The organism is Kitasatospora sp. NPDC097643 (assembly GCF_040302625.1).
Classification (GTDB): domain Bacteria; phylum Actinomycetota; class Actinomycetes; order Streptomycetales; family Streptomycetaceae; genus Kitasatospora.
Map to the genome: position 1 here is coordinate 1 of NZ_JBEOSA010000018.1, position 115,343 is coordinate 115,343.

Below are 115,343 nucleotides of genomic sequence, written 5' to 3' on the forward strand. Positions count from 1 at the left end.
CCCACCCCGGGGTGCGGCGGCGCTGCCGTGTCCTGGACGGCGGCCCGCGGGCACGGCCGCCGGGCCGCCAACCAGCCGGGCGAGTCGCCTCCGCCCCGGCGGAAAACCGGTCGCGGGGCGGGGCGGGCTGTGGCAGCGTGCACCGGGACCGACCGCCACCTGACCGGAGCCGCCCCGATGAGCCTGCCGCCCCGACTCGCGCCCCTGCTGGACCAGTTCGACTTCACCCGGACCCGCCTCACCGAGCGGCTGGCCGGGCCCACCGTGGACAGCGGCAACGGCACCCCGGTGGCCGTCGAGCCGATCACCGACGAGGAGTACCGGTGGGAGCCGGTGCCCGGCTGCTGGTCGGTGCGCCGGCACGCGGACGGCCCGGGCGCGCGGGCCACCCTGCTGACCGGGGCGGGTGAGTGGGGGCGGGACGCCAGCGAGTGGCCGCACCCGGAGCCGCCGCCGTTCACCACCCTGGCCTGGCGGCTGAGCCACCTCAGCGAGATGCTCACCCTGCGCGCCGACCACACCCACGGCACCCGCAGCCTGACCAGGGAGGACTACCGGGTGTGCGGGGACGCGAAGTCCGCGCTCGCCGACTTCGACGCCGCCGCGGACGCCTGGCGGGCGGCCCTGCTGGCCGCCGACGACGCCGTGCTGGACACCGTGGGCCACAGCGCCTACCCGTACGGCAGCGATCCGGAGGAGGTCTTCCTCAGCGTGGTCTGGTGGGTGAACCAGGAACTCCTGCACCACGGCGCCGAGATCGCCCTGCTGCGCGACCTCTACCGCTCCTCGCCGCGCTCCGCCTGACCGGCGCGTCAGCGGCTCACCGGGCGGGGCGGCAGGGGCAGCGGGAGGGCGGGCAGTCCGTCGATGCTGGTACCGACGTACTGCTTGCCCTCGCAGTAGGTGTTGAACTCCTCCTCGTTCTTCCGCTCGAAGTACTGCGTGTGCAGGTCCCGGTCGGCGCGGTAGTCCATCAGCGGGACGGCGAAGCCGCAGGAGTCGCTGACCCGTTCGGCCTTCACCAGCACGATCGCGCGCAGCCCGGCCCCGTCGACGGCCGGGTCGAAGCGGCCCAGCAGCTCGGCGAAGCGCGGGTCGTCGCGGAACACCGGCTCGCCCAGGCCGTGCACCCGCACCACGGTCGGCGGGCCGTCGAAGGCGCACCACATCAGCGTGATCCGGCCGTTCTCCCGCAGGTGCGCCGTGGTCTCCGCGGTGGAGCCGCCGAAGTCCAGGTAGGCGACGGTGAGTTCGTCGAACACCACCAGGGTGCCGGAGCGGCCCTTGGGCGAGACGTTGACGTGTCCGTCGGCGGAGAGCGGCGCGGTCGCGACGAAGTACACGGGCTGACGCTCGATGAACTCCCGCAGCCGGCCGTCGATTTTCTCGTACTGCTTTCCCATGGGAGCCATTGTGCCCCTCGTCTCGCCTGGTAAGAAGGCCGGATCCAGCTGCCGAGATGCCGCCGCACCCCCTCCGCGCCGTGCCGCGCGACGCCTATGCTGGATCGTGTGCATGCCACCCGCGTCCCCCCGTCACGGGAGTATGAGATGGCCCACACCGTGTCCGGCAGCATGGCGTTCGGCACCCCCGCCGCACCGCTGCGCCCGTACGTCCTCGGCTACCGCGGCTACCGGCTGACCCTGCACCAGCCGCGACGGCGCCTGGAGGTGCCGACCGACGTCGTCACGCTGGCGCTCGGCTTCGAGGGCTCGCTGCGGCTCGTCGACGCCGTCGACCCGGCACCGGCCGCCTCCTTCGGCTCGGTCGCCGCCGGGCTGCGCCGCACCGCGACCATCGCCGAACACAGCGGCGTGCTGCACGGCTTGGCCGTCTCGCTCACCCCGCAGGGCGCGTTCCGGGTGTTCGGGCCGCTGGCCGGCGACCTCGGCGGGCAGTGGGCCGAGGCCGGGGAGGTGCTGGGCCGACGGCTGCGCACGCTCTCCGCCCGGCTGGCCGACGCGCCGACCTGGCCGGCCCGGTTCGCCCTGCTGGACTCCTACTTCGCCGCGCGGCTCGCCGACGGCCCGGGCTGGGACCCGTCCGTCACCTGGGCCTGGCACCAACTGCGGCGCTCACACGGGCTGGTGCCGGTCCGAACCCTGGTGGAGGGCAGCGGCTGGAGCCGCCGCCGCCTGGAGCTGCGCTTCCGGGAGCACCTGGGGCTGGCGCCCAAGCAGGCCGCCACCATCCTGCGGCTCCAGCGCACGCTCGCCGTGCTGGCCCGCAGCAGCGGCGGGCCGGGCCCGGGTGCCGCCGCCGCGGGCCCCGACGACGAACGCCTGGACGGCGCCCGGATCGCCACCCTCTGCGGGTACTACGACCAGTCGCACCTCGACCGCGCCTTCCGCGCCATGGTGGGCTGTTCGCCGCGCGCGTTCCTGGCCTCCCGCGAGACCGCCGCCGCCCTGCCGGAGCCCACCGACCGGATCGACGGGCGGGTCACCAGCGCCGTCCTCAGCCCCGGCGGCTGAACCGGGCGGAAGCACCCGGCCCGGCTGCGCATTTGTACAAGACGCCGCCCCGCGCCGTCCGTCATCCTCGGAAACGCCCGGCCGGTACGGGGGGACCGGCCGGTCACGGGCGGCCGCACCGGGCCGGCGGATCGGTGCGGCCGAAGCCTGTCCCCATGAGGCGGGGGGCACGAGGCGGAGGCATGAGGACGGCGGGCCGCCGTGCCGTCTCCGGCACCGGGCCCGCCGCCGACCACCGGGTGGCGGTCACCGCATCATGTAGACGCCGTCCATGAACTCGATGATCTGCTGGTCCGTCAGCCGCTGGCCGTCCCGGTGGCCCATCGCCAGGTCGGCCTCGCTGATCATGCCGACCAGCTTCTCCCCGTCGATCACCGGGATCCGCCGGATCTGGTGCTGTTCCATCTTCCGGAGCACCATGTCCATGCTGTCGTCGGCGCGCACGCAGTGCAGGTGCCCGGCGAGGTCCATGGCCGTCATGGTGGACGGGTCCTTACCCTCCGCGAGACATCGCACGACGATGTCACGGTCGGTGATGATGCCCTTCAGCTTCTGGTCGTCGCCGCAGATCGGCAGCGCGCCCACGTTCTTGTCGCGCATCATCATCGCGGCCTCGGCCAACGTCTGGTGGGCGCCGATGCACTGGGCGCCGGTGTGCATGATGTCTCGGGCAGTGGTCACGGGGACTCCTTCGTCAGTGTCTCCCCCGGCGATCCCCCCACGGGTCACGTCCCGAGCGGACGGCAGCGCCGCGCACGGAGTGACCGTGCCCTCACGATAGGCAACACCGCGCCGGTCCGCGACCCATGGCGTGCGCCGGCCGCCGATACTGGACCCGTGACGACGCAAGCCACGGACGCGGTCGACGACGGTGTGGTGGACGAGGCCGTCCGGGTCCGGCCCGCGACGGCGCTGCGGCCGTACGTGGCCTGGTACGCCGGTTACCGGCAGCGCGGGATCGCCCCCGCCGTGCACCGCGGCCTGCCCTCCCCGTACCTGACCTTCATCCTCACCCTGGACGAGCCGCTGGTGATCGCCGGGCACCCCGACCCGGCGCAGTCGCCCGGCGCGTACCGGACGCTGCTCGGCGGCCTGCACACCAGCCCGGCGCTGATCACCCACGAGGGCCGGCAGTCCGGGGTGCAGATCGCCGTGCACCCGCTGGCGGCCCGGGCGCTGTTCGGGTTGCCGGCCGGGGAGCTGGCCGGGATCGACGTCCCCGCGGAGCAGGTGCTCGGGCCGTTCGGGCCGCGGCTCCAGGAGCAGCTGCGGGCCGCCCGCGACTGGTCCGAGCGGTTCGCCCTGCTGGACGGGGCGCTGCTGCGGGCCGCCCGGCCGTCCGGGGCGGTGCCGCCGGAGGTCGGCTGGGCCTGGCGGGCGCTGCGGCGCAGCGGCGGGGCCCTGCCGGTGGCGGCACTGGCCCGGGAGACCGGCTGGAGCGCCCGGCACCTCCAGGAGCGGTTCCGCCGGGAGACCGGGCTGACCCCGAAGGCGGCCGCCCGGGTGATCCGCTTCGACCGGGCCCGCCGGCTGCTGGCCGGCCCGACGCCGCCCCGGCTGGCGGAACTGGCGGCGGGCTGCGGGTACTTCGACCAGGCGCACCTGGCACGGGAGTTCCGGGCACTGGCGGGGGCCGCGCCGAGCACGTGGCTGGCGGCGGAGGGGGCGGAGTTCCGAAACGTCCAAGGCGCGGCGGGCGGGGCGGGCGCAGGGTGGGAGTCGTAAGGAACACCGGCCCGTCCCGAGGAGAACGCCGTGAACGACACGACCCCCGCCCCGCAGGTCTGGCCCAGCCTGCGCGCCACCGACGCCCGGGCCCTGATCCGCTTCCTGGTGGAGGCCTTCGGCTTCCAGGAGGTCGTCAGCTACGGCGAGGGCGCCTTCGTCGCGCACGCCGAGCTGGCCTGGCCGGAGGGCGGCGGCGTGATGCTCGGCTCGGACCGGGAGACGCCCGAGGGCGCCGAGCCGTGGCCGGGCCGCCCGGGCACCTTCACCGCGTACGTGGTCACGGCGGACCCGGACGGCGTGCACGCCCGCGCGGTGGCCGCCGGGGCGCGGATCACCACCGAGCTGATGGTGACCGACTACGGCTCGCGGGACTTCGCCGCGGCCGACCCGGAGGGCAACCGCTGGTACTTCGGCACCTACCGGGGCGCGCCCCGGCCCGCTGCCCCCGGTGGCGCCGCGGAGGGATGAGATGCCGCAGATGACGGTGGACGGGCGGACGCTGGCGCTGTCCCACCTGGACAAGGTGTACTACCCGCGCACCGGCACCCTGAAGGGCGAGGTGCTGCGCTACTACGCCGCCGTGCACACCGCCCTCCTCCCCCATCTGCGTGACCGCCCGGTCTCCTTCCTGCGCTGCCCGGACGGCGTCGAGGCCGAGGTGTTCATCGCCAAGAACCCGCCTGCCGGGACGCCCCGTTGGGTCCGCACCGTCGAGGTGCCCAGCAGCGGCGGCGAGCTGCGCCAGGTGGTGCTGGACGACGGCGCCGCGCTGCTGTGGGCGGCCAACCTGGGCTGTCTGGAGCTGCACGTGCCGCAGTGGCACGCGGCGGCGCCCGGGCTGGCGGACCGGCTGGTGCTGGACCTCGACCCGGGCGCGGGCGCGGACGTGCTGACCTGCCGGACGGTCGCCGGGCTGCTGCGCGAGCGGCTCGCGGCGGACGGCCTGGCGGCCTGGGTGAAGACCTCCGGTTCGAAGGGCCTGCACCTGCTGGTGCCGATCGAGCCGACGCCCAGCGCGCGGGTCTCCGGGTACGCCAAGGCGCTCGCCGCCGCCCTGGAGGCCGAGCACCCGGAGCTGGTGGTGCACACCATGGCCAAGGCACGGCGCACCGGCCGGGTGCTGGTCGACTGGTCGCAGAACAACGCCAAGAAGACCACCGCCGCGCCGTACACCCTGCGGGCCCGGCCGCTGCCGACCGTCTCCACCCCGCTGACCTGGGAGGAGCTGGAGCGGGCCGGCGGCGAGGAGGAGCTGGTCTTCACCCTGGCCGAGGTGCCGGGGCGGCTGTCGGCGCACGGCGACCTGTTCGCGCCGCTGCTGGACCCGGAGCGGGCCAGGCCGCTGCCGGCCGGGCCTGCGGCGCCCTCCGCGCGGGTGGACCGCGCGGCGCCCGCCCCGCGGGTGGACCGCCCGGAGGGCCCCCGCCAGGTGCTCCGCCCGCCGGTCGAGGTGATGCGCCCGGCCGCCGTCACCGCCGTCCCGCCCGCCGACGGGCTCGGCGGCGGGGGCGTGCAGTACGAGCTGAAGCTGGACGGCTTCCGGTGCGTCGCCTTCGCCCGCGGCACGCAGCCGCCCGTCCTGCAGTCCCGCACCGGCCGGGACCTCGCCCCCGAGTTCCCGCCGATCGCCGCCGCCGTCGCCCGGCTGCCGGAGGGGCTGGTGCTGGACGCCGAGCTGGTCGCCTGGCGGGGCGGCCGGTTCGCCTTCGGGGAGCTGCTGCGCACCCGGCAGGCCCGGGCCGCCGCCCCGGACGTCGCGCTCGGCCTGATCGCCTTCGACGTGCTGGCCCTCCCGGGCCGGGACGTCCGCCGGCTGCCGCTGGCCGACCGCCGTCGGCTGCTGCTCGCCGCGCTCGCGGACGTCCCGCCGCCGGTCCAGCCGGTGCTGGCGACCACCGACCGGGCGGAGGCGCTGGAGTGGATGGAGCAGCTGGCCGAGAGCGGCGTCGAGGGCCTGGTCTGCAAGGCGGCCGGTTCCCCCTACCGCCCGCGCGGCGCGGGCCGTGCCTGGGTGAAGTACCGGCGCAGCGACACCCTGGACGCCGTGGTGCGCGCGGTGACCGGCCCGGCCGCCCGGCCGCACGCGCTGGTCCTGGAGCTGGACGACGGCCGGATCCTGCTCACCACCCCCCAGTTGACCCCGGTCCAGGCCCGCGAGGTCGCCCGGGCCGTCCGCCCGCTGCTCGGAGCGCCCGCGAGCGACCCGGAGCACGGCCCGGTGCATCCGCTGACCGGTCCGCTGCGCGCCGAACTCACCCTCACCGGCCGTCCGCCGGTGGCCACCTTCGTCCGGCTGCGCGGGGACTGACGGAGAATCAGGCAATCCACCGCATACGGAGGGTCTCTGCGCGAATGCCCCGAGACGGCAGGTAGGTGATCACACCGGTCGTCAAAAGTAAAGAGTGCACCAACAATTGGCATACATTCTGATCAACTACTGGCCAGAGCATGCCAATTCGGGAGAGGTTCTGAGCCGCCCCTGTGCGCACGAACCTCTCCCCAAGGAGCTGGCATGCCCCGCCCCGGCCGGACCCGTCGGCACACCCTCCTGTCGCCCCAACGCAGTTGGGTGCGAAGGGTCGCCCTCGCCGTCCTGACGTCGATCTCCCTGCTGCTCAGCACCGAGTCGGCGATGGCCCAGGGCGCCACGCTCACCCCGCTCTCGCTGGACTCCGTGCGCACCTGGTTCCACGACCTCTGGTCGGAGCAGTCCAACCCCGACTGGGGCACCCTGCCGCAGCAGAGCGCCGGCACCGCCGAGGGCAAGGCGCACGACGCCCCGGCGGCCGAGACCAGCAACACCGGCGAGGCCGCCGGCCGTCCGGCGGGCCACAGCAAGGGCGAACTGCCCGCCTACCAGCCGCCCGTGGCGAAGGTCCCGGCCGGCCGCAGCGCGGGCGTCACCGGGTACGACCCCAAGGCCAGCAAGCGCCGCGCGGACAAGTCCACCGCGAACTCGGACTACTTCGAGAACCCGGACGGCTCGTACACCCGCGAGTTCCACCAGCACGTCGTCAACGTCAAGGACACCGCCGGGAACTGGCAGCAGCCCGACCGCACGCTGGTCAAGGGCCAGGGCGACAAGTGGCAGCAGAAGTCGGCCGGGGCGGGCGTGGAGTTCGCGGGCAACGCCAAGGACGACCACCTCGGCACGGTGACCATCGACGGCGGCACCTCCTTCGCCTTCGGCCTCCAGGGCGCCGCCGACGCCACCGCCACCGCCGAGGGCGACACCGCCACCTACCGGCAGGTCGGCCCGGACACCGACCTGCACCTGACCGCCCAGCCCGGCGGCCTCAAGGAAGCCATCGTCCTCAACTCCGCCAAGGCCGGGAACCGCTGGGTCTTCCCGCTCGAACTCCACGGCCTGACCGCCGTCCTCAACGAGGCCGGCGGCGTCGACCTGCGCGGCGCCGACGGCAAGCCCGCCGGCCTCATCCCGCCCGGCTACGCGTACGACGCCAAGGTCGACCCGCGCTCCGCCGACCGGGCCGTCACCCACGCCGTCAGGTACCAGCTGGAGACCGCGGGCGGCCGCACCTCCCTGGTCGTCACCCTGGACGAGGCCTGGCTGCGCGCCCCCGAGCGGGTCTTCCCGGTCACCGTCGACCCGTCCTTCGGCACCGGCGGCGCCACCACCTACACCGAGACCAACACGCCCGCCGGCGACCACTCCATGGAGCAGGAGATCAAGGTCGGTTCCTACGACGGCGGCACCCACAACTCCACCTCCTACCTGGCCTTCCCGACCCTCGGCCTGGACGCCTCCGGCGCCACCGTGCAGTCCGCGACGCTGCGGCTCTACATGACGTACGCCGCCAGCTGCTCCCCGCAGAGCTTCGACGCGGCCGCCGTCACCAGCGCCTGGACGCCCTCCGAGGTCGTCAGCGCCCCCGGCCCGACGTACGGCCCGTCCATCGGCAGCCTCGCGCCGACCCCGTCGACCGCCTGCAACAACGCCGCCAACGACCCCGCCAAGGGCGACTGGATCGAGCTCCCGCTCTCCCCGGCGACGCTGACCGGCTGGGCCAACGGCACCCCCGACTACGGCGTGGCGCTCTACGCGGCGACCAACGACACGCTGCACTACAAGAAGTTCGCGTCGATGTACAACCCGAGCGGCGCGCCGACCCTGAGCATCACCTACAGCGGGGCGCTCCAGCCGCAGGTGCTGATGCAGACGCCGCCGAACGGCTACGCCGCGCCGACCCTGACCCCGATGCTGTCCGCGACCGGGCAGACCGACCAGGTCAGCCGGCCGCTGACCTACCCCAAGTTCGCCTTCCAGGTCTTCACCGCCGACGGCACCAAGGTCGCCGAGTCCGGCCTGCTGGACTCCACCACCTTCTCCGCCAACTGGACAGTGCCCGCAGGCAAGTTGAGCTGGGGCCAGACCTACTACTGGACGGTCCAGTCCTTCGACGGCATCGGCTACACGCCGAACCCGGCCTGGTACGCGCTGACCACCCAGGTCCCGCAGCCGGTCGTCACCTCCAAGCTGTCCCAGAACACCGACGACCACGGCCTCAACCCGGCCGTCGGCAACTACACCACCAAGGCCACCGACGCCAGGATCTCCACCCCCGGCCCCAGCCTGGCGGTCGAACGCGACTACAACTCGCTCGACCCGCGGACCACCGGGGCCTTCGGCGCCGGCTGGTCCAGCGTGCTGGACGCCAGGGTCACCGAGCAGACCGACCCGGGCGGCACCCAGACCGGCGTGGTGGTGACCTACCCGGACGGCTCGGCGGTCGGCTTCGGCCGCAACGCCGACGACACCTTCTCCCCGCCGCAGGGCCGCTTCGCCACCCTCGCCCGCAGCACCACACCCGGCGGCTACACGCTCACCGACAAGAGCGCCACCGTCTACACCTTCGCCCAGGCCCTCGGCGGCGGCGTCTTCGGCATCACGGCGGTCACCGACGCCAACGGCCGCTCCCTCAACCTGACCTGGGCGAACGGCCAGATCAGCACGATGACCTCGGCCGCCTCCGGCCGCAGCCTCGCCGTCGCCTGGTCCACCCCCGCCGGCGCCCGCAGCCCGCACGTCGCCACCGTCACCACCGACCCGGTGACGGCCGGCGACGCCACCAGCGCCCTGGTCTGGACGTACACCTACACCGGCGACCAGCTCGGCAAGGCCTGCTCCCCGGCCGGCACCACCCAGTGCACCACCTACGGCTACACCACCGCCTCGCAGTACCGCGCGCTCTCCCTCGACCAGGACGCGGCCTCCTTCTGGCCGCTCACCGAGACCAGCGGCACCACCGCGGCCAGCGCCGTCATCGCCCAGCAGGGCAACGACAACGCCACCTACCACGGCGTGACCCTCGGCCAGCCCGGCCCGCTGGCCGGCAGCACCGCCACCGCGGCCGGCTTCGACGGCACCTCCTCGTACGTCCAGCTGCCCAAGCTCGGCCTCGGCGCCTCCTCCTCGCAGACCGTCGCCATGTGGTTCAAGGCCGACGCCGGCTCCGGCCCGGGCGTGCTGTTCTCCTACTCGGACCGGCCCATCGCCGCCACCTCCGACCGGGGCAACTTCACCCCGGCGCTGTACATCGGCAGCGACGGCAAGCTCAACGGCATCTTCTGGTACGGCGACACCCCCGCCCCGATCACCACCACCACCGCGGTGAACGACGGCAAGTGGCACCACGTCGCGCTCAGCGGCTCCTGGAACGCCCAGACCCTCTACCTCGACGGCGAGCAGGTCGGCACCCCCGCCCCCGGCTTCGGCACCCACGGCTACACCGCGGCCTTCCCCTGGACGTTCAACCAGATCTACCTCGGCACCGGCTACCTCGGCGCCAACTGGCCCGACCAGCCGCACCCCGGCCCCAACCCCAGCACCGTCTACGCCACCTACTTCAAGGGCTCGATCGCCCAGGCCGGCTGGTACAACAAGCCGCTGAGCAAGGGCGAGGTCGGCGCGCTCGTGCAGGCCGGCACCACCCCGGCGAACCTGCTCAGCTCGGTGCTGCGCCCGTCCGGCAAGACCTTCGCCTCGGTCGGCTACGACTCCGCCACCGCCGGCGTCACCAAGCTGGTCGACGAGAACGGCGGCAGCTGGACCCCGGCCGCGCCGACCGTCACCGGCACCAGCCAGGTCTACCGCTCCGCCGTCATGGGCTCGGCCCCCGCCGGCTACTACCGGCTCACCGAGGCCGCGGGCGCGGCCGGCGCCGTCAACCAGGTCAACTCGGGCAACGCCACCTACAACAACACCACACTCGGCGCCGACGGCCCCTTCGCCGACGTCAAGGCCGCCGGCTTCGACGGCACCTCCTCCTACCTGCGGCTGCCGTCCAACCTCCAGGTGTCGACCGGCAACGACTCGGTCGAGCTCTGGTTCAGCATGAACGCCGGCTCCACCGCCGGCGGCGTGCTGTTCGACTACGCCGGCTCCCCGCTCACCGGCGGCAACCCGCGCGGCAACAACTGGGTGCCCGCGCTGTACGTGGGCACCGACGGCAAGCTGCACGGCAAGTTCTGGGACCAGTACGGCAGCAACTGGCAGCTCGTCACCCCGGGCACCGTCAACGACGGCAAGTGGCACCACGCCGTGCTCGCCGCCAACAGCGGCAGCCAGACCCTCTACCTGGACGGCGCGCAGGTCGGCGTCACCAACGGCACCCGGGCGACCGCGCTCTCCGACTACGTCTACGTCGGCGCCGGCGAGTCCTACGGCTGGCCCGCCGGCCCCACCAACGAACTCGGCTACTTCCCCGGGAAGATCGCCGAATTCGCCTACTACCGGACCCAGTTGAGCGCCGCCCAGGTCGGCGCGCACTGGGCGGCCGGGAGCCGGTCCGGCGGCCTCGCGCCGGTGCAGACCGTCGCGGTCACCGACCCGCGCGGCGGCACCGTCAAGTACGAGCACGACCTGCGCAACGGCAACCGGATGATCGCGCAGACCACCGCGCTCGGCGCCCGCACCACCTACGGCTACGACACCTCGGGCTTCCTGCTCACCGAGACCGACCCCAACGGCAACGTGACCACCACCGGCCACGACGCCCGCGGCAACGTGGTCACCAGGACCAGCTGCCAGGACCAGGCCGGGCAGAAGTGCTCGACCACCTACTCCTCCTTCCTGCCCGACGCCACCACCACGCAGCTCAAGCCGAGCCCGCTGAACGACCTGGTCTCCACGGTGCGCGACGGCCGCTCGGCCGACGCCGGCGACACCAGCTACCAGACCTCGTACGCCTACGACGCCGCGGGCAACCAGACCGGCGTCACCACCCCGCCGGTGGCCGGCTTCCCGAACGGCCGCACCACCACCATCGCCTACACCGACGGGACCACCGTCGCCGCCGCCGACTCCGGCTTCGCGCCCAAGGGCCTGCCGTACCGGACCACCTCGCCCGGCGGCGCCGTCACCTCGGTCAGCTACTTCCGCAACGGCGACATCGCCTCGGTGACCGCGCCCAGCGGCCTGGTCACCCGGTTCGGCTACGACAACCTCGGCCAGATCCGCACCAAGACCGTGGTGTCGGACAGCTACCCGGCCGGCCTGACCACCGGCTACACCTACAACAAGGCCGGTCAGCAGGACAGCCGCACCGACCCGCCCACCACCAACCGGGTCACCGGCGCGGTGCACCAGGCCAGGACCACCAGCGTCTTCGACGCCGACGGCAACGTGCTCTCCCAGGCCGTCGCCGACCTCACCGGCGGCGACACCACCCGCACCGTCAGCAACACCTACACCGCGTACAACCAGCTGGAGACCAGCACCAACGCGGCCGGCGGCATCACCCGCAACACCTACGACGCGAGCGGCGCCCGGACCAGCGAGACCTCCCCCGGCGGCGTCACCACCGCCACCGACTACGACGCGCTCGGCCGGCTGCTCACCCAGACCCTCAAGGGCTACACCGGGGACCCGGTCAACCCCTCGCCCGCGAAGGACCTGGTGCAGTCCTCCCGCGCCTACGACCCGGCCGGGCGGCTCGCCTCGCTCACCGACGTCAACGGCAACGTCACCAAGTACACCTACACCGACAACGGGCTGACCGCGACCGTCACCCGCACCGACCCGACCGGCGCCCAGTCCTACGTGCTGCAGTCCAACGTCTACGACGCCGCGGGCAACGTGGTCGAGCAGCGCACCAACAACGGCGCCACCGTCACCCGCAACGTCTACGACGCCGCGAGCCGGACCACCGCGTCCACCGTCGACCCGGCCGGCGTCAACCGGACCACCACGCTGAGCTACACGCCCGACGACCACGTCGCCACCCAGCGGCTCAGCGACCCAACCGGCGCGACCCACACCACCACCAGCACCTACGACGCGACCGGCCAGCAGACCAGCCGCTCGGTGCAGTTCGACAGCGCCGGCAACCCGGTCGGCTGGTGGGTGCTGGACCAGGCCGCGGGCAGCACCGTCCCCGACGCCTCGGGCACCGGCAACAACGCGACCACCGCGGGCGCCGTCTCCTGGCCCGGCGGCGCGGCCGGCTTCGACGGCACCGGCGGGACGATCTCCACCAGCGGGCCGGTGCTCAACACCGCCTCCTCGTTCACCGTCTCCACCTGGGTGAACCTGGCGGACACCTCCACCTGGCACGCCGCCGTGATGCAGGGCGGCACCAACCAGCTCTCCATGCTGCTCGGCTTCGACCGGTTCAGCGGCTGGGCCTTCACCGTCTCCGGCAAGGACTCCGCCAACACCGGTTACACCCAGGCCTCCTCCGGGATCAACGCGGTCAAGGCCAACACCTGGACCCACCTGATCGGCGTCTACGACTCCGCCACCGGCGCGATCAAGCTGTACGTCAACGGCGTGCTGGCCGGCTCCGGCACCAACCCCTCGCCGTGGAGCGGCGGCGGCGCCCTGGTGATCGGCGCCACCAAGGCCGCCACCGGGACGGCCCGCGACCTGATGAACGGACAGGTCTCCAACGTCCAGGCCTACCAGCGGGCGCTGGGCGACGCCGACGCCTCGGCGCTGTTCACCGCCGGACGCGGCGGCGGCACCACCGCCGCACCCCGACCGGCGGCCGCCGCCTGGAAGCTCGACCAGACCGGCGGGCTCGCCGTCCCCGACAGCACCGGCAACGGCTACCCCGGCACCGTCCCCAACACCGTGCGCTGGACCGGCGACGCCGCCGCCTTCGACAACAACGGCGCGCAGATCGTCAGCAGCGGGCCGGTGCTGAACACCTCGACCTCGTTCACGGCCTCGGCCTGGGTGAACCTCGCGGACACCTCGACCTGGCACGCCGCCGTCATGCAGGGCGGCACCAACCAGCTCTCCATGCTGCTCGGCTACGACCGGAACAACGGCTGGGCCTTCACCGTCGCGGGCGTCGACAACGTCAACACCGGCTACACCCAGGCCTCTTCGGGACAGGGCGCGGTCCGGGCCAACACCTGGACCCACCTGGTGGGCGTCTACGACTCCGCCAGCGGCGCGATCAAGCTGTACGTCAACGGCACGCCGGCCGGCACCGCCACCAACCCGACCCCGTGGACCGGCAACGGCAGCCTGGTCATCGGCGCCACCCAGGCGGCCACCGGCAATGCCCGCGACCTGATGAACGGACAGGTCTCCAACGTCCAGCTGTACCAGCGGGCGCTGACCGATGCCGACGCCGGCAGCCTCTACTCCGCCGGGCGCACCAGTGCCACCCTGCTGAGCCAGCCGGCCGCCGCCTGGAAGCTCGACCAGACCAACGGCCCGGCCGTCCCCGACACCTCCGGCGCCGGGCGCACGGCGACCGCGCTCAAGGCCGTCGGCTGGGGCGACAACGCGGCCTCCTTCGACGGCACCGGCGGCACGGTCAAGGCCGCCTCCGTCCTCAACACCACGGCCTCGTACACCGTTTCGGCCTGGGCCAAGGTCACCGACTTCTCCACCTACCGCAGCGTGGTCACCCAGAACGGCTCGCAGACCGCCGCGTTCGTCCTGCAGTACTCGCCGGCGGTCGGCTGGGCCTTCCACACCACCTCCGCGGACACCGGCAGCCCGGTCTGGCTCACCGCCTCCTCCGGCACCGGCGCACCCAAGCTCAACACCTGGACCCACCTGGTCGGCGTGTTCGACGCCCCGACCGGCGCCATGCGGCTCTACGTCGACGGCACGCTCGCCGGCACCGCGACCAACACCACCGCGTGGAACGGCACCGCCGGCACCGCCATCGGCGCCACCGTGCCGACCGGCGCCGGGCCCCGGGACCTCATGCAGGGCCAGGTCGCCAACGTCCAGCTCTACCGCTGGGCCCTCCAGGACGCCGACGTCACCACCCTCAGCACGGCGGGCCGCGGCGGCGGCACCATCGCCTCCGGCGCCGCCCAGCAGGCCACCGTCAGCTGGAAGCTCGACCAGCGCGGCCTGCCGGTCGAGATGACCGACGCCAACGGCAACAAGACCAGCTACGTCAACGACGAGGCCGGTCACCAGGTGCTCACCAGCGCCCCCACCGTCAACGTCGAGACCGGCGGCGGCACCCCCGTCGCCATGCACCCCACCACCACCGTCGGCTACGACACCTTCGGCAGCGCCACCGAGTCGCAGGACCCGAACGGCAACATCGTCACCACCTCCTACGACGCGGGGAGCCGCCCGGTCAGCGCCACCCTGCCCGGCTACGTCAAGCCGGACGGCAGCGGCACCATCAGCGGGGCCAAGTCGCTGCGGGAGTACGACCCGGACGGCCACACCACCAAGACCACCGACCCGCTCGGCCGGACCAGCACCAGCGTCTACACCCAGCTCGGCGACCTCGCCCAGACCACCGACCCCAAGGGCGGCACCACCCGCACCGTCCGGGACGCGGCCGGCCAGGTCCTCACTGGCATCAGCCGCGGCGGCGCCGAGACCCGGGCCACCTACGACTGGCTCGGCCGGCGCGTCACCGCCACCGTGCTGGAGCGCTACCCCAGCCCGGTCACCGCGACCACCAGCTACTCCTACGCCCCGTCCGCGACCAACCCCGGCGGCGCCTTCCTCGCCTCGGTCACCAGCCCCGGCGGGATCACCACCTCCACCGGCTACAACCAGGTCGGCGAGGCGGTCTCCAGCACCGACGGCGCCGGCAACGTCAGCCAGGTCCAGTACGACGTCCTCGGGCGGGCCGCCGCCACCCGGGCGCCCGACGGCACCTGGACCAAGGTGACGTACGACCAGCTCGGCAACGCCGTCAAGCTCCGCAAGCTCGACCTGGACGGCACCACCGCCCTCGCCACCAGCACCGCGACGTACGACGCGATGGGCCGGATGCTGTCCGCCACCAACCCCAACGGGCGCACCGAGAAGTACGCCTACGACGCCACCGGCTCGCTCGTCAGCCAGACCGAGCCGGTCACCGACACCACCTCCATCACCACCACCTTCGGCTACGACGCGGCCGGCCACCGCACCCGTTTCACCGACGGGCGCAACCACAACTGGATCTACGGCTACAACAGCTGGAACCTGCCGGAGAGCACCGTCGAACCGGCCGTGTCCACCGCGGCGTACACCTACACCACCGACGCCGACCGCACCACCAAGACCGTCTACGACGCGGCCGCCCGTCCGACCCTCACGCTCCTGCCCGGCGGGGTCCGCCAGCAGGTCGGCTACGACGACCTCAACCGGATCACCTCGCAGAGCGGCAGCGGCGCCGAGGCCGACACCGCCGCCCGCACCTTCGACTACGACGCCGACGGCCGGATGACCAGCGCGTCCACCGCCGCCGTCGGCACCACCGTCGCGGCCACCGCCGAGACCTTCGGCTACAACGACCGCGGCGCCCTGCTCTCCGCCACCGGCAGCGGCGGGTCCAGCAGCTTCACGTACAACAGCGACGGGCTGATGACCTCCCGCACCGACGCGGCCGGCACCGCCACCTACGGCTACGACACCGCCGGCCGGCTCAAGTCCCTCGCCGACCCGCTCAGCGGCACCACCCTCGGCATCGGCTACAACGCGCTCAACCTGCCCAGCACCGTCACCCACGGCACCGGCGGCAACGTCCGCACCTTCGGCTACGACAAGCTGCACCGGCTCACCAGCGACACCCTCGCCCAGCCCGGCGGCACCACCATCGCCTCGATCGGCTACGGCTACGACCCGGTCGGCAACCTGACCTCCAAGACCACCCAGGGCTTCGCCGGTCCGACGAACAACACCTACACCTACGACTACGCCAACCGGCTGACCTCCTGGAACGACGGCACCACGACGAAGGCGTACGAGTACGACGCCTCCGGCAACCGCACCCGGATCGGCTCCGCCGTCTTCACCTACGACGAGCGCAACCAGCTCACCGGTGACGGCATGAAGCGGTACACCTACACCGCACGCGGCACGCTCACCAACATCAAGGAGTGGATCGGCACCACCACCCACGGCTCGGACGCCTTCGGCCAGCAGGTGGTGCAGAACCGCCAGCGGTACACCATGGACGCCGTCGGGCGCGTGATCACCGACCAGTCCGGCACCGCCGGGGCCCGGACCTTCACCTACTCCGGCATGGGCAACCTGGTCGCCTCGGACGGCTCCAACACCTACAGCCGCGGCGTCGCCGGTGAGCTGATCGGCATCGGGACCGCCGGCTCGGCCTCCCCCGGGGTGCTCGCCTTCACCGACCAGCACACCGACGTGGTCGGCAACTTCACCGCCACCGGGACGGCGCTCACCGCCTCCACCGCCTACGACCCCTTCGGCGGGTCCGCCGCGACCAGCGGCGCGGCGGCCGGTCAGCTCGGCTACCAGTCCGGCTGGACCGAACAGTCCACCGGCCGGGTCAACATGGCCGCCCGCTGGTACAACCCCGGCACCGGCCAGTTCATGAACAAGGACACCTGGTCACTCAGCCCCACTCCCGACTCGGCCGCCGCCAACCCCTTCGCCTACGCCAACGACAACCCCTTCAGCGGCACCGACCCGAGCGGGCACGGGCTCTGGGACAGCATCAAGAGCGTCGCCAAGAAGGCGGTCAACACCGTCAGCCACGCGGTGAGTTCGGCCTGGAACACGGTGAGCAGCGCGGTCAGCTCCGGCTGGCACACCGTCACCGAGACGTACCACGCCGCCACCAGCTGGGTCGCCGACCGGGCCCGGGACGTCTCCAACTTCGTCGTCAACACGTACCACAGCGCGGTCAAGGCCGCCGCGCGCGAGTTCGACCGGGTCTACCGGGCGGCGCAGCAGGAGATCCACCGGATGCAGGACAACCTGGCGCGCCTCAAGCGCCAGGCCGCCGCCTACGTCAGCGAGGCCCGGCAGCAGGTCGTCCACGCCTACCACGCCACCGAACAGTTCGTCGCCACCGCGCGGGACGTCGCGGTGGAAACCGCCCAGGGCGTCGGGAAGTACGTCAAGGACCACGCCGCCACCATCGCGTCCTTCGCGGTGTCGGCCGCGGTCTTCATGGGCTGCGAAGCCGTGGTGACCGTCGCCACCGGCGGCACCCTGTCCGTCCCCGGCGCGATGGCCTGCGGCGCCCTCGCCGGCGCCGCCTCCGGCCTGGTCGACCAGGGCGCCAAGTGCCTCGGCGGCCAGCAGGGTGCCTGCTCCGTCGGCAACTTCGCCCAGGCCGCCGGTCTCGGCGCGCTCGGCGGGGCCGTGGGCGGCGGCATCGGCGGCGCCCTCGGCGGCAAGATCGCCCAGTCCGTCGTCGGCAAGCTGCTCCCCCGGGCGGTCTCCACCGTCCTGGAGGAGGCCGCGATCGGCGGCATCTCAGGAGCCGCCACCGGTGCGCTCAACTACGGCGTCACCTGCGGCTCCTCGCAGACCGGCTGCAGCTGGTCCGGCGCCGGGAACGCCGCCGTCAGCGGAGCCGTCGACGGCGCCGTCGGCGGCGCGGCCGGCGGAGCCCTCGGCGCGGGTGCCCGGGCCGCCAAGGACCGCTTCGGCCCCGGCACCGGCAAGCACCGCGAGGGCGGCGGGGGCAGCTGCGAGACGCACAGCTTCACCGGCGACACCCCGGTGCTGATGGCCGACGGCGCCGCCAAGCCCATCTCCGAGATCAAGGAGGGCGACGAGGTCACCAACTCCGTGCCCGGCGGCAGCGGGACGGAGAAGCACAAGGTCGACAAGGTCATCGTCACCACCACCGACCACGACTACGTCGACGTCACCGTCACCCCCGACGAGCAGAGCGCCTCCGGCCGGCCGCTCGGTGGCCTGAAGCGCATCGCCCTCGGCCTCGCCGCCACCGTCGCCGCCTTCACCGCCCTCTCGGCCACCCCGGCCCTCACCCCCGAGGCCTCGGCGACGCCGGCCACCACCTCGGCCACCTCGGCCACCGCCGAGTCCACCCTCACCACCACCGACAACCACCCCTTCTACGACCTCACCCAGCACGCCTTCGTCCCCGCCAAGGACCTCCACGCCGGCGACCAGCTCCAGACCCCCACCGGCACCGCCACCGTCCGCACCACCCGTCACTACCAGTCCACCGCCACCACCTACGACCTCACGATCAACGGCCTCCACACGTACTACGTGGTGGCCGGCACCACCCCGGTCCTGGTCCACAACTGCGACGACCCGACCCACGCCCCCATCTGCGACTGCCACAACACCCGAGAGATCACCGGACCGTCCCCGAAGGCCGGCGACACCGTGGTACTGGGTGTGGCGGGCCCGGGCGAGAGGCTCGCCCAGGACCTGGGCGGGATGACCTTCAACGGTGACCGCTACAAGTACTTCCACAAAACCGCGCAGCCGCAGTGGGTCCGCGAGGTCAACGCCTCGGTCGGCAATCCGGACATCAACCTCGCCATCGACCTGGGCGGCCTCCACCCCGGATCGGATCCGACCGCGATCTTCGACCTCGCCGCCAAGAACGGGCGCCAGAACGGCTGGGAGAACGGGCGCGGCACGGAGTGGGAGATGTGGCGGGTCTACTACCACGTCTTCATCGACGAGGGGCGGCCCTGGACGAGCATTCAGTGGTACCTGAACGGTGCCGATGTCACCGCCCAGATGCACGCCCACAACCCCTGACCCGTTCCCCTAGGCTGGGGCCGTCCCCGACGGTCCGACCATTCAGTCCGAACCTTCGACCGACGATGCACGTGGAGAGATCACCGATGGACGGCTCCTTCGAGGCCGACCGGCGAGAGATCGCCGAACGCGGCTCGCTGGCCGCGGCATTGAACGCGGAACTGGACCAGGAGCAGCCGGTCCGCTTCACCGGGCCCCCGGCCCCGCGGGCGGAGTTCAGCGCCCTCATCGGCGACGACCGGTCGACGGCCAACGTCGACCTGGCCGTCGACCGCTACGTCGTGCGGTTCAACCGGCAAGGCCTGGAATGGGCCGCCGGCTCGACCGCCGACCGGCGCTCGGTCGTGGCGGCGACCACGGCATGGCTCTCCGGTGCGGGGCTGGAACAGCTGGCCCGGGAATGGCCGTTCGTGGAGTTCTCGGAGCTCCAGCTCGCCTACGAGCGCGGCGACGCCCTGGAGACGCAGTGGCGCATCGTCCGTCGCGACGCCTCGCCGCTCCTCCGGGAGGTCGTCGAACTCGCCTGGGCGGCGCCGACGGTGCGTCGGTTCTTCCCGCTGTCGGGGCACAACCTCCTGTTCACCGCGGGAGAGCACAGCTCGGCCGTGCTGGCGTCGGTCATGTTCGTGGGGCCCGGGACGTACCGTCTCTACGCCGGACGGCGGGAACCCGAGGTCGAGGCGGCAGCCGCCCAGGTGATCGCACGACTCGCGGAGCTGCTGGAGACGAAGGAGCCGGAGCCTTGCCCGTCGCAGGACGCATGACACCGCGCAGGATCGGCGCGCTCGCCGGTGCCGTCGCCCTGGTCGGGGCCCTCGGCCTGGCCCTCTGGCTGACGCCGGACGACGGCCCGGAGCCCCAGCCCGTACGCGCCCGGCAGTACGCGGCGACGCAGGCCTGCCTGCTGACGGACCAGCAGGGGGTCGCCGCGCCCGGGGCCGCCGACGTGTGGGGCGCCATGCAGGACAGCTCGGCGGCCACCTCGGCGAAGGTGTCGAGCCTGCCGGTCATCGGCGAACAGTCGGTCGGCAACGCCGTCCCGTACGCCAACACCCTGGTCGCCCGCAAGTGCGACGTCCTGCTCGCCACCGGCACCGTCGAAGTCCAGGCCCTCACCCGGATCGCCCCCGCCAACCCGAACCTGCGCTTCCTCCTCGTCGGCGAAGCCCCGGCGGCCGGAAACGTCACGGTGATCCCACCGGGCCCGCAGGCCCGGACGAAGGTCGGCGAGGCCCTGACGGCCGCGCTCACCTCCGGGAAGCAGTGAGGGCGATCCCGACGCCCTGTCCGGGCGGAGCCCAACCCGCTTCTCCCGCTGGGCAATTCATGGGCAAAGCCCGGTAAAGGCTGCGAACGGCACCTTGAGCGGCCCGAAGACCCGTCAGTAATCTCATGGCCACACCGCGCGACGAGGAACAGCCGCGGTGTGGCCCTTGACGTGGCATCAGCTGTCATGCCACTGACATCCCGTGCTGCCCCAGGGGTCGTCCCCCACCTCCCGTACAGCGCGAGCACCGAGCCGGTCCACGGCCACCCGCCGGGCCCGGCCCGCACATGCCGAGATCCGTCAGCACGGGCCCGCGCCCGTACCGGCGTTCATCCCCCTGCCGGCACCGGCCGCGCCCTCACCCCACGGAGGGTCGATCCTTGCGCTTCCACTCCCCCGGCAGGCCGCGCCTGCCCAGAGTCCGCAAGCTCCTCGCCACCCTGCCCGCCCTCGCCATGGCCGCCACCGGCCTGCTCGCGGGCACCGCCCCCACCGCCACCGCGGCCGACACCGCGCCGCACTCCCCCACCACCAAGCGGCTGTGCGCCGCCCCCAGCCACCCCGGCGAGATGGCCTGCCTCGCGCTGGCCCGCACCGACCTCGCCCAACAGCCCACCCTGGCACCGGGCATCCTGCCCTCCGGCTACGGCCCCAGCGACCTGGCCGCCGCCTACAACCTCCCCACCACGGCCGGCACCGGCGCCACCGTCGCCATCGTCGACGCCAACGACGACCCCAAGGCCGAAGCCGACCTCGCCGCCTACCGCTCCCAGTACGGGCTCCCCGCCTGCACCACCGCCAACGGCTGCTTCAAGAAGGTCGACCAGCGCGGCGGCACCAACTACCCCACCGCGGACAGCGGTTGGGCCGGCGAGATCTCGCTCGACGTCGACATGGTCAGCGCGGTCTGCCCCAACTGCCACATCCTGCTCGTCGAGGCCGACAGCGCGACCATGGACAACCTGGGCGCCGCCGTCAACACCGCCGTCTCGATGGGCGCCAAGTACGTCTCCAACAGCTACGGCGGCCCCGAGGACTCCACCGACCCCAGCTCGGACGCCAGCTACTTCAACCACCCCGGCGTCGCCATCACCGTCTCCTCCGGTGACTCCGGCTACGGCGTCGAGTACCCGGCCGCCTCGCAGTACGTCACCGCGGTCGGCGGCACCAGCCTCAACCGCGCCTCCACCACCCGTGGTTGGAGTGAGAAGGTGTGGGGCACCAGCTCCGGCGGCAACGGCGCCGGCTCCGGCTGCTCCGCCTACGACCCCAAGCCGGGCTGGCAGCACGACAGCGGCTGCGCCAAGCGCACCGTCGCCGACGTCTCCGCCGTCGCCGACCCGGCCACCGGCGTCGCCGTCTACCAGACCTACGGCGGCTCCGGCTGGAACGTCTACGGCGGCACCAGCGCCTCCGCCCCGATCATCGCCGCCGTCTACGCCCTCGCCGGCACCCCGGCCGCCGGCACCGCCCCGGCCTCCTACCCCTACGCCCACACCTCCGCCCTCTACGACGTGACCAGCGGCGCCAACGGCAGCTGCTCGCCCTCCTACCTCTGCACCGCCGCCACCGGCTACGACGGCCCGACCGGCCTCGGCACCCCCAACGGCACCGCCGCCTTCACCTCCGGCAGCACCGGCGGCAACACCGTCACCGTCACCAACCCGGGCAGCCAGACCACCGCCCAGGGCACCGCGGTCAGCCTCCAGATCCGCGCCACCGACTCGGCCTCCGGCCAGACCCTCAGCTACGCCGCCAGCGGCCTGCCCGCCGGCCTGTCCATCAACGCCGGCACCGGTCTGATCACCGGCACCGCGAGCACCGCCGGCAGCTCCACCACGACCGTCACCGCCACCGACACCACCGGCGCCTCGGGCTCCACCACCTTCAGCTGGACCGTCACCGGCGCCGGCGGCAGCTGCACCGGCCTCAACCTGCTCGGCAACCCCGGCTTCGAAACCGGCAGCGCCAGCCCGTGGACGGCCACCGCCGGCGTCATCGACAGCTCCAGCAGCGAACCCGCCCACGGCGGCAGCTGGAAGGCCTGGCTCGACGGCTACGGCTCCACCCACACCGACACCCTCGCCCAGACGGTCACCATCCCGGCCGGCTGCCGCGCCACCCTCGGCTTCTACCTGCACATCGACACCAGCGAGACCACCACCTCCACCGCCTACGACAAGCTGACCGTCCAGGCCGGCAGCACCACCCTGGCCACCTTCAGCAACCTCAACGCCGCCGGCGGTTACACCCTGCGCACCTACGACCTGACCGCCTTCGCCGGCCAGACCGTCACCGTCAAGTTCACCGGCACCGAGGACTCCTCCCTCCAGACCAGCTTCGTCCTCGACGACACCACCCTCACCGCCTCCTGACCCTGCCCCCGGGAGGGGCCGCGGCGTGTGCGCGCCGCGGCCCCTCCGCCTTCGTCCAGATCCCCCGGCACCGGCGGGCGGCTCACTTCCGTCGCTTCGCCGCGTGGGAGAACTCGGTCACGAAGGTGTCGTTGAAGACCGGCAGGTCGGCGGGTTTGCGGCTGGTGATCAGCGGCCCGGGGCCGTCGCGGCAGACGTGCACCTCCGCGTCCACCCAATGGGCGCCGGCATTGAGCAGGTCGGTGCGCAGGCTGGGCCAGGAAGTCAGGGTGCGGCCCCGGACGGCGTCGGCCTCGATCAGGGTCCAGGCGGCGTGGCAGATCGCGGCGACCGGGCGGCCGGAGGTGCAGCAGGCCCGGACGAAGGCCACCGCGGCCTCGTTCATCCGCAGGTGGTCGGGGTTGGCGACGCCGCCGGGCAGGACCAGCCCGACGAAGGCGGCCGGGTCGGCCTCGGCGACCAGGCCGTCCACGGCGAAGGTGTCGGCGAAGGCGCGGCGCCGGACGGCCTGGACGCGGCCGGTGGCGGTGGAGAGCAGCCGCGGGGTGCCACCGGACTCGGCCACCGCCTGCCACGGCGAGGTCAGTTCGGCCTGCTCGACCCCGTACGGCGCGACCAGGAAGGCGACGCTCCCGCCGGTGAGCGTGGTGGACGGCCAGCCCATGCCCGGCTCACCGGCTCGGCACCGCCCAGTGGGCGGTCAGGTCGACGGCGGGCGGCGGGGCGGAGCTGAGCCGGGCACGCGGGCAGTCGAGGTGGACGGCCAGTTCGAGGTGGTCGATCCGGGCGACCAGGGCGACCGGGACGAGCACCCGGGTGCCCGGCACCCAGGGCTCGGCGTCGACCAGCAGGTGGTCACCGGTGTCCTGTTCGACCCGGCCGAGCGGGCCGTCGACGGCCTGCACCTCGTAGCCGACGAGGCTCAGGTCGGCGGCGTGGTGGGGGCCCGGGCGGTACTCCCACAGGTCGGTGGACATCACGCCTCCGGTTGGTCCCAGGGACGGCGCTCACGGCGGTCACGGCGTTCGCGGCGCTCGTCCGGCTCGGCGGGGGGCGCGGCACCGGGCTCGCCCCGGTCCCGGCGCGCCGTGCGGCGGCGCAGCAGCACCGTCGCGGCGGCGGCGGCCGCCACCGAGGCCGCCCACACCACGCCGAGGGCGGTCAGGACCGCGGTGGTGGGGGTGCGCACCCCGATGCTGATGCAGATCACCGACATCACCAGGGCGGTCAGCAGCACCCCGGCGGACATCCGGCGGCCGGCGGCGTGCAGCACGCCACGGACCCGGCTGGGCGGCTTGGCGCCCATCGTGCTCAGTTTCCGGTCGAGTCGAGTGTCCTGGCGCAGATCGGACTCGATCTCCTCGAGGAGCCGCCGCTCCCATCCGCTCAACGCGGGTCCGTCCATCTCGGTCACCTCCGACACACTGCGGTGACGTGCTCGCACCCGGGCGGTTGCCCGGTTCGGGGCGGCGTTAACCGCTCCGGGGACCGCCTGTTCCCGCGCCCACGGGGCCGAAGGCCCGGGGACGGGCGAGCAGGCTGTCGTCCAGGACGCGCAGCAGGGCGGCGGCGTCGCGGTGGACCTCGACCGCGCCCGCCGCCCGCAGCTCCGGGCCGGTGTCCGCGCCGGCCTCCAGGGCGACGCAGGGCACCCCGGCCCGCAGCGCCGCCACCACCTCCCGCACGCTCCCGGCCACGGCCACGGCGTGCGAAGCGGGGCCGTCCACCAGGTCGAGGGCGGCCCGGACGGGGTCGTGGCCGGGGGCGGTGACGGTCAGCGCGGGCGCCCCGTCGGGCCCGGGCCCGGTCAGCACGACCGTCCAGCCCCGCGCGGCGCACTCGCGCAGCAGTTCCACGGCCCCGGGCAGCCCGGGCCGCCAATCGGTGCCGAAGAGCGCCGCCGAGACCACCGTCATCGCTTTCCGCCTCCATCCCGAGGCCACGCACCGTACGCGCCCTTCCAGACTAGGCCGCTCCCCCTCCCCGCGCCCCACCTGCGGCCCGTTCCCTTTCCGCCCGGCGGTGCGCCGGCCCGTGCACAGCAGGTGGTCGATGACGGAGAGGTCAGTCCAGGTCCGGGTCGGTGGCGAGGCGGGCGTGGATGTGCTCGTCGAAGTAGTGGCCGTCGGCGTGGCGGTAGGAGGCGCGCAGGGTGCCCTCGTAGGGGAAGCCGGCGCGGTCGGCGACGCGGCAGGAGGCCTCGTTGCCGATGGCGTGGCAGAGCTCGATGCGGCGGGCGGCCGCGGTGGCGATGCCCCAGCGGGTGACGGCGGCGGTGGCGCGGGTGGCGAGGCCGCGGCCGCGGTGGGCGGGCATCAGCCAGTAGCCGACCATGGCGAGACCGTCGGGGCGGTCGGTCCAGCGCAGGGCGCTGGTGCCGCACAGGCTGCCGTCGTGGGCGTCGGTGATGGCGAAGGCGGCGGAGCGGCCGTCGGCCCAGGAGGCGTCGCAGCGGTCGAGGAAGGCCTCGGCGCCGGCCGGGTCGGCGGTGCGCATCCTGTTCCAGCGGTTGATCTCCGGGTCGGCGGCCGCCGCCATCAGGGCGTCGACGGTGCCGCCGGCCAGCGTGAGGGCGCGGCCCCAGGGGCGGAGCTGGATGTCGCCCAGGTCGATCACGGTGGGGCGGAAGGTGTGCGGGTCGGCGGTGGCGTTGGCGGTTCCGGTGCCGGCGCTGGTGGTGTCTGCGGTGCTCATCCGGCCTTCCTACCCCGGGCCCGGCCGCGGCCGCCAGTGAATTTCGGCGGCGTGCGGCGGGGTGCCCGCCGCACGCCGTCCGGGAGGGGTCAGATCCGGGCCAGGTAGCCGTTGTCGACCAGCCAGAGCACGTTGAGCTTGTCCGGGCCGCCGGGCAGCAGGGTCGCGTCCAGCTGGTACTGGAGGCCCCAGCCGGGCTGGGCGAACCACGGGGCGATCGGGCCGGCGTGCACGGTGAACGGCTTGACGACCTTGTAGTCGTGGTAGTTGCAGCCGGCCGGCGGGTTGCCGTCGAGGCTCTGCGGCGGGATGGCCCGGTTGGCGTAGGGCAGGCCCTCAGGGGCGAGGAAGGAGCCGTACTCGCTGCCGTAGCGGTCGATGTTCTGGTTCGGGTAGAGGGTGAGGTCGAACTCGATCGGGGTGCCGTCGGGCAGGGTGACGTAGCCGTTGGCGGGCGGGTAGATCCAGCCGCCGGAGCCGTTGTTGGCGGCCGGGTCGTAGTAGGTGGCGAGGAACTTCTGCTCGCTCTCGCCGCCGGTGCGCTGGTAGCCGAGGAGCTGGTGGCCGACCCGCCCGGTGGTGGGCAGGTCGGCGGGGCCGAGCCGCTTGTCGCCGTGGTAGAACTCGGCGGAGCACTCGTCGGACGGCGTGGCGGTCCGGGTGGCCGTGCCGGTGGTCGTGCCGGTGGCGGCGCTGGAGTTGTCGGCCGCGGCGGCGGGGATGCTCGGGGCGATCAGGGCGGCGGCCGCGGCGAGCGGTGCGACGAGCAGGCGAAGGCGAAGGCGCACGGTGTCTCCGTCGTGAGGGCGTGAGGGGTCGATCGGGTCGCACACGGCAGGGCGGGTGTCGCTCACCCTCCGTGTCCGGTCCGGCACCAGGCAAGCGGATCCGCTGATCATTCGTCAACACGACCTGGCGGTAACGGCCTTGTTTTCCCCGGATTCGGCCAAGCGCCGGACGTCGTGGCCGATCAGCCGGGAGGATGGGATGTTCCGGCACTTCGTCCGAACGCGGCCCGTCACCGCCCCGGGGCGACCTTGCCGATCAGGTGCAGCAGCCGGTCCAGGGCGTCCTTGGAGTTGGGCTCGGTGAGGTTGCACATGAGCCGGAACGCCACCTTCAGCAGGGCCGGGTGGCCGAACCCGGCGGCGCCGGCCGCGGCGAGCAGCCGGGGGCGGCCGAGCAGGTCGGCGGCGAGGCGGCCGAGCGCGAAGTAGCCGGCGTAGGCGGAGCGCAGGGCCTGCGGGTAGGCGCGCAGGGCGAGTTCGCGGCCGTGGTCGGTGCGCCGGGCGAGCGCCTGGACGATGGTCTCGGCGGCGTAGCGGCCGGACTCCATCGCGTAGGCGATGCCCTCGCCGGTGGCCGGGCTGACCGTGCCGCCGGCGTCACCGACGAGCAACAGGCCGTCGGCGTAGTGGGGTTGGCGGTTGAGGCCCATGGGCAGCGCGGAGCCGCGGACCGGTTCGGTGACGGCGTCCGGGGTGTAGCCGTAGCCGGGCGGCAGGGTCTCGCACCAGCGGCGCAGCAGGTCCCGCCAGTCGAGGTCGATGCCGGCGGTGTCGAGGACGCCGAGGCCGATGTTGGCGGTGCCGTCGCCCATGCCGAACACCCAGGCGTAGCCGGGCAGCAGCCGGTGGGCGGGGTCGTCGGGGTGGCGCAGGTCGAGCCAGGCCTCCAGGTAGCGGTCGTCGTGCCGCGGGGTGGTGATGTACGTGCGGTAGGCGACGCCCATGGCGCGGTCGGTGCGGCGGTAGCGCTTCATGGCGAGCGAGAGCCGGGTGGAGTTGCCGTCGGCAGCGACCACGACGGGGGCGCGGTAGTCGACGGGCCGCTTCTCCTCACCGAGCCGGGCGGTGACGCCGGTGATCCGGCCGGTCCGCTCGTCGACCAACGGGCCCGCCACGTTGGCCCGTTCGACGAGCCGGGCGCCGGCGGCGGCGGCCCGGCGGGCGAGCAGTTCGTCGAAGTCGGCGCGCCGGCGGACGAGTCCGTACCCGGGGAAGGCGGAGAGCTCGGGCCAGTCGAACTCGATCGAGCGGCGGCCGACGATCAGCCGCAGGCCGCGGTTGTGCAGCCAGCCGGCCTGTTCGGAGACGTCGATGCCGAGGTCGGTCAACTGCTTGACGGCGCGCGGGGTGAGACCGTCGCCGCACACCTTCTCGCGGGGGAAGGCGGACTTCTCCAGCAGCAGGACGTCCAGCCCGGTGCGGGCGAGGTGGTAGGCGGCGGTGGAGCCGGCCGGGCCGGCGCCCACCACGATGACGTCGGCGCCGTCCTCGGGCACCTGCTGCTCTGGACCGGGCATCGCGCACTCCCACGGGTCGGATCGGCGGCGGGGTTCAAGAAAGGCGGGTTCACGGAACTCGACTTCGAGGAACTCGACGGACTCAACAGACTCAGCGGTCTCAGACGATAAAGAACCGCGGCGCCCGCCCGCCGTCCCGACACGCCGCCCCGACGCGCGGGCCCGTCCCGATGGCCGGTCAGGTCCGGCCACCGGGACGGGTTCCGGCGGCGGCGTTCCAGGGTGCCCCGCGCGGGTCGGCGGGTCAGAGCCCGCCGTTGACCACCGCGCTGGAGACGGCGCCGGGGGCGACGTTCCACTTGGCGAGGATCTTGTCGTAGCCCCCGTTGCGGATCACCTGGTCGAGGGCCTTGGAGACGACGTCCCGCAGCACGGTGTTGTCCTTGGCGACGGTGATGCCGTACGGGCCGGACTGCAGGAAGTGGGTGTTGGCGAGCTGGAACTTGCCGGCCCGGTCCGGGGTGGTGGTGTTGTACTGCGCGACCGGGTAGTCGTTCAGGTCGGCGACGGCGACGCCGCTCCCGACCTCGGCGAGCGCCTGGTCGTCGGTGTCGAAGCGGTGCACCTGGAGCTGCTTGCCGGTGCGCGGGCAGGCGCCGATCTGCCGGGTGGCGAACTCGTCCTGGAGGGTGCCGCGCTGGACGGCGACGGTGTGGCCGCAGAGGCTGTCGACGGTCGTGAGCGGCAGCTGGTTGCCGGTCTTCACGACCATGGAGGTGCCGGTGGTGAAGTAGTCGACGAAGTCGACGCCGGGGTTGGCCTGGTGGCCGTCGTCGGCGGCGCCGAGCTGGCGCTGCTTGGTGTCGATGACGGCGGACATGGCCAGGTCGATCTGCTTGTTCTGGACGGCCGGGATGAGCTTGTCGAACGGCATGTCGGTGAACTCGACGCGCAGGCCGAGGTAGTCGCCGATGGCGGTGGCGATCTCGGGGTCGAGACCGGCGGGCTTGGCGTTGGAGTCCCGGAAGTCGACCGGGGGGTAGTTCAGGTAGGAGCCGATCTTCAGGACGCCGGCGGCCTTGACCGCCTTGGGGAGGCGGGCGCGCAGGGTGTCCTGGGCACCTGGGGCGGTGGCGGGGGTGCTGCCGCAGCCGGTCAGCAGGAGTCCGCCGGCGCCGAGGACGGCGGCGGCGCGGACCGGCAGCACGGGGGGTGCGGGTACGGGTCTGGAGGGCATGGGGGCAGGCTTGAGGGTGCGGTGCATCGCGGTGCGTCTTCTTCGCGTGAGGAATGCGGGCAGGGAGACGCCGCGCCGGAGTGGCTGCCGGGGTACGCAGCGCGGACCTCGTCGCCGTGTGCCCGTGATCGGGCCGCCCTGGGGTGCGGGGGCGGCCGGTCGGCGGAGGTCCGCCGTCGGGGGCGGTCGGGGCCATCCTCGCACCTCGTGCCGCGCGACGGGTCGGCCGTCCGGGTGGTGAGCCGGTTGGCGAGTCGGCCGGTGGGCCCGGGTGGCGGGCCGGCAAGCCACCCCACACGGCTTCGCCACAATCGGGTGATCGGATTGTTGTAACGGATGTAAGCGGACATACCGTCACGATCGCGACAGACCGACCTTGCGTCACGATTCCGGCTGCGGAAGGTTGTGTGCCCTCTTGTCGTCCTGTCGCCGACCCGCCCGGCCACGGCCGCACAAGGGCTCCCTCCCCGCCGCGCAGGCTCGTCCCGGCCTGCCGAAACCCGATGGAACTCCCCATGCATATCCGCTCCACCGCCGCGCGCTCCCTGGTGGCCGTCCCGACCGCCGCCGCCCTGATGCTGCTCGCCCCCGCCGCCCACGCCGTCGCCGGCGGCAAGGGCGCCCCCGGCAACAACGGCACCGTGAAGATCCACGACGCCGCCACCGGCCAGGAGGACAACCGCAACGAGCCCAAGGTCTGCACCTTCTACCTGGACTCCTTCGGCTTCGACCCGAACCAGGACGTCATCTGGGTCATCGCCGAGGTCCACGGCAACAAGGAGACCGCCGTCGCCTTCGGCGACCTGCCGGTGGACGGCAAGGGCCACGTCCGCACCGAGGACATCAACCTGCCGGACGGCCACTACAAGCTCTACTGGCAGTCCGTCGAGCTGGTCGACGGCGAGATCCCGGAGAACGCCGAGCTCAACAACCCCAAGCACAAGGTGTTCAAGGTCGACTGCGGCGGCAAGACCCCGACCCCGTCGAAGACCCCGACCTCGGTGCCCAGCACCTCGCCGTCGCACCCGGGCAAGCCCACCGGCACGCCGACCACGACGCCCACCGGCACCCCCACCGGCACGCCGACCACCAGCCCGAAGCCCCCGGTGCCGCCGGTGACCCCGCCCGTGACCCCGCCGGTCACGCCGCCGGTGACCCCGCCGGCCACGCCGCCGGCCACGCCGACCGCCACCCCGAGCACCTCGGCCTCCCCCTCGGCGACCCCGTCGGCGACCTCCACGCCCACCACCCCGGCCACCGGGGAGCCCACCAGCGCCGCGCCGACCGCCGCTCCCACCGGCGCCCCGACCGCCGCCCCGTCGAGCGCCCCGACCGCCACCGTGCCGGTGCACACCCCGCCGGCCGGCACCGAGGTCAACCCGGACAAGCCGCTGATCATGCCCGCCAAGGTCAGCGTCCCCACCCCGATCCCCGGCGCGGTCGCCTCGGACGGCAAGAAGCTGGCCTCCACCGGTAGCGACGGCACCCTGCTCTACGCGGGCGCCGGTACCGTCCTGCTGCTCGGCGGAGCCGGCGCGCTGGTCTACACCCGCCGCCGCCGCACCTCCTCCTGATCCCCGGGACACCACGGAGCCCCCGCCCCCACCGTCGTCCGGTGGGGGCGGGGGCTCCGCCGCGTTCGCGCCACCGCCTCAGGGGTTCACCGCCAGCACCACGTACGCGCCGAGGATCGTCAGGTGCACGGCGCCCTGGAGCGGGGTGGCCCGGCGCGGGATGACGGTCAGGGTGCCGACCACGATGGTGAGCGTGAGCAGCACCAGGTGCGCCGGTCCGAGGCCGAGCACGAGCGGGCCGGAGAGCCAGGCGGAGGCGACCGCGACGGCCGGGATGGTCAGGCCGATGCTGGCGAGCGCCGAGCCCAGGGCCAGGTTGAGGCTGGTCTGCACCCGGTTGCGGACGGCCGCGCGCAGCGCCGCGATGGTCTCCGGGAGCAGCACCAGCATGGCGATCACCACGCCGACGACGGAGGGCGGCAGCCCGGCCGAGGCGACCCCGGACTCGATGGTCGGCGAGACGCCCTTGGCGAGGCCGACCACCGAGACCAGCGCGACGCCGAGCAGCAGCAGGCTGGTCGCGGCGGCCCGGGCGGTCGGCGGGTCGGCGTGGTCCTCCTCGTCGAGCACCGTGCCCTCGGCGGTGACCGGCAGGAAGTAGTCGCGGTGCCGGACGGTCAGCGTGGCCACGAACAGCCCGTACAGCACGAGCGAGGCGGTGGCGGCGAAGGCGAGCTGGGTGGTGGAGAACTGCGGGCCCGGGGAGCTGGTGGTGAAGGTCGGCAGGGCCAGGCTGAGGGTGGCGAGCGTGCCGATGCTGGCGAGCGCGGCGCCGGTGCCCTCGGCGTTGAAGACGGCGGTGCGGTACTTGACCGCGGCGACCAGGATGGACAGGCCGAGGATGCCGTTGCAGGTGATCATCACGGCGGCGAACACGGTGTCCCGGGCCAGGGTGGCGTTCTTCGCGCCGCCGTCGGCCATCAGCGTCACGATCAGCGCGACCTCGATCACGGTGACGGCGACGGCGAGCACGAGCGATCCGTACGGCTCGCCCACCCGGTGCGCGATGACCTCGGCGTGGTGCACGGCGGCGAGCACGGCGCCGGCCAGGAAGCAGGCGACCACGCCGACCACCCAGCCGGGCAGGTCGCGCTTCCAGGTCAGGGCGAGGACGACGAACGACAGCACCGGAACGACGACGGTCCATTGCGCGGTGGCCGCGCGGAGCTTCGTGATCATGGCCCGAGCATCCCAGACCGTCGGCCCGTCACTCGGGCGCCAGCGCCGGGTTCTGGCCGGATACGGCCCAGTTCGTCCCGGTCCGGCCGTCCGACTTCTCCCGGTTCGAGCAGTCACCCACCGTAGTCGGCCAGGTAGCGCAGCACCTTGTCGACGTGCGGCCGGACCCGCTCGGGGACGCCGCCGGCGGCCGCCACGGTCTTGTCGCTGGTCCGGTACCCGGCGGCGACCAGGGCCGGCAGGTCGCGGGTGTAGCCGCGGTGCTTGAGCTGCTGGTCCAGCCAGCAGACGTAGTTGCCCATGGCGGCGATCGCGTCGCCGGGCACCCAGTACGACGTGGGGCCGTCGTGGGTCGCGGCCTTGGCCCAGGCCTCGAAGACGGCGGGGGTCCACATCGCGATGCCGTACTCGCCGGTTTCGGGGCGGGCGGCGGCCGGGTCGAATCCGCTCTCGGCCTTCAGCATCGCGGCCAGCAGGGCCGGGGTGATCTCCGGTTCGGGACAGCGCCGGGCGGCGTCCTCGATCATGCCCCGGTAGGCGACGGGGACGTCCGAGTCGAACGGGATGGCGCCGGGCGGCGGGGGTACGGCCTGGCGGCTCGGCCCGGAGGTGGCGGGCCCGGGCGCCGCGGTGGGCTCGGGGGCGCCGGTCAGGGCCAGCAGCACGGCCGCACAGCCGAGCAGGGCGGCGACGGCCCGGGTGGTGACGGCGCGAGCGGTGACGGCCCGGCCGGCCGGCTGGCCGGGTCGGGCCTCTGTCGGACGGACGGTGGCCCGGGCGACCAGGGCGGCCAGGTCACCCCGGGCCCGCTCCTCCCGCTCGGCGGCCAGGCAGGCGGTCACCACGGCCCGCCAGGGCGCCGGCAGCGCCTCGTCCAGGCGCAGCGGCGCCGCGCCGCGCGCGTACGCCTGGGCGGCGAGCGAGCGGGCCCGGGCGGTGGCACCGAGGAACGGGTGCAGACCGCCGGTGAGCAACTGGTGGGCGATCACGCCGAAGGCCCAGATGTCGGCGCTGGGGCGCAGGGCGACGCCGCGTACCCCGGTGCGCTGGGACCACCACTCGGGCGGGACGTGGTCGGGCGAGCCGAGCGGCGGGGCGTAGGCGTGGGTGCCCTCCAGTTCGGCGGTGAGGCCGAAGTCGGCGATCTTGGCGGTGCCGTCGGGCATCAGCAGGATGTTGGCCGGTTTGAGGTCCCCGTGCACCCAGCCGGCCCGGTGCATGTGGGTCAGCCCGGCGCACACCTCGGCGAGGACGCGGGCCGCGCCGGGGACCGGGGTGCCGGGGCGGGCGGCGGCGAGGACGTCCTGGAGGCTGCGGTCGGCGCGTTCCATGACCAGGGCGAGGGCGCCGTCCAGGGCCGGGTGCGCGGGGTCGTCGAGGACGGCCACGGCGAGGACGCGGATCAGGTGGGGGTGGTCGGCGCGGCGGCCGAAGCGTAGTTCGCGGCGGGCCATCTGGGCCATGGTCCGACGCTGGCCGGGGCTGAGCCGGGCGGGGCTGAGGAGTTTGACGGCGACCGGGGTGCCGTCCGGGCCCTCTGCGGCGTACACGCTGCCCCAGGCGCCCGCACCGAGGAACGCGCCGGCGCGGTAGCCCGCGAGCGGGTAGCCGCCCGGGAGCCGGTCGTCGGGCGACTCCTCCGGTGGCTTCACGGGCGGCTTCACGGTCGGGCGGCGGTCCGCTCGGCCGGGCGCCGGGGCGGGAGCAGGGCCAGGTGTTCCTCCCGGACGAGGTCGAACTTCAGGGCCAGGGCGACGAGTTCCTCGCGCTTGCCGCCGGCCGGGCCGCCCTCCTCGTACGGTTCGCGCAGCCGCAGCTTGGCGCAGACCAGGTAGTCGACGTGGTAGTTGACCGCCGAGCGGGTCAGTCCGCGGCAGGAGGGCAGGGCGCGCAGCCGGGCCACCACCTCGGTGACGCCGGGGACGGCGGCGGCGGAGGGCGAGCGCAGCCGGGGCTCGCAGAGCGCGAGCAGCACCAGGAAGTACTTGGCGGTCGGGTCGAGGGCGAACGGGCTGACCGTGTGCTCGCCGCCGGCTTCGCCCAACCGGCCTTCCAGGTAGGCGTGTTGGGGGGCGAAGACCTTGAAGGAGGCGGGTTCGCCGAGGGCCGGCAGCAGCACCCGCGAGAACTCGAACGGCACCGGCGCGCCGAGCCGCCCGGGCGCCACCTTGACGTGCTCGCCCGCCCCCTCCAGGTTCTCCACCACGTAGGTCGCGCAGGGGCTGAAATTGGACAGCCGCCAGTAGTCCTCGGCGGCGGTGATCTCCCCGGCGTGCCGCGAGACGCCCTGGTCCGGCAGCGGGATCGGGACGGGCCGGCCGGGCTCGCCGCGCCCGAAGACCGCGGCCTCGCCGGGGCCCATCCGCAGCAGGGCGGGCGTCGCGCCGGGCGCCACCACCGGCCCCCGGTCGGGCAGTTGCACGATGACCGTGTCCACGCAGCACCTCCGCGGGTCGGATCGATGGTATCCGCCCTTTCCGCCGCCGGAGCGCATCGCCACCCGGACGGGTGACGGCCTGTCGGGTGACGGTTCCCGGCCGAGATCGCGCGGGCGATCCTCGCGCCGGCCTCGGACGACTTCGCCTACCAGACCGGGGCCTCCGTGCCGGTGGACGGCGGCGTGACGGCGGGGCGGCGGATGGTGCTGCCACCCACGACCTGACACCTGATCACCTACGAACTGATCATTCGTCAGACGGCGATCTGTCCGTGTGCTGAACAATCGGGGAACGGTTGCAGCATGTAGTTGAACGGTCACCTTGAGTGTGATGTAACACACACGAAACATCTCCACATTCTGTGCAAGACTCACCCCACAGAGTGAAGTGCCCTTAATTTCCAAGGAGGTTCATAACATGCGCACTCGGATCGCAGCTGTGGCGATGGTGGCGGCAGGGATAGCGGCGCTGACGGCGGGCCCGGCCACGGCCGCCACGGCGACCGGCGAGGTCGACACCGCGACCTGTCTCACCGTGCTGAACCAGCCGTGTATCTCGCACCAGGCCCAGGGTGACGGCTTCATCGGCGTTGCCCAGGTCTCCGCCGACCCGTCCCAGCTGACGCTCGTTCAGGTCGAGATCCGCACCCAGAAGGCGTGGGGCAGCCCGTGGGAGACGGTAGCCACCGGCACCACCGTCAAGCTGGGCTCGGCGAAGGCCGTCACCCCGAAGGTCAGCACCATCGACCTGAAGATGGTCTGCGCCACCGCCGGCCCGGCGCTGGACAAGTCCAAGCAGGTCACCACCTGCGGCTACCCGTTCTGATCTGAATTCCTTTTTCTGACCGAACGTCATTTCCACGGCAGGGACGGCTCCGTCCCAGCACAAGGGCCGGCCGTCCGGGTTGTCACACCCGGGCGGCCGGCCCGTCGGCTCCGCACCCGGTTACCGCTTGCGGAGCCAGTCGGCGAAGGCGGCCAGCGCCGGGCCCGGGTCGCGGCGGCCGAGGCCGATCCGGAAGCGGTCGACGGGCGTGGGCGTCAGCTCCGAGCGGTACATGCTCGCCGGCAGCAGCAGGACGCCCGCCTGCTCGACCAGCGCCGTGCAGAACTCCTCGACCCCGTCCGGGCCGAGGTAGCGCGGGTAGGCGACGCAGCCGCCGTCCGGGGCGTGCCACTCGAAGAGGTCGGCGAACTCGGCGAAGAACGCGTCGAACTGCGGCAGGTTCTCGGCGATGATGCCCCGGTTGCGGGCCAGGATCCGCTCCCGGGCGTTGATCGCGATCCGGGCCAGCACTTCGCTGGGCGCCGAGTTGCAAATCGTGGTGTAGTGCTTGGCCCGCTCCAGCCGGGAGCGCAACTCCCGGTCCCGGCAGGCGATCCAGCCGATCCGCAGGCCGGGCAGGCCGAGCGACTTCGAGGTGACGTTGAGCGAGAGCGCACGCTCGGAGAGGTCGGCGGCCTGCGGCAGGATGCGGACCGGGTCGCGCTCCAGCCCCCGGTAGACCTCGTCCGAGAAGAGCCGGATGCCGCGCTCGTCGCAGAGCCGCACCAGCGCGGCGAACTCGGCGGCGTCGATCACCTTGCCGGTGGGGTTGTTGGGGAAGTTGACCGACACCACCCGGGTGTTCGGGCGCAGCGCGGCCCGGACGGCGTCGAGGTCGAGCGCCCAGTCGGCCCGCTCGTCCAGCGCCACACCGGTGACCTCGCAGAGCGAGAGCGGAATGGTCTCGGCGGACTGGTAGTTGGGGGTCACCACCACGGCGTGGTCGCCCGGTTCGAGCAGCACCTGCATGGCGAGGTTGAGCCCCTCCTGGGCGCCGCCGAAGCAGATGATTCCGTCGGCGTCGACGTGCTCGTACATCCCGGCGATGGCCTGGCGCAGCGCCGGGTCGCCGAAGGTCTCGGTGTAGCCGAGGGTGAGGGTGTCCCAGGCCTCGCGGTCCTCGGGGCCGGCCAGGGCCAGGAGTTCGGCCATCGCCATGGTCTGGGCGTCGGAGGCGGTGAGGTGGTGGCGGGCGGTGAACTCCCAGCGGGAGAAGTAGGTTTCGAGGCGGAAGTCAGGGAGCCTGGTCATCGGTCGTTCTCGTTCTCGGTCTCGGTCTTGTTCTCGTTCTCGGTCTGCTTGAGCTCGGCGAGCAGGGTGTAGAGGGTGGAGCGGGAGACCCGCAGCGCGGTGGCGACGGCGGGGACGGCGCGGCGGACCGCGAACACCCCGGCCTGGTCGAGTTCGCGCAGCACGGCGAGCCGGTCCTCGCGGCCGAAGCGTTCGAGCGGGCGGCCCTGCGCGCGGACGTAGCCGCCGATGACGTCGTTCATCCGCTCGGTCCAGTCGCGTTCGAAGAGCGGTTCGGGGCGCGGCGCGGTGGGTGCGGCGAAGCCGGCCAGCAGGGCGGCGGCCTGCTCCAGCGGGCCGCGGTCGAGGTTGACGCAGAGCACCGCCGAGGGCCGCCCGGCGGCGTCGCGCAGGACGGCGCTGACGGAGGAGAGCCGCCGGCCGTCGGGCAGCAGCTTCTCGTAGGGCCCGTAGACGTCGGGGGCGGACGGGTCGAGGGTGTCGAGTTCGCCGAGCAGCGAGGGGTCGCCGGGGGCCCGGGCGGTCATCGGGTTCCAGACGGCCAGCACCCGGTCGGCGACGGCGTCGTGCAGCACCACCTCGGCGTACGGCCCGAGCAGCAGGGCCACCGCGCGGCAGACCGGCGCCCAGGTGGGGACGCGGGGGTCGGGGGTTTCCACGGTCATACTTGGACTGTACGTCCAGTCCGGACGTTTCGTCCAGGGCGACACCTGTCGAGGGCCCCGCCTCCCCCGGGCGGGGCCCTCGACAACGGACGCTCGACCGGTCAGTGGCAGGTGATCAGCAGGCCGAGGACGGCGGAGCAGCTGCGGGTGTCCCGGCTGGTGTCGGGCGAGGGGTCGGTGGGCGTCCCGGCGGTGCGGGCCACGGTGATGTCCCAGCCGCGGACCAGGCTGAGCACCCCGAGCGTGACGGAGAAGTGCCGGGTGGTGCTCGCCCCCTTGGCGAGCGGCGCGGCCAGGGTGCAGGTCAGCCTGCCGGTCGCCACGGTGCAGTCGGTGGAGGTCACGGTGAGGCCCGAGGGGAGGTTGGCGGCGACGGTGGCCGAGGTCACCGGGTCGGGGCCCTGGCCGGTGAGGGTGACGGTGTAGTCGACCCGGCCGGAGAGCAGGTTGCTCACCGGGGTGGCGCTGAGCGCGACGCCGAGGTGGGCACTGGCGGCCGCGTAGCTGAAGCGGTCGGCGGCCACGGCCGCGCTGGTGCCGCCGGGGGTGGTGACCTGGACGTCGACCGGCCCGGTCACCGTGCTGGCGGGGGCGGTCGCGGTGCAGCTGGTCCTGGTGCAGCTGAACGCGGTGGCCTTGCCCGCCGCGCCGAAGGTGACGGCCGTCGCGCCGTTCAGGTCGGTGCCGGTGAGGGTGACGGTGGTGCCGCCGACCTGCGAGCCGCCGGCCGGGCTGATCCCGGTCACGGCGGGCACCGGCAGCGGGAAGTTCAGCACGTCGACGGCGTCGCCGGTGAAGTCGGCGAGGTAGCCGTGCCGCCCGTCGACGGTCAGTGCCAGGGTGTACGGGCTCGCGCCGACCGGGACGGTCGCGGTCACGGTCCTGGACGCGGTGTCCACCACGCTGACCGTGCTGTCTGCGTAGTTGGACACATAGGCGGACGTGCCGTCCGGGGCGAGGGCGACGGCGAACGGGTTGGCGCCGACGGTGACCGTCCCGGTCAGGGTGTTGCTGGCGGTGTCGACCACGGCCACGGTGTTGTCGTCGCCGTCGGCGGCCCACAGCCGGCCGCCGTCCGCGCTGATCGCCAGGCCGAAGGCGCCGTGGCCGACCGCGACGGTGGCGGTCACCGTGCCGCTCGCGGTGTCGATCACGTTCACCGCCTTGCCCCCGGAGGCCGCGACGTAGACCCGCCTGCCGTCCGGCGAGACGGCCAGCCCGTGCGGTTCGGCGCCGACCGGGACGGTCGCGGTCACCGTGTTGGACGCGGTGTCCAGGACGCTGACGGTGTCGGCCCCGGCGTTGGCCACATAGGCGCGGGTGCCGTCCGGGGAGAGCGCCAGGCCCCACGGCTGGGTGCCCACCGGGACGGTCGCGGTCACCGTGTCGGTCGTGGTGTCCAGCACGCTCACCGTGCCGTCCAGGTGCTGGCTGAGGTAGGCGCGGCGCCCGTCGGGCGAGAGGGCTATCGCGTACGAGCCGGTGCCGGCCGTGAAGGTGGCGCTCACCGTGTCGGTCGCGGTGTCCAGCACGCTCACCGCGCCGCTGCTCTGGCTGGTCACGTAGGCGTGCCGGCCGTCCGGCGCGAGTGCCACCCCGGCCGGGTAGGGCGCCACCGGGACGTGGGCGGTGACGGTGGGCGGTGGCGCGGCGGCCTCGGCGGTGGTGGCGGGCAGCGACAGCAGTGCGGCCGTGGCCGCGGTGATCGCGGTCACGGCCGTCCAGGTACGCCGCGGGGCACGACGTGTTCTCACGAGGGCTCTCCAGACTGGTCGACGGTCGGTCGGTGGTCGGGCGGTGCTCCGTGGAGCGTAGGAGTCCGCCTGACCGGCCGTCAGAGGACGATCGTTAATGTCGCCAAATGTTCAGAATCGACCGACCTGCTCGCCCCCGTTCGCCGCCGCCCGGTCGACCGGCCCTGAGCGAGGTGTGCAGAAAATTGGAGTTGTGAAGTCGCATTCGCTAGCGTTTCGAACGTGAGGCTGACCAAGAGCACCGACATCGCCCTCCGCATCGCCATGCGGTTGGCCGTCCTCGACGAGGACGCCAACCCGACCACCCGGGAGGTGGCCGAGGCGGTCGGCGTGCCGTACACCCACGCGGCGAAGGTGGTCAGCCGACTCCAGCACCTCGGGGTGGTGGAGGCCCGCCGCGGGCGTGGCGGCGGGCTGATGCTCACCTTCGCGGGGCGCACCGGCTCGCTCGGCCTGCTGCTGCGCGAACTGGAGGGGGTCGGCGACGTGGTCGGCTGCGAGGACGACCCGCCGTGCCCGCTGCGGGCCGCGTGCCGGCTGCGCGGCGTGCTGCGGACCGCGCAGGAGGCCTTCTTCGCCGTGCTCGACCCGCTCTGCATCGACGACCTGGTGGCCTCCCCCACCGGGCCGGTCCTGCTCAGCCTCACCACCCGCCCCGCCGACTGATCCACCGATCCACCCCCCTTCTCGGGTCGCGCTCCCGCGCGGCCTTGAATACGACTCTCAGATTCCAGTTTGGAGCGTGCCCGATGCTGTCCGCCAAGTCCGCCGAGGTCGTCGAAGCCACCCTGCCCGTCGTGGGCGCCGCCATCGGAGACATCACCCCGCGGTTCTACGACCGGATGTTCACCGCCCACCCGGAGCTGCTGCGCGACCTCTTCAACCGCGGCAACCAGGCCAACGGCACCCAGCGGCAGGCCCTCGCCGGGTCGATAGCCACCTTCGCCACCGCGCTGATCGCCCACCCCGACCAGCGGCCGGACGCGATGCTGGCCCGCATCGCGCACAAGCACGTCTCCGTCGGCATCAGCAACGACCAGTACCGGATCGTCCACGAGCACCTGTTCGCCGCCATCGTCGACGTGCTCGGCGAGGCCGTCACCCCCGAGGTCGCCGCCGCCTGGGACGAGGTCTACTGGCTGATGGCCAACGCGCTCATCGCCATCGAGGACCGGCTGCGCGCCGAGTCCGCCGCCGGCGGCGACCCGGCCGACCTGTGGCGCCCGTACACCGTGATCGCCCGCTACCAGGAGACCGACAACGTCACCACCTTCCTGGTCCGCCCCGCCGACGGCGGGCCCGTCCCGGCGTTCCGCCCCGGCCAGTACGTCTCGGTGCGCACCGAACTGGCCGACGGCGCCCGGCAGATCCGCCAGTACAGCCTGTCCGGCGGCGCCGACGGCGCGCTGCGCTTCTCCGTCAAGCGCGAGGACGGCGGCGAGGTCTCCACCCACCTCCACCGGCACCTGCACACCGGCGACCGAATCGACCTGGCCCCGCCGCTCGGCGACGTCGCCCTCGCGGACGGCGACGGCCCGGTGCTGCTCGCCTCCGCCGGCATCGGCAACACCCCGATGACCGCGATGCTCGACCACCTCGCCGCCACCGGATCCACCTGCCAGGTGATCTCCGTGCACGGCGACCGCGACCAGCTCAGCCACGCCTTCCGCGCCGACCTCGCCCAGCTCACCGCCAAGCTGCCGAACGCCACCGCCCACGTCTTCTACGAGCGGCCGCTCGGCGAGTGGCCCGCCGAACGCACCGGCCTGGTCGACCTCAGCACCGTCGACGTCCCGGCCGGCACCACCGCCTACCTCTGCGGGCCGCTGCCGTTCATGCGCGCCGTCCGCGAGCAGCTGCTGGCGGCGGGCGTCCCGGCGGCGGACATCCACTACGAGGTCTTCGGCCCGGACCTCTGGCTCGCCTGATCTCCCTTCGGTCCCGCCTCCCGGCCGGTCCGCCCGCCACGATCGCGGGCGGACCGGCCGGTTCCGTCGACCCGGCCGAGGAAGGGAGGGGTGGTGCGGGTCGCGCACCCTGGAGGTCCTGCTGGTCACCCCCGAACCGGCGGGGTGATCAGGCGGGCCTGAGCTCCAGGGTGCAGCACTTGGCCCCGCCGCCGCCCTTCAGCAGCTCGGAGACGTCCACCGGGATCGGCTCGTACCCCTCGTCGGCGAGCCGTCCGGCCAGGTTCTTCGCCGCCTCCGGCAGCAGTACCCGGCGGCCGTCCGAGACCGCGTTGAGGCCGAACACCTCGGCGTCCGCCCGGTCGGCGAGGATCGCGTCCGGGTAGAGGGCGCGCAGCACGGCCCGGCTGTCGGCGTCGAAGGCCTCCGGGTAGTACATGACGTGGTCGTCGGCGAGCACCGCCAGCGCGGTGTCCAGGTGGTAGAACCGCGGGTCGACCAGGGTCAGGCTGACCACCGGGACACCGAGGACCTCGCCCGCCTCGGCGTGCGCGGCCCGGGAGGTGCGGAAGCCCGTCCCCGCGAGCACCCGGCGGCCGACCACCAGGTGGTCGCCCTCGCCCTCGTTGACGTGCCCGGCGCGGCGCACCTCCCGGTAGCCGTGCGCCCGGAACCAGGCCTGGTAGGCCACCGACTCGGCGGCCCGCTCGGGGTGGCGGAAGGTGGCCACCAGGGCCCGGCCGTCCAGCACCGTCGCCCCGTTGGCGGCGTACACCATGTCCGGCAGGCCGGGCACCGGGTCGATCAGCTCGACGGTGTGGCCGAGGCGGCGGTAGAGCCGGTACAGCCGCTCCCACTGGCGGATGGCGAGCGCGGTGTCGGTGGGCTGCGCGGGGTCCATCCACGGGTTGATGGCGTAGTCCACGGTGAAGTGCGTCGGCCGACACATCAGGTAGCGCCGCGGCCGGGCGGTGCGCTCCGGGGTCTGGGTGGGCATTGCTCAACCTTCCTGGGACAGCGGGGAGTTCGGTGGATCGGGTTCCACAGGCGGCTGCCCCGGCAACACCGTTCGCACACCCGTCCGGGCGCCCCCGACCACCGCACTCCCCGGCGCAGGAGGCGCACGCCCCGGCGCACGGGCCTCGGGCCGGTCCGGCCGGGGGCTACCAGCGCACCGCGCCGAAGTCCACCGGCGCCGGGCGCAGCCGCCGGCAGCGGTCGGCCAGGCCGCGCAGTCGGCTGGCCGCCTCCCCGGCGGGCATCCGGCGCCGCTCGCCGTGGCCGGGCAGCAGCCACTCGAAGCGGAGCCGGTCCAGGCCGCGGTCGAGCGAGGCGGACAGCTCCTCGATCGAGTACCAGGTGATGGTGTCGTGGACCTCCAGGTCGCCGGTGGTCCGCGACCAGTACAGGGTGTCGCCGGTGAAGCAATAGTGCTCGTCGGCCAGGTACAGCACGCTGCCCCGGGTGTGGCCGGGGAACGGGTGCGCGGTGACGCCGGGGGCGATCTCCACCGGTTCGGTGCCGCGCAGCACCCGGTCGGCGTCGGGCGCGGCGTCCAGGTCGCCCTCGTGGATCCAGAGCCGGGCGCCCAGCCGGTCGGCGTACGCACGGCCGTGCGCGGCGTGGTCACGGTGCGTCAGCAGGACGTCGGTGACCGGGCCGAGGCCCTCGTACCGGGCGGCCAGCGCCTCGGCGAACCGGGGGGTGTCGATCATCAGCCAGCCGGTCGGACGGCGCAGCAGGTAGGAGTTGGCGCCGGCGGTGTGCCGGGAGTTGTGGCCGAGCAGCAACAGCCCGTCGTCGAGGGCCAGCGGGAACGGGTCGGTGGCCGGGTCGAGCGGGCCGCCGGGGCGCAGGGAGCGGGTGGGGCAGGCGTGCGCGGCGGCGTACAGCTGCCGCAGCTCGGCCGCGTCGCGCGGCTGGCGGACCACCTCGGAGCGGCCGGCGCGTTCGCGGACCAGGCCGGGGGCGAGCTGGCGGGCGGTGTCGCAGTTGGTGCAGCGCTCGTCGACGGACCAGGTTCCGGGCACGCCGGAAGACGGGTTCTCGGACACGGGATGGGCCTCCACCGGGGGGACGGCGGCCGACCGGCCGCACCCGTCGAGGATCATCCGGCCGGGCCCAAAAGCGGAAGGGGGTAAGGATCTTGTGGTTCCGGCCGGCCGACGCTCTGTCGGGAGCGGCGGGCTGCCCGAGGGCACGTGGCCCATCTCACGTGCCACCGGGGCCACCTACGGTGGCGTAGGTCACTTGATGCAGTGAACTATCTTCTTCATGCCGAACCTCCAGGAGACCCTTGACCTCAGTTCGTACGCCGCCCTCGGGGACAGCTTCACCGAAGGTCTGAACGACCCCGGTGCCGACGGCGCCTTCGCCGGCTGGGCCGACCGCCTGGCCGGGCTGCTCGCCGAGGGGCGGCCGCCGGGCGCCTTCCGCTACGCCAACCTCGCGGTGCGCGGCCGGTTGCTGGACCAGATCGCGGCCGAGCAGGTGCCGGAGGTCCGCCGGCTCCAGCCCGACCTGGTCACCTTCTGCGCCGGCGGCAACGACATCCTGCGGCCCGGCAGCGACCCGGACGAGGTGGCCGAGCGCTTCGAGGCGGCCGTCGTCCAACTCGCCGAGTCCGCCGGGACAATGCTCATCTGCACCGGCTTCGACACCCGGGACGTGCCGCTGCTCAAGCACCTGCGCGGCAAGATCGCCACCTACAACGGGCACATGCGGGCGGTCGCCGACCGCAACGGCTGCAAGGTCGCCGACCTCTGGTCGCTGCGCGCGGTGCAGGACCGCCGGGCCTGGAGCGAGGACCGGCTGCACCTGTCCCCGGACGGCCACCAGCGGGTCGCCCTGCTGGCCGCCCGTTCGCTGGGCCTGCGCACCGAGCAGGACCCGGAGGCCCCGTGGCCGACCGCCCGCACGCTCTCCCCCGCCGACCAGCGCCGGGAGAACATCCAGTGGGCCCGCGAGTACCTGCTGCCGTGGGTCGGCCGGCGCCTGCGCGGCGAGTCCTCGGGTGACCACGTCGAGGCCAAGCGGCCGGACCTGCTGCCGCTCTGACGATCCGTCAGGCTCGGCCGGGTGCTGCCGCGGCCCGGGAGGACCGCAGCAGCACCCGGTGCAGCAGCGCGGCGCACCCGGCGCCCACCAGGTACCAGCACAGGTCCGGCGGGTTGAAGGTCGAGCCCAGGACGAGCCGGGCGAGCGTGCTGTGACGGCCCAACTCATCGGGTACGCCGGTGAGTTGGAACAGCTCCACGGCCCAGCTCAGCCCGGCCGCCCAGCCGGCCGCGACCGTCACCCGCACCCGGGGCGCCGCCAGCACCACCAGCGCGTACACCAGCACGGAGTACAGCGCGTCCCCCGCGTACTTGGCGACGTCCCCGCCGGCCACACCCCGCACTCCCAGCCCGGCCGCCACCGTCAGCCCCGCCGCCAGCACCGCCACCGCCCGCACCCGCAGGCTCCCCCGAAGACCGTTCACCGGGCCCACCCTACGACGCCCGGCGGCACGGGCATCGGGGCCCGGGGTGGTCACACGGGCCTCAGGAACCACCCGAGGTCGCCGGACGTCACTTCCCCTGCAAGCCGTCCGCGCAGGTCGCGGGCGGGACGGGAACCAGAAGGGACGGGCGGGGAACGGTGACGCAGCTGACCGGTGCGGTGGGCGGGTCCGGGGGGACGGATGTGGCGGAGGCGGCCACGCGAGCGCGGCGGCCGTTCGCGGTGGCCGGGTTCGCGCCGGGCCACGACGGCCGGGCCCGGGAGCGCGGCAAGGCGCTGCGCGGCCGGCTGCCGCGCGAGCGGCACGCCGAGTTCGTGCCCGCGCCGGGCCGGCCGACCGCCGTCGAGGCCATCGAGGCGTCAAACTCGGGCCGGATCCCCGGGCTGGTGCCGATCCGGGTCGGCCGGATGGCGGCCACCCCGTTCGCCTTCCTGCGCGGCTCGGCCGGGCTGATGGCCGCCGATCTCGCCGGCACGCCGGTCACCGGGGTCGCCGCCCAGCTGTGCGGCGACGCGCACGCCGCCAACTTCGGCCTCTACGGCGACGCGCGCGGCCGGCTGGTGATGGACATCAACGACTTCGACGAGACCGTGCCCGGCCCGTGGGAGTGGGACCTCAAGCGGCTGGCGGCCAGCCTGGTGCTGGCCGGCCGCGAGACCGGGGCTGACGAGTCCACCGCCCGCGCCGCCGCCCAGCACGCCGCCGGCGCCTACCGCCGCACCATGCGCACGCTCGCCAAGCTGCCCGCGCTGGACGCCTGGAACGCCGTCGCCGACGAGCAGTTGGTCTCCTTCGCCGACGCGCACGACCTGGCCGACGTGCTGGCGAAGGTCGGCGCGAAGGCGCTGGGCAACACCAGCGCCAAGTTCGCCGCGCGCAACACCGTCCGGACCGCGGACGGCGACTGGCGCTTCACCGCCGCGCCGCCGGTGCTCACCGAGGTGACCGACGCGACCGCCCACGCGGTCGCCGAATCGCTCGGCCCGTACGTGGCGACGGTGCCGGCCGAGGTCCGCACCCTGCTGTCCCGCCACCGGGTCCAGGACGTCGCCTTCCGGGTGGTCGGCACCGGCAGCGTCGGCACCCGCTCGTACGTCGTGCTGCTCACCGACCACCGGGACCAGCCGCTGGTGCTCCAGGTGAAGGAGGCCCGGCCGTCGGCGCTGCTGCCGTACCTGGAGCAGGCCGGCCAGCCGGCCCCGGTGCAGGCGGCCGGGCACGAGGGCCGCCGGGTGGTGCTGGGCCAGAAGCACATGCAGGTGGTCAGCGACACCCTGCTCGGCTGGACCACGGTGGACGGACTCCCCTACCAGGTACGGCAGTTCCGCAACCGCAAGGGCAGCGTCGACCCGGCCGCGCTGCTGCCCGACCAGCTGGACGACTACGCGCGGATCACCGGAGCCCTGCTCGCCCGGGCGCACGCGCACACCGCCGACCCGGGCCTGCTGGCCGGCTACTGCGGCAAGAACGAGGCCCTGGACGAGGCGATCGCCGCCTTCGCCGTCGCCTACGCGGACCGCACCGAGGCCGACCACGCCGACCTGGTCGCGGCGGTGCGCAGCGGCCGCCTCCCGGCCGAGCACGGGATATAGCGCCGGTCGATCCGCCGACTGCGGCGTCGGCGATCGACCGTCAGGAGTTCAGGAACGGCGCCACCGCCGCGATGAACTCGGCCGGCCGGGCACTGTGCACCAGGTGCCCGGCCTCGATGGTGACCAACCGGCAGTCGGGGATCAGCCGGGCGAGCTCGGCGATCCGCTCCTGCGGGACGTGGCTCGCCGGACCGCCCGCCACCACCAGGGTGCGGGCGGTGATCTCCGGCAGCCGCTCCCGCCAGGCCGGGTCGGGGGTGTCGAGCTGGGCCTTGACGGCCTTCACCACGGCCCAGTCGAAGTGCGCCGGCTCCGCCGTGTCCTCCTCCGTCACGACGCTCGCCGGGCGCGGGTACAGGGCCGGGATGTCCTCCAGGACGAGGCGGCGGATCCGCGCCGGCGCGGCCTGGGCCAGCAGGCAGGCGACCACGCCGCCCATCGAGTGGCCGACCAGGTCCACCCGGGCCAGGCCGAGCGCGTCCAGCACGGCGAGCACGTCGTCCCGCATCTCCGGCAGGCCGTAGCGGGCGGCGCGGCCGCTGTCGCCGTGGCCGCGCAGGTCGAGCGCGTACACGTGGTGCCCGGGGGCGAGGTCGGGCAGCACGGTGTCCCAGTCGGTGGCGCGCTCGCCGAGGGCGTGCAGCAGGACCAGCGGCGGGCCGCCGGGCCGGCCGCTCTCGCGGCAGGCGATCGTCACCTCGGGCAGTTCCACCGTGCGGACATCCGTCATGTCCGCCACGGTACGCGCCGACCGGCCGTCAACGGACGGCTGTTCGCCCTCGGCTTGGCCCGGCGGCCTGCTCGAACGCTTCGCCCGCGTCGTCCCGCGCCGCCTCCCCCGCTTCCTCCCGCGCCGCCGCCCGGGCCGCGTACACCGAGGCCAGCACGGCCAGACCCGCCACCACCGCGCAGACCACGCTCGCGGACAGGAAGGCCGCACGGTGGCCGCCGCCCCCGGCGGTCTCCCGCAGGTACACCCCGGACAGCGCCGAGACCGCGACCGCCGCCGCGATCCGCTGCGCCATCTGAAGGATCGCCCCGCTCACCCCGGCCGCCTCGGCGGGCGCGTGCCGCAGCACGTACGCCTGGTTGGTGGCGCCCATCAGGCCGATCGAGGCGCCGCCGACCAGTTGCAGCGCCGCCAGCAGCCAGGGCAGCGCGCCGGCCGGCGCCTCGTGGGCGACCAGCCCGCCGATCAGCATGACCAGGGCGGAGCCCGCCATGCCCGCGGTGACGGTGCGTCGACCGAAGCGCTGCACCACCCGCCAGGCCAGCGCGGAGGCGACCCCCATCGCCACCGCCGAGGGCAGCGCGACCAGCGCCGCGCCCATCGGGGAGAGCCCGAGACCGTCCTGGAGGAACATGGTGAGCACCAGCGAGGCGGCCAGCGAGGAGCCGAACTGGGCCATCGCGGTCGCCGTGCCGAGCGCGTACGGCGCGGAGCGGGTGAGCGCGGGGTGGATCAGCGGGTGGCCGCCGGAGCGGGCGTAGCGGCGCTGCCACCAGGCCAGTCCGCCGAGCAGCAGCAGCGCGCCGGCCGCGAAGGCGAGCCCGCCGGTCCAGCCGGGCGGCTGCACGAACGGCAGCATCAGGACGAGGGTGAGCGCGCCGACCAGCAGCAGGCCCACCAGGTCCAGGTCGGCATGCCGGGCGCTCGGGCGGGGTCGGGGCAGGTGACGCACCGCCAGCAGGAGGGTGGCCAGGCCGAACGGCACATTGAGCAGGAAGGTCAGCCGCCAGCCCCACTCCGGGCCGGCCGCCGCCAGCACCGCGCCGCCGACCGGCGGTCCGAGCGCGAAGGCCAGCCCGCCGGTCACGGCGTACATGCCGAGCGCGCGGGCCCGCAGCTGCCCGTCGAAGACGTCCTGGAGGGTGCCGATCATCTGCGAGTTGACCAGCCCGGCGCCCGCGCCCTGAAGCAGCCTGGCGGCGATCAGCACCCCGGGCGCGGTGGCGGTCGCGGAGACCAGGCTGACCAGGGTGAACAGGGCGAGCCCGGTGACGAAGAACCACTTGCGGCCCTTGACGTCGCCGAGCCGGCCCCCGGGTATCAGGGCCAGGCCGAAGGCCAGCGAGAACCCGGCGACGATCCACTGCAGGTCGGCGGGCCGGGCGTGCAGGCTCTCGCGCAGCGCCGGGATCGAGGTGTTGAGCACCGACTGGTCGAGCAGCGTGGTGAAGCCGCCCGCGACGCAGACCAGCAGGACGCGCCGCCCGGCGACGTCGAACCGCTCGCGGGGCCGGTCCGTGACGGCGGTGGTGGCGGTCACGGCTCCACCACCACGAGCGCGTAACAGGCCTCCTCCGGACCGTGGTTGCGGAAGCGGCTCGTCCCGGAGACGTAGCGCAGGCAGTCACCCGGCCCGAGGTCGTGCCGCTCGCCGTCGACGGTCAGTTCCAACCGCCCCGCCAGCACCCACAGGTGGTGCTCCAGGCCGGGCACGCACGGCCGGTCGTACGGGATGTCGGCGCCGGCGGGCAGCCGCCCCTCGATGATCTCCGCCCGCAGCGAACCGTGCGGTGGCGACACCGCACGCCGGACGAACCCGGTGGCCTCGTCCCGCCACACCCGCTGCTCCGCCGCCCGCACCACCCCGGCCGGCTCCGACTCCACCTCGGCCAGCAGCCGCGACATCGTCCGCCCGTACACCGCGCACAGCCGGCCCAGCAACGCCGCCGTCGGGCTGACCTCCGCCCGCTCCACCCGCGACAACGTCGACCGACTGACGTCCGCCTGCCGCGCCAACTCCTCCAGCGTCCACCCGCGCTCGACCCGCAACTCCGCAAGCCGGCCGGCGAGCCGCTCGTCGGCGGCCGTCTCGATTCCCATATTCGCGATGCTATCCCGGATCTGAGATCACCAGGGCGGTTCCCGCCTCCGCACCGAACCGCTGGCGCCGCGTCACGTCGGGTTTCGGACAAAGACCTTGCATCAAGCCATCTCCGTCAGAGCATCACGAGACATCCACACTTCCTCCACGTAGGGTTGCCTAAGTTCCGCCGCCGCAGACCTGGCGGCCGGGACGTCTTCCGCATGCCCACGACCCGACAGAAGTGAGTCGTCCATGAACATCCGCCACCTGGTGACCCGGCTGACGGCCGCGGTCGTCCGCCGGGGACTCGGCGCCACCGCCGCCGCGTTCGCCCTGATAGCCGCCGTCGTCCTCGGCGGCGCGGTCGGGGGCATGTCCACCGCCGAGGCCAAGCCCGCCTGGCCCGGCCCGGGCCAGTGGACCTGCTCGGGCGCGCCGGTGCCCTCCGGTTGGGTCATCACCGGCTACGACCGGTCGGGCTGTCAGGGCAGCGGCTCCTGGTACCAGGCGCCGGTCAAGGACGGCATCTGGACCTGCTCGGGCTCGCCCGTCGTCCCGGGCTACGTGACCACCAACCACCAGCAGGACGGCTGCACCGGCATCGGCGCCTGGTTCCAGCAGCGGGTCAAGGACGACATCTGGACCTGCTCGGGTTCGCCCGTCGTCCCGGGGTACGTGATCACGAACCACCAGCAGGCCGGTTGCAACGGCGTCGGTTCCTGGCGCAACAACCTCGCCAAGGACGGCAACTGGACCTGCGGCGGCTCCCCGATCATCGACGGGTACGTGCTCACCGACCGCAACCTCTACGGCTGTGACAACGCCGGCTCCTGGCGGCAGAACATCGCCCGCCCCGGCCTGGCGGTCTGCGCCGGCACGACCATTCCGGCCGGCTTCCGCTTCACCACCTTCTCGGCCGGCGGCTGCAGCGGCCTCGGCGCCTGGACCATCGCCCGCGCCTGACCACCCGCATTCCCGCACGGAAGCGCCGCGCCCCCCGTACGCGACGCCTCCCCGCACCCGCCTGCGGGCTCCCGGGCACCCACCCGGGGGCCCGCGGCCGCGCTCACTCGCCGCGCAGCTCCTCGATGACCGGGGCGAAGGCCTCCATGGCGGGCTCCACGACGGTGATGTACGAGAAGCCGTACCGCTCCCGCTGCGCGCGCAGCTGGTCGGCCATCTGCCGCACCGTGCCGATGAGGAAGGTCGGGATCTCCAGGGCCTCGTCCTCGGTGAAGTCCGGGATGGTGAGGTACGAGGCGTTGCCGAGGTACTGCCGCAGGGTGGCGCGGCGGTCGTCGGTGGCCACCACCGTGTAGATCAGGAGGTTCAGCTCGGCCGGCTCGGTGCGGTCGGCGGCGAACCGCCGGTACGCGGCGACGCGTTCGTCCAGCTGCGCGGCCGTGAGCATGATCGGCTTGCCGGTCGGGTCGGCGCGCCCCCCGGTGAACGAGGCGATCTCGGCGTGCCGGGCGCTCAGCTTCAGGACCCGGTCCCCGTTGCCGCCGATCAGGAGCGGCGGGCGCGGCTGCTGCAACGGCTGCGGCGTGAAGTCGTCCGAGCCGAACAGCCGGTCCAACTCCTCGATCGTGCGCTGGAGATGGGTCACCCGCTCGCCGGGCGTGCCGAAGGGCAGGCCCGCCGCATCGTGCTCCGCCTTCATGTAGCCGGTGCCGAGCCCCAGTTCGAGGCGGCCGCCGGTGAGCTGGTCCGTGGTGGCGACCTCGCGGGCGAGCAGCGCCGGGTTCCAGAAGCCCGAGTCGAGCACGAACGTGCCGAGCCTGGGTCTCTCGGTGGCCTCGGCCGCCGCGACCAGGGCGGGGAACGGCGCGGGTCTGCCGAGGTGGTCGGAGACCGTGATCACGTCGTAGCCGAGCATCTCCGCCATACGACACTTCTTGCGCCACTCGTCACTCGCCGCCGGGGTGAGCAGGGTGACGCCGAAACGGAACGGGCGGGCCATGAACGCTCCTCACGCGTGAACACACGGACGGCGCCCGCAGCCGATCGGCGGGCGCCGCCCGCCAGTTCATCATTTGTCAGCGATCACCGCCAGCACATTCGGGCGGGACGAGCCGCCGTCGGGCAGCCGGGTCACGGCAAGCCGACCCGGCTGCCCGACCGCAGGCCGCTCAGTCCCCGATGGGTCCGTCGGGGAGGCGGTCGGCCAGGTAGCCGGACAGGTCGGGGGTGTCCGGGGCGAGCAGGTGGCGGACCCAGGCGCGGCGCTCGTGCTCCATGGTGGGCAGCTCCCAGACGCAGCCGACGTAGGGGGTGGAGTTGACGACCCAGTGGGTCGGGTCGTCGTCCGGGCAGCCCAGGTACGGCTCCCCGGCAGCGGCCGTGCGGGCGTGGACGACATTGCCCCAGACCCAGGCGTAGACGCAGAGGTAGAGGGCGCCCTTGCCCTCGTGCAGCACCAGCCAGCCCGCGGGCGCCTCCTCGTCGCGCTCGGGCAGCATCTTCGTGGCGGTCTCGTAGGCGGCCGCCACCAGGTCCGCCGTCAGGGGGCGGTCGGCGGCGCGGGTGACGTGGTAGGGCTTGAGCTGCCAGCCGTCGATCTCGACGGGCGGGAGGGCCTGGACGTGCTTGTGGTGGAATGCCATGCCGGGACGGTACGGGGGACCGACTGACATCCTCTGTCAGTCGATCATCAGCCGCTGGCCGATCGTTGGTCGGTCGCTGGTCGCTGGTCGGTCGCTGGTCGGTCCACGGGGAACGGAGGTGCGGGCGGTGCGGGCGAGCCGACTGATGTCGATCGTGTTGTTGTTGCAGAGCCGTGGTCTGATGACCGCGCAGGCGCTGGCCGAAGAGCTGGAGGTGTCCGTCCGCACGGTGTACCGGGACGTCGAGGCGCTCTCCGCCTCGGGCGTGCCGGTCTACGGCGAGGGCGGCCGGGAGGGTGGCTACCGGCTGCTCGACGGCTACCGCACCCGGCTGACCGGGCTGACGCCGTGCGAGGCCGAGACGCTGTTCCTGCTGCCCATGCCCGGCCCGGCCGCCGATCTCGGGCTGGGCTCCTACGCCGCCTCCGCACGGCTCAAGATCGCCGCCGCGCTGCCCGCCGAGGTGGGCGACCACGCGGCCCGGATCGGTTCCCGCTTCCTGATCGACGCCGACTCCTGGCAGCGGGACGCCCCCGGCTCCGATCAACTCCCGGCCCTCGCCCAGGCGGTCAAGGACGAGCAGGCGGTCGAGGTCCGGTTCCGGGAGCCCGACGAGGAGGAGGACCGGGTCCAGGCGTTCTCGCCGTACGGCCTGGTACTGGACGCGGGCGCCTGGTACCTGGTGGCGGCCAGGGCCCCGGGCAGCGCCCCGACGGTCCTCCCGGTGTCCTGGGTGCGCGCGGCCGCGCCGAGTCTGCACGACTTCCGCCCGGCCGCAGGCTTCGACCTGCGCACCTTCTGGGCCGACCGCCCGGCGGTACGGATCGCGGGCTGACCGCCTCGGCTTCCGGGCCGGCCCCCACGGCTTCCGGGCTGACCCCTCCGCAGGCGGGGCGGGTGATCATATGATGTGCGGGGAATCCGGGCTGGTCAGCGGCCCGGGAGGTGAGGGGGGACCATGTTCGGCATCATCCGACCGTGCAAGCACCGGCTGTCCGAGCGGCTCCAGAGCTCCTGGCTGGCGCACCTGTGCGGGCTCTGCCTCGCGCTGCGCGACGACCACGGCCAACTGGCCCGCACCGCCACCAACTACGACGGCCTGATCATCTCCGTCCTGGTCGAAGCGCAGGCCGCCCGGGACGACGCATCCTGGCGGCGCACCGCCGGGCCGTGCCCGCTGCGCGGCATGCGCACCGCCTCCGTCGCCAAGGGCGAGGGCGCCCGGCTGGCCGCCGCCGTCTCGCTCACCCTCGCCTCGGTCAAGCTCCGCGACCACGTCGAGGACCGCGACGGCGTGTTCGCCCGCCGGCCGGTCGCCGCCGGGGCGCGGGCCGTCACCCGGCGCTGGGACCGGCAGAGCGCGGGCAGCGCCTCCGCCGTCGGCTTCGACACCGCCGTGCTGCTCGACGCCGCCTCCCGGCAGGGCGAGTTGGAGCGTGCGCTGCGGCCCGGGGGTTCCGTCCTGCTGGTCACCGAGCCCACCGAGAGCGCCACCTCGGCCGCGTTCGCGCACACCGCCGTCCTCGCCGGACGACCCGGCAACGCGGCCCCGCTCGCCGAGGCCGGACGGCTCTTCGGCCGGCTCGCCCACCTCCTGGACGCCGCCGAGGACCAGGCCGCCGACGCCGTCAGTGGCGCCTGGAACCCGCTCACCGCCACCGGCACCGACCGCGCCGAGGCCGAACGGCTCTGCCGCGACGCCGTCCACGGCATCCGACTCGCCCTGCGCGAGGTCGAGTTGACCGACCGGGCGCTGGTGCACGTGCTGCTGGCCCACGAGACCGAGCGCGCCGTCGAGCGGGTCTTCGGCCCGGCTGCGCACAGTGCCACCTGCCGTACCCGGACGACCGGCAGCGGCGAACACCCCAACGACGCGCCGCCGCAGCAGACTCCGTCACAGGACCCGGACCAGGCACCGGTCCCGCCGTGGGTGCCGCAGGGCCCGGGCTTCGAGCCGATCGGCCCCAAGCCGCCGCGCCCGCGCAACCTGCTCGCGGGCTGCGCGGTCTGGGCACTGATGGCCTGCACCTGCCAGCTGCTCTGCTGCGAGCACAACGACCCGTTCAGCCGGGAGCGCCGCAAGGGCTTCTGCGATCGGCACGGCTGTGACCCCGACTGCTGCAACTGCTGCAACGGCTGTGACTGCGACTGCTCCAACTGCTGCAACGGCTGTGGCTGCGACAACTGCGACTGCGACTGCTGCTGCTGCGACGGCTGCTGACGACAGGCGTCAGCAGCCTCCCTCACGCATCGGAGCCCGCCACCTCCCGGTCCGCCTCCAGCGAGCTCTCCAGCCCCGCCAGCAACTGCAGGAACCGCTCGGTGTCCTGTTCCGTCATCCGTCCCTCGGCCACCAGCCTCGACCCCTCGGCCGCACTCTCGTTCATGGCCCCGACGCTAGGAGTTGACGATCAACAGCCGATAAACGCGACGTCGGCCACACCGGTTCGCGCTGGGGAGAAGGGGGTGCCCGACCGCCGAGCGCGCGGATAGCGTGATCGTATGGATCAGAACGAACGTTTACTCCACGCCTCGTCCTTCGGTGCGGCGGCGGTCGAGTACGCCGAGCACCGGCCGGACTACGCACAGGCCGCGGTGCGCTGGGCACTCGAGCCCGCGCCCGGCCTGCGGGTGCTCGACCTCGGCGCCGGCACCGGCAAACTGACCGCCACCCTGGTCGCGTCGGGCGCCGAGGTCATCGCGGTCGAGCCCGACCCGGCGATGCTGGCCGAGCTGCGCCGCTCGTTGCCGGCCGTCCGGGCCCTGTCGGGCAGCGCCGAGGCGATCCCGCTGCCGGACGCCTCCGTCGACGCCGTGGTGGCCGGCAACGCCATGCACTGGTTCGACATGGCGGTCGCGGGACCGGAGATCGCCCGGGTCCTCGCGCCCGGCGGCGTGCTGGCCGGCCTGTGGAACGTGCTGGACGACCAGGTCGACTGGGTGGCCGGGCTCGCCCGGATCAGCGGGACGGCGGCCATCGGCCCGCGGGACACGCCCGCCAGCTGGCGCGCCGAGACGGCCGACATGCACCTCCCGAAGACCGACGCACCCGCCCGGTTCGGCTCGCCGGAGCAGGCCACGTTCCCGCACGGACAGCGCCGCACCGCCGACTCCCTGGTCGCGACCCTCGCGACCCGCGCCGGGATGATCGTCATGCCCGACCAGCAACGCGAGGCCTCACTCGGCCGGATCCGCGACTTCCTCACGGGCAACCCGGACACCGCCGAGGGCGAGTTCACCCTCCCGATGCTGACCAGCGTGCTGCGCGTCCACCGCCTGTGAGACTGCACCACGCTCACACCCCGGCGTGAGGTGCCGGTCCCCGCGAACACGCGGGGACCGGCCACGACGGGCTACGCGCCTTCCTTGAGGAGGGCGCGGACGAGTTCGCGCTGGTCCTCGGTGAGGTGTGGGTCGGCCAGGTGGACGCTGCGGCCGTCGACCGTGATGTCGTACTGGAATCCGTCCGGCACCACCCAGCCGTGGGGGGCCATGTCGGGAGGCAGCGCCCGGTGGACCAGGGCCTCCAGGTGGGTGGTGTCCGGCTGGTCGGCGGTGTCGACCTCGGCCTTGCGTACGATACCGGCGAAGCCGCCGGTGCGGGTGATGCTGATTCGCATGGACCGCATTGTTCCGCACTCCGGGGCGTCGTGAGGCTCGATTCCCGACCCGCCCCCTTGGCATGCCCATGGGTTGGTGGTTCAATGCCGATGCTCAAGTCTCTTGTTAGGAAAGCTTCCTAACAAGTCTTGGGCATCACCCGGTTCTCCTCCCCCACCGAGAGGACGGCTTCGCCGTGCGCCGAAGCACCACCAGGACGCTCACCACCAGGACGCTCCTCGCCGCGGCGGCGCTCGCCACCCTGCTGCCGCTCGGCGGTGCGCCCGCGACCGCCCACCCTGCCGGCCCTGACGGCCCTGCTGGCCCCGCCGGCCCCGCCCCGCAGGCCGGGCAGCCGTTCCAGCACCCCGGCGTGCTGGTCGGCCAGCGCCAACTCGACTTCGTCAAGACGAAGTTGGCCGCCGGAGCGGAACCCTGGACGGCCGCCTTCGCGGACCTGCGGGCCAGCAGGTACGCGGCGCTGGACTGGCAGCCCCGGCCGCGCGCGAACGTCGAGTGCGGCTCCGCCTCCAACCCCAACAACGGCTGCTCCGACGAACGCGACGACGCGATGGCCGCCTACACCCACGCCCTGCAGTGGGCGCTCACCGGCGACCACCGGTACGCCGACCGGGCCATCCGGATCATGGATGCCTGGTCGGCCGTGATCAAGGAGCACACCAACAGCAACGCCCCGCTCCAGACCGGCTGGTCGGGCGCCAACTGGTCGCGCGCCGCCGAGCTCATCCGGCACTCCGGCGCGGGCTGGCCGGCCGCCTCGGTCAAACGCTTCGCCACCATGCTGCGCACCGTCTACGTGCCGCTGCTGACACCCGGCAGTCCGCGCAAGAACGGCAACTGGGAGCTGGTCCAGACCGACGCGCTGATGGGCATCGCGGTCTTCCTCGACGACCGCCAACTGTTCGACCGGGCCGTCGAACTGTGGCGCGGCCGGCTGCCCGCCTACGTCTACCTGTCCTCCGACGGCGAGCTGCCGGTGCCGCCGCCGAAGGCCGGCATCGAGGGCCGGTCCGCGCTCGTGTCGTACTGGTCCGACCAGCCGACCTTCGTCAACGGGCTGGCGCAGGAGACCTGCCGGGACTTCGGCCACACCGGCTGGGGCCTGGAGGCCGCCGCCCAGACCGCCGAGACCGCCCGGCTCCAGGGCCTCGACCTGTGGCACGAGGGCCGCGAACGGCTGGTCGCCGCCCTGGAGTTCCACACCGCCTACGACAACGGGGCACACGCCCCGGACTGGCTCTGCAAGGGCGAACCGAAGACCGGCCTCGGCCCGGCCGTCCAACTCGCGTACAACGAGTACCACGGGCGGCAGGGCGTCCCGATGCCGCAGACCGAGCGGTACGTGGCCGCGCACCGGCCGTTCGGCGCGAACTACTTCATCGGCTGGGAGACTCTCACCCACACCGACGCGCCGTGACCACCCCCGCTCCTGATCCCCCTCACCATGACGGCCATCGGCATCCCTCGTCCGCTGCCGCTCAATTCGCTTGCTGTCGGCGCGCGGTCTGCGCTGATACTGCGGCATGAGCAGAATCGCGCAGGTCATTGTGTTGGCGCCGTTCGCGGAGGAGGTCATGGAACCGCTGACGCGGCCGGACGACTCGCGCAGTTGGCAGGGCAGCTTCGAGTCGCTCGGCCTGTTCGTCGGCGGGTGGGTGATCGAGTTCAACCGGATGCGCCCCCGGTCCGGGCTGCTCCGGCACCTGGAGTCCCTTGCGTGGCCGCACCCGGCGAGCGTACAGGTGCTGATCCACGACGAGGACGACGACTGCTTCGGGCTGTGGATGATGCAAGGGGGTGTCCTGACAGAGGTACCGCTTCCCGGCCACACGCGTTACCACACTCCCGCACCGGCCACCGACGAGTTCCCACCCGAGCCGGGCGTCCTGTGGCGGTCGAAGGCAGCGGGGGCAGCGCTTCCAGCCTGGATCTTCAGGGAGCGCCAGGACCGGCGTCCTGCCTGGTAGAGCTCACCAATCCGAGCAGTGCGGCCGAGGACAAGGTCACTCACCGCGCAGGAGGGCGGCGGGAAGAGCAGCCGTGGCGTCCAGGAGGAGGCGGGCGGCCTGTTGGGCGTCGGTGGCGGGGGTCGGGTCGGCGTGGATGGCGGCGGCGGTGATGGCGCCCTCGGCGAGCAGGGTGAGGTGGACGCCGGTGGCGGGTGGGGCGCCGGCGGCCTCGGCGAGGCAGGCCAGGTAGGCGGCGAACTCCTCCTTGTGGTGGCGGGCGGCCGCGGCGACGGCGGGTGAGGTGGCGCCGAGTTCGCCGAAGGAGTTGACGAAGGCGCAGCCGCGGAAGCCCGGTTCGGCGAACCACCGGGCGAGCCAGTCGAAGACGGCCAGGAGCTGGTCCTTCGGCGCGACGGCGGCGCCGGCCACGTAGGTGGCGAGGGCGGCCCGCCAGCGCCCGTCGCGGCGCAGCAGGTACGCCTCGACCAGGTCGTCCTTGGACGGGAAGTACTGGTAGAGGCGGCGCAGCGTGACGCCGGAGGCGGACCGGACGGCGTCCATGCCGACGGACTGGACGCCCTGCGCGTAGAACAGTTCCTCGGCCGCGTCCAGGATCCGGGTCCGCGCGTCGTCGTGCTCCATCTGCCCTGCCCTTTGCGTGAGAACGATGGTTCTCCTAGGGTAGCGGAGGAAGTGAGAACGACCGTTCTCACCCGCCCCTCCCCTGCGCTCCGAGGAGATTCCCGTGTCCGAACCGCGTCCGCCCCTGCCCCCGTTCACCGAGGAGACCGCCCGCCGGAAGGTCCGGGCCGCCGAGGACGGCTGGAACACCCGCGACCCCGAGCGGGTCGCCCTCGCCTACACGCCCGACAGCCGCTGGCGCAACCGCGCCGAGTTCGTCACCGGACGCGGGCAGATCGTCGCGTTCCTCGCCCGCAAGTGGCGCCGCGAGCTGGAGTACCGGCTGATCAAGGAGCTGTGGGCGTACGACGGTGACCGCATCGCCGTCCGCTTCGCCTACGAGTGGCACGACGACTCCGGCCAGTGGTACCGCTCGTACGGCAACGAGAACTGGGAGTTCGACGCGGACGGCCTGATGGCCCGTCGGCACGCCTCGATCAACGACCTGCCGATCGATGAGGGCGAGCGGCTCTTCCACTGGCCGCTCGGCCGCCGGCCGGACGACCACCCAGGGCTCGGCGACCTGAGCCTCTGAGCACCGCCAGGGCCGGGCGGCCCCCGCCGGAAAACCCGAGGCGCCGCGGCGGGGGCCGGTCGTAGCCTGACGGGATGGAGAAGACCATCACCTACGTCGAGATGACCTCCCCGGACGAGTTGCGCCCGGCGCCGCCGGTCGCCGCGCTGGCCCTGTTCCGCACCGAGGGCACCTCCACCGTGGTGCAGGGCGTCCAGGCCGAGGTCGGTCGCCCGCACGGCTGGAACAGCGCCACCCGCACCGCCCAGGACTGGGCGGAGCACCTGGCCGAGTACCCGCGGCGCCAGTACTGGCTGATCACCCTGGACGGCGAGCCGGCCGGCATCGCCAACCTGGAGCTGCACCCCGGCGGGGACGTCGAGATCGCGACCTTCGGGCTGCTGCCCGCCCTGGTCGGCCGCGGCCTGGGCGGTTACGCGCTGACGCTCGCCCTGCGCCAGGCCTGGGCGACCGAGCCGGTCGACGCCGACACCGTGCGCCGGGTCTGGCTGCACACCAACTCCTTCGACCACCCGGGAGCCCTGCCCAACTACCACAAGCGCGGGATGCGCACCTTCAAGACCGAGGTCCACCCCGCCTGAACCCGGTCCGCCCGTACCCACGCTTCGGTGCCCCCTCCGGTGCTGTTCCACGGCTGTGACCTTTCGCGCACCGGCCGCTGACCTCGGTCTGGAACGCTCCTTGCTGTACCGGACAGCACCTGAGGGGGACCTGGAAATGACCGTTCGCAACAGATTCGGCACCGCCGCCGCGATCGCCCTGATGACCACCGTCGGCGCCGTGCTGCTCTCCGCGTGCGGCCCCAACGACGCCGACCCCAAGGCGACCGCCACCACCGCTCCGGGCACCCCCGGCACCGCCGCGACCGGCACCTCCGCCCCGGGCGGCCCGGCCCGCCCGAGCGGCCCCGGCACCGGCGGGGCGACCACCCCCGCCGCCAAGGAGGTCAACGGCACCTCCGCCGCCAACCACCTCACCATCAGCACCGGTACCCAGACCGTCGCGATGAACGGCACCACCGTCGACTTCGGCACCGTCGTCCGGGACCTCGCCTGGTCGCCCGACGGCAAGAAGGCGGCCTTCGTGAACGGCTCCGGCGACCTGGTCGTCGCCAACCCGGACGGCAGCGGCAAGGTCGTCCTCGCCAAGAACCCCGGCGGGGAGACCTGGTCCCACCCGAGCTGGCAGCACGCCAAGCCGATGCCCGGCCAGGACGTCCCCGAGGCGAACGAGCGCTTCAACACCATCGTGTTCGCTGCCGCCAAGGGCAACGTCCTGCGGCTGGAGAAGATCGCCACCAAGGCCGTCGGCGGCACCCCCGAGGTGCTGACCCCGCACAGCTCCGAGGGCGGCGACGAGTCCATGCCCCAGCCGCCCGAGACCGGCAACACCTGGCCCAACACGGGTGGTCAGCGCGGCGAGATCGCGTACGCCAACACCCCCGCCAACAAGGTGTACATCTACGACGACTACATCCGCCCGGCCACCCGGGAGCTGGCCACGGGCTCCCAGCCGGCCCTCTCCCCCGACGGCGAGCACCTGGTCTTCGTCCGCTCGGTGAACGGGCACGACCACCTGTTCTCGCGCTCCACCCAGTGGGACCAGAAGGCCGAGAAGGACCTCACGCCGGCGGCCGCCACCGACTACACCGAGCCCGTGTGGTCCCCGGACGGAAAGACCCTCGCGGCCCGCACCCCGGACGGCATCAGCACCCTGCCGGCCGACGGCTCCGCCGCCCCCGTCCAGGTCTCCACCGTCAAGGGCCTGCCCGCCTACCGACCGTGACGGCCACCGGCCGTATCCACCACCGGCTGTGACGGCCAGTTTCCGTGACGGCCGTCGGGCGGGCTCAGGACTCCTGGGCCGGCGCGGCGGCCGTCGCCAACTCGGCGCGCAGCTCGGCCAGGTGCTCGTCGGCGGTCTCGTGCGGCAGGAACTCGACCAGGTCGAGGAAGCGGAACAGCACCCGGGTCTCGGTGACGGCGTACTCGTAGTCGGCGAACCCGACCACCGCGCCGGTGCCGCCGCGCACCGCGCCCCGGACGGCGGCCGCCGTCACCTCGTCGGCGCCGTCGCCCTCCGCCGTCTGCCGCCGCCGGGCGTTCGGCCGGGCCAGGAACGGGCAGACCATGGCGGCGTACAGCATGCACGCCCGGTGCCCGGGGCCCTCCATGGTCGGCGCCAGGTTCTGGTACGACCGCCCGGCCCGCAGCGCGTCCGCGATGGCGGCGCTCTCCGCCGCGCCGACCACCCGCCACACCGGGCCCTTGGGCATGAAGCCGCCGCACACCGAACACCGGCGCTCCAGCGCGCAGTTGGCGCTACGACCGTGGTCGGTGAGCGCGAACTGCGGCTCACCCCCGCGCCACGGCGTGATCGCCGGCACGGGGTACCCCCTGACGTCCCGGGGCCTTGCCCCCACTCCCGCCGGCATCGGCACCGCATCGAATCGCACGGCCCCATCCATACCAGTCACCCGCACCCCGGGTCGACCCCCGCCCGGGGAGCGGGCGGGCGCGGCCCCAGGGACCCAGGGCCCCAGCGAGGAGTGCCGCCGCCCGCGCCCGCCCCGCCACCGTCACCGCCACCGGCTACCCCGGCGTCTCCTCCTCGGCGAGCAGCACCTTGCGCAGCAGGTCGGAGAGCGTCCTGCGCTCGGCCGGGGTGAGGACGCCGAGCAGGCGGCGTTCCTCGCGGCCCACCACGTCCAGGGCCTCGTGCCAGGCCGCGCGGCCGGTGTCGGTGAGGACCACGTCGACCTTGCGGCGGTCGGCGGTCGAGGGGGTGCGGAGGACGTAGCCGCGGCGTTCGAGGGCTTCGAGCCGGCCGGTCACCGACGCGGGGGCGAGGTTGAGATCGGCACTGAGGTCGGAGGGGGCGGCGTGACCGCCGCGGCCGGCGAGTTCGTGGAGGGTGTCGAACTCGTGCTTCTGGAGTCCGTGTTCGGCGACGCCCTGCTCGCGGACCTGGCGGAAGTGCCGGGTGAGCTTGGTCATCCGGGTGACGGCGCCCTCGATGTCGGGGTCGAGGTGGGGCAGCACCGGCTGCCAGCGTTCGACGTGCCCGTCCGTCCAGTCGCGGGGCGGGCTCGGTCGCCGGTCGGAGTGCTCTGCCATGACGGAAGTCTACAAAGCCCGCCCACGGCCACCGATGGCCGCCGGCCCGCCCCCTCTCAACAGTTCGATACCGAAATTTCGTTGCCGAAACTTTGACACCGAAATAAAGTCCTGCCCTGTGAGCCAACACCCCCTCAAGCTCCCCGACTTCCGGCTGCTCTTCCTCGGCCGGACGGTCTCCGCCCTCGGCGACGCCGTCGTCCCGGCCGCCCTCGCCATCGCCGTCACCCGCGCCACCGGCTCCTCGGCCGCGCTCGCCCTGGTGCTGGGCTGCGCGATGGTGCCGCGGCTGGTGCTGCTGCCGTTCGGCGGAGTGGCCGGGGACCGCTTCAACCCGCGCGTGGTGGCGCTGACCACCGACCTCGTCCGGGCCGCCGCCCAACTGCTGGTCGGCCTGGAACTCCTCGGCGGACGGCCCAGCCTGGCCCTGATCGCGGTCGCCGAGGCGGTCGGCGGCACCGCCTCCGCCTTCGCGATGCCCACCGCGACCCCGCTGGTCGCCGCGACCGTCCAGGGCGAACAACGACTGCGCGCGAACGCGCTGATCTCCTCGACGATGGCGGCCGCCCGGCTCGGCGGCCCGGCACTGGCCGGTGTGCTGGTGTACACGGCCGGACCGGGCTGGGCCTTCGTGCTGGACGCGGCGTCCTTCGTGTTCAGCGCCGCGCTGCTCACCCGGCTGACCGTGCGCCACCAGCCCGGCGAGCGCCGCTCCCTGCGCCGGGACCTCACCGAGGGCTGGCGCGAGGTGCGCTCGCGGGACTGGTACTGGACCAGCCTGTTCGCCCACGGCGCCTGGAACGGTGCCGCCGCCGTGCTGCTCACGCTCGGGCCGCTGATCGCCACCACCCGCCTCGGCGGGGACGGCGTCTGGGTCGCGTTCACCCAGGCCGGGGCGGCGGGCGTGCTGTGCGGTTCGCTGCTCGCCGGGCGGGTCCGGCCCCGGCGGCCGGTGCTGGTGGCCAACCTGGGCCTGGCCCTGTACGCGCTGCCGCTGCTGGCGCTCGCCGTGGCGGCCCCGGCGGCGATCACCGTCGGCGCCTACGCGGTGGCGATGACCGGGCTGGGCTTCCTCAACCCGGTCTGGCAGACGGTGGTCCAGCAGGAGTTCCCGGCCGGGGTGCTGGCCCGGGTGACCTCCTACGACTGGCTGCTCTCGCTGGCCGCCGCACCGCTCGGGTACGTGCTGGCCCCGCTGGCCGCCGAGGCCTGGGGCGCCGGGGTGCCTCTGCTGGCCGCCGCGGCCCTGGTGGCCCTGGCCTGCGCGGGCACGGCGGCGGTGCCGGGCGTGCGCCGGCTCGGCCGACCCGACCCGGCGGCCGCCCCCGCGCCCCGTCCGGAGACGGAACCGGAACGGGAGCGGAAGCGGCCACCGGCCGGGGTGTGATCCGGTCGAGCGCCGGGCGTCAGTTCCAGATGCCGGTGATGTCGGCGGCGGAGCCCGCGTTGCCCGCGTGCGTGGTCAGACCCGCGAGGTCCTCCAGGGTGCGCAGGACGTTGTAGTGGTTGTAGGTGGTGGCGGAGCTGCTGCCCGGGGCCACGTGGGCGCCGTAGAACACGGTCGGGATGCGGTTGCCCGCGAGGCGGTTGTCCTCGTCGAAGGTGACGACCAGGATGCTGTTGTGGGTCTGGGCCCAGGTGGCGTAGCCGCCGAGCTTGTTCTTGATCCAGGTGTCGCCGGTGCTCACCGAGCAGTCGTGCATGTCGTTGCAGAGGTTCGGGACGACGAACGACACCTTGGGCAGGGTCGTGTAGTCGGTCGGGAACTGGTTCATGGTCATGGCGGTGTTCAGCGGCACGTTGCCGAAGCCGAACCACGGGTTGTGCTTCTGCGCGTAGTTGCCGCTGCTGCACACGGTGCTGCCCTGGGACGGCAGGTCCTCGTTGTAGCTGAGCCAGGTCTTGCCGGCGGCGATCAGCTCGGAGCCCAGGTTCGGGGTCTGGAAGCCGCCGACGGTCACACAGCTGTCGTCGGTGCGGCCCTGGGTGGAGCCGGAGAACAGCGCGTAGTAGTTCGGCTCGCTCGGGTGGGTGATGCCGAACGACTGGGTGAGGTTGCCGCCGCCGGCCTTGAGGGTGTTGTTGATGTACGGGGCGCTGGAGCTGCCGACGACCTGGGTGTAGGAGTGGTTCTCCATCACCACGACGACGACGTGGTCCGGCGTCGGCAGGGTGGCGGCCTGCGCGGTGGTGGCGGTGGCGGCCCAGAGGCCGGCCGAGGCGGCGACCAGCGCGGTCGCCGAGGCGAGCGCGGTCGCGGTGCGACGGGAACGGGGCTTCGCGGGAGACGTCATGACGATTCCTCGGGTTGGGAACGAGTCCGGTGAGGGAACGCGCGAGCGCGGAGGGTGAGCGGGGGACCGCGTCGCCTGAGCGCCCAACAGCATGGAGCGGAAGCGGTGAGCAGGGCAGATGACAACGGGTGAAACCTTGACCGCGGGTCGGGAAACGGCCGGTGCGGGCAAAGCGGTTCACATTGCCGCCCGGCCACCCGGGCAGCGATAGTGGATCTTCGACGACGCGGTCCGACGCCGCGTCAACTGACGAGAGAACCGGAGAACATGGCGAAGATCACCCTCCTGCGCCCGCTCGCCGTGGCGGCGGCCGCCGCCGTCCTGGTGGCCACCGGTGCCGCGCACGCCGTCGCCGCCGACCAGGGCCCGGCCGCATCGCCCGTCCCCGACACCGCCGGGGTGCTCGCCGCGCTGCAGAACACCACCAAGGCGGGCGCGCCGGGCGCCTTCGCGGTGATCCGCGACCACGGCGACGCCGAGCGGACCCGCTCGTTGACCGTCGGCCAGGCCGACCTCGACGGGACCCCGATGAACTCCAAGTGGAGGTTCCGGGTGGGCAGCAACAGCAAGATGTTCTCGGCTGTTCTCGTCATGCAGCTGGCGGAACAGGGCCTGATCGACCTCGACAAGCCGATCCGCGACTACCTGCCGGCCGGCACCCTCCCGGACACCTGGACCATGACCGGCCGTCAGGTCATGGAGCACCGCGCGGGCGTCTACGACCACACCAACGACCTGCTGGAGCAGACGGGCGAAGAGACCACCAGCGCCTTCGAGGCGCGCATCCGCCACAACGTGTACGACCCGCGCGAGCTGGTCGCGCTCTCGGTCAAGCACGGCCTGCAGTACACCCCGGGCAGCCGCTACTCCTACTCCAACACCGACTTCGTCCTGATGGGCCTGGTGGTCGAGCAGCTCACCGGCCGCCCGTACGCGGACGTGCTGCGCGAGCGGATCGTCGAACCGCTCGGCCTGCGCCGCACCTCCTTCGACGTGCCCCAGGAGGAGATCGACGGCCCGCACGTCACCGGCTACCTCACCAACGACGACCGCACCAAGCCGCTGCTCGACTCCACCGAGCAGACCGCCTCCTGGGTGTGGAGCGCCGGCGCCGTCGTCTCCGACGCCGAGGACCTGGACCGCTTCCTCACCGCGCTGCTCGCGGGCGGTGCGGGCGGCCTCGTCTCGGACGACTCGCTCAAGCAGATGACCGCCGTGCTTCCCACCCCCACCGCGAAGATCTCCTACGGGCTCGGGCTGCGCCGCATCGCCCTGTCCTGCGGTGACGTGTACGGGCACGGCGGCATCGTCCAGGGCTTCCAGACCCAGTCCTTCGCCACCCCGGACGGTCGGCGCAGTGTCGTGGTCTTCGCCAACGCCTCCAACAACGGCTCCGTCACCCAGGGGCTGATGGGGGCGCTGGAGCCGGCGTTCTGCGGCAAGAAGCCCGCCGCGGCGACCGGCGCCGCGCCGCGCACCGCGTTCACCGCGCCGGCCGTCGACGACTCGCTGCCGGTGGTGGAGGACACCCGGATCTGACCTGCCGCCGCCTGCCGCCGCCACGCACACGGCACGCGCCGCGCGTTCCCGGCGCGGCGCGTGCCGTGTGCCGTGTGGGTGTCGGTCGGTGGGTCGGTTACCGGTCGAGGTGGGCGAGCAGCAGGTTGGGGTCCTGCCGGGTGGTGAACGCGGCGCTGGTGACGTACACGGTGTCCCCGCAGACGGCCACGGCGGTCGGGTTGGACAGTCCGTCGTCCCGGGTGAGCACGATCGACTCGGTCCCGTCGGGGCGGACCAGGGCCAGCTCGTGGGCGACGTTCAGCGCGGCCAGCACCTCGTCGCCGCGGCCGGTGAAGGCGAAGTCGTCGACCGGGCCGATGTCGTGGGCGCGGACCTCGACCGGTCCGGCCGCGCCGTCCTCCTCGATCGGGATGCGCAGCAGGCTGCCGCGGTCGGTGTTGCTCACCCAGACCGCGCCGTGGTGGACCTTGATGCCGTTGGCCCCGATGAAGGTGGTGCCCTGGAGCTCGGCGCCGCTCGCCCACACCGTCGGCGCGCCGCCGTGCAGCGGGATGCGCCGCACCAGGCCGAGCGCGGAGTCGGCGGCGTAGAGCACGCCGTGCCGCGGGTCCAGCGCGAGGCCGTTGCTGAGGCTGTCGACGGGCAGCGCGACGATGCGTTCCGGGGTGCCGCCGGGCCGCAGCCGCCAGACGCCGGTCAAATCCGCGGTGCCGGTGGAGTAGTTGACGTAGAGCGTCCCGTCGTGGGCGCGGACGATGCCGGCCAGCGCCGGGAAACCGACCACCGGGGTGGCCGGGTGGTCCGGGACGGGCAGCACGGCCAGCACGTGCACCTGGCCGTCCGGGGTGATCCGGGCGATGGTGCTGTTGCCGATGAAGGTGACGTCGGCGGAGCCGTCCGGTTCGAGCGCGATGTTCTCCGGGGTCTGACCGGTCGCGAGGTCCAGGTGGACGAGGATCCTCGGCGCGGACAGCGGCGGCGCCACCGCCACCGCCGGGGTGCCGGCCAGCAGGGACAGGGCGACGGCGGTGACGGTGGCGGTGAGCAGGCCGGCGGGGCGGGGTGAGCGGGGCACGGACTCTCCTGCGGGGGACGACGGACGGGCTGTCAGCAGACCACGCCCGCCGGTCGACCCGACCGACCGCCGTCGGCACGCCGTCGGCCCGTCCCCCGCCCGGCGGACACCACCCGGCCTCCGGGTCAGCTCGTCCGGCGGCGGCCCGGCCGGGGGCCGTCGGTGCTCAGGTCGGTGAGCGCCTCGGTGAGGAGTTCGCGGGCCTCGTCGGCCCGGCCCTGCTCGATCAGGGCGGTGCCGAGCTCGGTCAGCGTCTTGGTCATGCTGTCCGGGCGGCCGATCGCCTCGTAGTGCACCAGCGCCTGCCGGTAGGCCTTCTCGGCGGCCGGCCAGCGCTTCAACGCCGCCCGGTCCAGGCCGAGTTCGTGGGCCGTCATGGCCGCGATCAGATGCATCAGCGGGGAGGACCAGCGCTCCACCAGCTCCAGTGCGCCGGCCAGTGCGCGGCGGCGGGTCTCCACCGCCTCCTCGGCCCGGCCGGAGTCGCGCAGGCAGTTGGCCGCGCCGCGCAGGGTGACCAGCCGGCCGATCTGCGCGGAGCGGTTGTCCACCGCGGCGAAGGCCTCGGCGGCCCGCTGGTACGCATTGGTGGCCTCCCGGAGCCGGCGCAGCTGCCGCAGGCCGCTGGCGAGATAGGTGCGGGCCCAGCCCTCCTGCTCCCGGTCCCCGATCGCGATGGCCAACTCCAGGCCCTGACCGGCCAGTTCGACGCCGCGCTGGTAGCGGTGCAGGCAGGTGACGTACGTCCAGGCCAGGTAGTTCACGTGGACCGCCTCGGCCTGCCGGTCGCCGCAGGCGCGGGCGGCGTCGACCGAGAGCTGGAAGACCTCGGCCCAGATGTCCCAGCTGAGCAGGCGGTCGGAGAACCAGTGCATGGCCTCGGCGGTGTCGATCACCTCCCGGTGCCGGCCGGCGGCGAAGGCTTGGTGCAGGGCGGCCAGCCACTCCGGGTGTTCCTCCTCCAGCCAGCGCGCGGCCTCGGTCAGCGGCACCGGGGGGCCGGCGAGGTCCGGCTCCGGTCCGGGGTCCCGGTCCGGCGTCGCGGCGTGGTCCGGGTCGAACCGCAGGCCGTACCCGGCGGCCTGGCGCAGCAGCCAGGCGCCCGCCCGGGCACGGGCGTCCGCCACCGCCTCGGGCGTCTCGTCGGCCGCCAGCCGTTCGCCCGCGTAGAGGCGGACCAGGTCGTGCAGGCGGTAGCGCTCCGGGGTGGCCAGCTGCACCAGCCCGGCGTCGATGAGCTGCTCCAGGACGAGCTCGGTCCGGGCCGCGGACAGGCCCGCGTAGGCGGCCGCGACCTCGGCGGTGAAGTCGTGCCCGGCGGTCAACGCGCAGCGGCGCAGCACCAGTTGGGACTCGGCGGGCAGCCGCCGGTAGGACAGCGCGAAGGCCGGGCGGACGGCCAGGTCGCCGGTCTCCAGCAGGTCCAGGCGGTTCTCCTCGGCGGCGAGCTGGCGCGTCAGGTGGCCGACCGGCTGCTGCGGCCGGGCCACCAGCCGCTGCCCGGCGATCCGCAGTGCGAGCGGCAGGTAGCCGCAGAGCCGGGCGAGTTCGGCGGTGGCGTCCGGTGCGGCCTCGATCCGCTCGCGGCCGGCGATCCGGGCCAGCAGGTCGGCGGCCTCGGCCGGGGCGAGCGCGTCCAGCCGCAGCCGGTGCACCGACTCCAGCCCGGGCAGCGCGTTGCGGCTGGTCACCAGTGTCATCGCCGGGCCGGAGCCGGGCAGCAGCGGGCGCACCTGGCTCTCGTCGACGGCGTTGTCCAGCACCAGGACGAGGCGCCGCTCCCGGACCAGGGCGCGGTAGAGGCCGGCGCGTTCCTCCGTCCCGGCGGGCACCGCGCCGTCGGCGACGCCCAGGGCGCGCAGCACCTGACCGAGGGCGTCGCGGGCGGACAGCGGGGTGGGGGCCATGCCGCCGAGGTCGAGGGAGAGCTGACCGTCCGGGAACAGCCGGGCCAGGGTGTGGGCGGCGTGCAGGGCGAAGGCGGTCTTGCCGAGGCCGGGCTGGCCGCTGATCAACACCACCCGGGGGTGGGCGGGCCGGGTCTCGCCGGCCAGCGCCTCCAGCTGGAAGAGGGCGTCCTCGCGGGCGGTGAAGTCGGCGATGTCGCGGGGCAGCGCGAGGGCGCCGGGGGTGAGCGGGACGGTGGGGGTGGGTGCTGCGGCGGGGGTGGCGGGCGTGGGCACGGCGGGGGCGGGTACGGCCGGGGCGGGTGCGGCGACGGGTGCTGTGGGCGGCGGGGTGGCGACGGTCTGGGCGGGCACCGCGAAGGCGACGGGCGCGTCCGCCGGAGCCGCCCGGGTGCCCCGGGGCCGGCCGGACTGCGCGGCGTCCTCCAGGGCGGCGGCCCGGTCGGCGTCCAGGCGCAGCGCCTCGGCCAGCGCCCGTACGGTGCGCCGCTGCGGCCCCCGGGTGCGGCCGCGTTCCATGTCCCCCACGGCACGCAGGCTGACCCGGGCCGCGGTGGCGAGGTCCTCCTGGGTCAGGCCCGCCGCCATCCGGTAGCCGGTCAGCAGGCGGCTGAACTCCCCGCTCTCCTCGGTGTCCCCGCCCGTACCCCCCGCAGCCGCCATGTCCCGTCTCCGATCGTGCCGTTACTTCTGCCGGGCACCGTGCCCGACCGTCCCCCCGCAGGCAGAAGTATTGCCTGGGCAGAAGTATGCCTCGTACTCGACCCATCCCTGGTCGCCGGGGCCCGGCTCCGCCGCAGCTCAGGCCGGTGGGACGGCCGGGGCGGGGCGGCGGCGAAGGCCGGCTCCGCGTACCGGTTCTGCCGGTAGTTCTGCCTGCCTGAGGGGTGGCACGGCCGCCCGGGGGCAGGATTAGCGACCGCCAAAGATGCCTGATGACCGCTCAGCACTCGCCGACCAGCAGCGCCTGGGCCCGTCGGCGGGAGGCGGTGGCCTCCACCGTGCGGCCCAACTCGCCGAGCAGGTCGGCCAGCAGGCCGTGGGAGCGGGACTCGAGCGCGGTGTCGCCGACGGTCCGGCCGAGGGCGACGGCCAGTTTGGCGGTGGACAGGGCGGCGTCGCGCCGGCCGAGGGCGTGCAGGGCACGGGCCCGGCTGTGGGTGGCCAGTACGGCGTCGGCGCCGCCGGACTGCGCGGTGGCGGTCCGTACCGCCTCGTCGGCGTGTCCGAGGGCCGGTCCGGGGGCGCCGGCGAGGACCAGGGCGTCGGCGAGGTCGGTGAGCGAGCGGGCCAGCAGGTGGCCGGTGGCCGGGGTGCGGGCGGCGGTCACCAGGTCGGTCAGCAGCGGCAGCGCCTGCCCGTGCCGCCCGGCGCGCAGCAGGGCGCCCGCCACCCGGCCCCGGCAGCGGTGGCGCAGCACCCGGTCGCCGGCCCGGTCGGCGGCGGCGACGGCCTGGTCCAGCTGCTCCAGGGCGGCGCGGTAGGTGGCGCGGTCGACCAGCAGCACGGCCAGGTCGGTGGCGAGCCGGGCCACGGCGGCCTCGTCCGCGCAGGCCTGGGCGGACCGCAGACCGGCCTCGACCACGGCCCGCCAGCGGCTCCGGTCGGCGCCGGTGGTCTCGTACAACAGGCCGATGCGGTGGGCGAGTTGCCAGGACTCGGCGGTCCGGCCGTACTGCTCGGCGCAGACCACGACGGCGTGCAGGGCGCTCTCCTCGCGGCGGAACCAGGCGGCCGCCCCGGAGCCGCCGGGGGCATCCCCGAGCACGCCCCCGGGGACGCCGCCGCAGTCGTCGGCCTCGGCCGTCCAGGCGGCGGTGACCGCGAGGTAGTGGGCGATCAGCCGGTCGAGGGCGTCGAGCCGGTCCTCGCAGCCGAGGTCGGCCGCCTGCCGGACGGCGTAGCGGCGGACCAGCTCACGCCTGGCGTAGTGGCCGGGCGAGGTCTCCTCCAACAGGTGAACGGCGTCCAGCCGGTTCAGCAGCGTCCGGGTGACGGCGGGCGGCAGGTCGGCGAGCGCGGCGGCGGTCGCGGTGTCGATCACCGCGCCGGGGTGCAGGCCGAGCAGGGTGAACAACCGGGCCGGGGCGGGCGGCAGCGTCCGGTACGTGCCGTCCAGGGCGGCGGTGATGCCGAGCGGGCCACGGCCGGTGCCGGCCAGGGCTGCGAGGCCGGTCTGCTCGTCGGCGAGCTCCGCCGTCAGGTCGCCCAGCGACCAGTCCGGGCGGGCCGCCAGCCGGGCGGCGGCCAGGCGCAGCGCGAGCGGCAGGTGGTCGCAGTGCCCGGCGAGCTCGGCGGCCGCCTCGGGTGCGGCGGCCACCCTGGCCGGGTCGAGCGCCCGGGCGAGCAGGTCGTCCGCGTCCCCCGGGTTGAGCACGCCCAGCGGGAGCGGGATGCCGCCCTCCCGGACCAGCAGGTGGCGCAGCCGGCTGCGGCTGGTGACCACCGTCACCGGGGCGCGCTCGGGGGCGCCGGACTCCTGCTCGCTGAACTCCTCTTCGCCGGGGGCGTGTTCGCCGGACCCAGGTCGGCCGGGCTCGCGCGCAGGGGGCGGTGGCGGGGCGGGCAGCAGCGGGGCGATCTGCTCGTACGAGCGGGCGCCGTCCAGCACGATCAGCACCCGGCGGCCCGCCACCAGCTCCCGGAAGCGTTCGGCCCGCTCCTCGGCGTCGTCCGGCAGCGCGGCCTCCTCGACCCCGAGCGCGGTGAGGAACTCGCCCAGCACCTCGGCGGGTTCGCGGGGGCCGGCCGGGTCGAAGCCGCGCAGGTCGGCGTGGAGCCGGCCGTCCGGGAAGCGGTCGGCCGAGCGCTGCGCCCAGTGCCGGACCAGGCTGCTCTTGCCGACCCCGGCCGGTCCGGTCACCAGGACCGGCCGACCGGCCCGGGCGGCGGGCACCACCTCGTCCAGGCGAGCGAGCTCCGCCGACCGTCCGACGAACCGGCGGTCGTGGGTGGTGGCTTGGGGGACGGGCGCCGGGGCGGCGGGCGGTACGGGCGTGAGCGGTACGGGTGCGGGCTCCCCGGTCCGCGTGTCGGCGTGCGGCTGCGGCTGCGGCTGGGGCCGCCGGGTGAGGCGCTCCCCGGCCTCGCGCAGCTCGGGCCCGGGCGGGCCGGAGAGCCAGGCCACCGCCCGGTCGTACCAGGCCATCGCCTCGTCCCGGCGCCCGGCCTGGTCCAGGCAGCCGACCAGCCGGGCGGCCAGCGCCTGCCGGGTCGGGTGGGCGGAGGCCACCTCGGCCAGCTCGGCGGCCAGTTCACTGCCCCGGCCGACCCGGAGCAGGCCGTCCGCGAGCCGGTCCAGGGCGCGCAGCCGCAGGTCGGTGACGTACGGGGTGACCCGCTCGCGCAGCAGGGCGGAGCCGCAGTCGGCCAGCACCGGGCCGCGCCAGAGGTCCAGGGCGGTGCGCAGCAGGGGCAGCACCTGGTCCTCCGGCCCCGGGCCCGGCTGGTCGACGGCCCCGGTCTGGTCCGGCAGCATCAGGCCCGCCCGGTCGCAGAGCCACCCGAACCGCAGCAGGTCCACCCGGCCCGGGTCCCCGGCGAGCAGGTAGCCGGCGCCCCGGGTGTCGAGGGTGAGGTCGGTGGCGTCCAACAGCTGCCGCAGGGCCGCGACATGACCCTGCAACGCCGCCCGGGCGGTGGGCGGCGCAGCGCCGTCCCAGACCAGCTCGATCAGGTCCTCGGTGGCCACCGTCTGGTTGAGCCGGACGGCGAGCGCGCTCAGCAGGGCGCGACGCTTGGGGGCCGACGGCGTGACCGGCACCCCGTCGTCCCGCCGGACGACGACCGGCCCGAGCAGGTCGATCTGCATGCGGCCCTCTCCTCCCCCGCCTTCCGGCGACTCCCCACGTCCCCCGAGGATATGGCCCGGTGCGACCACGAACACCTGCCGCCCACCCCCTGTCACCAGCACCCCTCCCCACGACTACCGACCGCCACGGTCTGCCGACCGGCCGGGCGCGGCCAGGCGGGGGCGGGACCGCCGCCCGGGGTCGACGGCGGCAGGCAGGGAAGGTCCACCACCCGGGCCGGGCAGGGCCGCGCCAGGCCGCGCTGCCAGGCCTGCCTCGCCGGGCGCCCGGCGAGGCAGGTGGCGCAGACAACTCGATGCCGGGGTACCGGGCGGCAACGTCGGTCAGCCGGGCCGCCATCGCCCGTTCCCCCTCCCGCCCCGGAGACGCACGGAACCGAACCGATCCGTCGACGCGTCCGAGGGGTGGACGGCCGGCCCCGGCCGGTCGGCCGGGGCGCCGGGCGAGGCGGTCTGGCGCGAACAGGACACGATTGCGCACTACACTGCACCACCCCGGGGCCGACCCCCGGGCGGGCGTTGTCGGGGTGAGGTGGGGGTTACCGGTGCGGATTCGGCTGCTCGGCCCGGTGGAGCTGCGGGCCGGGGCCGACGGCTTCGCCTCGCTGCCGGGGGCGCAGCGGCGGGCGATCCTGGCGCTGTTGGCGCTGCGGCTCGGCCGGGTGGTCGCGGTGGAGGGCTTCTGCGAGCTGCTGTGGGGGGACCGGCCGCCGGCCAGTGCCCGGGCCGCGTTGCAGGGGCACGTGGCCGCGCTGCGCAAGGCGATCGCCGCGACCCCGTTCGTGCTGCACACCCGGGCGTCCGGTTACCTGCTGGCGGGTCCGGCCGACGAGGTGGACGCGCTGTGCTTCGAGGCGCTGACCGGTCGGGCCGATGAGCTGGCGGGCCGGGGCTGCGACGCCGGGGCCGCCGAGGCGGTCACGCTGCTGGAGCAGGCGCTGCGGCTGTGGCGCGGGGCGGCCCTGGCGGACCTGCCGGACACCGCGCTGCGCGGTTCGGTGGTGGACGAGCTGGAGCAGGCGCACACCGCGGCGCTGATCAGCTGGGCCGGGCTGCGGCTGCGTCAGGGCACCGGCGCGGGGGCGGTGCCCGCCCTGGAGCACGGTGTCCGGGCCGACGGGCTGCGCGAGGAGGTGGTGGCGCTGCTGGTCCGCTGCCTGCACCAGGCCGGCCGACGGGCGGACGCGCTGACCGTCTACCACCAGGCCCGGCTGCGGCTCGCCGAGGAGTTGGGCATCCGCCCCGGTCCGGCGTTGCAGGCCGCGCTCGCCGAGGTGCTGGCCGGTGACGAGGCCGTGCCGGCGCCCCCCTCCCCGGCGTCGGTACCGGGACCGGCGCGCCCACCGGCGCCCACCCCGGAGCCCCCGCCGACCGCCCGCACGCCCCGGCAACTCCCGCGCCGCCAGGTGGACTTCACCGGCCGGGCGGCCGAGGCGCAGTGGCTGGACCGCGAGTGCGGAGCACGGCGCGGCGCCGACGGACCGCGCAGCGGCGAGCGCGCCGGCGACGGGCTGGCGCTGGTGGTCGGCCCGGCCGGTGTGGGCAAGAGCGCGCTGGTCGCCGCCTGGGCGCACCGGGCCGCCGCCGACTTCCCGGACGGGCAGCTCTACGCCGACCTGCGCGGTCTCGACCCGGCGGGCCCGGCCGAACCGGCCGCCGTCCTCGGCCGGTTCCTGCACGCGCTCGGCGTGCCGGCGGACGCCACCCCCGCGGACCTGGCCGGTCGCGCCGCGCTCTACCGGGAGCGGACCAGCGGCCGACGGCTGCTGGTGGTGCTGGACGACGCCGCCGACGCCGATCAGGTCGCCGACCTGCTCCCGGACGGGCCGGACTGCGCCGCCGTGGTGACCAGCCGCGGCTCCTTGGAGGGCCTGGTCGCCGCCGACGGCGCCGCCCTGCTCCGGCTCTCCCCGCTGCCCGCGGCCGACGCCCGGCGCCTGCTGGAGCGCGCGCTGACCCCCGAACGCGTGCGCGCCGAACCGGCCGCCGCGGACCGACTCGCGGAGCTCTGCGACCACCTGCCGCTCGCCCTGCGGATCGCCGCCGCCCGCCTGGCCACCCAACCGGACTGGCGGATCGCCGACCTGGTCGCCGAACTCGCCGAGGAGCCCACCCGCCTGGCCGTGCTGGACGCCGACGGCGAGACCGGCATCACGGCAGAGCTTGCTCTGACATTCCGTCAACTCTCTGCCACCGCGCGAGATCTGCTCGCCCTGCTCGCCGTCCACCCGGGCCGCGAGGTGGACACCCTGGCGAGCGCCGCACTGCTCGGCGCCGACCTCGCGACCGCCCGGCAGGCGCTCGGCGAGCTGGCCGCCCACCACCTGCTCACCGGCGCGGCCCCGGGCCGCTACGGCCGCTCCGAGCTGATCCGGCTGTTCAGCGCCGACCTGCTCGCTGACCTCCCCAAGGTACGCCAACGCCGCGCCGGGGAAAGGCTGTTGGACTACTACCAGGCAGCACTCCGGCACGGCGGCGACTTCGTCGAACCCGGCCAGAACGGCTTCGGCGGGCCGGCCCCCCAGCCGCCCGCGCTGCCGCCGGCCGGCAGCATCCGCACGGCGCTCGACTGGTTCCAGACGGAGGAGCCCGTGATCCGCGCGCTGGTCACCGCCGCCGTGGCCGACGACCCGGACCGGGCGTGGCGGCTGGCCCTGGCCGCCGGGCCGCTCTACTACGGCTCCAGCCGCTTCACCGACTGGCTGACCTGCATGCGCCTGGGCGGGCAGGCCGCCGAGGCGTCCGGTGACCGCCTGGCCGCCGCCCGGCTGCACTGCGCGGAGGCGGGTGCCCTGCTCGGCCTGGAACGCCGCCAGGAGGCCGCCGAGGCGGCCCGCCGGGCGGTGGCCTGCTCCGAACCGGCCGAACCGACCGAGCTGGCCGAACCGGCGGATCCCACTGCCCCGAACGCCGCCGGCGACGACACCACGGAGGCCCGGTCCGCCCGCGCCCAGGCCCTCTCCGTGCTGGCCCTGGTCACAGCACTGCTCGGCGACGCCGTCGAGGCCGTACGCCTCGCGGCCACCGCCACCGAGCTGGCCGCCGAGTCCGGCGACCCGAGCCGCCTGGCCCGCGCCCTCGCCCACCACGCCTGGGTCTCCCTGGCAGCCGGGGACCGGGACGACGCCCTGCGCCGGGCCCGCGAGGTCCGGAACCTGCTGCCCGCCCGCCCGGTCACCTCGGTCCACCTGTGGTCGATGCTCACCGAGGCACACGCCCTTCCCCCGCTCGGCCGCGGCATTCCCGCCGACCTGGCCTGGAACCGCCTGCTGGCGAGCTGCGAGGAGGCGGGCGGCGTGCTCTACCTGCACGCGATCGCCGAACAGTCCTACGCCTCCTACCTGTTGACCAGCGGCCGCGAGCCGGAGGCCCGGGAGCGGCTGCGCTCGGCCCTGGAACGCTTCCGCGCCCACGACCGACTCGCCGGTTTCGTCAGCGAGTTCACCACCGTCCTGGAGGAGTCCGTCAACTCCCGTGAGACGCACTCGATCTGACGGATCAACCGACCGCTGCGCCGTCCACCGGGGCGTACCCGTGCTCGGCCGCCAGGACCGGCCGCAGCGCCCGGATCGCGTAGAAGTTGCGGGACTTGACCGTCCCCGGCGGCACCCCGAGCCGGGCCGCGGTCTCCGCCACCGACCGGTCCCGCAGGTGCAGTTCGACCAGCACCTCCCGGTGGTGCTTCTGCACCCGCCGCAGGGCCAGCGCGATGTCCCGGGCCACGACCACCTGCTCGTACGGGTCCTCGGCCAGCGGCCGGTCCTCCAGCGGCTCGCCGATCACCTCCTTGGCGCGTGCGGAAGCCATCCGGTAGTGGTCGATGGCGATCCGCCGGGCCACCGTGAACAGCCACGGGCGGCTCTGCTCGGGCCCGGCCGCCAGCGCCTCCGGGTGCTGCCAGGCCCGCAGCAGGGTCTCCTGGAGGATGTCCTCCGCCTTTCCGCGATCGCCGCCGGTCGCCCGCAGCAGCGCGCGCAGCAGGTAGCCGCCGTGCAGCCGGTGGATCTCCGCGAGCGTCTCCGGGTCGAGGGTCGGGCGCGCCGCCCGCCGCGCCGCCGCGGGCTGCGCAACGGCCGCGGGCTGCGCAACGGTCGCGGGCTGCGCAACGGTCGCGGGCTGCACGACGTCCGACGGGGCGGACGGCTGGGTGACGGGCGTGGGCTGGGCGACGGGCGGCTTCGACACGCGCTACCTCTCAGATCGGGCAGGGGGCACGGCAACACACCGACCGGACGACCCCGGCGGCTGCAACAGCACCCTGCCCGCACCCGCCAAGGCCGCACCAACATTCCGCCAACGCGGCAACCCACCCGCCGTCAGGCCCGATTGAGCGCCCGCACCAACTCCTCCACCCCCTCCTCCCCGCGCTGCTCGATGAGCACGGCGACCCAGCCCGCGAGCCGCTCCCGCTCCTCCGCCGACCAGTCCGGCGCCGACGGGTGCTCCTCGACCACCAGCGCCGACGCCAGCTCCAGCAGCCCCGGCGCCGGCTCCGGCCGCCACCGGCCCGTCGGCAGCGCCCGCACCGCCAGCCGCCGGGCGACGGCGATCACCTCCTCCGCCGTCCCCTGCGGCACCGCCAGCACGGGCGGCCCGGGCAGGCTCTCCGCGCCGTCCCGCACCAGTGCCGCCACCAGGGCCCGCACGTCCGCCACGTCCGGATCCATCGTCGTCCCTCCCCCGTCCCGTCCCACGGGACTCACGCCGGTTCGTCCTCGTGGCACTCGGCGCATACCGAGTGCCACCGGGAGACGGTACCGAGTGCCGACCGGTCCGGCAGAGGGTTTTCCCACCCGCCGCCGGAACGGCCGGACGGCACGGCCGAAGTGGCGGTGGTGGTGCACATCGGATCCTCCCAGCGAGACGGGGGCGCGGCATGCGCCCTCCTCGCTCAACGGGACCCCTGGCAGGCCCGGTTCACCCGCCCAGGGCCGCCCGGCGCGGCCCCGTGGCCGCAGCTGCCGGTGGAGCACCCGCCGGTGCCACGACGGGCGGGCCGCCGGTCACCCGGCCCGTTCGGGGGCGGCCGGGGCGGTGGCCGGGACGGTGGGGGCACCGGCCGTGGTCACGCCCGGGGCGAGCGGCAGGGTCGCGGAGACCCGGAAGCCCGACCGGTACGGCGAGGCGCTGAGCTCGCCGCCGAACAGGGCGATCCGCTCGGCCAGACCGATCAGGCCGTGGCCGGTCGAGAGCTCCCCCCGCGCCCGGGAGCGGCGGCCCGCGCCGTCGTCCACGACATCCAGGTGCAGCGCATCGGACCAGGTGACCCGCACGACGGCGTGGCTGCCCGGTCCCGCGTGCTTGGTGATGTTGGTGACGGCCTCCTGCACCAGCCGGTAGGCGGTCAGGTCGACGCTGTCGTCCAGGTGCACCGGGGTACCGTGCACCTCCAGGTCCACCTGGATCCCGGCCTGCCGGACGTGCTCCAGCAGCGGGGCCAGGTCGCCCAGCCCACGCCGGCCCGCGCAGCCCTCGACGGTGGCGCCGACGGTGGCGTCGGCGGTGCGCAGCAGCCGGAGCAGCCGGCGCAGCTCCGCCATCGCGCTGCGGCCGACCTCCTCGATCCGGGCCAGCGCCTCCGTCGCCGGGGAGGGCGCGGACGGCAGGGAGGACGGCAGGGAGGACCCGGCGGGCACCGGGTCCGGGGCGGTCCGGGCCGTCTCCGCCTGGAGCACCATCACCGCCACCGCGTTGGCCACGATGTCGTGCAACTCGCGGGCGATCTGGGTGCGTTCGTGGACCACCGCGCGGCGGGCCCGGGCCAGCTCCCGGCGGTCGTGCGCGGCCGCCAGGGCCACCGCCCGGGTCCACCGGCCGATGCCCCAGGTCGCGGCCGTGATCGGCAGGTAGAACGCCAGCCCCGCGATCAGCGCCGGTGTCTCGTACCCGGGCGCGGCGAGCTGCGCGACGGTGTCCCAGATCGCCAGCCCGATCGGGACCAGCGCCAGGGCGAGCGCGCCGAGGGCGGCCGGCAGCCGGCACTGCCGCGCCACCGTGTACAGCGCGACCAGCACCCCGAAGTACGGGGTGAAGTGGAAGTCCGTGAACACGGTCAGCAGGTTCGCGCCGACCGCGGCCGCCCAGACCACCCCGAACGCCGCCACCGGCCACCGCCGCCGGAACAGCAGCGCCGCCACCTCCGGCAGGGCGAAGGCCAGCAGCTGGAGCTCCTCCTGCCAGGTGGTGTCCGGCGACACCGGGGAGCCGAAGAAGAACGCCTCCGGGACGATCACCGCCAGCGCCAGTGCGGCGTCCTGCACCCGGGTGGACCGCAGCCACCTGCGGCGGCCGGCCCTGGGCGCGGTCTGTTCGGTCACCACGGGATCCGTCTCCTCAGCTCCTCACCGCGTCGGGGTCACTTCTTCGGGCAGCCGCCGCAGTTGATCGTCACGCAGCAGATCCCCTGGGCGAAGGTCGACAGGTCGTCGCCCGCCAGGGAGAGCCACCAGGCCGGGGCGAGGTCGGCCGGCGAGGGAGCGGAGCCGGCCGGCGGCGCGACCGGGTAGCCGAGCTCGGCGTACGCGGCCCACAGATCGCCGCGGTGGCGGCGCAGGCTGTCGGTGAGCGCGTCCAGTGTGATCGCCACCGCCGCGTCGCCCGCGTGCCGCGAGGGCCCGACCAGTGCCAGCACGGCCGCCGCCGTCCGGATCCCGTCCACGGCGGCGGCGGCCAGGCTCACCCCGGCCACCCGTACGCTCTCGACGTCGCCGCCCGCGGCGATCCGGACCGCGTAGCGCGCCCACGGGTCCGCCAGCATCCGGGGCGGGTCGGGCACCAGCACGGTGGTCGGCCCGGTGAGGAAGCCGGAGGCCAGGGCGGTGCCCGTGCCCCCGTCCGGTGCCACGAGGTGCACGGTGGCGCCCACGGTCGGGGAGTCGTTCATGGTTACGGTCCCAGGGGGTGAGGGTGCCCGGAACGGGCAGTTGACCGGACGTGTCCGGTCCAGTCGTAACGTGCCCGGCCGCACCCCGCCCCCAGGGGGCAACCGTGCGAGTGAGCCGGGCGGGGCCATCGGGTGTTTTCCGGCGACCGGTCCGCCCGCCGTTGAACGGCGCCGCCCGCCCCGCCCGTTGAACGGAGCGGACGGCCCTACGGCGCCGGCGTCGGGGGACGCCGCACACCCGTGCACGGAGCAGGGCCGAGACGGCGACAGGAGACGAACACGTGGCGGCCGACCCCCTCACCACCGGGCGGATCCACCGACTGACGACCGGCCCGGACTGGGACCTCGCCCCCGAGTACGGCCCCGTCACCCCGCCGACCGGGGCTGCGGGTGGGCCGGCGGGTGGGCCGGCGGGTGGGCCGGACTGGCAACGGCCGCTGGACGTCCTGGGGACGGTGCTGGTGCCCCCGGAGGCACGGCCCGCCCCGGCCGCCCCGGCGGTGGCGCCTCCCGCGCTCCCCGCCCGACCCGCGCTGCGCGCTCTGCCCACCGTTCCCGCGGTGCCCGCGGTGCCCGCCGCCCCCGCCGTGCCCGCCGCCCCCGCCGCGAGGACCGGCCGACGCAGCCTGGGACTCGGCCTCGGTCTCGGCCGCGGCACCCGCGACCTCGAACGCCTCACCGCCACCATCCGCACCCCCCTGCGCCGCTCCTTCCGGATCGCCGTCATCGGCCTCAAGGGCGGGGTGGGCAAGACCTCGACCACCCTGGCGCTCGGCTCCCTCCTCGCCGAGACCCGCTCCGACAAGGTCATCGCCGTCGACGCCAACCCCGACACCGGCACCCTCAGCCGCCGCGTCCACCTGGAGACCCCGGCCACCGTCCACGACCTGCTCGCCGCCGAGCCCACCATCACCGGCTACATGGACGTCCGCCGGTTCACCTCGCTCACCCCCAGCGGGCTGGAGGTCCTCGCCAACGACGCCGACCCGGCCGTCGCCACCAGCTTCGGCGGCGAGGACTACCAGCGCCTCGTCGACCTGCTCGGCCGCCAGTACCCGGTCATCCTCAGCGACTGCGGCACCGGCCTGCTCCACAGCTCCATGCGCGGCGTCCTCGGCCTCGCCGACCAGCTCGTCATCACCGCGACCACCAGCGTCGACGGCGCGAGCAGCGCGGGCAGCACCCTGGAGTGGCTGTACGCCAACGGCTACGCCGCACTGGCGCAGCGCAGCGTCACCGTGATCTCCAGCATCCGGGGCAACGGTAAGCGGCAGATCCGGGTGGAGGAACTGGTCGCCCACTTCGAGAGCCGCTGCCGCGGCGCGGTGGTCCTGCCCTTCGACGAACACCTCGCCCTCGGCGGCGAGTTCGACCTCGCCAAGCTCCGCCCCAAGACCCGCCGCGCCTACCTCGACCTCACCGCCCTCGTCGCCGAGGGCATCCCCCTCGCCGAAGCCACCGCCACCCCCTGACCACGGCCCCACGTCCGGCCCGTTCCCGTCCACCGAATGGGCGGCCACAACCTCGGCCGCCACAACCACGGCCGCCGCCGACGTCGGCTTCGGCGACACCTCGGCCACCCAGATGTGGCTCTTCGAACCCGTCGGCTGACCACAGCCCCCGCCTCATTGCGACCGGAGGCCCCGGTCAGGCGGGGCCATCCTCGTGACCGGCAACCATGCGGCCGAACTGGACCGGGCCGCTTCACGCGCCCTCACCGGGCGCGGCGGGCAGGTGCAGCCAAGATCAGCAGCTGGACGGGACCGCAGACCGGCCACGGCTCGTCGGCGGGGCACAGCAGCGGCCCGCCGACCGGGCTCTCGGCCGGGGACGGGCTACCGGCGCGCGGGTGGAGGCGCACTGCGTCGCGTCGCGGCGGCGTCAGTTCGGGGAAGAGCTGCTCCACGTCCGCGAGGGCGGTGCGGGGTCGTTCGGGTCGTCGTCTTCAGCGTCCGTGCTCGTCCGCTGCGGCGACGACCCTGGAACCCGGTCTGCCGAATCGGCCGGCAGCCCGTCAGGCCTGCCAGCGGCCGGGCCGCCAGTCGCGGCGGCGGGCCGCGCCGATGAGGGCGGCGGTGCCGAGGGTGAGGGTGACGATGGCGAGGGTGGCGGCGGCGAGGGTGGTGGCCTGGTGGAGGGCGGGGTCGGGGGGTGGGGGCTGGAGCGGGGGGACGGTGGGGGTGGTGGGTGACGGGGGGTCGCCGGGGAGGGGGGTGCTGAGGGCGGTGAGGGGGTCGACGGTGCCGTAGCCGACGTGCGGGTCGGGGAGGGCGGTGCCGGGGTGGTAGGCAGTGGCGGTGAGGCGTTCGCGCAGCTGGGCGGGGGTGAGGTCGGGCCGGTAGCCGAGGACGAGGGCGGCGGTGCCGGCGACGACGGCGGTGGCGTAGCTGGGGCCGGCGGCGGTGAAGTGGCCCTTGCCGCCCGGCCCGACACTCAGTACGGCGTCCCCGGGCGCCACCAGGTCGATCCGGCCGCCGTCCGGCCCCCCGGCGGGCGGGCTTCCGTTGGGGGCGAGGTCGGAGACGGCCAGCACCTCGGGCAGCGCGGCCGGGTACACCGGGCCGCCGGCCGGGCCGCCGGCCGAGGGGTTGCCCGGGTCGAAGGCGGCCGGGGCGATCACCAGCGCGCCCTTGCCGTCGGCGTAGTGGACGGCGGCGGCCAGTGCCTCGTCGGCCGTCGCGACGGGGACGCCGACGGCGATGACCCGGGCGCCGCCGTCCGCCGCGTCCCGGATGCCCTTGGCGAGCAGGGCCGGGGTGGTGGTTCCGACGTCGTCGGTGACGGCGACGGCGAGGATCCGCGCCTCGGGGGCGAGGCCGGCGAAGCCGATGCCGTCCTGCCGCCGGGCAGCGACCAGTCCGGCGAGGAAGGTGCCGTGGCCGACGCAGTCGCGCGCGGAGTCGCCGGGGCCGTATTCGCGCGGGCCGGGGGTGAGCCGGCCGTCGAGCGCGCCGGAGGCCGGGTCGACCCCGGAGCCGAGGACGGCGACGGTGACGCCCGCGCCCCGGCTGAGCTGCCAGGCGGACTCGGGGCGCAGGAAGGTCTGCGCCCACGGGGTCCGTTCGGTGTTCCGGTCGGAGGGCTTGACGCAGCCGTCGGACCGTCCGGTCCCGGCCGCGCCCCGGTTCTGGACGATCACGGGCAGCGCGCCCGGGTCGGCCGGCGGGGTCCCGGCGGCGGACGCGGCGGAGGCGGCCGGGGCGACCGCCGCCAGCAGGGCCGCGGAGCAGAGCGCCACAACGGCGGAACGCCGCGCCACACCCGTCACACCGCGCTCCCCTGCGGCAGCACCGGACCCGCCGGACCCGCCGGCAGCCCCGGCAGGTCCTGCGGCAGCAGCAGGCTCAGCTCGGACAGGTCGCCGACGTCGAGCCGGGCGAGCCGGCCGGCCTGCCGGGTGACCATCGCCTCCAGCGTCTGCCGGGCGAAGCGGCCGTTGCCGAAGTTGCGGTCCCGGGGGACGGCCGCGCACAACTCGCCCAGGGCGGTGAGGGTTTCGGGCGCGCAGAGGTAGCCGGCTTCCTCCGCCTGGAGCCGGACGATGGTGACCAGCTCCTGCGCGCTGTAGTGGTCGAAGGCGATCTGCTGGGAGAACCGGGAGGCCAGGCCCGGGTTGGAGCCGAGGAAGCCCTGCATCTCGTCCTGGTAGCCGGCGACGATGACGACCACCTCGTCGCGGTGGTCCTCCATCAGCTTCATCAGGGTGTCGACGGCCTCCTGCCCGAAGTCGCCGCCGACGGCGCCGCCGCGCGGGGTGAGGGTGTAGGCCTCGTCGATGAACAGCACGCCGCCCCGGGCGCGTTCGAAGGCCTCCCGGGTGAGCTGGGCGGTGTGTCCGATGTAGCGGCCGACCAGGTCGGCCCGGGCGGTCTCGACGAGCTGGCCGCGCGGCAGCACGCCGAGCTCGGCGAGCAGGGCGCCGTAGAGCCGCGCCACGGTGGTCTTGCCGGTGCCGGGCGGGCCGGCGAAGACCAGGTGGTGGCTGATCCGCGCGGTGGGCAGGCCGGCTTCCTCGCGGCGGCGGGCCTGGGTGATCAGGTTGACCAGGTTCTCGACCTGTTCCTTGGCGGCGGTGAGGCCGACCATCGCCCGCAGTTGGTCGAGCAGTTCACCGCCGCCGGGGCCCGGCCCGCCGCTCCCGTCCGCGCGGGCGGCCGTACCGGCGGCGGCCTCGCCCAGGTCCTCGGGGAGCAGCACGGCCAGGTCGGTGTCGGTGAGCTCGGTGTGCTCGGCGAGGTCGGCGAGTCGGGAGGCCTGGCGGTCGACCATCTCCTCGAAGACCTTGCGGGCGGCGCGGCCGTTGCCGAAGTCGGCGCCCTTGGGCATCCGGGTGAAGTGCGTGCCCAGCGCGTCCCGGGTGGCGCCGGCGAGCTGGTAGCCGTGGCCGGCGGCGGCCCGTTCGACGATGGTGACGAGTTCCTCCGCCGAGTAGTTGCGGAACTCGACGGTCCGGCTGAACCGGGAGGCGAGGCCGGGGTTGGAGCCGAGGAAGGTGCGCATCTCGTCGGAGTAGCCGGCGACGATGACCACCACGTCGTCGCGGTGGTCCTCCATCAGCTTGACCAGGGTGTCGATCGCCTCGCGGCCGAAGTCCGGCCCGGTGCCGGCGGCGCCCGACGCGAGCGTGTACGCCTCGTCGATGAACAGCACGCCGCCGAGCGCGGACTGGAACACCTCGGTGGTCTTGATCGCCGTGCCGCCGACGATCGAGGCGACCAGGTCGGCCCGGGCGACCTCGGTGAGGTGGCCGCTGCGCAGCACGCCGAGGTCGGCGAGGATCGCGCCGTAGAGGCGGGCGACGGTGGTCTTCCCGGTGCCGGGCGGTCCCGCGAAGATCAGGTGACGGCCCATCGGCAGGGCGGGCATGCCGGCCTGCTCGCGGCGCCGGGCCAGCTTGTTGAGGTTGACCAGGGTGGCCACCTGGTCCTTGACGCCCTCCAGGCCGACCAGCGCCTGGAGGGCCGCCTGCGGGCCCTCCGGCTCGGGCGGCGGCAGTGGGTCGGCCGGGCGGTCCACCGCCGACGCTCCGCGCTCCTCCGCTCCGGGGGCTGCCCCGGAATCCGCGCCGGGATCCGCACCGCCCGGGCGGGCGGTCGTCGGCTCGTCCTCGGCGCCGGCGGTGGCGCTGCCGTGGCTGTCGGCGTGTGCGTTGTCCCGGCTGGTCAGGTTCTCCACCGACAGCCGGGTGCTGGGGCGGGTCTGCCGCAGGCCGGAGCCGCGGTTGCCGGTGACGGTGCAGCCGGTGATCCGGATCGGCTGCTCGGATTCGGCGCGCACACCGTCGCGGGTGTTGTCGGTCAGCTCGCAGCCGGTGAGGGCGGCCCGGCTGCCGGCGGCCAGCAGCAGGCCGTGCCGACGGTTGCCGTGCACCCGGGAGCGGGCCATGGTCAGTTCGCCGCCGTCCTCGACCAGGACGCCGTCGGCGGTGCAGTCGGCGATGTCGCAGTCGCGCAGCGCGGCGATGCCGCCCGGACCGATCTCGACGCCGGACGTCCCTGCGCCTTGCGCGCCGTACGCCCCCTGCGCGCCGTACGCCCCGTGCGCGGCGGAGGAGCCGGTCGTACCCGTCCCTCGGACGGTGGTCCCGCCGACCTGGATGTTGCCGCCGTCGGCGACCCGCAGCGCGGCCCGGCCGGTCGCGGCCAGCACGCCGGCCTCCAGCCGCCCGCGCCCCTCCCGCAGCACCTCGACGCCGTGGCCGCGCACCTCGGCGACGTCCAGCCGCCGCAGCAGCGGGTTGGCGCCGTCGCGCACGCTCACCCCAGCGCCGGCCGCGCCGCGCACCTCCAGCCGGTCGAACTCGGCCGCGCTCTCGCCGACCAGCTCCACCCCGGCGCCGCCGCTGTCCCGGACGGCGGTCCGGGTCAGGGCCGGGCCGGCGGCTTCGTCGACCAGGATCCCGGCCGCCCCGGCGCCCGCCACCTCGCAGTCCTCGAAGGTGCCCCGGGACCGGCCGGTGACGTGGATGCCGTGGCCCTTGGTGCGCGCCGTGCGGCAGCGGCGCACCAGCGGGTCGGTGCCACCGGCCAGGACGAGGCCGTGCCCCCGGGTGTCGTGGACGGTGCAGTCCTCCAGCAGCACCTGGGCGGCCGAGCTGAGGAAGACCCCGACCGAGGCGTCCCGGACGGTGGTGCGCAGCACGCGCGTGGTGCTGTGCTCCTCCAGCGCGATGCCGGGCTTGTCGGTGGCGGAGATCTCGCAGTCCTCGATCGAGCCGCGGCCCTCGCCGTTGGCGCACACCCCGTTGCCCCGGGCGTCCCGCAGCACGCACCCCCGCACGACGGGGTTGGCCCGCTCGCCGATCACCACGGCCGAGCTGCCCAGGTGCTCGATGACGCAGTCCTGGATCACGCTGGTGCCGGCGGACGTCTCCACGATGCCGGCCCCGGCCGGGTTGACGACCCGGCAGCCGCGCATCGCCAGTACCCCCTGTTGCCGGGTCAGCACGGCCGTCCAGGAGGAGCCCGCCACCTCGCAGTCCTCCAGCGCGGCCTGCCCGCGCGGGACGTCCACGGCCGGCAGTTCCTCGTCCTGGCCCTGGAGCACCAGCCCGGTCAGCTGGACGGCCTCCGACACCACCTGGACGACCGGGCCGCGCCGGGCAGAGATCCGGACGCTGCCGCGGGCCTCCTCGGCGGTGATGGTCACCATCTTGGTGATCACCAGGTTCTCCTCGTAGCGGCCCGGGCGGACGCTGATCACCGTGCCGCTGCGGGCCGCCTCCAGTGCGGCGCCGATCGTGCGGTAGCCGCCGTCGCGCTGCTCCGCACAGACCGTCAGCACATGGCGGGTCATGGGGCGCTCTCCTCCGTCGTTCGTGGTCGTTGGGTGCGGCCGGGGTCGTGCCGTGCGGCCGGTGTCGCTCGGCGCGGCCGAGGTCCTTGGGCGCGGCCGGGGGTCGGTCCGCCCCGGGTCGCCGGGGTCAGCCGGTGCAGGTGGCCCGGACGGCGGACGCGGCGTGGTGGGCGTAGGTCTTGGAGTCGCCCTGCCAGTCCAGGCCCCGGGTGTGCAGCATCACGGCGATCTTGCCGTCGCTCAGCGGGTAGCTGCCCACCGCGACCCACTGGCCCCGGTTGCCGACCTGGTTGACGGAGAACGAGCCGATCGTTCCGCTGCCGGGCGCGGACTTGCTCTGGACGGTGTAGTACGTCGGGGCGCCGCCGACCGCCTTCACGTCGCCGCTGCCCGGCACGTACACGGACAGCTTGCAGCTGCCGCTGGTGACCGGCGCGGTGTTGAACGTCCAGACCACCGAGTTGCCGTCGTCCTTGTTCGCGGCGCCGGACATCGGCACCGAGGTGAAGCTGCCGTTGCAGCCGTCCCCCGCGTAGCCGCCGGAGTTGGTGCGCCAGCCCTCCTGTCCCTTGTCGAACCAGCCGTACTGCTGGGTGGTGGTGCCACCGCCGGTGCAGAACGGGCCCGCGACGGCGGCGTAGCTCGGGGCCGGGGCCGGCGCCGGCGGGGCGGGCTTCGCCACCGGCGCGGGCGGCACCGGGGCCGGTGGCGCGGGCTGGGCGGCGGGGGGCTGCTGGGCGGCCGGTGGCTGCTGGGCCTGCTGGGGCTGCTGCGGCTGGGTCTGCGGGGCGGCACCCGCGCCGCCGGTGCCGCCGCTCTGGCCGCCGGACGACCCGGCGGCGGCCTTGCCGGGGTCCGGCCGTCCGCCGCCGGCCGGTGCGCCGCCGCCCGTGACCGGACGGCCGGCCACCGGCACGGCCTGGCCACCCGCGCCGCCCTGGTCCTGGGGCGCCTCGCCCGCCGCCGTCGGCGTCGCGGCGGCACCGTCAGCGGGCGCCGAGGGGGTGGCCGGGGCGGACGGCGTGAGCGTCGCGGGCTGCTCGCCCAGCACGTTGCCGTGCGCGTCGGCGCCCGGGACGAAGCCGTTGCCGCCGCCGTCCTGCTGCGTGTACCCGACGGGCGGCGGCCCCTCCGCACCCGACGGGCCCCGGTCGTCCCCGCCGAACTGCGAGACCCCCAGCGGCACGCCGACCAGCACCAGGCCCGCGATCACCGCGGCGGCCACCATCGGCCGGGAGATCCGGCGCGGCCCGCCCCCCGGCTCCTCCGCCGACTCCTGCCCGGGTACGGCGGTCACCCCCGCGGGGGCCTCAACCACGGTGGCAGCGACGGACGTTGGACCGGGCGCGGCGGTGGTGCCACCTGCGGGGGTGGCCTCGACCTCGGGCACCGCACCGGTGGCGGCCACCGCCGTGAGCTCCGGCTCGGCGGGGGCCGGTGCCGGTGCCGGCACGGGTGCCACCGCCGGTGCAGGTGCCGGTGCCGCACGGGACGCCAGCTCCTCGGGGACGACCCACGCCACCGCGGGCAACTGGATCCCGGCGCTCTCCGCCCCCTCCGCTCGACTCCCCCGGCCGCTGCGCTCCTTGCCCACCCTGGCCCCCTGGCCCTCGACGACGATGCCCGAACCTGGACGGCCTCCGCCCCACCCGGACCACCCGGGCGACGGACCCGTCCCTCCCGTTCCCACGGACGGCGACCCGCCGCGGGTTCAGTGCGGTCCGCGCAGGATCACCGGGCGTTCACAAGCGGAACAGAATTCTTCCGGTTGTGCGGGTCAAGTGTTGTAGATCTGTTGGTCGTTCACATCCGTTGCTACAGTCCCTGCTTGCAGTGACTGTGCACGTGTCGACTCCCGCACCATCCATCAGGAAAAGTGGAGAACAGCCATGGGTTCGCTTCCTCGCCGCATCGCCGCCGTCACCCTCACCACGGCCGCCCTGCTCGGCATCGCAGGTGCCGCCACCGACGCATCGGCCACCACGACCAGGTACTTCAAGGCCTACGGCACCAACCCGACCTACGCCGTCAACCACGTCTGGGCCGCCGCCCACGCCGCGGGGTACACCGACGACCAGTGCAACCAGGAGGTCGAGGTGATCTCGCCCGGCTACTGGGAGGTCATCCTCACCTGCGTGCGCTGACCGGACACCACGTGCCCGGCCCGGCGGCGCAGCCGAACAGCCGCCGGGCCGGGCACGCCCCGCTGAATTCCTGGTCCGGCCCCTGAGCGTGGGTCACACGTCCAAGCGCCAGACCGGCTCACTCGGCACCGGCGGGTCGAGGAGGAAGGCGGCGGCCCGCTCGACCGTCGCCGGATCCGGGGCCGGGCCCGGGCCGGAGGCGCCGCGCTCCCGCAGGTGCGCGAGCAGCCCGGGCTCCGGCGCGAGGGCGTGCTCCGCCAGGTAGTAGGTGACGGTGTCGGTCCAGATCCACGCACCGTCGGTGCGGTAGTTCAGTGGGACGACGCCCCGGCGGCCGGTGTCGAGGACGTCGTCCATCAGCATCGGCGTCATCACCACCGGCGCCCCGGCCCGCAGGTACGCGAGCAGCGCCGCGCGCTCCTCCTCGTCCGCCACCACCGCCCGGTCTTGGGCGAACCCCGGCCCGGCCACCGGGTCGACCACGTCGAACACCGCCGCGAGCCGGAACTCGCCGCCCTCGTCAGGCTGGTGGCTCCGCGCCACCGCACGCCCCGGTTCCGCCATCACTCCCGCTCCCGTCCCGCTGCACCGGCGCCGTCCCGGCCCGCGGCGCCCTCACCCGGTGAACGGCCCGGGCGGGCCGGGCCGTTCACCGGCCCCTTCCCGCGCGCCGGGTGGCCGCTCCGATGCGGGGCGGGGGACGGGCTTCGCCGGGGTCCGGCCAGCACCGCCTCGATCTGGGCGGCCGTCGGCGCAGCCGACAGCACCGGCACCGGCGCCTCCTCGACCACGATTCCGGCCGTGGTACCGGCCGAGGCGCCGAACCGGACGGCTCCGGTCAGCTCACCGGTCAGCTCGTCCGCGCCGCCCGAACGCAGCTCCTCCGGCAACGGGCCCGCCAACTCCTGCCCCACGGGCGGGAGGTAGGCACCCCCGGTCTCCCCGACCGGCGGCGGCCCCTCGCTCCCCTCCGGCGCGCGGTAGCGGGTCCAGTGCCCGCCGGGCAGGACCACCGGCCGCCCCTGCGCGTCCACCCCGACGCCGGCCGCGACCACCAGGTGCCCCGCCCCGCCGGCGGACGGCACGAACCAGACGTTCCGGTCGGGCGCCAGCGCCGTGGTGCCCAACTCCCGCTCCCGCAGGTACCGCAGGACCTCCGGCGCGTACGTCGAGTCCAGCGCCGTACCGAGGCCGCAGGCGACGAACACCAGCTCGTCCGTCCCGTTCCAGGCGCCGTCCTCGGCCAGCAGGACGGCCAGGTCCTCGGGCCCGATCGGCTGCCCGTTCCACTGCGGCCGGCCGTCGGTGCCGGTGTGCACCACCACCAGGTAGCGCTCCGGCTGCACCGGGAACTGCTCCAGCGCCTCCCGCTGCGCCGCCCGCTCCTGCTCCGACATCGCCGGATCCTCGATCAGCCGCCCGCGTAGCTCCGGCCGGAACTCGCTCAACGACCGCCAGGGAACGGCGGTTTGCCGCGGTTGACCGGCACTGCCCCCGGCCGGGGTGCCCTGCCAGGGCTCCAGGTGCTCGTCCGGGAAGAACCCGTCCGGGGCGACCTCCCGGCGCAGCTCGTCCTCCGTCAGCGGCGCGAGGGTGCGGTAGCGCCAGCGGGTGTCGTCGTAGGCCAGCGACTCCTCGAACAGCTGGCTGCCGAGCATGATCTCGTGGAAGGTGTGGTCGTCCGCGTCGATCATCCAGGCCAGCAGGGCCAGCCGCAGCAGCCGCAGGTCGATCACGCTGTCCGCCAGCCCCCGCGCGGCGGCGACCCGGCTGAGCTCGGCCGCGGACTGGAGCAGCCCGAACGCCGTGCCGGAGGTGCCGGAGCTGATCAGGCCGCCGCCGCGCATGGCGTCCAACTGGAGCTTGCTGTCGAGCCGGTAGTGGAACGTCTTGGCGCCCGGCTGCCAGCCGAGGATCCCGTCCTTGTCCACCGCGCTGTACCACTCGCCGTCGCTGAGCGGGGGCTTGACGTCGTACGGGTTGAGGCCGGTCTTGCTCTCTTCGGTCGGACCGGCCTGCCGGTCCGCACGTTCGGCGTTCAGCGCCTCCGGGCGCGGCAGTTTCTCCTGTCCGGCCAGCTTGGCGAAGTGGTCGGAGCGGTAGCCGTTGTAGAGCAGCGCCATCCGTTCGCGCAGCGTGCCCTCCCGGACGACGCGCTCCAGCAGGTGGCGTTCGGTGCCCACCATGCCGGTGACGCTGGACAGCCGGGTGCCCAGCTTGTGCTTCTGGTCGGACGGGGTGAGGTCCCAGGCGAGCCGGGCCAGTTTGCCGACCTCGTGCTGGACGTCCTCGCGTTCGCCCAGGTGGGCCGCGAGCCGGCGCTCGTACTCCTGCGCCTGCTGGAGGTAGCGGATCCGACCGAGGTCGCGCGGGTGGGCCGGCGGGGCCTCCTGGAGGAGTTCGGTCTCCTCGTGCTCCGGCGGGGGCGGCATCATCCGCCGGCGGATGTCACGGATCCGCAGGCGGGCCCGGGCCTTCTCCTGGTGGGTCCGGATGAGGTAGTTCTCGTACTCGGCCACGAACTCGTCGGCCGTGTACTCCTTCCACGTCCCGGAGTCCTTGCCCTCCTTCACCTTGAGCGAGACGATCTTCAGGCCGCTCTCCTCACCGGTGGGCTCGTGGTGCCCGCCGGTGCCCTGGAGGAAGCCACCGTAGAACCGCGAGTGGAACTTGAACTGCGTTCCGTCGGTGAGGAAGTCGTAGTCCTTCATGGTCTTGTCGATCTGGCTGGCCTTCCAGTCCTCCTTGATGTGCTTGACGACCTGGAGACCCTTCGCCGCTCGGGTCAGCTCCAGTTCCATGACGACCGGTAGGCCGCGCAGCCCCTCGTCGTACGAGGCGGCGTGGCCGAAGGTGTGGCCGGTGTAGAGGCCGGGGCCCAGTTCGGCCCAGTTTGCGGCGTTCTTGATCTTGCCGAAGTCGGCGGCGAGCAGGTAGGTGCGCACGGTCATGGCGTCGGTCACCCGGAACACCCGCTGGCCGGCGGCGATCTCGGCCTCCTCGGCGGTGGTGGGCCGGACGGCCGGCTGCGCGGCCGGCTGCTGCGCCGGCGCCTCCGGTGCCGGCTGGTCCTGCTCGGCGGGCTGGCCCGACCCGCCCTTCGGCTTCTTCGGCTGCTTCTTCTGCTGCTTTCCCTTGCCCAAGCCGGACAGTTCGTTCAGGTACTCCCGGTCCACGGGGGTCTCGGTGACGGTCGAGGTGGTTCCGTGGCTCTCCAGCGACGCCAGGCCCGAGTAGTGCGGCAGGTCGCCCGCGCGGCCCACGTCCCGCAGGACCAGCAGTTCCGGTACGCCCGGCCCGGTCGCCCCGGCCGCGGTCCGCCGGTCACCCTGGATGACGGTGATGCCGAGGCCGAGCGCCCGCCCGATGACGGTCGGCGCCTCGTCGAAGAACGGCGTGTTCCACAGCGAGACGTTGCGCATCGCCAGCTCGTACATCTCGCTCATGGTCCGCTGCTCGATGTCGGCCCGGCGCAGGATCGTCGGCTCGGTGTCGCCCGGTTGCAGGTGGACCTGCCAGGTCTCCTCGGGTTCGTCGTCCAGCGGGTCGATCGGGTCCAGGCGGTCGACCGGCGACTCCCCGCGTCGGTCGATCTCGCGGCGGAAGTCCGCGCCGTCCTCCCCGCGGAACCAGGCCGCGGCCAGCTGCCGCAGCCCGTCGGCGTCCAGCCCGGCGTGCTGCCAGTCGGGCAGGGCGGCCCGTCCGCTGTCGAGGATCGCGTTGAGCAGGCAGTTGCCGTCGGCCGGCACCTCGACGATCCGGTGCAGTTCGCCGCGCAGCAGCAGGACCCGGGCCGCCGGGGGCGGGGTGCCCTGCGACTGGGGGTCCGTCCCGTCGCCCTGGTCGCCCAGGAGGTGCCGCCGGGAACTCCCGGTCGACGACGACGCCGACCCGGTCGCGCGGTTCGCCGCGGAGGAGCGCGCGGGCTTGTGCGAGCCCTGCTCGGTGTCGGGGGTGCCGCCGGGGACGAACTTGACCCAGCGCCCGGGCGTGCCGTGCTCGTTGCTGAGGATGCCGATCGGGGCGACGCGCTGCCCGATGGACAGGTTGATCGTGGTGGTGGATGCCCACACGACGTTCCCGGTGGCATCGGCCACCTCCTGCGCGATCACCTTGCCGTTGTCGCCCCTGGCACCCGCCTGGCAGGCGATCAGCACGATCTGGGTGTCCTTCGGCATCCGACGGAAGCTGGGGCGGCGGCGCACGATCCGGCCCAGGGTGTCGCCGGTGAGGTGGACCCGCTTCTTCCCGTTCGCCTGCTCCGCCAGGGTCGGCAGCGTCGCGGCGAGGTGGGTGGCATGCGTCATGACGGTGTAGATGGGCGCGGAGACGTCCCAGGGCACCAGCCCGATCGGGGTGAGGTCGGGGTCGTCGTCCTTGGACGCGGCCGTCGGGTCGTCGTGCTCCAGGAAGTCGGCCGGCAGGTACTCGAAGTGCGGGGTGGTGGGGTCGAAGCCGTCCCGCACCTCCTCCCAGATGCGGGTGAGGGACTCGTCGCGGTAGAGGCGGCCGCCGGACTGCCGGCTCAGCGGGAACAGGACGGGCTGGCTGTCGAGCTCGGCTTCGTCGACGACGTCGGGCCGCTTGGCGTCCACCCTCCGGCCGGCCTCGTCCTTGCGGATGGTCATGGTGGGGATGGTGCCGAGCCCGGCCGGCTCCGGCCGGTCCGGCTCCGGGAGGTCCGGGTCCGGCGGCACCTCCTTGATCCAGAAGCCGCGTTCGACCTTCTCCTGCTTGGCCTTCAGCTCGGGGCGCAGCTTGGCCTTGACGCGGACGACGCCGTCGGACAGGGAGGTGCCCACCGAGCTCGTCCAGACCGTCCGCCCGGTCGCCCGGGCCAGGGCGCGCGGGACGGTCAGATCGCTGCCGAGGGTGTGCGGGCCGACCAGCACCAGCGGGGTCTCCGGGGTGAGCGCCTCCGTCGGCAGGTCCTCGGCCAGGGCGGCGGCGAGGTGGTCGGGGTCCAGGTCGTGCACGTCCTCGGGGAGCAGGACGAGGAACGGCTGCTGGCCGGTCACCTCGGTCAGGCTGTAGTCGGCGCCCGTCCGCTCCTGCTGGTCGCCGGTCCCGGTCCCGGTCCGCTCGACCGGCTGGGGGCCGCCGGCAACGGGCTTGGGCGGCCGGGCCCAGTGGTAGACGTCCCGGACGTCCTCGGCGATCTTCGGCGCTTTCGGGAAGGGCTTCTTCCCCCGGAGGGCGATGCCGGCCCCGGCCCCGCCGGGGGTGGTCACGGGGCGGGTCTGGTATCGCTTGCTGCGCGCGGCGGGGGGCTGCACGGCGGGGGCTTCCGGGGTGGGTGACTGCACGGCAGGGGCTTCCGGGGTGGGTGACTGCACGGCAGGGGCTTCCGCGGCGGGCGGCCGCACGGCGGGGGTGGCAGGCTCCGGCACCTCCTCGGGCGGCGGCGCGAGCTTCCCCCGCAGCGCGGCGTGCAGGGCGTCGCCGGTCAGCGCCGGGTCGACGTCCCCGGCGGCGTCGACCAGCTTCCGCAGGTGTGCCGGCTGCGGGCGCACCCGGTCGGACAGCGCGAGCAGCTCGTGCGCCATGCCGGCCAGCCAGCCGCCGGACAGGTAAGGCGCGTCCATCCGGTAGTGGTCGCGGGCCAGCTGCTCCAGGCGGCGCAGCACCCGGACCTGGCCGAGGTCGCGGGTGATCGTCTCCGGGGCGGCGTCCCGGTGGTACAGGTCGTCGTACAGCTTCAGCAGCGCCCCGGCGGCCAGCCGGTCCCGGGCCGACACCGGTGCCTCCGGGTCGTCGGCCAGCTCGCGGGCGGTGTGCTCCAGGGCGGCCCGGTCCACGGCGCCGCCGGTGCCGTGGACCTTGTGGGTGAGGACCGCTCCGGACTGGGTCGCGCCCTGCTGCCCGCCCTCGGGGGACGGGGTCCCGTCCTCGTCGCCGAAGTAGTTCCGGCGGGCGACCGGGTCCGGCCGCGCCTGCTCCCGCGTCTGCGGCGGGTGGGGCGGCTCGGGCCGCTCCAGCGCCTGCGGCAGGTCGGGCATCAGGTCGCGGGCCGTCAACGAGTCGACGTTGACGCCCAGTTCACGGGCGAGCCGGTGCCAGGCAACGGTCGGCCCGGCCGGGGACGGGCCGGCCTCCCGGTGCTGGGCGAGCAGGTCCCGCGCCCGGGTCAGCGTGACCTCGCCCAGCACGCCGGAGCCACCGCCCGACCGGTCCCGCAGGTCGGCCAGCAGCAGCTGCCAGTCGGCCTCGGCGGCGGCCTCCCGAGCCTGCCGGGCGGCCTGCTGCTCCGCCTTCCGCCGGGCCTCCTGCTGCGCCGCGCGCGCCGCCTCCTCGGCCGCCGCACGGTCGCGTTCCTGGAGGGCCTCCCAGCGGGCCCGGGCCCGGGCGTCCGCCTCGGCGGCCAGTCGCTTCTGCCGCTCGGCCTCCCTGGCCGCCTGCTCGGCGGTCTCCTGGGCGCGCTGCTCGGCGCGCTCCCGGGCGGCGGGGTCCTGCGCCTGCTCGTCGCGGCGCTGCTCGGCCGCGTCGGCACGCCTTTCGCGGGTGCCCGACTCGGTGACGCGACCCTCCCGGGTGGCCTTCGGCCCGCCCAGGACGTGCCCGGGGCCGGGGAAGGCCTCGGCGTCCGGCTCGGCCGCGGGCCGGTGCTGGTCCGGCGCCGGGCGCGTCCCCGGGTCCTCCGTCAGCGTGTGGCCCTTGCCGGGGAAGCGGTCCGGCGGGGTCTGTCCCTCCGAGCCGCCGGAGTGATCGGGCCCGGTGGGGGCGGGCTCCACCTGGGTCCGGCTGCCCTCGGACCTTCCCCGGGCCTGCGTTCCGCCGTTGGCCGGGCCCGGGCCGCCGCCCTTCCGCCCGCCCGAACCGGCGTTGGGGACGGCACCAGCGCCGGCGTCGGCCTCGTCCGTGGTCCTGAGGTCGTCGAACCCGACGATCCGGGTCTTCCGGCTGCCCCGGTCGGGCGCCGGGGTGGCCGGGGTCCGGCTCGCGGCCTTCTGCTGCCGATCCAGCCGCGCCTGCTCCTGCTGCCGAACGGCCTCGGAGTGCCCCTCACCCAACGGACCGCTGTACCCCGTCGGCGGCTTCCCGCTGCCCCCGTCGGGCGCCGGGGTGACAGCGTCCCGACTCGCGGCCTTCTGCTGCCGATCCAGGCGCGCCTGCTCCTGCTGCCGAACGGCCTCGGAGTGCCCCTCACCCAACGGACCGCTGTACCCCGTCGGCGGCTTCCCGCTGCCCCCGTCGGGCGCCGGGGTGACAGCGTCCCGGCTCGCGGCCTTCTGCTGCCGGTCCAGCCGCGCCTGCTCCGGCTGCCGAACGGCCTCGGAGTGCCCCTCACCCAACGGACCGCTGTAACCGGTGGACGGGGACGCCGGCGGCTTCTCACCGCCCTCCGCGTCGCCAGGCCCGTGACCGTCCGGCCAGCCCAGCCGCTTCAGCCGATCCGCCTCCTGCTGCCGGACCGCCTCCGACTGCCCGTCGCCCAACCGGTGCCCGGCCTTCGGGCCTTCGTTCGGCGAGTCGGCGGTCGGCAGGCCGAGTTCGCGCAGGCGTGCCTGGCGGTCCAGGAAGGCCTGCCGCAGCGGGTTCGGCGCCGGGTCGTCCTTGCCCGGCGGGTTGGGGTCGGGATCGTCGTCCCGGCGCGGCCCGGCCTCGGTCTTCGGCGGCCGGTGGTCGCCGTCGCCACCCCGGCGCGGGTTCGCGTCGCCGTTGAGCTCGGACTTCGGGTCCGCCTTCGGCCCCGACCCCGGCCCGTCGCCGCCCTGCCGGTCCCCGCCGGAGCCCGTGGTGGCCGTGTTGCCGCCACCGACGTGCCGGCCCTCCTCCCCCGCGGCGTGGTGCGGCGGGTTGGTGGCGTCGCCGCTCGACTCGGTGGCCCGGCGCGGCGCGGGCTCCGGCACGGTCGGGCTCCCGTGTCCGCTCTGCGTACCGGACTTGGCGCCGTTGCCGCCGTCCGCCCGGGACTCCGTCTCGACCGGCTTGCCCGGCCCGTTGGACGTCGACGACCCCGAGGGCCGCTCGGCCCGGTGCTCCGGCCCGCTCCCGGTGGACCCGCTCTCCGTCCGGTGCGACCCGGGCGGCGGGGTCAACGACGGGCTGGAGCCGCCGAGTTCGCCACCCGTCCGGTGCGCCCCGCCGCCGCCTTCGCCCGGGCCGCCGACGTGCTGGCCCAGCCGGGGCACCGGGAACGGCACGGAGTGCCCGGACAGGTTGGTGGCCACCGACAGCAGGGTGAGCGGGTGGAGCGGGCCGAAGTACTTGCTGGCGCCGGGCGGGATGTCGGCGTGTTGCAGGCCGCGGACGAAGTCGGCGTACTTCGTCATCAGGGGTGAGCTCAGCCCGTGCAGCAGGTGGCGGGCGCCGCCCATCAGGAAACCGGACAGGAAGCTCGAACCGCTCGCCGAGAACTGGTGGCTGTCGTCGACGATCAGGTTGTAGAAGCCCTCGCTCAGGTACTGGTTGGCCCCCATCTTGAGCTGCTCGCCCAGCATGTGCCCGAGCACGAACATCGTGTTCAACTTGCCGACATGGCCCGCCAGTTCGGGGAACTTCTCGGCGAGGACACGCAGTTCGGGGCCGGCGATGTGGGAGCCGTCGGCGATCTCCCGGAGCGAGGCCCCGAGGGCGGCGCGGCTCTCCGGGGACTTGGCCCACTTCTCGGCGAACTCCCTGCCGAACTTGCTGCCGAGCTCGCGCGCGGCGTCCTTCCCGAGGGCTCCGCCGAGGTGCTTCTCGAAGGAGGTCGCCAGCTGCTCCGCGAACCGGGCCCCGGCATTGGCGCCGCTCTTCCCGCCGGCCGCGAAGCCCTTCGAGAGCCAGGTGGAGTTCTCCCGCAGGATCCGGTCGATGCTGCCCGCGAACCGCATCGCCGCCTCGTCGCCGAGCAGCCGCCCGGCCTCCGATCCGGCGCCCTTGGCGCCCGCGGACCCGAGCTCCTTGGCCCCGGCACCACCGAGCTCCTTGCTGCCCAGGTTCCCGAGTTCCTTCGCGCCGAGGTTGCCCAGCTCCTTGCCGCCGAGATTCCCGAGCTCCTTGCCCCCCAGGTTGCCGAGCTCCTTCCCCCCGAGATTCCCGAGCTCCTTGCTCCCCAGGTTGCCGAGCTCCTTCCCCCCGAGGTTTCCCAGCTCCTTGCCCCCGAGATTCCCGAGCTCCTTGGCGCCGCCCTTGCCGAGCCCGCCCGCCAGCCCCTTCAGCGAGTTGCCCAACTCCGTGGAGACGAACAGCTTGCCGAAACCCGCGCCGAGCAGCTTGCCGAGGCCCATGCCCAGCAGGTGCAGCGGCCCGGCGATGACGCCGCTGATCGCGCCGAAGATCGCCGCCTGCTTGGTGAGGTCCTTGTCCCACTCGTGCCGGTTGTGCTGGCCGAACTGGATGGCCTGGATGATCGCGTCCAGCAGCAGACCGCCGGCCACCCCGAAGAAGGTGTGCAGCAGGATCACCTGGACGAGCTTCTTCAGCAGGGCGATGATGATCTGCTTGGCGACCTGCTTGGCGCCCTCCACCGCGAGCAGCGAGGCGCCGCCGGTGAACGGCGACCAGAAGATGGCGAGCGCCAGCTCGAACAGCAGCTGGACGATCTGACCGATGATCATCCACTTGGTGTACTCGACGGTGTTCGCCACCTTGCCCGCGAACTCGCCCAGCTCGGTGCAGAGTTTGCCCGCGATGGTGAGGTAGTCGTCTCCCCCGGCGCTGCCGATGAACCGTTCCATCTCGGCCGCGAAGGCCTCGGCGGCCTGCCCCTCGAACTGCGACCGGCAGACCGTCACCAGCTCTGCGACGTAATCCCGCAGCTTCGGCAGGTCCTCGGCCAGTGCCACGTAGTCGTCCTGGACGTCCCGCAGCAGCCCCTCGTCCGACTCCGGCCAGGGCATGCCGGTGAGCAGGTGGAAGAACGACGCGACACCGTCGGAGACGTGGACGGACGAGTGGGCCATGGCGGGGACTTCCTGGGGGCGGCGGCGGTGGGCTACGAGGGCGGCTCAGCGGACCAGTTGGGTGTTGTGCTCGTCGGTCCGGTCGAAGAGGTCGGCGGTGCCCTGGCCGTGCAGGCCGATGCTCTGCAGCTTGTCCCGGATGGCCCCGACCAGGACGGTCAGGTTCTCGGTCGGCTTGTCCACCTGCTCGTGGTACTTCTTGCCGATCTCGTCGTTCCCGCCCGCCGCGACGTTCTTCTTGTTGACGTCGTCGATCTCGCCCTTGACCTTGTCGACCAGCGCCGACATCTCGTCGAACTTGCCGAACGCCGACTTGAGGTCGTCGAGCTTCTTCAGCTGCTTAGCCATTGAACTCCTCCTGCTTCTGGGGGGACTTGGGCCCGTCGGCGCCCGGTCGCATCGCGGTGAGCGGCGCCAGCAGCGCCTCCAGGTCGAAACCGTCGGCGGTGAACGGCAGTTCGTCCTCCCGCTCGCCGGTGACGGCCAGCCGCAGCGTCTCGCCGACCCCGTCGAAGGCCCGCATCGACGCGGCGATCTGCTCGCCCATCCGTGCCCTGGCCTCGTTGAGCACGTCCTTGAGGACGGCGGCGAGCTGGGCGGGTGCCATCTCCTGGTAGGCAGTGGTGTGGAAGGTCAGCGCCGTCACCTCGCCCTGCGAGCCGACCTTGGCGGTGACCATCCGGTCCTTGGAGGTCGCCGAGGCGGTGGCCGCCCGCAACTCCCGGGCCGTTTCGGCCATCCGGGCCTGCTGCTCCTCCAGCGCGGCCATCGCCTGCGCGAGCTGCTCCTCGAACGAGAACGTCATCTCTCCACTCCGAACTCCGAGTTGTCGTATGAGCCGCATGAGCCGCACACGTGGAACGGGGCGGGGCCGGCCCCACAGACCGGCCCCGCCGCTGCCCCTTACTGGTTCCCCGCACCCCGCCTCAGCGGCCGATGACGCCGCTGACCGCACCGGTGTCGGTGCCCCAGACCTCCTCGTCCTCGGCCAGCCAGGTGGTCCGCTGACGGCCCTTCTCGCCCTGGCCACCGCCCATGCCGCCGGCCATCGGCGGCGCCATCATCGGCATGCCGCCACCGCTGGTGGTCACCGAGCGGCCGCGCAGCGCGGCCGCCTCCTCGGCGGCGAGCGCGGAGGCCTTCTGGCCCATCGCGGCCTTCTCCGCCGAGGCGGCCGAGGCCGCAGCCGTACCGGCGGACACCGCCGCTCGACCGCCGGGCACCATCCCGCCGCTGTTCTCGATGGCCCGCGGGCTCAGTCCGCCGCCGGAGCTGACCAGCCGGGGCAGCTGTCCACCGCCCGAGGTCGGCGGGCCGCCCTCGCCCCCGCCGCCGTACGCACCGGAGAGCGAACCGGCGGAGGTGCCGAGCAGCAGGCCCGACCCGGTGCCACCGGTCCCGTGCGGGCCGAGCAGGTCGGGGTCCAACTGCCAGGACAGGCCCGGGGAGCCGGTCGGCGGTCGCAGCAGACCGTCGCCGCCGCCCCCGCCACCGCCCCCACCCCCGATCGGGCCGATGACGCGCTGCGCGTCGTTGAACCGCTGGGTGGTGTCGGAGATCGGCCGGCCGGCGGCGTCCAGCAGGGTGCCGTCCGCGGCGACGGTGGCGCCCTTGGGCAGCACCACCGGATTGCCCTCCCGGTCCAGCACCGGCTTGCCGTCGGGGCCGATCACCGACCCGTCCTCCCGGACGGTCGAGCCCTTGGGCACCTTGGCGTTGAGCCCGTACAGGCCCGCCCCCGTCCCCGGTGGGACGTCCGAGCCGGCCGGGACGACGACCGGCTTGCCGTTCTTGTCCCGGACGGGGCGGCCGCTGGCGTCGTACACCTGGCCGCCGGCCCCGATATAGCCGCCGGGGGGCAGCAGCACGGGCTTCTTGTCGGCGTCCAGGACGGGCTTGTTGTCCTTGTCGAGGATCGGCGTCCCGCTGCCGGTGCCGCCGGGCCCGTCGCCGCCACCGATCCCGCCGCCGGCGCCACCGAAGACCGGCGGGGTGTGCTGACCGGAGCCCTTGCCCCCGGCGCCCGCACCGCCGCCCGCGCCGCCACCGGCGCCCGCACCACCACCGCCACCGGCGCCGTTGAGGCTGAACTTGCCGCCGCCCTCGCCCCCGCCGCCGCTGCCGCCGCCGCCCAGGTCGGTCTTGCCGTCCTTGCCGCCGTCCTTCGTCCCCTGGTGGTTCGGGTCGTCCCCGGGGCCGGTCTTCGTGGGGTCGGTCACCGGGGGCAGGTCCAGGCCGACCGGTCGGTAGCCGAAGCCGAAGTCGGTGTTCAGCTTGGTGTAGGCGGCCGTCAGGCCGCTCATCGGGTCGGGGCCGGTGTGCACCTGCTCGTTCTCGACGTGCAGCATCTCCCGCTTGTCGAGGTACTGGCTGACCCAGCCCAGCCAGAGGGTTTTGGCCTTCTGCTCCAGCTGGTCGTAGAAGCCCTGCTCCCGCGGGTCCCCGAGGGGGGTGGTGATGCCGTTCAGGGTGCCGTTGGCGTTGATGTCCGGCACGACGCCCTGGAGGGTGTCGCTCAGCGCCTGGTAGATGGCGTGGCTCGGCCAGGCCAGCCCGCTGCCGTACCACAGCCAGTGGACGTAGCCGAGGTCCACCGCCGTTTGCTCGATGGCGGTGGCCGCCGCCTGGAGGTCCGCCTCGTACGGGGCGTTCTCGATCTGGTGCCGGATGCCCTCCAGCTCCAGCGCGTAGTGCTCCAGCAGCAGCTTGAACTCCCCGGCCGCGCTGCCCTGCCAGTCGCTGTCGTCGTTGTTGAGCTTCTCCGCCCAGCCGTGGACCCGGGGGTACCAGGTGGTCAGCCAGGTCCGGATCTGGGAGAGGGTCTGCGCCCCGGCTCGCAGGCTGGCGGGGCTGATGGTGTCGTTGCCCTTCCCGCCCGGTTTCGCCGGCTCCAGGATGGCGACGTGCTGGTTGACGAACCTGGACAGCGGCTTGTCGGTGTCGTTGCCCCAGTCCGTGTAGTTGACGCTCAGGGTGATCCGGTAGTGGTAGTCCCCCGTGCTGGTGGAGTAGTTCCAGGCCCACCAGACGTCGGGATGCCCCGTCCCCGCGTAACCGCCCTTGCCGGACGGCGCGTTGGCGTACCACTCGTAGCCGCCGACGAACTTGTCCACCGGCCGGAACCAGGGGTGGTCGGCGGACGGGGGCCCGGCGACCTCCTCCCGGGTGACGATCTTGGCGGTGCGCTGCGCCTCGGAGGCGAAGGTCTTGAGGACGTCCTCCCATTTCATGTCGCCCATGGGCTCTGTCCATCCCTCCAAACGTCTCAGGTGTGCCGGGCGGAGTGCTCCGGCCCGGTCGGGTCCCCCGTCAGGTCCCTGACCCGGTCCCCGTCCCGGACCCGGTCTTCGGGGGAGCGGCCGACCCCACCTTGTTGAGGATCTGCATCATCTCGGCGGCCGTCATGGCCTCCTCGTGGGCGGCGTCCATGATCGTCAGCGTCAGCTGGATCCGCAGCTGGGCCTCGGTCATCTGCACGCCCAGCGTCTTGAGGTCGCCGGCCAGGCCGGTGGCCAGGGCCTTGAAATTGGTCTTGACGTTCTCCGCGAGCGGGAACTCGGTGCCGTGCCCGGTCAGCAGGCCGGTGTAGTCCCCGGCACCCTCGCCGGCGAACGCCAGCACCGAGGTGTAGCCGGGGTCGGCCGCCAGCTCGTGCAGGAAGTTCTTCAGCTGGGTGTTGGCGAAGTACTCCAGGTCGTCGTGCTTGACGCTGAGCGTGTGGTTGAGGTCGACGGGCTCGGGGGCGCTGGTCATCGCGGCCGCCCCGGGCACCGGACCCCGACCGGCGCCGTCATCAGCCGACGCCCTGGGCGGCGCGCGCGTCGGCGTCGCGCAGCAGGCCGTGCATGGTGCGCAGCACGTCGGCGCCCTTGAGCAGGTCGTCCGTCATGGTCGCGTCGTTGCCGGACAGCACCAGGTAGAAGGAGTGGGCGGCGGCGGCGAGATCGCCCTGGAGCTGCTGCTCGGCGGTCGTCACGGCCCGCTCGCAGTCCTTCATCGCGTCGTCCATCGTCCGGCCGGCCTGGGTGAGGGCGTCGGCGGCCTCGTCGATGTTGGCGTGGTTGAGCACGATGTCGGCCATCAGGGGTTCCTTTCGGGGTCGGCCGGCCTCGCCGGGCGGCTCGGGCGGCGCGGAGGAGGGGGTGAACGGGGGGGCGGGTCAGCTGGGGTTGAGGCCGTTGTAGACGACGGAGGAGGGACCGGTGTTCCAGTTGCCGCCGACGCCGAGCGCCTCCTGGTGCGCGTTGTTGATCTGCTGGTGGCCCTTCGCCAGGGCCTCCTTGAAGTGGTCGTACGCCTGCTGGAGCTGGGTGTACCGGGCGCTCCAGTCGTCGATCTTCGCCTGGTAGGCGGTGCTGGCGGCGGCCTTGAAGTGCTGCTGGATCTCCTCCTTGATCGCCTCGACGTTCCGGCCGGCCTGGTACATCGCCTGGATGTGGGTGTCCAGGGTCGCCAGGACGCTCTGGACGACCGCGTCCTCTGTCTGCAGGGCGGGGTTGGCCACGGGTTTCCCTTCCTCGGTACGGGTTCCCGCGCCCGGCGGGTGCCGGGTGCGGCGGGTCCGCGGACCCGGTTCCAACTGATTCAACGGGCCTGCGGCGGGCGGTGGTTCAGCGCCGGGCGCGCGGCGGTTCAGCGCCTACGGGCAGCGGTTCAGCGCCGACAGGCGGGGGCGGCCGGGCGGGCGGGCGGCGGCGCGGCAGCGGTCGCCGAAGGGTTCGCGACGCCGGTCAGGGCGGCCGGGTCGAGGCTGGGCCCGGTCGGCAGCAGGGTCAGCAGCGGTTCCGGCACGGCCGGTGGCACGGTGTCGGCGTACCCGAGCTGTTTGGCGACCGCGGGCGAGGCGAGCGGGTACTTCACCCCGGTGTCGGTGACCAGGTAGAGGGTGGCTCCGACGCCGGCGCTGGACAGGGCCCGGACCAGCGCGCCGCCACCGGGCCGCACCGCGATGCTGTCGGCGCCGGCGCAGGCCGGTTCGACGCCCGGCTGGGCGGCGGGCGGCAGGCCCGCGACGACGGCGGCGTCCAGCAGGGTGACGGCGGTGGTCGGCGCCTGCTCGGTGAGGTGCAGGTCGGCGCAGACGCCCCGGCCCTGGGCGACCGTCACCAGCTCGGGCGGCGCGGCGGGCAACCCGGCGGTGGGCGACCCGGCAGCGGCCGCCGGGGCGGTGTGAGCCGCCAGGTCGGCCGGGCCGAGTGCGGCCGGGGTGACGGCCCGGCCCTCGTACGCGGCGCTCTGGGTGCGCGGATCGTTGCGCAGCAGCTCGAAGGCCATCCGGCCGAGCGGGGCCAGCCCGGCCGGGGTGAGCAGGTAGGGGTCGCCGCCCGGGCCGGTGAAGAGCTGGCCGACCTTGGTGGGGCGGGCAGCGAGTTCCGGGCCGGGCGAGCCGCGGCCGTCGAGGTCGGGGGCGGCCAGGTCGGGGCCGGCGGTCAGCGCGTTGAGGAAGGCAGTCGTCACCGGGTAGGCGGCGACGGCGGTCTGGCCGAGGGCCTGGCGGGCGCCGTTCTTCGTGTCGACGCGGAGCCGGCGGCCGTGCCAGAGCAGGTACTCGGTGCCGTCGGGGGCGGCCACCAGGGCGGCCTGTCCGTCCGTCAGGCTGACGCCCCGGCTGCCGGGGCCGACGGCCAGGGCCAGTTCGGGCAGCCGCCCGCCGGTCGGGCCGGGGCGGCTGACGGCACAGGCGAGCCAGGGCGCGTCGGCGAGCCGGTCGGGCCGGGGCAGGCCGTCGGGGGCGCCGAGGATGCCGACCGGGGCGCCGCGCGGGGTGTCGGCCAGCGACTTCACGCTGACCTGGTCGACGACCAGCTGGTCGCCGGCCAGCAGCCGGGCGCTGGCCTCGTTCAGCAGCGGGTGCAGGCTGCCGTCCAGGTACAGGTAGCGGGCGCCGCTCTCCTTGACCACCACCACGGTGCCGGGCTTGCGCCAGGCCGTGGCGCCGCCGGGCACCATCACCCCGTACACGGCGACCCCCAGGCAGGCCAGCACGGCGACGACCAGCCCGGTGACGGTGCCGCGCGAGGTGCGCCCGGCGGGCGTGTCGGCCGCGTCGGGCTCGCCGCGCAGCATGCCGGTGGCGAGCCTGCCCATCACGAACAGGTGGGCCTGCACCTGGTCGCGCTTCGACTGCATCTCGTGGTTCTCCTCGGGGCGGCGAACGGTCCTGAGCGGCGAACGGTCCGGGGCGGCGAACGGTCCGGGGCGGCGAACGGTGCTCGGCGGCCGGGTGGCTCGTGTCGTGCTGTCAGCCGGCGATGCCGCGGAGCCCGTGGTAGACCCCGGCCACGGCCAGCGCCAGCGGGATCACCGCCACCGCCGCGGCCGTGTGCAGCAGGTCGGCGGCCCGGCCCCAGTACGGCAGCAGCCGCCGCCCGGGGATCGTCCAGGAGACGACGGCCAGCGCGGCCGCCACCCAGAGCAGCCCGACCAGCAGCACCAGGCGCCCGCCGGTCGGCTGCCCCGCGGCCACGTGCCCGGCCAGCAGCGCCGGCCCGTACGCGCCGGGCAGCAGGACGGAGAGCCGCTGCGGGATGCTGCCGATCGCCCGGCCGTGCAGCAGCAGCAGGACGGACAGGGTGGCGGTGAGCGCCTTCGCCGCCCAGTCGTCCTCGCCCGCCAGCACGGTGAGGCAGAGCGTGAGGACCAGACCGAGCGCCAGGTGGAAGGCGGTCAGGAAGCCGTCGGCGACGGCGCTGCGGCTGTGCACGGTGGCGCTGGGGACGGCGGCGATCCCCTCCTGGAGCTCCTCGGCGTTGCGCGGCAGGGCGGGCAGCCGCAGTCCGGACAGCCGGAAGCAGAGCCCGGGGACGAAGGCGCCGAGGACCACCGAGAGCACCGCCAGCACGGCCGCCGTCTCCGGCCAGGACACCCCGTTCAGCGTCAGCACGCCCGCCAGCGTCACGTCCAGGGCGAGCAGCACCGCGCCGAGGAACAGCGGCGCGGCGCAGCCGACCGCGGCCAGCGCCAGCACCGCCGCGCCGGCCGCCGCGCAGCCGCCGGCCAGCAGCCGGGCCCCGGTCGCGCCCGGTCCGCCGCCGGTCGGCAGCAGCGCCCCGGCCGTGGCGAGGTAGGGCACGGCGACGGCACCGAGCGCGGTGCCCGCGCCCGCGTCGCCGACCGCCCGGGAGGCGCTCAGCGCGCCGAGCAGCAGGAGCAGCCCGGTGACGGCGGCGGCCAGGGCGCGGGTCCGTTCGGGGCCGGGCAGCAGGAGCAGGGCGAGGCCGCCCACGAGGACCGCGACGGCCAGGGCGAGCGCCACGTGGTGGGTGAGCGCCGGGCGCCAGGTGTCCGGGCGGGCGCGCATGCCGGTGGCGACGCCGTCGGCCAGGTCGTCGAAGTGCACCTCGGGCAGGGCGTCGCGGCGCGGGCGCAGCTGGAGTTCGTCGCCGTCGCGCAGGTCGAGGGCGTCCGGGCTCTGCTCCTCGTCCAGCGGCGGGCCGCCGAGGCGTTGCAGCACCCAGCCGTCGTGTTCGACGCCCCGCTCCGCAAGTTCGGGGCCGGCGTGGTCGAGGACGGCGGGCAGCAGGTCGGCCAGCGGCACGTCGGCGGGGACGGCGAGTTCCAGCACCGCCTCGGGGGTGCGGAACCTCAGTCGGCACAGCCCGGCGACGGCGGTCCCGTTGGCGCTCCCGTTCACGGTTCTCCTCGCTGCGCGGCACGGCTTCGGACGGCGGCTCTCGGACGGCGGCTCGCCACGGCGGACGGGCCGGACGTCCTCGGTGGGTGACGGCCCGGGCCGGGCTGGGGGAAGGTCCGGCCCGGGTGTCACCCACACCAGCAGTCACGGACGCCGGTGCCCGCCGGGTTCACCACTTCGCGTGATCCGTCCTCCGGCACCCCTGAACCCCGCCCGGTCCGCCGCCCGTCGTCCCGGTTGGACGGGGCGCGTCCCGGGCCGCCGGCCCGCGGGCGCCCCTCCCCGGTGCGAGGAGCCCTTCGTTGAGTGTGGTGCTGGTCAACCGTCCGCCGCGGCGCCCCGGCCCGGCGATGCCCGACGGCGAGATCCAGTTGCAGGAGCCGCCCGCCCTCCCCGAGGCGCAGAGCGGCATGTCGAACATGATCGCGATGGCGCCGATGGCGCTCAGCTCGCTGTCGATGGTGTTCGTCTTCCTGCGCCCCGACGACGGCGGCGGCGTGCTGACCTACGTCGCGCTCGGCATGATGGCGCTGTCCGCCGTCGGCATGCTGGTCACCCAGCTGATCCGCGGCGCCGCCGACCGCAAGCGGGAGCTGCGCGCCGAGCGCCGGGACTACCTGCGCTACCTCTCCCAGATCCGCCGTCAGGTCCGCGGCGCCGTCGCCCGCCAGCAGGAGGCGCTGGCCTGGCGTCACCCCGCGCCCGCCGCGCTGGCCTCGCTGGTGCGCACCTCCCGGCTGTGGGAGCGGCGCAGCAGCCACCCGGACTTCGGCGACGTCCGGATCGGCACCGGTCACCAGCGGCTGGCGGTGCGGCTGGCGCCGCTGTCCACCAAGCCGGTGGAGGACCTGGAGCCGCTGTGCGCGCACGCGCTGCGCCGTTTCATCCACGCCTACGGCACCGTCGCCGACCAGCCGATCGCGGTCTACCTTCGGGGGTACGCGCAGGTGCTGCTGCGCGGCACGCAGGACGAGGACCGCGCCGCGGCCCGGGCGCTGGCCCGGGCGATGCTGGCGCAGCTGTCGCTCTTCCACGCCCCGGACGAGCTGCGGATCGCCGTGGTCACCGACCCGGCGCACCAGGCTGAGTGGGAGTGGACCAAGTGGCTGCCGCACGCCCTGCACCCGGTGGACACCGACGGCCTCGGGCCGGTGCGGCTGGTGGCCGGGTCGCTGGTGGAGATCGAGCAGCTGCTCGGCGCCGAGTTCGCCGGCCGGCCCCCGTACGAGCCGGACGCGCAGCCCGGCCGGGACGAGCCGTTCACCGTGATCGTGCTGGACGGCCCGCCGGCCGCCCCGACCGGCCGGGCCGCGCTGGCCGGCTGGCGCAACACCGTCCTGCTCGACCTGGGCGACGCCCTGGAGTGGAAGCCGCTGCGGTTCCGGCTGCGACTGCGGATCGAGGACGGCCGGCTGGCCATGGTCGGCGCCGACCGCAACCACCGCGACGAGGTCACCGAGCTCGGCCGCCCCGACGCGCTCGCACTGCCCGCCGCCCGCCGGCTGGCCGCCCTGCTGGCCCCGTACCGGATCGGCGACACGGCGGAGGCCGGGGAGCCGCTGGCCACCGACTTCGACCTCGCCACCCTGCTGGGCATCCGCGACCTGGACCGGCACGACGTCACCGAGAGCTGGGCGGCGCGCGGCATCGCCGACCGGCTGCGGGTGCCGCTCGGGCTCTCCGGCGACGGCACGCCGGTCGAACTGGACATCAAGGAGTCCGCGCAGGGCGGCATGGGCCCGCACGGGATGCTGATCGGCGCCACCGGCTCGGGCAAGTCCGAGCTGCTGCGCACCCTCGTCCTGGCGCTGGCGCTCACCCACTCCTCCGAGGTGCTCAACTTCGTCCTGGTCGACTTCAAGGGCGGGGCGACCTTCCTCGGCCTGGACCAGTTGCCGCACACCTCGGCGGTGATCACCAACCTGGCCGACGAGGCCGCCCTGGTGGACCGGATGCGCGACGCCCTGCACGGCGAACTGGTCCGCCGCCAGGAGCTGTTGCGGGCGGCGGGCAACTACAGCTCGCTGCTCGACTACGAGACCGCCCGCGCCGCCGGCACCCCGCTGGACCCGCTGCCGACGCTCTTCGTCGTGGTCGACGAGTTCAGCGAACTCCTCGCCGCGCACCGGGACTTCATGGACCTGTTCATCATGATCGGCCGGCTCGGCCGCTCGCTCGGGGTGCACCTGCTGCTGGCCTCGCAGCGGCTGGACGAGGGCCGGATGCACGCCCTGGAGTCCCACCTGTCCTACCGGATCGGCCTGCGGACCTTCTCCGCGATGGAGAGCCGCGGCGTCCTCGGCGTCCCCGACGCCTACCAGCTGCCCTCGCAGCCCGGCAACGGCTTCCTGCGCAGCGACATCGCCACCCTGACCCGGTTCAAGGCCGCGTACGTCTCCGGCCCCTACCGGGCCAGGCGCCCCGCCGCCGCCCGCCAGGCCGCCGTCGCCGGGCAGGTCGCGGTCTACGGCACCGGGTACGTGGCGCCGCGTCAGCCCGTCGCGCTGCCCGCCGCCGAGGAGCCGGCGCAGACGCCGCAGGAGACCCGCAGCCTGCTGGCGCTCGCCGCGGCGAAGCTCGTCGACGCCGGGCCGCCCGCCTACCAGGTCTGGCTGCCCCCGCTGGGCGTGCCGCCCACCCTGGACCAGCTGCTGCCGCCGCTGGCCCCGCACCCCGCGTACGGCCTCACCACCGAGACCGGCGCGGGCCGGGGCACCCTGACCGTGCCGGTGGGCGTGGTCGACCGCCCCTTCCAGCAGGTCCGCGACCTGCTCACCGCCGACCTGTCCGGCGCGGGCGGCCACGTCGGTGTCGCGGGCGGCCCGCAGAGCGGCAAGAGCACCCTGCTGCGCACCCTGATCACCGCCCTGGCGCTCACCCACACCCCGCGCGAGGTCCAGTTCTACTGCCTCGATTTCGGCGGCGGCACGCTCTCCTCGCTGCGCGGCCTGCCGCACGTCGGCGGGATCACCGGGCGGCACGACCCCGAGCGGGTGGTGCGCACCGTCGCCGAGCTCAACAGCATCCTCAACCGCCGCGAGCAGCGCTTCGCCGAGCTCGGCATCGACTCCGTCGCGGCCTTCCGCCGCCGGCTGGCCGCCGGCGAGCTGTCGGACGAGCCGCACGGCGACGTCTTCCTGGTCATCGACGGCTGGAACACCGTCCGCCAGGAGTTCCCCGACCTCGCGCCCGCGCTGACCCTGATCGCCCAGCGCGGCCTCAACTACGGCATCCACCTGATCGTCGGCACCACCCGCTGGGGCGAGGTCACCAGCGCGCTGCGCGACCTCCTCGGCACCCGCTTCGAGCTGCGGCTCGGCGACCCGGTCGACTCCGCGATCGGCATGCGGGCCGCCGGCCGGGTGCCCAACGTCCCCGGCCGGGGCCTCACCGCGGACGAGATGCACTTCCTCACCGCACTGCCCCGCACCGACGGCAGCGGCACCGCCGAGGACCTCGGCGAGGGCGTCGCCGACCTGGTCGACGCCGTCGCCGAGCACTGGACCGGCCCGCGCGCGCCGGAGATCCGGATGCTGCCGCTGCACCTGCCCGCCACCGCGCTGCCCGCGCCCGAGGGCCGGCTGCGCATCCCGCTCGGCCTCCAGGACGTGGCGCTCACCCCGCTCTGGCACGACTTCGAGGAGACCCCGCACCTGGTGGTGGTCGGCGACAGCGAGGCGGGCAAGACCAACCTGCTGAAGCTGGTCGCCGCCGCCGTCACCACCGCCTACCGGCCCGACGAGGCGCGGATCATGCTGATCGACTACCGCCGGGTGCTCCAGGAGGCGGTGCCCGAGGAGTACCGGCTGGGCCACGCGGTCTCCGTCGACGTGCTGCGCCAGATCGTCGACGGCGCGGCCCGGGCGATGGCCAACCGGCTGCCCGGCGCCGACATCGCCCCGGCCCGGCTGCGGCTGCGGGACTGGTGGGAGGGGCCCGAACTGTTCATCGTGGTCGACGACTACGAGCTGGCCGCCGGCTCCTCCGGCGGCCTCGGCAACCACCCGTTCGGGCCGCTGCTCGACTACCTGGCCCAGGGCGTCGAACTCGGCCTGCACCTGATCGTCGCCCGCAGCGCCAACGGCATCGGGCGGGCCGCCTCCGACCAGCTGCTGCGCAAGCTGGAGGAGGTCAACACCCCGGCCCTGCTGCTGTCCTGCCCGCCGAGCGAGGGCTACCTGTTCGGCAACACCAAGCCCCGGACCTTCCCGGCCGGGCGCGGCCTGTACATCACCCGGCGCCGGACGGTGCAGGTGCAGACCGCCCTGGTGGAGCCGGGCGAAGGCTGAACCCGGTGCGGGGGCGGGCCCGTTGTCCCGGATGACACGCCCGGCGGCCCCGGCCGGGCGGGGGGAGGGCGGAACCATGAGCACGGCAGCGCACCCGGCCGGGAACCCGGCGCGGCGCCGGCTGGGCCTCCGTCGGGCCGCCGCCCCCGCCCCCGCTCCGCCGCCCGCCGACCTGCACCGGGTCGGCCCGCACTTCGTGATCGCCCCCGGCGGGGGCGGCGAGGGCGCCGACCCGGCGGCCCCGCCCGCCGAGCTCAGCGCCGCCCTGGGCCGGCTCACCCCCGTCGCCCGGACGGTCACCGTGCTCGCCGCCGCCCCGGACGCCCCCGCCGTCCTCTTCGCCCGCCTCGACGAACTGGCCCGCACCGCCGCCACCCGGGACGCCACCGCCCTCGTGCTCGCCGCCTCCGGCCTGGCCGCCGCCGCCCCGGACGGCGGGCCCCGGCCCGCCCAACGGATCGCCGAACTGGCCGGGCTCGGCGTCGTCGCACCGGACGGACTGGTCACCCTCCGGCCCGACGGCACCCTGCTGACCACCGGCCCGGCCGACGGCGACGACGCCTCCTGGTGGCTCTGCACCCCGGCCGGGGAACTGCGCCGGCTCGGACCGCGCTGGCCGCTGCCGACGGCTCCCGCACCCCACACGCCCGCACCCCACACGCCCGATCGGCCCATCACCGCCGGACCGGAGCACCCCACCGACCCCCTGGTGACCGCACTGCCGCACGGCTACTGGCTCCGCACCGAGCCTGCCCCCGACGGCCCGCCGGACGCCCTGACCCGCGCCACCGCCGACGACGCCACCGTGCTCCTGATCGTCGGCCACCCCGGCAGCCCGCTCCCCCCGGCCGCCGAACTCGCCGCCCGGATCCGCCCGTTGCTCCCCGACGCGTCGGCCGAGCCGCTGCTCAGCACCCCCTGGGCCGGCACCGGAGCGCTCACCGCCCTCGCCGCCGGACTCGCCGCCGAACTCGGCCGGGACGTCCGGGCCGCCGTCGGCCTGCCGATGCGCACCGCCGCCGGCCACTCCGCCCGGCTGCTCACCGCCGACGGCGCCCCGGCCTGGGAGCCCTGGCTCACCGAACTGACCGCCACCGCCGACCCCGGCCCCGAACCTGGCCCGGACTCCGGCCGCGGCCGCATCGTCGCCTCCGCCTGGCGCACCACCCCCGACGGCCCGGCCAGCTGCGGACCGGCGTGCTACCGGGCCCCGGTCCCTGACTGGTGCCTGGAGGCCGTCCCCGCCGGCCTCTGGCTGCGCCCCGACGGCCCGGTCCGGGACCGCGGCCCCCGGCTGCGCGATCCCGACCCGGCCCGCCCGCTGCTGCTCGTCGGCACGGACGGCGCGGAGCTGCCCCCGGCCGTCCTCACCGCCCTGGACGAACTGCTGGCCGCCCTCACCGAGCCGGACGCCCCCACCCCTGAACCCCTCCTGCTCGGCACCGCCCCCGCCAGGGAATCGACCACCACCGAGGAGCCCCCACCCACCGCCCGTCTGCTCACCCCGGACCCCAACGCCGACCCCGACGCCGACCCGCAACTCCCCGCCCCCGCCACCGAATCGGCCAGCGAGTCGGCCACCACCGAGGAGCCCCCGCCCCCGGCCCGCCTGCTCACCCCGGGCCCCTCCGCCGACCCCGGCCCCGGCCGCCCGAGCACCCCCGCCGAACGCGCCGCCTTCCGCGCCCTCCTCGGCGAGCACTTCCAGCGCTGCGCCAGCCGGGCCGAGCAGGTCGCCATGCGCCTCCCGGCCCTGCGCTCGCACGCCCGCGACGACCTGAAGAGCGACCTCGCCGCGGTCTACCTGCACCACGTCGACACCGGCGTCCCGGTGCCGCGCGGCGAACTCGTCGAGGCGGCCCGCCGGGGCGCCCCCGGCCCGCTGGACCCGTACCTGGCCTGCCTGGGCTCCGGCCTGCGCCGGCTGCCCAACCACCGCGGCGCCGTCCTGCTGGGCGCCGACGCGGGCGAGGAGGAACTGCGCCACTACGCCCCGGGGGCGCTGCTGGTGGAGCCGGCACCGGTGGTCGGCACCCCGGCGGCCGAGGTGGTGCCGGGGACGTCCGTCGAGTTCCTGGTCTGGTCCGCGACCGGCCGCCGCACCTCGGTGGTCGCCGAGGACGGCGAGCCGGAGGTGGTCTTCCCGCCCGGCTCGCACTTCTCCGTCCTGGCGGTCCTGCCCGCCGCCGAGGACCGCCCCACCCGCGTCCTGCTCCGCGAACTCGGCCCCGCCCCCGACCGAGCCCCCGACCGCGACGCCCAGGCCCGCGAACGCCTCCTCGGCTGGCAGTCCCGCCGTGACCTCCTCCCCCCGGACCAGCTCCGCCCGCCGACCCGCCCCGCCCGCCTCCACCTCACCCCCGGCGTCACCACCACCCGCTGACCGGGTCACCGGACCGGGTGGCCCGCCGCGCACGGCCGGGTGCCCGGAGCTAGCGTCGACAGCACGTCAACGACGTTCCCTCCACTCCCGATCAGGAGAATCCCATGGCGGCTGACGCTGCACAGGTGGCACCCGACGTCTACAAGGTCCTCTTCGAGAACGACCGGGTGCGGCTGATCGAGGCCCGGCTCCAGCCCGGTGTCACGACAGCCATGCACCACCACCGCGACAACCTCGTCTACAACCTCGCGGACGGGACGGTCGCCTTCACCGACGAGTCCGGTGGAACCGTCGAGGTCCCGCTCGCGGCCGGCGAGACGATGTGGTTCCCGGCCGTGGACCACTCCACGCACAACACCGGGAGCACCGAGGTCCGCTCGCTGCTGTTCGAGCTGAAGTAGCAACACCGCCCGCTGATTCCGCACTGCTCCGAGTGGCGCCCACGGGTGGTGTGCGTCCCCCCACCGTCCCAGGCTGGCGTACGCGGTGCGCGCCCGAACCGTGCGACGGCGGCCGGCGCCACCCGGCGTCGCCCCGACCGGGGCGGCCAGGGACCTCGGAGAAGCGGAACCACATGGCAGAACAGGGCATCGAACAGGGTTGCCTGCCGCCCGATCGCGGGATCGGCAGGTCGGTACGAAGGTGGGCGCAGCGCCGGTACGCACGGGGACGCTCCCGGGGTGCGCCCACCGGGGCCTCGCTCGTCGCAGCCGCGCTGGCCTTCCTGGCCGCGGCCGGACCGACACCGAGCTGCGCGGCCGCGCCGAGCAGCGCAGCGACACCGAGCAGTGCGGCGGCACCGGCCGACCGGGGGCAGCAGTCGGGCGGCCCGGCGCGGTTCGTGCCGGGCCCCTGCCCCAGCAGGCCCGAGCCGGTCCCCGGGCGGTGCGGGTTCCTGGAGGTGCCCGAGAACCGGGAACGACCCGGCGGGCGGACCATCCGGCTGGCCGTCGCGATCGTCCCGGCCGCGTCCACCACGCCGGCCGGGGACCCGGTGGTGTTCATGGAGGGCGGCCCCGGCGGCGACGCGTTCGGGGCCATCCCCTTCCTGATCGACTCCGGGGTGAACGGGGATCGCGATCTGATCGTCATGGCCCAGCGCGGAACGCTCCATTCGCAGCCGAGCCTCGCCTGCCCCGAGATCGACCGCTTCAACGCGGCCGCCGCGGGGCTGCCCTACGACGCGCCGTCGACCGGACGGCTCCTGGTGGGCGCGGCCGGGGAGTGCCGGGACCGTCTGGCGGCCGAGGGCATCGAGCTGAGCGCCTACAACACCACCGAGAACGCCGCGGACTTCGCCGACCTGCGCGCCACGCTGGGCATCGAGTGGTGGAACGTCTACGGGTACTCCTACGGCACCGACCTGGCCCTCACCTACCTGCGCCGGCACCCCCACGGGATCCGCTCGGTGACGATCGACTCGGTCACACCTCCGCAGATCGTGAGCCTGCCCTGGACCTGGGACAGCGCCCAGGAGGGCATCAACACGATCTTCGCGGCGTGCGAGGCCCAGCCGCGCTGCAAGAGCCGCTACCCGGACCTCGCGGGCACGCTGACCGAGCAGGTCCGCCGGCTGGAGGCGAACCCCCTCACGCTGACGGTGCAGCGGCCGGGCGGAGGGAGCCCGGTGAAGGTCGTCCTCGACGGGGGCGCGCTGGTGAACCTGCTGGTCGCCGACGGCGGCGCCCTGCCGGCCGTCGACGTCCCCGCGGCGCTCGACGAACTCGCCCACGGCAACCCGGAGCGCTTCGCGCAGGCCCAGGCCGCCGGCGCGACGCCCGCCGTCGGGGAGACCGCCCACGGCCTGACGCAGTCGGTGGCGTGCGCCGAGTGGGTGCCCGGCTTCTCGGAGTCCGACGTCCTGGCGGCGGGGCGCCGGGCGTTCCCCGGCTGGCCGGACACCGTCCTGGCCCATGCCCCGCAGCTGCCCTTCGAATACGACGTGTGCCGCGTCTGGAACGTCCCGGACCGCACCGCGGTCCAGCGGATCGCCACCGTCAGCGACGCGCCGACGCTCATCATCTCCGGAACCTTCGACGCGAAGACCGGGGCGAGCTGGGGCCCGTACACCGGCCGGACGCTGTCCCGCTCGACCGCCGTGCAGATTCCCGGAATCGGCCACTTCGTGGTCCCCCAGTCGCCCTGTGCGCAGGCCGTCCTGGCCTCCTTCCTCGCGGATCCGACCACACCGCCCGACACCTGCTGCGTGGCCGGACTCGAGCCGAAGCCGTTCACCATCACCCCTGAGCCGGAGAGAACATGACGTCCATCCGCCCGCCCCACCACCGACGCCTCGCGCGCCGGCTCCGGACCACGCTCTCCGGGGCCACGGCCGGTGTCCTGTTCCTCGGCCTCGCCGCGCTGCCCGCCCGGGCCGAGGACGGCCACGAGGCGCCACTCGGCACGGTCGCCCGGACGGTGGGCCACGCCCACTACGAGCCGGGCCCCTGCCCGCGGACGGCGGACCCGATCCCCGCGCTGGGGAGGGCCCGCTGCGGAACGCTCACCGTGCCCGAGGTCCGGTCCCGGCCCGACGGGCGAACGATCACCCTCGGAGTCGCGATCATCCCCGCGGCCACCAGGAGAGCGGCCCCCGACCCGATCGTGTGGCTCGCCGGCGGGCCCGGCGACGACGCCGTCTCCGAGATCCCGCTGGCGCTCAACGGCGCCCTGAACCACGACCGGGACGTGATCTTCATGTCCCAGCGCGGGACCTACTCGGCCGACCCGCAGCTCACCTGCCCGAACATCGACGAGTTCAACGCACGCGCCCTCGACCTGGTCTACGGTGCGCCGTCCACCGGGCGCCTGCACGTCGAGGCGACCCGGGAGTGCCGCGAGCAGCTGGTGGGCCGCGGGGCCGACCTCAGCGCCTACGACGGCACCGAGAGCGCCACCGACTACGCCGAACTGCGCGCCACGCTGGGCGTCAGGCAGTGGAACGTGTTCGGCATCTCCTACGGCACCGACCTGGCGCTCCAGTACATGCGCCTGCACCCGCAGGGCATCCGCTCGGTCGGCATCGACGGCGTCCTGCCGCCCTCGCTGGCCGGCGGCGCCGTCACCTGGAAGGCGGCACGCGAGGGCTTCGACGGCCTGTTCGACGCCTGCGCGCAGCAGCCCGCCTGCCACACCCGCTATCCGGACCTGAAGGCCACCTTCGAGCGGCTGGTCGTCGAGCTCGAAGCCCGACCGGTCACCACCACGGTCACGGTCCCGGGTCAGCCGGCGCCGGTCGAGGTCGTGCTGGACGGCGGGACCCTGGTGAACTGGCTGGTCTCCGCCACCCACCTGGCGGCCGGGGTGCCGCGCTCGATCGACGAGCTGGCCCACGGCAACCCGCAGCGGATCGCCGAGCAGTGGGCGGGCGGCAAGCTCAGCCCGCAGGCCGTCGGGAGGGTCTCCCACGGGCTCTCCTACGGCGTCTTCTGCCGCGAGTGGACACCGTTCGAGAGCGAGGACGACGTGATCCGGGCCGGGCGGCAGGCGTTCCCGTCCTTCCCCCGGTCGGTGCTGGCCAACGCGCCGCTGCTCGCCTGGCTCCACGACGACTGCCGCGCCTGGGACGTGCCGGCCGCCCCGCCTTCGATCCGGGACGTGACGCACAGCGACATCCCGACCCTCGTCCTGTCGGGCGGGTTCGACGCCCAGACCGCGCCGAGCAGCGGGCCGTACGCCGCCCGCACGCTGAGCCGGTCCACCGAGGTCACCGTCCCCTACGTGGCCCACGTGGTCTTCGCCGACTC

The 115,343-nt window shown here is 74.5% G+C and carries 84 protein-coding genes and 1 pseudogene (1 of these 85 running past the window's edge); 35 read left to right on the plus strand and 50 right to left on the minus strand.

The window, feature by feature from the left end; all coding sequences use genetic code 11:
* The first annotated feature begins 177 nt into the window (after positions 1 to 177).
* Complete coding sequence (locus ABTY15_RS14460; protein WP_350582153.1) at positions 178 to 804, plus strand: DinB family protein; 627 nt, start codon at positions 178 to 180, stop codon at positions 802 to 804.
* Positions 805 to 812: 8 nt separating this feature from the next.
* On the opposite strand, the gene ABTY15_RS14465 is transcribed toward ABTY15_RS14460, so the two are convergent.
* On the minus strand, positions 813 to 1,403 hold the full coding sequence (locus ABTY15_RS14465) for a pyridoxamine 5'-phosphate oxidase family protein (protein WP_350582161.1): 591 nt from the start codon (positions 1,401 to 1,403) through the stop codon (positions 813 to 815).
* Positions 1,404 to 1,550: 147 nt separating this feature from the next.
* Between ABTY15_RS14465 and ABTY15_RS14470 the strand changes: the two genes are divergently transcribed.
* Positions 1,551 to 2,474 (plus strand): helix-turn-helix domain-containing protein, encoded by a 924-nt coding sequence (locus ABTY15_RS14470; RefSeq protein ID WP_350582166.1) that lies wholly within the window; start codon positions 1,551 to 1,553, stop codon positions 2,472 to 2,474.
* 246 nt (positions 2,475 to 2,720) lie between these two features.
* On the opposite strand, the gene ABTY15_RS14475 is transcribed toward ABTY15_RS14470, so the two are convergent.
* Positions 2,721 to 3,155, minus strand: coding sequence for a CBS domain-containing protein (locus tag ABTY15_RS14475; RefSeq protein WP_350582170.1), 435 nt, complete (start codon positions 3,153 to 3,155; stop codon positions 2,721 to 2,723).
* Positions 3,156 to 3,311: 156 nt separating this feature from the next.
* On the opposite strand from ABTY15_RS14475, the gene ABTY15_RS14480 reads away from it, so the two are divergent.
* From ABTY15_RS14480 to ABTY15_RS14515, 8 genes and pseudogenes are all read left to right on the plus strand, one after another.
* Positions 3,312 to 4,199 carry a helix-turn-helix domain-containing protein gene (locus ABTY15_RS14480; RefSeq protein WP_350582173.1) on the plus strand — a complete coding sequence of 296 codons (888 nt, stop codon included), beginning with the start codon at positions 3,312 to 3,314 and terminating at the stop codon, positions 4,197 to 4,199.
* A gap of 30 nt (positions 4,200 to 4,229) precedes the next feature.
* Positions 4,230 to 4,670, plus strand: coding sequence for a VOC family protein (locus ABTY15_RS14485; protein WP_350582199.1), 441 nt, complete (start codon positions 4,230 to 4,232; stop codon positions 4,668 to 4,670).
* A gap of 1 nt (position 4,671) precedes the next feature.
* Positions 4,672 to 5,550: pseudogene (ligD, locus tag ABTY15_RS14490) on the plus strand (non-homologous end-joining DNA ligase); the annotation flags it as partial.
* 105 nt (positions 5,551 to 5,655) lie between these two features.
* Positions 5,656 to 6,510, plus strand: coding sequence for an ATP-dependent DNA ligase (locus ABTY15_RS14495; RefSeq protein ID WP_350582535.1), 855 nt, complete (start codon positions 5,656 to 5,658; stop codon positions 6,508 to 6,510).
* A gap of 204 nt (positions 6,511 to 6,714) precedes the next feature.
* Positions 6,715 to 19,149 (plus strand): LamG-like jellyroll fold domain-containing protein, encoded by a 12,435-nt coding sequence (locus tag ABTY15_RS14500; RefSeq protein WP_350582203.1) that lies wholly within the window; start codon positions 6,715 to 6,717, stop codon positions 19,147 to 19,149.
* 86 nt (positions 19,150 to 19,235) lie between these two features.
* Entirely contained in the window at positions 19,236 to 19,913 is a 678-nt protein-coding gene (locus tag ABTY15_RS14505) for a hypothetical protein (RefSeq protein WP_350582217.1), read from the plus strand.
* The gene (locus ABTY15_RS14510; protein WP_350582222.1) at positions 19,910 to 20,416 is read left to right on the plus strand and encodes a BMP family ABC transporter substrate-binding protein; all 507 of its coding nucleotides are present in this window, start codon (positions 19,910 to 19,912) and stop codon (positions 20,414 to 20,416) included. Before ABTY15_RS14505 ends, ABTY15_RS14510 begins: the two co-directional genes overlap by 4 nt.
* 380 nt (positions 20,417 to 20,796) lie before the next feature.
* Positions 20,797 to 22,791, plus strand: a complete 1,995-nt coding sequence (locus ABTY15_RS14515) for a putative Ig domain-containing protein (protein WP_502893499.1) — start codon at positions 20,797 to 20,799, stop codon at positions 22,789 to 22,791.
* Between the two features lie 82 nt (positions 22,792 to 22,873).
* On the opposite strand, the gene ABTY15_RS14520 is transcribed toward ABTY15_RS14515, so the two are convergent.
* From ABTY15_RS14520 to ABTY15_RS14555, 8 genes are all read right to left on the minus strand, one after another.
* On the minus strand, positions 22,874 to 23,455 hold the full coding sequence (locus tag ABTY15_RS14520; RefSeq protein WP_350582225.1) for a type 1 glutamine amidotransferase domain-containing protein: 582 nt from the start codon (positions 23,453 to 23,455) through the stop codon (positions 22,874 to 22,876).
* A 7-nt stretch (positions 23,456 to 23,462) separates the two neighbouring features.
* Entirely contained in the window at positions 23,463 to 23,768 is a 306-nt protein-coding gene (locus ABTY15_RS14525) for a PRC-barrel domain containing protein (RefSeq protein ID WP_350582229.1), read from the minus strand.
* Positions 23,768 to 24,196, minus strand: coding sequence for a hypothetical protein (locus ABTY15_RS14530; RefSeq protein WP_350582233.1), 429 nt, complete (start codon positions 24,194 to 24,196; stop codon positions 23,768 to 23,770). Before ABTY15_RS14530 ends, ABTY15_RS14525 begins: the two co-directional genes overlap by 1 nt.
* A gap of 67 nt (positions 24,197 to 24,263) precedes the next feature.
* Complete coding sequence (locus tag ABTY15_RS14535; protein ID WP_350582237.1) at positions 24,264 to 24,707, minus strand: HAD family hydrolase; 444 nt, start codon at positions 24,705 to 24,707, stop codon at positions 24,264 to 24,266.
* Between the two features lie 148 nt (positions 24,708 to 24,855).
* Positions 24,856 to 25,485 carry a GNAT family N-acetyltransferase gene (locus ABTY15_RS14540; protein ID WP_350582240.1) on the minus strand — a complete coding sequence of 210 codons (630 nt, stop codon included), beginning with the start codon at positions 25,483 to 25,485 and terminating at the stop codon, positions 24,856 to 24,858.
* 89 nt (positions 25,486 to 25,574) lie between these two features.
* A complete protein-coding gene (locus ABTY15_RS14545; protein WP_350582242.1) occupies positions 25,575 to 26,273 on the minus strand; it encodes a TNT domain-containing protein in 699 nt (232 codons plus the stop codon).
* 230 nt (positions 26,274 to 26,503) lie between these two features.
* Positions 26,504 to 27,790, minus strand: coding sequence for a geranylgeranyl reductase family protein (locus ABTY15_RS14550; protein ID WP_350582245.1), 1,287 nt, complete (start codon positions 27,788 to 27,790; stop codon positions 26,504 to 26,506).
* 244 nt (positions 27,791 to 28,034) lie between these two features.
* Positions 28,035 to 28,967, minus strand: a complete 933-nt coding sequence (locus tag ABTY15_RS14555) for an ABC transporter substrate-binding protein (protein ID WP_350582248.1) — start codon at positions 28,965 to 28,967, stop codon at positions 28,035 to 28,037.
* Positions 28,968 to 29,482: 515 nt separating this feature from the next.
* Here ABTY15_RS14555 and ABTY15_RS14560 point away from each other — a divergent pair.
* A complete protein-coding gene (locus tag ABTY15_RS14560; protein WP_350582250.1) occupies positions 29,483 to 30,541 on the plus strand; it encodes an LPXTG cell wall anchor domain-containing protein in 1,059 nt (352 codons plus the stop codon).
* Positions 30,542 to 30,619: 78 nt separating this feature from the next.
* On the opposite strand, the gene ABTY15_RS14565 is transcribed toward ABTY15_RS14560, so the two are convergent.
* From ABTY15_RS14565 to ABTY15_RS14575, 3 genes are all read right to left on the minus strand, one after another.
* Positions 30,620 to 31,720 carry a calcium:cation antiporter gene (locus tag ABTY15_RS14565; RefSeq protein ID WP_350582252.1) on the minus strand — a complete coding sequence of 367 codons (1,101 nt, stop codon included), beginning with the start codon at positions 31,718 to 31,720 and terminating at the stop codon, positions 30,620 to 30,622.
* A 113-nt stretch (positions 31,721 to 31,833) separates the two neighbouring features.
* Positions 31,834 to 33,372: a protein kinase domain-containing protein gene (locus ABTY15_RS14570; protein WP_350582259.1), complete on the minus strand. Its 1,539-nt coding sequence runs from the start codon at positions 33,370 to 33,372 to the stop codon at positions 31,834 to 31,836.
* Positions 33,373 to 33,380: 8 nt separating this feature from the next.
* Entirely contained in the window at positions 33,381 to 34,157 is a 777-nt protein-coding gene (locus tag ABTY15_RS14575) for a serine/threonine protein kinase (RefSeq protein WP_350582265.1), read from the minus strand.
* Between the two features lie 418 nt (positions 34,158 to 34,575).
* Here ABTY15_RS14575 and ABTY15_RS14580 point away from each other — a divergent pair, with 418 nt between their 5' ends.
* A complete protein-coding gene (locus ABTY15_RS14580) occupies positions 34,576 to 34,983 on the plus strand; it encodes a hypothetical protein (protein WP_350582267.1) in 408 nt (135 codons plus the stop codon).
* A 120-nt stretch (positions 34,984 to 35,103) separates the two neighbouring features.
* On the opposite strand, the gene ABTY15_RS14585 is transcribed toward ABTY15_RS14580, so the two are convergent.
* From ABTY15_RS14585 to ABTY15_RS14595, 3 genes are all read right to left on the minus strand, one after another.
* Positions 35,104 to 36,234, minus strand: coding sequence for an aminotransferase class I/II-fold pyridoxal phosphate-dependent enzyme (locus tag ABTY15_RS14585; protein ID WP_350582271.1), 1,131 nt, complete (start codon positions 36,232 to 36,234; stop codon positions 35,104 to 35,106).
* On the minus strand, positions 36,231 to 36,899 hold the full coding sequence (locus ABTY15_RS14590; protein ID WP_350582276.1) for a helix-turn-helix transcriptional regulator: 669 nt from the start codon (positions 36,897 to 36,899) through the stop codon (positions 36,231 to 36,233). The genes ABTY15_RS14585 and ABTY15_RS14590 overlap by 4 nt, the downstream gene beginning before the upstream one ends.
* 101 nt (positions 36,900 to 37,000) lie before the next feature.
* Positions 37,001 to 38,614 (minus strand): choice-of-anchor I domain-containing protein, encoded by a 1,614-nt coding sequence (locus tag ABTY15_RS14595; RefSeq protein WP_350582279.1) that lies wholly within the window; start codon positions 38,612 to 38,614, stop codon positions 37,001 to 37,003.
* A 261-nt stretch (positions 38,615 to 38,875) separates the two neighbouring features.
* Between ABTY15_RS14595 and ABTY15_RS14600 the strand changes: the two genes are divergently transcribed.
* Entirely contained in the window at positions 38,876 to 39,319 is a 444-nt protein-coding gene (locus ABTY15_RS14600) for an RrF2 family transcriptional regulator (RefSeq protein WP_350582282.1), read from the plus strand.
* 83 nt (positions 39,320 to 39,402) lie between these two features.
* Positions 39,403 to 40,581, plus strand: a complete 1,179-nt coding sequence (locus tag ABTY15_RS14605; protein ID WP_350582285.1) for a globin domain-containing protein — start codon at positions 39,403 to 39,405, stop codon at positions 40,579 to 40,581.
* A 148-nt stretch (positions 40,582 to 40,729) separates the two neighbouring features.
* Here the strand turns inward: ABTY15_RS14605 and ddaH are convergent, their stop codons facing one another.
* Both ddaH and ABTY15_RS14615 read right to left on the minus strand, forming a co-directional pair.
* Complete coding sequence (gene ddaH / locus ABTY15_RS14610) at positions 40,730 to 41,557, minus strand: dimethylargininase (RefSeq protein ID WP_350582289.1); 828 nt, start codon at positions 41,555 to 41,557, stop codon at positions 40,730 to 40,732.
* A gap of 166 nt (positions 41,558 to 41,723) precedes the next feature.
* Positions 41,724 to 42,614 carry an MBL fold metallo-hydrolase gene (locus tag ABTY15_RS14615; RefSeq protein ID WP_350582293.1) on the minus strand — a complete coding sequence of 297 codons (891 nt, stop codon included), beginning with the start codon at positions 42,612 to 42,614 and terminating at the stop codon, positions 41,724 to 41,726.
* A gap of 220 nt (positions 42,615 to 42,834) precedes the next feature.
* Between ABTY15_RS14615 and ABTY15_RS14620 the strand changes: the two genes are divergently transcribed.
* Entirely contained in the window at positions 42,835 to 43,617 is a 783-nt protein-coding gene (locus ABTY15_RS14620; RefSeq protein ID WP_350582296.1) for an SGNH/GDSL hydrolase family protein, read from the plus strand.
* 7 nt (positions 43,618 to 43,624) lie between these two features.
* Here ABTY15_RS14620 and ABTY15_RS14625 read toward each other — a convergent pair whose 3' ends face one another.
* On the minus strand, positions 43,625 to 44,041 hold the full coding sequence (locus ABTY15_RS14625) for a ribosomal maturation YjgA family protein (RefSeq protein WP_350582303.1): 417 nt from the start codon (positions 44,039 to 44,041) through the stop codon (positions 43,625 to 43,627).
* Between the two features lie 158 nt (positions 44,042 to 44,199).
* Between ABTY15_RS14625 and ABTY15_RS14630 the strand changes: the two genes are divergently transcribed.
* Positions 44,200 to 45,654 (plus strand): DUF2252 domain-containing protein, encoded by a 1,455-nt coding sequence (locus ABTY15_RS14630; RefSeq protein ID WP_502893500.1) that lies wholly within the window; start codon positions 44,200 to 44,202, stop codon positions 45,652 to 45,654.
* 40 nt (positions 45,655 to 45,694) lie between these two features.
* Here the strand turns inward: ABTY15_RS14630 and ABTY15_RS14635 are convergent, their stop codons facing one another.
* Genes ABTY15_RS14635 through ABTY15_RS14645 form a run of 3 tightly spaced genes read right to left on the minus strand, consistent with a single transcriptional unit; the run spans position 45,695 to position 48,484 of the window.
* Entirely contained in the window at positions 45,695 to 46,384 is a 690-nt protein-coding gene (locus ABTY15_RS14635; RefSeq protein ID WP_350582307.1) for an alpha/beta fold hydrolase, read from the minus strand.
* Between the two features lie 28 nt (positions 46,385 to 46,412).
* Positions 46,413 to 47,924, minus strand: coding sequence for an MFS transporter (locus tag ABTY15_RS14640; protein WP_350582310.1), 1,512 nt, complete (start codon positions 47,922 to 47,924; stop codon positions 46,413 to 46,415).
* A complete protein-coding gene (locus ABTY15_RS14645; protein ID WP_350582314.1) occupies positions 47,921 to 48,484 on the minus strand; it encodes a helix-turn-helix domain-containing protein in 564 nt (187 codons plus the stop codon). Before ABTY15_RS14645 ends, ABTY15_RS14640 begins: the two co-directional genes overlap by 4 nt.
* A gap of 235 nt (positions 48,485 to 48,719) precedes the next feature.
* On the opposite strand from ABTY15_RS14645, the gene ABTY15_RS14650 reads away from it, so the two are divergent.
* On the plus strand, positions 48,720 to 49,430 hold the full coding sequence (locus ABTY15_RS14650; RefSeq protein WP_350582319.1) for a hypothetical protein: 711 nt from the start codon (positions 48,720 to 48,722) through the stop codon (positions 49,428 to 49,430).
* 103 nt (positions 49,431 to 49,533) lie between these two features.
* On the opposite strand, the gene ABTY15_RS14655 is transcribed toward ABTY15_RS14650, so the two are convergent.
* Both ABTY15_RS14655 and ABTY15_RS14660 read right to left on the minus strand, forming a co-directional pair.
* Positions 49,534 to 50,430: an LLM class F420-dependent oxidoreductase gene (locus tag ABTY15_RS14655; RefSeq protein WP_350582323.1), complete on the minus strand. Its 897-nt coding sequence runs from the start codon at positions 50,428 to 50,430 to the stop codon at positions 49,534 to 49,536.
* A gap of 169 nt (positions 50,431 to 50,599) precedes the next feature.
* Positions 50,600 to 51,073 (minus strand): hypothetical protein, encoded by a 474-nt coding sequence (locus ABTY15_RS14660; protein ID WP_350582327.1) that lies wholly within the window; start codon positions 51,071 to 51,073, stop codon positions 50,600 to 50,602.
* Positions 51,074 to 51,200: 127 nt separating this feature from the next.
* Here ABTY15_RS14660 and ABTY15_RS14665 point away from each other — a divergent pair, with 127 nt between their 5' ends.
* A complete protein-coding gene (locus tag ABTY15_RS14665; RefSeq protein WP_350582331.1) occupies positions 51,201 to 51,908 on the plus strand; it encodes a helix-turn-helix transcriptional regulator in 708 nt (235 codons plus the stop codon).
* A 123-nt stretch (positions 51,909 to 52,031) separates the two neighbouring features.
* The gene (locus tag ABTY15_RS14670) at positions 52,032 to 53,294 is read left to right on the plus strand and encodes a DUF5685 family protein (protein ID WP_350582336.1); all 1,263 of its coding nucleotides are present in this window, start codon (positions 52,032 to 52,034) and stop codon (positions 53,292 to 53,294) included.
* A 22-nt stretch (positions 53,295 to 53,316) separates the two neighbouring features.
* Here ABTY15_RS14670 and ABTY15_RS14675 read toward each other — a convergent pair whose 3' ends face one another.
* Positions 53,317 to 53,460, minus strand: coding sequence for a hypothetical protein (locus tag ABTY15_RS14675; RefSeq protein WP_350582339.1), 144 nt, complete (start codon positions 53,458 to 53,460; stop codon positions 53,317 to 53,319).
* Positions 53,461 to 53,575: 115 nt separating this feature from the next.
* Here ABTY15_RS14675 and ABTY15_RS14680 point away from each other — a divergent pair, with 115 nt between their 5' ends.
* Complete coding sequence (locus ABTY15_RS14680) at positions 53,576 to 54,355, plus strand: class I SAM-dependent methyltransferase (protein WP_350582342.1); 780 nt, start codon at positions 53,576 to 53,578, stop codon at positions 54,353 to 54,355.
* A gap of 71 nt (positions 54,356 to 54,426) precedes the next feature.
* Here ABTY15_RS14680 and ABTY15_RS14685 read toward each other — a convergent pair whose 3' ends face one another.
* Entirely contained in the window at positions 54,427 to 54,693 is a 267-nt protein-coding gene (locus ABTY15_RS14685; protein WP_350582347.1) for a protealysin inhibitor emfourin, read from the minus strand.
* Positions 54,694 to 54,869: 176 nt separating this feature from the next.
* On the opposite strand from ABTY15_RS14685, the gene ABTY15_RS14690 reads away from it, so the two are divergent.
* Complete coding sequence (locus ABTY15_RS14690) at positions 54,870 to 56,111, plus strand: alginate lyase family protein (protein WP_350582350.1); 1,242 nt, start codon at positions 54,870 to 54,872, stop codon at positions 56,109 to 56,111.
* A gap of 106 nt (positions 56,112 to 56,217) precedes the next feature.
* Entirely contained in the window at positions 56,218 to 56,661 is a 444-nt protein-coding gene (locus ABTY15_RS14695) for a hypothetical protein (RefSeq protein WP_350582353.1), read from the plus strand.
* Between the two features lie 36 nt (positions 56,662 to 56,697).
* Here the strand turns inward: ABTY15_RS14695 and ABTY15_RS14700 are convergent, their stop codons facing one another.
* Positions 56,698 to 57,285 (minus strand): TetR/AcrR family transcriptional regulator, encoded by a 588-nt coding sequence (locus tag ABTY15_RS14700; protein ID WP_350582357.1) that lies wholly within the window; start codon positions 57,283 to 57,285, stop codon positions 56,698 to 56,700.
* A 103-nt stretch (positions 57,286 to 57,388) separates the two neighbouring features.
* Between ABTY15_RS14700 and ABTY15_RS14705 the strand changes: the two genes are divergently transcribed.
* From ABTY15_RS14705 to ABTY15_RS14715, 3 genes are all read left to right on the plus strand, one after another.
* Positions 57,389 to 57,859 (plus strand): nuclear transport factor 2 family protein, encoded by a 471-nt coding sequence (locus ABTY15_RS14705; protein WP_350582360.1) that lies wholly within the window; start codon positions 57,389 to 57,391, stop codon positions 57,857 to 57,859.
* Positions 57,860 to 57,933: 74 nt separating this feature from the next.
* On the plus strand, positions 57,934 to 58,440 hold the full coding sequence (locus tag ABTY15_RS14710; RefSeq protein WP_350582365.1) for a GNAT family N-acetyltransferase: 507 nt from the start codon (positions 57,934 to 57,936) through the stop codon (positions 58,438 to 58,440).
* A 136-nt stretch (positions 58,441 to 58,576) separates the two neighbouring features.
* A complete protein-coding gene (locus tag ABTY15_RS14715) occupies positions 58,577 to 59,644 on the plus strand; it encodes a TolB family protein (protein WP_350582368.1) in 1,068 nt (355 codons plus the stop codon).
* A 64-nt stretch (positions 59,645 to 59,708) separates the two neighbouring features.
* On the opposite strand, the gene ABTY15_RS14720 is transcribed toward ABTY15_RS14715, so the two are convergent.
* Together ABTY15_RS14720 and ABTY15_RS14725 are read right to left on the minus strand one after the other, a co-directional pair.
* Positions 59,709 to 60,245, minus strand: a complete 537-nt coding sequence (locus ABTY15_RS14720; protein WP_350582371.1) for a hypothetical protein — start codon at positions 60,243 to 60,245, stop codon at positions 59,709 to 59,711.
* 205 nt (positions 60,246 to 60,450) lie between these two features.
* Complete coding sequence (locus ABTY15_RS14725; protein ID WP_350582374.1) at positions 60,451 to 60,975, minus strand: MarR family winged helix-turn-helix transcriptional regulator; 525 nt, start codon at positions 60,973 to 60,975, stop codon at positions 60,451 to 60,453.
* A gap of 118 nt (positions 60,976 to 61,093) precedes the next feature.
* Here ABTY15_RS14725 and ABTY15_RS14730 point away from each other — a divergent pair, with 118 nt between their 5' ends.
* A complete protein-coding gene (locus ABTY15_RS14730) occupies positions 61,094 to 62,362 on the plus strand; it encodes an MFS transporter (protein WP_350582380.1) in 1,269 nt (422 codons plus the stop codon).
* Between the two features lie 19 nt (positions 62,363 to 62,381).
* Here the strand turns inward: ABTY15_RS14730 and ABTY15_RS14735 are convergent, their stop codons facing one another.
* Positions 62,382 to 63,269, minus strand: coding sequence for an alkaline phosphatase family protein (locus ABTY15_RS14735; RefSeq protein ID WP_350582382.1), 888 nt, complete (start codon positions 63,267 to 63,269; stop codon positions 62,382 to 62,384).
* Positions 63,270 to 63,536: 267 nt separating this feature from the next.
* On the opposite strand from ABTY15_RS14735, the gene ABTY15_RS14740 reads away from it, so the two are divergent.
* Complete coding sequence (locus tag ABTY15_RS14740) at positions 63,537 to 64,808, plus strand: serine hydrolase domain-containing protein (RefSeq protein ID WP_350582387.1); 1,272 nt, start codon at positions 63,537 to 63,539, stop codon at positions 64,806 to 64,808.
* A 97-nt stretch (positions 64,809 to 64,905) separates the two neighbouring features.
* On the opposite strand, the gene ABTY15_RS14745 is transcribed toward ABTY15_RS14740, so the two are convergent.
* From ABTY15_RS14745 to ABTY15_RS14755, 3 genes are all read right to left on the minus strand, one after another.
* Complete coding sequence (locus tag ABTY15_RS14745; protein WP_350582390.1) at positions 64,906 to 65,865, minus strand: SMP-30/gluconolactonase/LRE family protein; 960 nt, start codon at positions 65,863 to 65,865, stop codon at positions 64,906 to 64,908.
* 125 nt (positions 65,866 to 65,990) lie between these two features.
* Entirely contained in the window at positions 65,991 to 68,435 is a 2,445-nt protein-coding gene (locus ABTY15_RS14750; RefSeq protein WP_350582394.1) for an ATP-binding protein, read from the minus strand.
* A 280-nt stretch (positions 68,436 to 68,715) separates the two neighbouring features.
* On the minus strand, positions 68,716 to 71,583 hold the full coding sequence (locus ABTY15_RS14755; protein WP_350582399.1) for an AfsR/SARP family transcriptional regulator: 2,868 nt from the start codon (positions 71,581 to 71,583) through the stop codon (positions 68,716 to 68,718).
* A 545-nt stretch (positions 71,584 to 72,128) separates the two neighbouring features.
* On the opposite strand from ABTY15_RS14755, the gene ABTY15_RS14760 reads away from it, so the two are divergent.
* Positions 72,129 to 75,077: an AfsR/SARP family transcriptional regulator gene (locus ABTY15_RS14760; protein WP_350582402.1), complete on the plus strand. Its 2,949-nt coding sequence runs from the start codon at positions 72,129 to 72,131 to the stop codon at positions 75,075 to 75,077.
* A gap of 4 nt (positions 75,078 to 75,081) precedes the next feature.
* Here ABTY15_RS14760 and ABTY15_RS14765 read toward each other — a convergent pair whose 3' ends face one another.
* From ABTY15_RS14765 to ABTY15_RS14780, 4 genes are all read right to left on the minus strand, one after another.
* The gene (locus ABTY15_RS14765; RefSeq protein WP_350582407.1) at positions 75,082 to 75,768 is read right to left on the minus strand and encodes a sigma-70 family RNA polymerase sigma factor; all 687 of its coding nucleotides are present in this window, start codon (positions 75,766 to 75,768) and stop codon (positions 75,082 to 75,084) included.
* Between the two features lie 131 nt (positions 75,769 to 75,899).
* Entirely contained in the window at positions 75,900 to 76,250 is a 351-nt protein-coding gene (locus ABTY15_RS14770) for a hypothetical protein (RefSeq protein WP_350582413.1), read from the minus strand.
* A 336-nt stretch (positions 76,251 to 76,586) separates the two neighbouring features.
* Positions 76,587 to 77,903 carry a sensor histidine kinase gene (locus ABTY15_RS14775; RefSeq protein ID WP_350582416.1) on the minus strand — a complete coding sequence of 439 codons (1,317 nt, stop codon included), beginning with the start codon at positions 77,901 to 77,903 and terminating at the stop codon, positions 76,587 to 76,589.
* A 35-nt stretch (positions 77,904 to 77,938) separates the two neighbouring features.
* A complete protein-coding gene (locus ABTY15_RS14780; RefSeq protein ID WP_350582419.1) occupies positions 77,939 to 78,466 on the minus strand; it encodes a hypothetical protein in 528 nt (175 codons plus the stop codon).
* A gap of 281 nt (positions 78,467 to 78,747) precedes the next feature.
* Between ABTY15_RS14780 and ABTY15_RS14785 the strand changes: the two genes are divergently transcribed.
* Positions 78,748 to 79,938 (plus strand): MinD/ParA family ATP-binding protein, encoded by a 1,191-nt coding sequence (locus ABTY15_RS14785; protein WP_350582422.1) that lies wholly within the window; start codon positions 78,748 to 78,750, stop codon positions 79,936 to 79,938.
* Positions 79,939 to 80,480: 542 nt separating this feature from the next.
* On the opposite strand, the gene ABTY15_RS14795 is transcribed toward ABTY15_RS14785, so the two are convergent.
* The 3 genes from ABTY15_RS14795 to ABTY15_RS14805 all read right to left on the minus strand — a co-directional run bounded on the left by ABTY15_RS14795 (position 80,481) and on the right by ABTY15_RS14805 (position 86,714).
* A complete protein-coding gene (locus tag ABTY15_RS14795) occupies positions 80,481 to 81,734 on the minus strand; it encodes a S8 family serine peptidase (RefSeq protein WP_350582427.1) in 1,254 nt (417 codons plus the stop codon).
* Positions 81,731 to 85,261 carry a right-handed parallel beta-helix repeat-containing protein gene (locus tag ABTY15_RS14800; protein ID WP_350582430.1) on the minus strand — a complete coding sequence of 1,177 codons (3,531 nt, stop codon included), beginning with the start codon at positions 85,259 to 85,261 and terminating at the stop codon, positions 81,731 to 81,733. Before ABTY15_RS14800 ends, ABTY15_RS14795 begins: the two co-directional genes overlap by 4 nt.
* Before the next feature lie 127 nt (positions 85,262 to 85,388).
* The gene (locus ABTY15_RS14805) at positions 85,389 to 86,714 is read right to left on the minus strand and encodes a hypothetical protein (protein ID WP_350582433.1); all 1,326 of its coding nucleotides are present in this window, start codon (positions 86,712 to 86,714) and stop codon (positions 85,389 to 85,391) included.
* A 436-nt stretch (positions 86,715 to 87,150) separates the two neighbouring features.
* Here ABTY15_RS14805 and ABTY15_RS14810 point away from each other — a divergent pair, with 436 nt between their 5' ends.
* Positions 87,151 to 87,405 carry a hypothetical protein gene (locus ABTY15_RS14810; RefSeq protein WP_350582435.1) on the plus strand — a complete coding sequence of 85 codons (255 nt, stop codon included), beginning with the start codon at positions 87,151 to 87,153 and terminating at the stop codon, positions 87,403 to 87,405.
* 93 nt (positions 87,406 to 87,498) lie between these two features.
* On the opposite strand, the gene ABTY15_RS14815 is transcribed toward ABTY15_RS14810, so the two are convergent.
* The 10 genes from ABTY15_RS14815 to eccD form a co-directional block, all read right to left on the minus strand.
* Positions 87,499 to 87,969, minus strand: a complete 471-nt coding sequence (locus ABTY15_RS14815) for a hypothetical protein (protein WP_350582437.1) — start codon at positions 87,967 to 87,969, stop codon at positions 87,499 to 87,501.
* Positions 87,969 to 97,292 (minus strand): WXG100-like domain-containing protein, encoded by a 9,324-nt coding sequence (locus ABTY15_RS14820; RefSeq protein ID WP_350582439.1) that lies wholly within the window; start codon positions 97,290 to 97,292, stop codon positions 87,969 to 87,971. The genes ABTY15_RS14815 and ABTY15_RS14820 overlap by 1 nt, the downstream gene beginning before the upstream one ends.
* Before the next feature lie 45 nt (positions 97,293 to 97,337).
* Entirely contained in the window at positions 97,338 to 97,640 is a 303-nt protein-coding gene (locus tag ABTY15_RS14825) for a hypothetical protein (protein WP_350582449.1), read from the minus strand.
* Positions 97,633 to 98,097, minus strand: a complete 465-nt coding sequence (locus ABTY15_RS14830) for a YbaB/EbfC family nucleoid-associated protein (RefSeq protein ID WP_350582453.1) — start codon at positions 98,095 to 98,097, stop codon at positions 97,633 to 97,635. Before ABTY15_RS14830 ends, ABTY15_RS14825 begins: the two co-directional genes overlap by 8 nt.
* Before the next feature lie 121 nt (positions 98,098 to 98,218).
* Positions 98,219 to 100,531 carry a hypothetical protein gene (locus ABTY15_RS14835; protein ID WP_350582460.1) on the minus strand — a complete coding sequence of 771 codons (2,313 nt, stop codon included), beginning with the start codon at positions 100,529 to 100,531 and terminating at the stop codon, positions 98,219 to 98,221.
* A 70-nt stretch (positions 100,532 to 100,601) separates the two neighbouring features.
* Positions 100,602 to 101,045, minus strand: a complete 444-nt coding sequence (locus tag ABTY15_RS14840) for a hypothetical protein (RefSeq protein WP_350582464.1) — start codon at positions 101,043 to 101,045, stop codon at positions 100,602 to 100,604.
* A gap of 40 nt (positions 101,046 to 101,085) precedes the next feature.
* Positions 101,086 to 101,373: a hypothetical protein gene (locus tag ABTY15_RS14845; protein WP_350582469.1), complete on the minus strand. Its 288-nt coding sequence runs from the start codon at positions 101,371 to 101,373 to the stop codon at positions 101,086 to 101,088.
* A gap of 78 nt (positions 101,374 to 101,451) precedes the next feature.
* On the minus strand, positions 101,452 to 101,796 hold the full coding sequence (locus tag ABTY15_RS14850; RefSeq protein ID WP_350582472.1) for a WXG100 family type VII secretion target: 345 nt from the start codon (positions 101,794 to 101,796) through the stop codon (positions 101,452 to 101,454).
* Between the two features lie 149 nt (positions 101,797 to 101,945).
* Complete coding sequence (gene eccB, locus ABTY15_RS14855; RefSeq protein WP_350582475.1) at positions 101,946 to 103,421, minus strand: type VII secretion protein EccB; 1,476 nt, start codon at positions 103,419 to 103,421, stop codon at positions 101,946 to 101,948.
* 112 nt (positions 103,422 to 103,533) lie between these two features.
* Positions 103,534 to 104,925, minus strand: a complete 1,392-nt coding sequence (gene eccD, locus ABTY15_RS14860) for a type VII secretion integral membrane protein EccD (RefSeq protein WP_350582477.1) — start codon at positions 104,923 to 104,925, stop codon at positions 103,534 to 103,536.
* 302 nt (positions 104,926 to 105,227) lie between these two features.
* On the opposite strand from eccD, the gene eccCa reads away from it, so the two are divergent.
* The 5 genes from eccCa to ABTY15_RS14885 all read left to right on the plus strand — a co-directional run.
* Positions 105,228 to 109,214 (plus strand): type VII secretion protein EccCa, encoded by a 3,987-nt coding sequence (eccCa, locus tag ABTY15_RS14865; protein ID WP_350582482.1) that lies wholly within the window; start codon positions 105,228 to 105,230, stop codon positions 109,212 to 109,214.
* A 76-nt stretch (positions 109,215 to 109,290) separates the two neighbouring features.
* The gene (locus tag ABTY15_RS14870) at positions 109,291 to 111,597 is read left to right on the plus strand and encodes a hypothetical protein (protein ID WP_350582484.1); all 2,307 of its coding nucleotides are present in this window, start codon (positions 109,291 to 109,293) and stop codon (positions 111,595 to 111,597) included.
* Between the two features lie 104 nt (positions 111,598 to 111,701).
* Complete coding sequence (locus ABTY15_RS14875) at positions 111,702 to 111,998, plus strand: cupin domain-containing protein (RefSeq protein WP_350582488.1); 297 nt, start codon at positions 111,702 to 111,704, stop codon at positions 111,996 to 111,998.
* A gap of 500 nt (positions 111,999 to 112,498) precedes the next feature.
* Positions 112,499 to 113,860, plus strand: coding sequence for an alpha/beta fold hydrolase (locus tag ABTY15_RS14880; protein WP_350582492.1), 1,362 nt, complete (start codon positions 112,499 to 112,501; stop codon positions 113,858 to 113,860).
* Positions 113,857 to 115,343, plus strand: the 5' portion of a protein-coding gene (locus ABTY15_RS14885) for an alpha/beta fold hydrolase (RefSeq protein WP_350582496.1). 106 nt of this gene lie beyond the right edge of the window; only the first 1,487 of its 1,593 coding nucleotides appear in the window; the start codon lies at positions 113,857 to 113,859; its stop codon lies off the right edge, out of view. Before ABTY15_RS14880 ends, ABTY15_RS14885 begins: the two co-directional genes overlap by 4 nt.

Excerpts from the sequence above, each read along its gene's own strand:
- ABTY15_RS14460 (WP_350582153.1), top strand. The coding sequence starts at position 178 with ATGAGCCTGCCGCCCCGACTCGCGCCCCTGCTGGACCAGTTCGACTTC.
- ABTY15_RS14465 (WP_350582161.1), bottom strand. The coding sequence starts at position 1,403 with ATGGGAAAGCAGTACGAGAAAATCGACGGCCGGCTGCGGGAGTTCATC.
- ABTY15_RS14470 (WP_350582166.1), top strand. The coding sequence starts at position 1,551 with ATGGCCCACACCGTGTCCGGCAGCATGGCGTTCGGCACCCCCGCCGCA.
- ABTY15_RS14495 (WP_350582535.1), top strand. The coding sequence starts at position 5,656 with ATGCGCCCGGCCGCCGTCACCGCCGTCCCGCCCGCCGACGGGCTCGGC.
- ABTY15_RS14500 (WP_350582203.1), top strand. The coding sequence starts at position 6,715 with ATGCCCCGCCCCGGCCGGACCCGTCGGCACACCCTCCTGTCGCCCCAA.
- ABTY15_RS14505 (WP_350582217.1), top strand. The coding sequence starts at position 19,236 with ATGGACGGCTCCTTCGAGGCCGACCGGCGAGAGATCGCCGAACGCGGC.
- ABTY15_RS14510 (WP_350582222.1), top strand. The coding sequence starts at position 19,910 with ATGACACCGCGCAGGATCGGCGCGCTCGCCGGTGCCGTCGCCCTGGTC.
- ABTY15_RS14520 (WP_350582225.1), bottom strand. The coding sequence starts at position 23,455 with ATGGGCTGGCCGTCCACCACGCTCACCGGCGGGAGCGTCGCCTTCCTG.
- ABTY15_RS14525 (WP_350582229.1), bottom strand. The coding sequence starts at position 23,768 with ATGTCCACCGACCTGTGGGAGTACCGCCCGGGCCCCCACCACGCCGCC.
- ABTY15_RS14530 (WP_350582233.1), bottom strand. The coding sequence starts at position 24,196 with ATGGACGGACCCGCGTTGAGCGGATGGGAGCGGCGGCTCCTCGAGGAG.
- ABTY15_RS14535 (WP_350582237.1), bottom strand. The coding sequence starts at position 24,707 with ATGACGGTGGTCTCGGCGGCGCTCTTCGGCACCGATTGGCGGCCCGGG.
- ABTY15_RS14540 (WP_350582240.1), bottom strand. The coding sequence starts at position 25,485 with ATGAGCACCGCAGACACCACCAGCGCCGGCACCGGAACCGCCAACGCC.
- ABTY15_RS14550 (WP_350582245.1), bottom strand. The coding sequence starts at position 27,790 with ATGCCCGGTCCAGAGCAGCAGGTGCCCGAGGACGGCGCCGACGTCATC.
- ABTY15_RS14555 (WP_350582248.1), bottom strand. The coding sequence starts at position 28,967 with ATGCCCTCCAGACCCGTACCCGCACCCCCCGTGCTGCCGGTCCGCGCC.
- ABTY15_RS14560 (WP_350582250.1), top strand. The coding sequence starts at position 29,483 with ATGCATATCCGCTCCACCGCCGCGCGCTCCCTGGTGGCCGTCCCGACC.
- ABTY15_RS14565 (WP_350582252.1), bottom strand. The coding sequence starts at position 31,720 with ATGATCACGAAGCTCCGCGCGGCCACCGCGCAATGGACCGTCGTCGTT.
- ABTY15_RS14580 (WP_350582267.1), top strand. The coding sequence starts at position 34,576 with ATGCGCACTCGGATCGCAGCTGTGGCGATGGTGGCGGCAGGGATAGCG.
- ABTY15_RS14585 (WP_350582271.1), bottom strand. The coding sequence starts at position 36,234 with ATGACCAGGCTCCCTGACTTCCGCCTCGAAACCTACTTCTCCCGCTGG.
- ABTY15_RS14590 (WP_350582276.1), bottom strand. The coding sequence starts at position 36,899 with ATGACCGTGGAAACCCCCGACCCCCGCGTCCCCACCTGGGCGCCGGTC.
- ABTY15_RS14605 (WP_350582285.1), top strand. The coding sequence starts at position 39,403 with ATGCTGTCCGCCAAGTCCGCCGAGGTCGTCGAAGCCACCCTGCCCGTC.
- ddaH (WP_350582289.1), bottom strand. The coding sequence starts at position 41,557 with ATGCCCACCCAGACCCCGGAGCGCACCGCCCGGCCGCGGCGCTACCTG.
- ABTY15_RS14620 (WP_350582296.1), top strand. The coding sequence starts at position 42,835 with ATGCCGAACCTCCAGGAGACCCTTGACCTCAGTTCGTACGCCGCCCTC.
- ABTY15_RS14635 (WP_350582307.1), bottom strand. The coding sequence starts at position 46,384 with ATGACGGATGTCCGCACGGTGGAACTGCCCGAGGTGACGATCGCCTGC.
- ABTY15_RS14645 (WP_350582314.1), bottom strand. The coding sequence starts at position 48,484 with ATGGGAATCGAGACGGCCGCCGACGAGCGGCTCGCCGGCCGGCTTGCG.
- ABTY15_RS14650 (WP_350582319.1), top strand. The coding sequence starts at position 48,720 with ATGAACATCCGCCACCTGGTGACCCGGCTGACGGCCGCGGTCGTCCGC.
- ABTY15_RS14655 (WP_350582323.1), bottom strand. The coding sequence starts at position 50,430 with ATGGCCCGCCCGTTCCGTTTCGGCGTCACCCTGCTCACCCCGGCGGCG.
- ABTY15_RS14660 (WP_350582327.1), bottom strand. The coding sequence starts at position 51,073 with ATGGCATTCCACCACAAGCACGTCCAGGCCCTCCCGCCCGTCGAGATC.
- ABTY15_RS14670 (WP_350582336.1), top strand. The coding sequence starts at position 52,032 with ATGTTCGGCATCATCCGACCGTGCAAGCACCGGCTGTCCGAGCGGCTC.
- ABTY15_RS14675 (WP_350582339.1), bottom strand. The coding sequence starts at position 53,460 with ATGAACGAGAGTGCGGCCGAGGGGTCGAGGCTGGTGGCCGAGGGACGG.
- ABTY15_RS14680 (WP_350582342.1), top strand. The coding sequence starts at position 53,576 with ATGGATCAGAACGAACGTTTACTCCACGCCTCGTCCTTCGGTGCGGCG.
- ABTY15_RS14685 (WP_350582347.1), bottom strand. The coding sequence starts at position 54,693 with ATGCGAATCAGCATCACCCGCACCGGCGGCTTCGCCGGTATCGTACGC.
- ABTY15_RS14695 (WP_350582353.1), top strand. The coding sequence starts at position 56,218 with ATGAGCAGAATCGCGCAGGTCATTGTGTTGGCGCCGTTCGCGGAGGAG.
- ABTY15_RS14700 (WP_350582357.1), bottom strand. The coding sequence starts at position 57,285 with ATGGAGCACGACGACGCGCGGACCCGGATCCTGGACGCGGCCGAGGAA.
- ABTY15_RS14710 (WP_350582365.1), top strand. The coding sequence starts at position 57,934 with ATGGAGAAGACCATCACCTACGTCGAGATGACCTCCCCGGACGAGTTG.
- ABTY15_RS14715 (WP_350582368.1), top strand. The coding sequence starts at position 58,577 with ATGACCGTTCGCAACAGATTCGGCACCGCCGCCGCGATCGCCCTGATG.
- ABTY15_RS14725 (WP_350582374.1), bottom strand. The coding sequence starts at position 60,975 with ATGGCAGAGCACTCCGACCGGCGACCGAGCCCGCCCCGCGACTGGACG.
- ABTY15_RS14735 (WP_350582382.1), bottom strand. The coding sequence starts at position 63,269 with ATGACGTCTCCCGCGAAGCCCCGTTCCCGTCGCACCGCGACCGCGCTC.
- ABTY15_RS14740 (WP_350582387.1), top strand. The coding sequence starts at position 63,537 with ATGGCGAAGATCACCCTCCTGCGCCCGCTCGCCGTGGCGGCGGCCGCC.
- ABTY15_RS14750 (WP_350582394.1), bottom strand. The coding sequence starts at position 68,435 with ATGGCGGCTGCGGGGGGTACGGGCGGGGACACCGAGGAGAGCGGGGAG.
- ABTY15_RS14755 (WP_350582399.1), bottom strand. The coding sequence starts at position 71,583 with ATGCAGATCGACCTGCTCGGGCCGGTCGTCGTCCGGCGGGACGACGGG.
- ABTY15_RS14770 (WP_350582413.1), bottom strand. The coding sequence starts at position 76,250 with ATGGATCCGGACGTGGCGGACGTGCGGGCCCTGGTGGCGGCACTGGTG.
- ABTY15_RS14780 (WP_350582419.1), bottom strand. The coding sequence starts at position 78,466 with ATGAACGACTCCCCGACCGTGGGCGCCACCGTGCACCTCGTGGCACCG.
- ABTY15_RS14800 (WP_350582430.1), bottom strand. The coding sequence starts at position 85,261 with ATGACCCGCCATGTGCTGACGGTCTGTGCGGAGCAGCGCGACGGCGGC.
- ABTY15_RS14810 (WP_350582435.1), top strand. The coding sequence starts at position 87,151 with ATGGGTTCGCTTCCTCGCCGCATCGCCGCCGTCACCCTCACCACGGCC.
- ABTY15_RS14815 (WP_350582437.1), bottom strand. The coding sequence starts at position 87,969 with ATGGCGGAACCGGGGCGTGCGGTGGCGCGGAGCCACCAGCCTGACGAG.
- ABTY15_RS14820 (WP_350582439.1), bottom strand. The coding sequence starts at position 97,292 with ATGGCCCACTCGTCCGTCCACGTCTCCGACGGTGTCGCGTCGTTCTTC.
- ABTY15_RS14825 (WP_350582449.1), bottom strand. The coding sequence starts at position 97,640 with ATGGCTAAGCAGCTGAAGAAGCTCGACGACCTCAAGTCGGCGTTCGGC.
- ABTY15_RS14830 (WP_350582453.1), bottom strand. The coding sequence starts at position 98,097 with ATGACGTTCTCGTTCGAGGAGCAGCTCGCGCAGGCGATGGCCGCGCTG.
- ABTY15_RS14835 (WP_350582460.1), bottom strand. The coding sequence starts at position 100,531 with ATGGGCGACATGAAATGGGAGGACGTCCTCAAGACCTTCGCCTCCGAG.
- ABTY15_RS14840 (WP_350582464.1), bottom strand. The coding sequence starts at position 101,045 with ATGACCAGCGCCCCCGAGCCCGTCGACCTCAACCACACGCTCAGCGTC.
- ABTY15_RS14845 (WP_350582469.1), bottom strand. The coding sequence starts at position 101,373 with ATGGCCGACATCGTGCTCAACCACGCCAACATCGACGAGGCCGCCGAC.
- eccB (WP_350582475.1), bottom strand. The coding sequence starts at position 103,421 with ATGCAGTCGAAGCGCGACCAGGTGCAGGCCCACCTGTTCGTGATGGGC.
- ABTY15_RS14870 (WP_350582484.1), top strand. The coding sequence starts at position 109,291 with ATGAGCACGGCAGCGCACCCGGCCGGGAACCCGGCGCGGCGCCGGCTG.
- ABTY15_RS14875 (WP_350582488.1), top strand. The coding sequence starts at position 111,702 with ATGGCGGCTGACGCTGCACAGGTGGCACCCGACGTCTACAAGGTCCTC.